This window comes from Cupriavidus sp. 21MJTG02-4, from assembly GCF_057798975.1.
In genome coordinates, this window is record NZ_JBYOJP010000006.1 from 1 (window position 1) to 115,343 (window position 115,343).

Sequence of the window (115,343 nt, forward strand, 5' to 3'; positions counted from 1 at the left end):
GCACCGTCCGAGATCGGCGAGCACATAGGCAGCGTAATCGGGTAGGTGATCGGCGGTGCCGCGAGAATTTCCTCGATCGTCATGGCATTGCGGTACTGCGAGCGCTCGTTATGCACCGAGTGGCCATGGTTCTTCGACGAAACAGCCGCGAGCTGGCGCTGCGTGATGCCGAAGCGCTCCATCAGCCCGCCACGGCCAAGCGCTGCGTACACGTCCATGAACGGACTGTAGGGATTGGGCGACTGCGATCCCGGCGGCGGCACGATGGCCTTGCCCATCTCGGCCAGATAGTTCTTGTTGTCCTCGAACGTTTCGACGTCCCAGGCCGATTCGAAGGCCGAGAACATCTTGGCCTTGTCCTTCGAGAACATCTTCTCCGCGCCCACGGCAATGGCCACGTCGGCTGCACCCCCACGCAGTTGCGTCACGGCGAGGTTGAACGCATGGCTCGACGACGCGCAGGCGCCCTCGATGTTGAAAATGGGAATGCTGTCAAAGCCCAGCGGCAGCAGCGCGACCTGGCCGCGGATCATGTGCTGGCCGTCAAAGTGGCCCTGCGTGCAATTGCCATAGAACGCAGCCTGCACCCACTTGCGGTCGCAGCCGGCGTCCTTGAGCGCATCTTCCACGGCCGAGCCGGTCAGTTGCTTGATGGTCTTGTCGGCATGGCGGCCAAACGGCGTCATGCCGACGCCAACGATGTAGATGTTTTCCATTTATTCCTGCTCCGGTACGGTGATCGATCAGTAGCCCTTGAATTCCGGCGTGCGCTTCTCCGCAAAGGCGCGCAGGCCTTCGCTGATGTCGTACGAACGCTGGTGGTTGCGCAGCTCCAGCAGTTCATGGCGCAGCGCGTCGGCCTGGGGCTTGTCCGCTGCCTCATCGGCCACTTTCTTCATCTTGCGCAGCACCAGCGGGCTCTTGGTGGCCAGCTTGTCGCCGATGGCCTGCGCGCGTGCCGCCAGTTCCTCGTCGGCGACCACTTCGGCCACCAGGCCGTACTGCTTCATGTCGGCCGCCGGCAGCGATTCACCCGTGTACAGCAGGTACTTGGCGATATTCAGCGGGATCTTGCGCGGCAGCACCGCAGCGCCGCCACCGCCCGGGAACACGCCGAAGTTGGAGTGGGCATCGCCAAAGCGGGCGCTCTGCGCGGCAATCACGAAGTCGCACGCGAGCACGGTTTCCAGGCCGCCGGCCACCGCCAGGCCATTGACGGCGGCGATGGTGGGCTTGGGGAAGGCGCGCAGCGTGTCGAAGAAGGCGACGAGCGTATCGAGCAGGTCCGGCTCGCCGGGCCCCGGGGTGCCGGAGGCCTTCAGGTCCGCGCCGGCGCAGAAGGCCGGGCCCGTCGCGGTCACCGCTACGACGCGCACCGCATCGTCCTGCTGCCACGCACGCAGCTGCGCGGCCATGGCCAGCGCCATGTCCTTGCTGATGGCGTTGCGGGCCTCCGGGCGCATCAGGGTGATCCAGCCGACCCGGCCCCTTACTTCAAACGAAACGGCTTCGCTCATGTCTTCTCCTTGATCCAATATCCAAACGCCGACAGCGTTTCTGACTGGATGCCAAGGTACGACAAGGGAATACCCGCCTGCCCCTCCCCTTGCGGACGTGGGCCGCACACGCCTGGCAGGGCGCTCGGCTTGTGCCGGCGCTTGTGCCGGATATCGCACTGCGGTGCCGTGCGGACGCGGCCGCCAGCCCTTTCCAAACCCGCGCATGAAACGCCATAATGCCGTCACCCGGCCCAGCCCCAGCATCGAAACCGGCGCCCATGGCGAATCCATCCAAGCACGCATCCGCGATGAATCCCGACACTCTCCTGGTGGCGACCAAGTTCTCCCCGCCGCGCATCAGTCCCCGCCACATCCCGCGTGAACACCTGCTGGCGCGCCTGCGCGACACCAAGTACTGCGCGGCCACGCTCGTCACCGGGGGCGCGGGCTTCGGCAAGACCATCCTGCTGGCGCAATGGCGCCAGGAGCTGATGAAGGCCGGCATCGATGTCGCATGGCTGTCGCTGAGCCATGACGACCGGCAGTTCCCGAGCTTCTGCACTTACCTGCTGGCCGCGTTCCAGCGCCTGGGCATGCGCGCCGACGACGTCGTGCCCGACGCCACCGGCAGCGAGCAGTCGATGGAAGCGCTGGTGGCCATGGCAACCAGCGCCGTCGAGGAGATCGACCGCGAGCTCTACCTGCTCATCGACGACTATCAGCACGTAGAGGCCCCGGCCGCGCACCGGCTCCTGCAGAAGCTGCTCGACCACTGCCCGGCCAACCTGCATATCGTCATCGCCTCGCGCACCATGCCGCCGCTGAGCCTGGGCCGGCTGCGCATGCAGGGCCAGGTGTCGGAGATCGACTTCGCCGAACTGCCGTTCGACCTGGAGGAAACTCGCGCCTTCTTCGACCAGAACCTCAGCACGCTGAAGCTGAGCGCCGACGAAATCCGCTTGATCCATGACCTGACCAGCGGCTGGCCCGCGAGCCTGCAGCCGGTCGCGACGATGCTGCGCATCCGGCCCGCCAAGCGCGCCAACCTGCGCTCGCTGCTGTGGAAATCGGCGGACCTGCAGTCCTACCTGGCCGAGGACGTAGTGGCCTACCTGCCGCCGGAGCTGACGGCGTTCATGGAAAAGCTGTCGGTGTTCCGGCGCTTCAATGCCGGACTCGCGCAAGCCGTCACGGAGAATCCCGGCGCCGCCGACCTGATCAAGCGCGCGGAGGATGAAAACCTGCTGATCGATCGCGTGGAGACCGACGACCCCGCGCCGTGGTACCGCTTCCATCCGCTGTTCGGCGAGTTCCTCGCGCAGCGCCTGGCCCAGCAGGGCAAGGACACCGTGGAAGCCGTCTATCGCCGCGCCAGCCGCTGGTTCGCCGCAAACGACCTGCTGGTGGAATCCGTGCGGTACGCCAGCCTTGGCGGAGACCTCGACTTCGCGGCCGACGCCATGGAGCAGGCGGCCACGGCCTCCACCTGGAGCATGTCCTATATCGGTCCGCTGCTGCACATGCTGGATCGACTGCCGCAGGAAACGCTGTTCTCGCATCCGCGCCTGTTCTTCCTCGGCTGCCTGGCCCATGCCTTCACGGGACGCGCCGACAAGGCCGAGCGCTGGCTCGAACAGATCCGCCGCACCGAGGTTGCGAAGATCCCGGCGCTGTCGTCGAAGTTCCCCATCATCGATTCGTCCGTCGCCGTGCAGCGCGACGACATGCAGCGCTCCATCGAGATGCTGGAACCCCTGTGCAGTGCGCCCATGGAGAATGCGTCGCTGCGCTACGTATGCCTGGCCGGGCTGGTGGTGGCCTATCTGGCGGTCGGCCGCCTGGATGATGCGCGCGCACTGTTCGACGCGAACCCGGTTCCGCCGGAAGACCGCGACAACGACATGGCGATGGTCTTCGAGAGCCAGCGCGCGCAGACCTTCCTGGTCGAAGGCGACATGCGCGAAGCGGAGCGCCTGGGCGCCGCCACGCTCGCCCGCGCGGAGGCGACGTTCGGCCGTGCCTCGCTGCCCGCGAACCTGTGCGCCGCGACCGTGGCCTTTGCCCGCTACGAACTGGACCGCACCGACGACGCGCGCGACGTGCTGGCGAACCGCGCGGGCCTCTCGCAATCGTCGTGGCCCGACGTGATGATGCAATCCTCGCTGTGCCGCGCGCGCCTCGATTTCCTGCAGGACGCGCCGGAAACCGCGCTGTCCTTCCTCGACGCTCAGGCCGCGCACTTCCACCTGCTCGGGCTCGACCGAGCGCTCGCCAGCGTGCTCGCCGAGCAGGCCAATATCCTGCTGACCATCGGCGAACACCGCCGCGCGGCCGAGCTGGGCACGCGGCTGGAAGGGCTGCGCAAGATCCATGCGCAGGCGACCGGCGCCCTCGCCCAGATACCCGCCATCGCCTCATTCGTGCGCGCCCAGCTCGCGCTGGCGGATTCCAACCCGCAGGTAGCGCTCGATGCGCTGGCGGAGGTGCGCAAGTTTGGCGAGAAGTACGGCCGTGCCCGCAACCTGGTCCGGGTCGGATTGCTGGCTGCGGTGGCCCATGACGGACTGCAGCAGGACGCCGAAGCCACGCGTTGCCTGACGCAAGCCGTGACGCTCGCCGAGAAGCTCGGTCTCGTGCGCACCCTGCTCGACATGAAGGACCAGATCGCGGGGCTGCTGGCCCGCCTGCAGAAGGACAACGGCCTGCCCGCGCCCGTATCGCGCTACCTCGCCGATATCCTGGCGCGCATGACGCCAGGCACCGCGAGGGCGGATGCGGCGCCCATCAGCGCTGCCGTGAGTGCCGGCACCCGGATCGCGCCGGACGCCGAGCGCGGCCCCCTGACGCCGCGCGAACTGGAGATCCTCGCGCTGATCGCGGAAGCCATGTCGAACAAGCGCATTGCGCTGACGCTCAACATCACGTTCGGCACGGTGAAGTGGAACGTGAAGAACATCCTGGCCAAGCTGGGTGTGTCGAGCCGATATGATGCGATTGCGCTGGCGCGCCAGCGCGGTTTGCTGAAGTAGGCGTAGTAAGGACGCGACCCGTGCTCTCCCTCACTGCACGTGCTCATGAGCCCGGGGACTATGCGGGCGCCAAGTGGCTCTTTCGTGCGGATCTCACGAAAAGTCATTTGGTTGGAGCTTCCAAGCGCGTATGCTGAAGTTGCCACCTTGGCAAACAACGCACCAGGAGCAAGCCATGGCCAAGAGTCAACTACGCAGCACTCGCGAAGCGAAAAAGCCGAAGCAGCCCAAGAAGCCGTCAGTGCCGGCAACCCCGTTCAGCACGGTTCATTCGAGGGTTGGGAACGAAGGTGTCGCCAAGAAGAAGACGTAAATCGCTTGGGCGCGGACATGCGCGCCACAGTGATCACACGCAACTTGCAACGTTCACCTCAGGGAATTGACGTCTATACATTGAGAGCGCAGACCGCTTCGGGAGGCGCATCATGATTCATCACAATACGGATCCAACTTTTCGCGGACTTCCGCTGTCCGCCGAGCAAGACTCGGAAATTCGTCACTACATGAACAGGAAGGCCAGGCTGGGCAGGCCATGGAATACCCCAGAGCTGCGCGGGATGCTTGAGGACATGCTGCTGCCGCCGAGTACCGAGGACGACAGCGAGAGCGACATCCCCCGCGACGCGTTAGCTATCGCAGAGCGTGCGGTGGCGTTCGTCGACCAGGACATGGAGCCAATCGAGGCGTATGAAGAATTACATGCCGCGATGGAAGCCGAGAGCATGAAAGGAGATACGCACTAGCTGGAGCACTTTGCGCTGCTAGCGAGCGAAGCGATCCGGCCTGTCAAGAGCGTAGAACGCAGGACGACAACATGGCACTTAGTTTTCCCAACCCCAGCCGCAGCTATGACGGGGCCAGGCATGGCGTGTGGTTCTGGGGCTATGACAACGCACGCGAGATTACCTTCATTGTGGACGACCGCGTACTGATGAAAGTCGACTCGGCTTTCGGTTCCGACGAAGCCGGGGTATTGGCCTCCTTCGACCGGCATCGCAACGAGATCCTGAAGATGGCCATGGACCTCTATGCCGAGGGGCCGCAGGTTCTTTACCTGCTGCACTAGTGTCCTGAGTTGGAAGTTCGTTGCAGAAATAAGTCTGTCGAGAAGGCGTGCGAGCCTGGGAGTGAAGCGCAGCAAGGCTGGTGCCTTGCGAGCATTCGCGACGACGGATCGTGCGCGGCGGACTTATGCAACGAACTTGCAATTCAGGACACCAGGAGGTGTGCCAGTACTCCCGGGAGATATTCATGCTGCTGCGCCGCCACGTATGCCTGCTCGCTTTCATCGCCAGTCTGACGCCTCTGTTCCATGGCCATGCGCAGACTCAGCGGCCATCTCCGGCGGACGCCGCGATCAATGATGCAATCTCCGACGCAGTGCGTGAGGGGTCGTACCGCTTCCAGCCCACCCCCACGCAACCGCCTTCCCTTGATGAGCAGTGCAATCAGCTGGCCGAACAGATCGGAGAGACTCCGCGCCGCAGCTACCGACCCTCGGGCGCGCCAGTCGAGAATAGCCAGGGCAACGAAATCTCCACCGTCGAGCGCGACAGGACGCGCAGGCAATTGCAGCGGGTGTATCAGGAAAAGTGTACGCAATAGGCTCACCGCTCCACCCGCGTGACACCAGGCAATCGGATCGACCGCGCCCCGGCTGGTGCGCAGCCGGAATGGGTTGATCGGTGGCCGAAGGAAAATTGCGCCGCGCAATTGTCCGCCGCCGCGAGTGCCCGCCAGACCGGAGCCTGACGGCGCTGCGGCTGGCGCGCGGGACTTCAGGTCGGTGCCTCGGCAAGCCAGCGGTATTCGCCGTTGTCGAAGTCCTTGCGCGCGCGCGAGGATGGCCGCTTCGCCGCCCATATACTCGACGTACTTCTTCGCGGCAGGGACCGGCGGCAGCGGATCTAGCGACGACGGGTTGCTGTCGTAGAAGCCAAGGTAGCGCTGGTACACCGCGCGGGTGTTGTGCTTGACCGTGCCCCAGTAGCCGCGGTTCGGCCAGAAGCTGGCGAGTTCCGGCGGCAGCTTGACAGCCTCCGCGATCTCGGTGCCGACATAGCCTTCGTTCATCAGGCGCACGGACTGGTCATGAATGTACTTGTACGCGTCGCGCTGCTTCTCGAAGTAGCCGATGATGCGGTCGTGTCACCACATCGGCCAGTGGTGCGACTGGAACTTGACCTCGATATCGTTGCCGAATCTCGCGATGGTCTCGTTGATGCCGTCGACCCACCTGGTCGCGTCGCGCACCTGCGCGCCACGCAGCGTCAACAGGTTGTGCAGGGTATTGGTGGTGTTCTCGGCCATCCCCATCGCCTTGAACTGGGGGAACCAGGTGTTCATCTCGGCCGGCGCCTCGGTGCCCCCGGCATCGCCGCTGAGGCGACTGAAGTCATCACATAAGCACCCATCCGCCCTTCCTGCGCGCTTCGTCACACAAATTTCACTTTCAAGGTTTCCATGTTTCGACTATATTCGAAACATGGAAACCAATCGCGCCCTTGAAGCGCTTGCCGCGCTCGCCCATTCGATACGCCTGTCCGTGTTCCGGCTGCTGGTGCAGGCCGGCCCTGCGGGACTTCCTGCCGGCCGGATTGCCGAGTTGATGGATATGCCGGCGTCATCCCTCTCCTTTCACCTGAAGGAATTGCACCGTGCCGGCTTGCTATCCAGCCGGCAAGACGGCCGCTCGATCATTTACATGGCTCATTTCGAGACCATGAACGCATTGCTGGGTTACCTCACGGAAAACTGCTGCGGCGGCAATCCGTGCTCGCCTGTGTCCAACTGTTCCGTTGCCTCGGAGTCCAAATCATGAAGCGCTTCCACGTGCACGTCAGCGTCGCCGACCTGTCTGCGAGCATTCGTTACTACTCGGCCCTCTTCGCAGCCGAGCCAACGGTGGTGAAAGAAGACTATGCGAAGTGGATGCTGGAGGATCCGCGCGTGAACTTCGCCATCTCCGCCCGCGGTGCGGAGACCGGAGTCGACCACCTCGGGTTCCAGACAGACGATGCGGTTGAACTGGCCGAACTGAAGCAGCGAGCCGAAGCGGCGGACATGGCCTTGCTCGACGAAGGCGAGACCACCTGCTGCTATGCGAAAAGCGAGAAGTACTGGGTCACGGACCCGCAAGGCATTGCATGGGAGCACTTCCATACCTTGGGCAACGTGCCGGTGTACGGCGAATCCCGAAAGATCGACGCTGATGGCCAGGAATCGGCCTGTTGCGCTCCCCGCGCTCCGACAGGCAAGCCGGTCGGCATAGCGGTCAACGCCAAGACGTCCTGCTGCTAAGACGCACCCCACTCACTCGTAGCGCCCCATGACCACCAACGTACTGATTCTGTGTACCCACAACTCGGCCCGCAGTGTGCTGAGCGAAGGAATGTTGAACCATCTTGCCAAGCAGTCTGGTCGCGATGTGCGCGCCTATAGCGCCGGAAGCTCGCCCAGCGGGCGCATCAATCCGTTCGCCATCGAGGCGCTTGGCAATGCTGGCGTCGACGTCGGCGAATTCCGCAGCAAGTGCTGGGATGAATTTGTCGGCGAAAGCGCCCCGCAGATGCGGGTGGTCATCACGGTGTGCGACAGTGCGGCCGAAGAGGAGTGTCCGTATTGGCCGGGCAGCCCGGTGAAGGTGCATTGGGGCTACCCCGATCCGTCCAACACGGAAGGCAGCGACGAAAAGAAGCGACAGGCATTCGAACTGACCCGACAGGCCATCGGCTACCGCATGCTGCAGCTGCTCCTGCTTCCGATCGAAGACATGAGCGACACCGAGCTTCAAGAGGCGCTGCAGCGTCTGGCACGGAGTTGATCCATGGACAGCCAGAACGTTGCGACGTCGAGCGTGACCACCTCCAGGCCGGCCATCGGATTCTTCGAGCGGTATCTGACCGTGTGGGTTGCACTGTGCATTGTCGCCGGTATCGCACTGGGGCAGATGCTGCCTGAGGTCTTCCAGGCAATCGGGCGCATGGAGTATGCCCAGGTCAATCTTCCTGTCGGCATGCTCATCTGGGTCATGATCATCCCGATGCTGATCAAGATCGATTTCAGCGCCTTGGGACAGGTGAAATCGCATTGGCGCGGCATCGGCGTGACCTTGTTCATCAACTGGGCGGTCAAACCGTTCTCGATGGCACTGCTCGGATGGATTTTTGTGCGAAACCTCTTTGCGCCGCTGCTTCCCGCCGACCAGCTCGACAGCTATGTGGCTGGACTCATCCTGCTGGCCGCGGCGCCATGCACCGCCATGGTGTTCGTCTGGAGTCAGCTGTGCAAGGGTGACCCGTACTTCACGCTGTCTCAGGTGGCCTTGAACGATGCCATCATGGTCGTCGCCTTTGCACCCGTTGTAGCGTTGCTGCTGGGCTTGTCATCCATCACCGTGCCGTGGGATACCTTGCTCACCTCGGTGGCGCTGTACATCGTCGTGCCCGTCATCATTTCGCAACTGCTGCGCAAGATGCTTCTTGGCCGCGGCGTCGCTCACTTCCAGCGCGTCGTACATCGTCTGGGGCCGTATTCGATTACGGCGCTGCTCCTGACCCTGATCCTGCTGTTTGCATTCCAGGGCAAGGCAATCATCGGCCAGCCGATGGTGATCGCGCTGCTGGCCGTTCCGATCCTGATTCAGGTCTTCTTCAACTCCGGTCTGGCCTACCTTCTGAACCGCAAACTCGGCGTTGCCCATTGCATAGCGGGCCCGTCGAGCCTGATCGGCGCCAGCAACTTTTTCGAGCTCGCCGTCGCCACCGCAATCAGCCTGTTTGGCTTCCAGTCCGGTGCCGCGCTCGCCACGGTGGTAGGCGTACTGATCGAGGTCCCGGTCATGCTGCTGGTCGTCGGCATCGTCAACCGGTCGCAGTCCTGGTATGAGGCCAAGGCCAGCTAAAGAACGGCCCTCTGCTCGCGCATTGCCCTACGAATTCCCTGTGGGCCCTGCTCGAGTTCTTCGCCATAATTGGAGGTGGGCTTCACGGAGGATGAGATGAGCCACGCCCTGGTGGCGGCTGCGGCCGGCTCCCGCGAGCACGACAAGATCGCCGGCTTGCTGCTCATCACGCCGTGGGGCTGGCTCGAGCACGTCGCTGCATACCACTACCGGTGGTTGCCGGTGAAGTGGCTGATGCATGACCAATACGACAGCGTGTCTCACCTTGCGTCGTTCGACCGGCCGGCTCTTAATGTGGTGGCGGAAAACGACAGCATCGTCCCTGCGCAATTCGGTAAGACGCTCTACAACGCGCTGGCCGGTACGAAACAACTGAGGATCGTGAGGGCGGCTGAACACAACGACTGGATTCGCCACGTCGACGATACCTGGTGGCAGGAGGCAATTGGCTTCCTGCTCGCGCCATCCCCCTTTGGCGAGAATCGGTTGCCTGCTGATTGTCGCAGGAGTCGCCTGGCCATGGCTGTCCAGACTGCCCTTTGGTCGTCTGCCCGGAGATATCCATATCGTCCGCGACGGCTTCAGCTTCTACTTCCCAATCACCACTTGCATCGTAGTCTCGCTGTTGCTGTCGTTCCTGATCTGGATGCTGCGCCGCTAGCGGCGAAGCCTTGTGTCGCCCTTGAGACGCCCCGGTGTGCCGGTGGCCATTATGTCGTTCGGCTCGGCTGCCGCGGCCCGCAGCAGCTGTGCACATCCCCGGCCCACGCAGCCCGTACTTCGGCTGCCAGCTTCGCGGCGCGGCCCTCATAGCGTGGCGAGAAATGAAAGGGGGTCACCGCGTGGGCACCTGTGCAGCGGGCGATCCGGCCGGCCTGGGCGGCAGTCAGATGGTTCTTGCGCAATCCGTGAGCGCTGTCCTCGTCCAGGAACACGCTCTCGATGAACAGCTCGTCGGCGCCCTGCATGAGCTGCGACAAGGCTTGCACGTTCTCGTCCGAGTAGCGCAGGTCGGTCACGTAGCCGATACGCCGGCCAGGTTCGACGTCAAGGACCAGCCGGCTCAGCTCGCCAACCTGTCGCGTCGTGGCGTGATTGCCCGCGCGGTCGCGCCATTGCACAAGAATCGGCGCATCGTCGGGCGCGCCAGTGAGGACGGCGTGCTTCAGTTCGCGCAGCCAGGCTCCTGTCGTCAGGCCTGAGGCGACCAACCGCTCCTTGTTGATACCGGGCCGTGCCTTTTCTTCCACCAGGTAGGCCAGGCAAGGCGTTCCATGGTCAACGAAGCACGCGCGCACCCGGAAGGTTGACTCCTCGTGGACGATGTCGCCGGTACTTCCCGCCAGCACCTCACCCTGCCTCGCGAAGCCGTGCCGGCTGGAAAAGCAGGCGCTGCGCCGCTGCCAGTCCAGGCCGAGTTCGGCCACTTCAATTGTCAGGTCGACCGCGTAGCGATGAACCACATTCCATGTATAGCCGTGCAGCTTGTGCTCGACCTGCGCGAGGAATCCCGGGCCGCCGTACAGCGCGATACGGTCCTTGCGCCCGAGCAGCACACGCAGCAGGTGGTCGAAGCCGGAAAAATGATCCATGTGCGCGTGCGTGACGAACACATGTGACAGCCGCATCAGCTCGCGCGGCATCAGCCCGGTGATGTCGCCCAGATCGAACAGCATCGCGCGCCGTTCGTCCAGGAAGTCTACGAACAGTCCGGGATCACCAAAGTCATCGTTGACGAGGCGGGCTTCCAGCAAGTGACGCATGATGTCCACGGTGCCACGAACACCGTTATCCCCCAGTTCCCAGGCAATGCCCGGCCACTCTCGCTGCCATCCTAGGCGCCAATTCCAGCCCCGCCAAGGAACGTGTCGAGCGCGTGCATTGCACGAGCGGCGACGGATCCAAGATTATCTCGGCCAGGGACTTTGGTAGCGTTACGATTTGTTGCCCTGGATCCGGCGCCCTGCGCAAACGTGCCGCATCATTCGCACGCCGGACGGGCGCCGTAAAGCCGGACAGCAGGAAGCCGCCTTGCAGAGGCTCGATGAGGAATCCGCGTACCGGACTTCAAAAAATCTTGCGCATGCTCGCACCGGACTGAACAATAGCGAAAGCATTGATGAAGTTCGTTCATCATTGCCAAAATGCGGCGACCGTGTGCCGCCGCTGCTTTCCGATGGCTTTCGAGCAGACAATAACTCCATGCCCCGCCAAAACTTTAACGACCTGCTGGCATTGATCACCGTCGCGAAGGAGCACAGCTTCACGCGCGCGGCGGCCAAACTTGGCGTTACACAATCTGCGCTGAGTCATACCATTCGCGGTCTCGAAGCCAGGCTCGGCGTGCGACTGCTGACCCGGACCACGCGAAGCGTGTCCACGACCGATGCGGGCGAGTGGCTGATTCGCTCCTTGGGCCCGAAATTCGAAGGGATTGAAGCCGACCTATCCGCGGTGGCGGAACTCGGCGAACGGCCCGCCGGCACGATCCGCATCACCGCGGTGGATCATCCGATCGACGCCATCATCTGGCCTCGCCTGGCGAAGGTGCTGCCACAATACCCCGACTTGAACGTCGAACTGACCGTCGACTATGGGCTCACCAATATCGTCGGCGAACGCTATGACATTGGCGTGCGCTTCGGCGACCAGATCGAGAAGGACATGATCGCGGTTCGCATCAGCCCCGATGTGAAAATGGCCGTCGTTGGCGCGCCCGCCTACTTCAAGGGCCGCGACAAGCCTGCCACGCCGCGCGACCTGCTGGACCAACGCTGCATCAACTTGCGGCTTGCGACGAGCGGCGGCCTCTATGCCTGGGAACTGGCAAAGGGCGCGAAGAAGCTGCAGGCACGCGTCGAGGGCCAACTCGTTTGCAACAGCGTCAACCAGATGCTGAACGCAGCGCTGGATGGATTTGGACTGACATTCCTGCCCTATCCGCTGGTCCAGCCACATGTGGAGGCCGGTCGCCTCGTCCGTGTCATGGACGACTGGTGCCCGACCTTTCCCGGCTATCACGCGTTCTACCCAAGCCGTCGTCAATCTTCGCGCGCCTTGAAGATTGTCATCGACGCAATCCGGTACCGTCCGGAAAGCGCACGCCGCTAGGCCCGCGCAAGCTGGTCGCGGATCGGCAGCGAGCGGATCCGCTTGCCCGTGGCCGCAAAAATTGCATTGCACAGCGCCGGCGCCACCGGCGGCACCGGCGGCTCGCCGACGCCGCCTGGCGGCACGTCGAAATCACCGCCGACCAGCCACGTGTGGATGGCACGCGGCGCCATATGCGAGCGCAGGAGTTCGAAGTCGTGGAAATTGCTCTGCTGCACGCGGCCATGCTGGAACGAAATCTCGCCAAGCATGGCAAGGCTTACGCCCATCACGCAGCCGCCTTCCACTTGCGACCGGATGCGCTCCGGGCTGACCTGCGGACCACAGTCGATCGCCATATCGACACGCGGGATCGAGATCCGGCCTTTGGCATCGACGGCAACTTCGACGACGGTCGCCACATACGTGACGAAGCTGTATGCCATGGCGATACCCAGGCCATGGCCTTTCGGCAGCTTGCGGCCCCAGCCAGCCCGACGGGCGGCTTCCTCGACCACCCGCCGCATGCGCCCGGTGTCGAGTGGATACAGGTCCGGCGATTCACTGTAGTTCCAGCTGTCAGATAGCGTTGCAGGATCGATCTTCCGCGGCGGCCCGATCAGTTCCAGCAGGTAGTCTTTCGGGTCCCGGCCGGCCTGGTGCGCGAGTTCGGCGACGAAGCTCTGCACGGCAAAGGCGTGTGGAATGTTCGACACCGAGCGGAACCAGCCGATACGTGTGTGCGCCGGCACATCGGCCGACTCCAGCCGGATCGACGGGATCTGGAACGGGATGTTGATGGCCGTCATCGCCGCCTCAAACGCCGCCTTGCCTTGCGCGCCGACCTTGAACGTGGACGCGATGGTGGGAGCGGCGGACCGGTGCAGCCAGGCCGCCGGCCTGCCACTGGCATCGAGTACCGACTCCATGCGCTCGACGGATACCGTGTGGTAGTAGTCGTGCCGAATGTCATCGTCACGGGTCCATTGCAGCTTGACCGGCGTACCACCCATCGCCCTGGAAACAAGCGCCGCTTCGGAGATGAAGTCCGCCATCGACTTGCGGCCGAACCCACCGCCCAGCAACGTCAGGTGCAACGTCACGTCCCTCGCCTCGAGCCCGACATGCCTGGCCACGCTTTCCAGGGCCCCCTGCGGCGCTTGCGACGGCGCCCAGATCTCGCATTTCCCATCGACGAAGCGTGCCGTGGCCACCGGTGTTTCCATCGACGCGTGGGCAAGATGGGGGATGTAGTACTCGGCCGAAACCTTGCGCCGGCCGTTGGCAGACGATAGCGCTGCCACGGCATCGCCATCGTTGCGCATCGCCTTGCCGGGCTGGCGCGCCACCGTCTCCAGGGTACGGCGGAACGCGCCCGATTCGTAGTCCGCGTTCATGCCATCGTCCCATTCGAGCTTGAGGGCGGCGCGCCCCTGCATTGCCGCCCAGGTATTCGTCGCCACCACGGCAACGCCACCGACAGGGTTGAACAGTGGCGGACCGTCGTAGCCCTTCAGTTCGACGACGCGCAATACGCCTGGCACTTTCATGGCGTCGGTGCTGTCGACTTTGCGCAGCTTGCCGCCGTACACGGGCGGCCGCGCCATGACAGCGTAGACCATCCCGGGGAGCCGTATGTCGATGCCGTAGGTGGCCTTGCCCTGAGCAATATCGCGGCTGTCGGTCGGCAGGATCTTGCCCTTGCCGATATAGCGGAACGCGTCGGGCTGTTTGAGCCGGAGCTGGCTGTGCTGCGGCAGCGGCTGCCGCATGGCGGCTTCCGCCAATTCACCATAGCCGAGCCGGCGGCCCGTTGGCAGATGAATGACTTCGTGGTTGCGCGCCTGCACCTCGGCCGCCGGCACTTTCCATTGCGCGGCGGCGGCGGCTTCGAGCATCTGGCGCGCCGACGCGCCCACGCGGCGCATCGGGGCCAGGAAATGCCGCATGCTGCGAGAACCGTCCACGTTCTGGCTGCCATAGCGAGCCTCGTTCGCATCGGCCTGCACGATCTTCACGCGGCTCCAGTCGGCTTCCATCTCGTCTGCCACCACCATCGGCAGGCTGGTCCGCACGCCGGTGCCCATCTCGGCGCGATGCGCAACAATCGTCACAGTGCCGTCGCGCGCGAGCGACACGAAGACCAACGGGTTGTCCACCACGCCGCCCGGCATCGAGGCGGCGCCGTACGTCTTCTCCCCTTCAGCGGCATCGGCCTTTGCAATCAGGCCTCCGAACTGGACGGACAACGCAAACGCCGCGCCGGACTGCAAAAAACGGCGGCGCCCCGGTTGCGCCAACGGCTGAATATCGGTGCGCGTCATGCCCTGGCCCCCGTCTTGTTGCCCTGGAGCCGTGACGATGCGAGGCGCACAGCGGCATTGATGCGGGTATAGGTGCCGCATCGACAAAGGTTGCCGCTCATCGCGGCGACGATCTGCGCGTCGGTCGGCTTCGGATTGCTGTTCAGCAGCGCGGTGGCCGTCATGATCTGGCCCGCCTGGCAGTAGCCGCACTGCGCCACGCCGAGCTCTGCCCACGCGTCCTGCACGGCTTTGCCCACGCGATCCGCCTCCATCGCTTCAATCGTGCCCACCGCCTTGCCGCCCACCGCGGAGATCGGCGTCACACAGGAGCGCACCGCCTGGCCGTCGACGTGGACGGTACAGGCGCCGCACAGCGCCATGCCACATCCGAATTTCGTGCCCGTGAAGCCCAATGCATCACGGAGCGTCCACAGCAATGGGGTATCGGGGGGCAGGTCGACATGATGAATCTGACCATTGATCTTGAGCGATGTCATCGGCAATTACGTGGCTGGAGTTTGCGGGATGGTCGCGGGAAAGCGCGCCCCGATCAATGTGCCGTTCCTGCATGCGCTTATGAGTCATCTTCATGAATGCGCACCTCCGGCACGTCGATGGAGCCGGAGTCTGCCATAGGGTGTTAATGAATGCATTTCATAAAGTCTTTGAGTATTCATGATCTAGTCAGGTGCGCCATTCCTTAGCAAGATGTCGCACTATGGAAAAATCAGTTCTTCATCAAACCAACGCCACCCCCCGCAATACCGGCCTGGACGCAGTTGCTGCTCGCTCTATCGGTCGCCGCGGTTCCCGCGCATCCGCAGAGCAGACCTTTTCTCGTCCGGCGTACTGGGGTGGGGTCTTCGCAATGACGCTCTGCGTCTTTGCATTGATAGCCTCTGAGTTCATGCCGGTCAGCCTGCTGACCCCAATGGCCGCCGACCTGCACGTCACGGAAGGGATGGCAGGCCAGGGCATCGCGATCTCTGGGGTTTTTGCCGTCGTCACGAGCCTTTTCATTTCTTCCCTTGCCGGCAGCATGAATCGGAAGACCCTGCTGCTCGGCCTCACAGGCGTGATGGCATTGTCCGGCGCCATCATCGCGATGGCACCGACGTACCTCGCATACATGACCGGACGCGCGTTGATCGGTGTAGTCGTGGGCGGGTTCTGGTCGATGTCCGCTGCCACAGCCATGCGGCTGGTGCCACCTCCCCAGGTGGCACGTGCGCTGGCCGTGTTCAATGGCGGTAATGCACTGGCCACCGTCGTTGCCGCGCCGCTGGGCAGCTATCTCGGGGCGGTCGTTGGCTGGCGCGGGGCCTTCTACTGTCTCGTACCCGTTGCGTTGCTCACGCTCGCCTGGCAATGGGTCAGCCTGCCTGCCATGCCGGTGGAATCTCGTCACGCCAGCCAAGGCAACCCGTTCGCACACCTGCGGAGGCCGGTTGTGGCATTGGGCATGCTCGCTGCGGGCGTGTTTTTCATGGGCCAGTTCACGCTGTTTACCTACATCAGGCCATTCCTCGAAACGGTGACGCGGGTCGATGCTGCGACGCTCTCGCTGATCCTGCTTGCAATGGGCGTGGCGGGCTTCGTCGGCACCTCTCTGATCGGCACCGTGCTAAGACGCGGGTTCTACGCCACGCTGATTGCCATCCCTTTATTGATGGCGGTCATTGTGCTGGCGCTAATCGCTTTTGGCCATCAAGCGAGTGCCGTCATCGCGCTGCTGGCGCTCTGGGGGCTGGTCGCGACAGCTGCACCCGTCGGATGGTGGGGCTGGATCACCCGGACGTTCCCCCACCACGCCGAGGTCGGTGGAGGGCTCATGGTTGCCGTCGTCCAGCTCTCGATTGCGATCGGCTCCACAGTCGGCGGCTTGCTGTTTGACACGCTCGGTTATCAAAGCACGCTTGAAGTGAGCGCGGCAATGTTACTCATTGCCGCCGGACTGACCCATCTGACTTCCCGCTCTGAAGCGCGCTCACCTCACCAGTAAATTTCCGCAAGCTTCATGCGGCATCTCACTTTAAGGACGAAGCAACATCCATGGAACTCAAACGTGCAGGTTCTCAGCCTTCCCTCAAAGGCCCTGCGGAGTGGTTCACGGGCACCGTCCGCATCGACCCGCTGAACAACCCGCCAGCACCGGCCCGCGCGTCATGCGCCGCGGTCACCTTCGAGCCGGGTGCGCGCACGGCATGGCACACCCATCCGCTGGGGCAGACGCTGATCGTCACTGCCGGCTGCGGCTGGACGCAGTGCGAAGGTGAGCGCATCGTCGAAATCCGTGCCGGCGATGTCATCTGGTGTCCGCCCGGCCATCGGCATTGGCACGGCGCGTCTCCGACCACAGCCATGACTCACATCGCAATCCAGGAGGCGCTGGATGGCAAGAACGTCGAGTGGATGGAGCACGTCACTGACGAGCAGTACCTCGCTGGCCCATTGCGCGGGTGAGTCATTCGCTCCGGGAAAGAACCCAAATGCATCGTCTTCTGAAAATCTCCCTGTCCGCCTTGGCTCTGCATGCAGGGATAACTAGAGCGGCCGAGCCTCAGATCAACACGCCTGCAGAGGCCCAGCAGATCACGCGCGCGGGCGATCAGTCCTCGGCCGCGGGCGCAGCGGAATACTTCACTGGCCACGTGCGTATCGATCCGGTCTGGCCCGCTGGCAAGCACATCAACGCTTCCGGCGGGCTGGTCACCTTCGAACCCGGCGCACGCTCTGCCTGGCATACGCATCCTGCAGGTCAGCGGTTGGTGGTGACGTCCGGCGTGGGACTGACGCAGGAATGGGGCAAACCCGTGCAGGTCATTCGTCCTGGTGATGTGGTCTGGTGCCCTCCCGGCGTCAAGCACTGGCATGGCGCCGCGCCCGGCACCGCCATGACACACCTGGCTGTCACCGGCACGGTGGACGGAAAGAATGTCACATGGATGGAGCAAGTCACCGATGCGCAATATAACGCTCGCTGAGCCCCGCAAAGCCCAGCTTTGCTCCGTTGCGCTGGCCATGGCACTGAGTCTGGCCGTGACGTGGAGCTACGCATTCAACGTGCAGGAGACCCAACCAATGACCCACGCTCCAACGACCGCGCCCAACATCTCCGAAACCCTCACTGTGCGTCAGCAAGCCTTCGTGCCCATTGCCGCCTTTGCCGCTATGGGCGACATCGCCAAACTAAGCACCGCGCTAAACCGGGGGCTGGATGCCGGCCTGACGGTGAGTGACGCCAGGGAAGTTCTGGTGCAGCTCTATGCCTATGCAGGCTTTCCGCGCAGCCTCAACGCGCTGGGCGAGTTGATGAAAGTGCTGGACGTACGCGAGCAACGTGGCATCCACGATGCGCCCGGCATTACCCCCAGCCGAGTCATCCCGAAGGGCGATGCGCTACTGGCCGCCGGTACGGCCAACCAGACCAAGCTGTCAGGCGGGCCGGTCGAAGGGCCGCTGTTTGAATTCGCCCCTATCGCCAACGAATACCTCCGTACCCATCTGTTCGGCGACATCTTCGAGCGCGACAACCTCGACTGGCAAAGCCGTGAGTTGGCTACCCTGGGCATGCTGTCCGCATTGCCTGGCGCCGAGCCGCAACTGCAGGCGCACATGCGCATCAGCATGAATGTCGGATTCACGGCAAGCCAATTGCGACAGCTCACCCAGGTGCTGGCCGAGCGCGTGGACGAAGGTGCCGCAGGCCGAGCACGCGAAGCGCTTCAGCGGCACCTGGCCACACTTTCTACAGAGAAGAAATGACCATGCAAGCCACCATGCTCTATGGGGCACGCGACGTCCGCTTCGAGGAACGTCCCGACCCTGCAATCCTGAAGCCCACCGATGCCATCGTGCGCATCGCCGCCACGTGTGTGGCTCCGACCTGTGGCCTTATCGCGGCGCCCAGCCTATTGCCGAGCCTGCATGGCGCCCCTGCGCCAGTGCGGCAGTATCTGCCGCATCTGATCGACTCACGCTGGACGGCAGCATCCGCCCCGGCCAAGTGTTCGACCTGACCCTGCCGCTAGCGCAAGTGGCCGAAGGCTACCGGGCCATGGACGAGCGCCAGGCGATCAAGACGCTGCTGTTGCCCTGACGTATGAGTTCCAAGACATCCCGCGCCACGCTCGCCGCCGCGCTGCTGGGCTTCTTTGTCATCACGCTGGATGCGGTGGTGGTCAACGTTGCGCTACCCACGCTGGGGCGCGATCTGGGCGCAGGCGTCGACGGCCTGCAATGGGTGGTGGACGGCTACACGCTCATGTTCGGCGCGCTACTACTGTCGGCCGGTGCGCTGGCCGACCGCATCGGGGCGCGGCGGACCTTCGGCATCGGGCTGACGGTGTTCGTCGCGGCCTCGGCGGCTTGCGGATGGGCGCCCACGCTGGCGGTGCTGGTGGCGGCGCGCCTGGCACAGGGCTTGGGCGCGGCGGCGATGATGCCCGCTTCCATGGCACTGATTCGCCAGGCCTATCCAGACCCCATCGAGCGCGCGCATGCCGTGACGCTATGGGCACTGGGGGGCGCCATGGCGGCTACGTCCGGCCCGGTGATTGGTGGCTGGCTGGCGTCGTGGAACTGGCGGTGGATCTTTTTCATCAATATGCCGGCTGGCTTGCTCACCCTGGCGTTCCTGGCCCGCACACCGCCATCCCCTAGCCGACCGGTGCCATTCGATGCCGTGGGGCAGGTGACGGCGGTATTTGCAATGGGCGCGCTGGTCTATGGTGCCATCGAGGCAGGGGCGCGGGGACTTAGTGCCACGTCGGTGTGGTCCGCCTTCGTATTGGCATTGGCGGCGCTGGTGCTCTTTGTTTGGTCCCAAGTCCGTAGCGACCACCCCATGGTGCCGGTGGCCGTGTTCGCAACCGGCAACGCACGCATTGCGGTTGCCGTGGGCTTCACCTTCATGGTGGGCTACTACGGCCTACCGTTCGTGATGAGCCTTTACCTGCAGCGGCATCGCGGCCTGTCGGCACTAACGACCGGGGCTGCCTTCTTGCCAATGATGCTGACGGGTCTGGTCATCACGCCCTTCAGCGCGCGGCTGGTGAGGCAGTTCGGGGCTCGAACGATGATCGTCACCGGCCTGGTGGCTATGGCATTGGGCCTAGGCGCCGTGGCGACGCTGCCTGCGTCGGCGCCGGTAACCTGGATCGCCGCACTGATGATGCTGGTCGGCCTGGCCGGGCCACTTGTCGCGCCGCCCGTGACGGGGGTGCTACTGTCCAGTGTGCCGGCGGAACTGGCGGGCACGGCGAGCGGCGTCTTCAACACGAGCCGGCAGCTGGGTGGAGCGCTGGCGGTAGCAGTGTTCGGCACGCTACTAGTGAAAATGCCCAGCTTCATGGCGGGGATGCGAACCAGTCTGGTACTGGCCGCGGCACTTTCGCTATTGACAGCCATAGTCAGCCGGAGGCTCGAACTCACGCCGAGTACGCCAAAAGGGTCCGACCACATTTCATTGCCGCCATGCCCCTCGCATGCTGGCCCCGCAGATTGAGGGGTTTAACGTTGATCCCGGCATGTCCTCTGGCTAAAAGCCCGCCTGCTCGAAATCACGCATCCGCTCAGGCGTGATCAGCGGATAGTCGCTCCCGAACAGGACCGGTCCTTCCGTCCCGTCAGCTCAGTCTGGCGCGGAAAAGGCACAGTTATTCCTAGTCAAGCTGGCACTAGTCAACGCCATTGCACTTGGAGATCCGCAGCAATCCGTGGGACATGTAGAAGTCGCTCTGAAAGACCTGTGAAAGTAGCATCACCGAGAAGCCGGCATCTGCATGGCAACAATGCTTCGCAACTCGACGCCCTTCTCTTCGTCATACTCAGGTGGATGGCGACGCAAGAGTTTTGAGACTATCTGCGTCTTGCCGATGCTGGAATCTCCGTGCAGAAGCAGACACGGCATACGCTCTCGCTCAGGCGCGCGCCAAGGGCGTGGAATGTCTTGCTGAGCATTACCTGGGGCGCAGCACTTGCTATCCATTGCGCTGTGGACGCGGCCATACATGGCTGGCGCTTGGTAGCAACATTATGCAGGGCGGATGGTGCTTGCAATGCGCAAATGAGGCCAAGCGCCTTAGGATCGAGGACATGCAGACCATTGCGCATGCGCGGGGGATATGCGTGGCCGACGCGTATCTCAACAGCAAGACCAAGCTCGAATGGGAGATCATTTGAATTTCAGGTCATTCGACCTCAACCCCGGGGGGCGAGATGCACGTCAAGGGCCTGTAGGGCGAAGGTGACCGCCTGCCCCTTAGTCAGAGGCCACGCACAAATACTTGATCACAACGTAGTCATCAATCCCATAGTGCGAACCCTCGCGGCCCAGTCCCGACTGCTTCACGCCGCCGAACGGCGCAACCTCGTTCGAGATCAACCCGGTATTGATCCCCACCATGCCGTACTCAAGCGCCTCGGCGACACGCCACACGCGCCCGATGTCACGACTGTAAAAGTACGCTGCCAGGCCAAACTCAGTGTCGTTCGCGTACTGGATCACCTCTTCGTCGGACGAGAACTTGAAAAGCGGTGAGAGCGGGCCAAAGGTCTCTTCCCTGGCGACCTTCATGGCCTGCGTCACGCCCGCCAGCACGGTTGGCTCGAAGAAGCCATGGCCCGCGGCATGGCGCCTGCCGCCCGTCAGCAGCCGGGCCCCCTTGGCCAGCGCATCCTCGATATGCGCTTCGACCTTCATCACCGCCGCCTCGTTGATCAGCGGCCCCAGCGCCACCCCCGGCTCAGTGCCGTGGCCCACCTTCAGCTTCTCGACCGCGGCGCAAAGCTTCTGCGCAAACGCGTCGTACACCCGCTCATGCACATAGAACCGATTCGTGCATACGCAGGTCTGGCCGCTGTTGCGGTACTTCGAGGCAATCGCGCCTGCGACGGCTGCATCGAGGTCGGCGTCGTCGAACACGATAAACGGGGCATTGCCGCCAAGTTCGAGCGACACCTTCTTCACGGTCGGTGCGCATTGCGCCATCAGGAGCCGGCCGACCGGCGTCGAGCCTGTAAACGACAGCTTGCGCACGGTCGGGTTGCTGGTCAGCTCGCCGCCGATCGCCTTCGGATCGCCCGTCACCACACTGAACACGCCGGCCGGCACGCCCGCGCGTTCGGCCAGGACCGCCATCGCCAGCGCGGAGAACGGGGTCGCCTCGGCCGGCTTCAGCACGATAGGACAGCCCGCCGCGAGCGCCGGCCCGACCTTGCGCGTGATCATCGCCGCCGGAAAGTTCCACGGCGTAATCGCGGCGCACACCCCGATCGGCTCCTTCGTGACGACAATGCGCTTGTCGGCCGCAGGCGTCGGCATGGTGTCGCCGTACACGCGCTTGCCCTCTTCCGCAAACCATTCGAGAAACGATGCCGCGTAAGTGATCTCGCCTTTGGCCTCGGCAAGCGGCTTGCCTTGCTCCGTGGTCAGGATCAGTGCCAGGTCGTCCGCGTGCGTGAGCATCAGGTCGTGCCACTTGCGAAGGATCGCCGCACGCTCCTTCGCAGTGCGCTGGCGCCACGCCGGCCACGCCGCGTTGGCCGCTTCGATCGCGCGCCTGGTTTCGGCCGCGCCCAGCGCGGGAACCGTGCCGATCAAGGCGCCGGTCGCCGGGTTGCGGACCTCAAACGTCTCGCCGCCGGCAGCGGCTTGCCATTCGCCATGGATATAGGCCTGCTGGCGGAACAGCGCGGGCTCTCTCAGTGCAAGGGTTTCTTGAACAGTGCTCATGATGCGGATTCGATGAAGGGTAGGCGCATTCCACGCCGCACTGCCTGGCAGTGCGGCGCCGGACCATCTGTCAGGACTCAGGCAGGCACGCCCGCCGTTTCCTTCAGCACCTCATCCAGAATGCCGAGGGCTTCGTCGAACACGGCGTCGGGAATGGTAAGCGGGAAGAGGAAGCGAATGACGTTCGTATACACGCCGCACACCAGCAGCAACAGGCCGCGCTCCAGCGCGCGCGCCTGTACGCGCTTCGTCATTTCGGCATCCGCTTCGTTCGTGCCCGCCTTGAAGAACTCCACGGCGACCATCGCGCCGGGTCCGCGTACGTCGGCGATCTGGGGTACGTCATCCCGCAGCGCGACCAGCTTTGCCTTGAGCTTGTCGCCGAGTTGGTTCGCGCGTTCGCAAAGCGCCTCTTCCTCGATGATGTCCAGCACCGCGTGCGCCGCCGCCACCGCGAGCGGGTTGCCGGCATACGTGCCTCCCAGGCCGCCAGGTGCCGCCGCGTCCATCACGTCGGCACGGCCGACCACGCCAGACAGCGGCATGCCGCCTGCCAGGCTCTTCGCCATCGTGGTCAGGTCGGGCACCACCTGATGGTGCTGCATCGCAAAGAGTTTGCCGGTGCGCGCAAAGCCCGTCTGCACCTCGTCGGCGATGAGAAGAATGCCGTGCTCATCGCACAGCTTGCGCAGCCCGCGCACGAAATCCGCGGGCGCCGCGTAGAAGCCGCCCTCGCCCTGCACAGGCTCGAAGATCATGGCGGCGACGCGCTTTGGATCGATGTCAGCCTTGAAGAGCGCCTCGACCGCGCGCAGCGAATCGGCCGTCGTTACGCCATGCAGCGGGTTCGGGTACGGTGCGTGGAACACTTCGCCCGGAAACGGGCCGAAGCCAAGCTTGTACGGCGCCACCTTGCCGGTCAGGGCCATGCCCATCATCGTACGGCCGTGAAAGCCGCCGGAGAAGGCGATCACGCCCGGTCGGCCGGTGAAGGCGCGAGCGATCTTGATGGCGTTCTCGACGGCTTCCGCGCCAGTGGTAAAGAATGCGGTCTTCTTCGCGAAGTCGCCCGGGGCACGCGCATTGATCTTTTCAGCCAGCTCCACGTAAGACGCATAGGGCACGATCTGGTAGGCGGTATGCGTGAACTTGTCCAGTTGGTCCGCCACCGCCTTCACCATCCTGGGATGGCGATGACCCGTGTTCACCACCGCGATACCCGCGGCGAAATCGATGAAACGGCGGCCCTCGACATCCCACAGTTCAGCGTTTTCCGCACGCTCGGCGTAGAAATCGCACATGACGCCAACGCCACGCGGGGTAGCGGCGTTCTTGCGTGCTTGCAGATCAGCGTTCTTTACGGTCATCGTTCTTCGCTCGGTTCAGTCGGAGGTTTGTCGGATCCATCGGCCGGGTGCCTGCCCGGCCCCGCTGGCAGAAACTATAATCAGACTTGGCCCTAAGAATCAGAGCCATTTCTGTATTTTTATAGGAGCCAATTTTGCGCACAACCGTGTTGTCAGACTGGCTGGCTCAGCGCCTCGTTCGCGGCGGCGACGCTCAGCCGGTCTACCGGCAGCTGCACCGGCTGCTCCAGCAGGCCATCCTGAGCCGCGAGCTGCCGGCCGGTACGCGCATGCCGTCGTCGCGATTGCTTGCCGCCGAGCTCGGTATCGCGCGCAACACCGTGACGCAGGTGTACGAGCAGCTCGCGCTGGAAGGCTATGTCACCTCGGCAACCGGCCGCGGAACCTTCGTCACCGACAGCGCGCCGGATGAGATCGTCGGCGCGCGCGACGCGGGCCGCGGCGTGCATGGAACGCCCACTGCGCCACAAGCCGCCGCGCCGCGGCTGTCCGCCCGCGGCACGCGCCTGGTCGAGGGGGCGGGCGTATCGAAGCGGCAAAGCGGTGCCTTCATGCCGGGCGTGCCCGACGTATCGCGCTTTCCGACGCGTGTGTGGACGCGCCTGCACAACAAATACTGGCGGCGGCCGCGCCCCGACCTGCTGACGTACGCGCCGGGCGGCGGCCTGTCGTCGCTGCGCGTTGCACTCGCGGACTACCTGGGCACGTCGCGCTCGGTCCGCTGCGCGCCCGAGCAGATCATCATCACCACCGGAATTCACCAATCCGTCGATCTCGCGGTGCGCCTGCTGACCGATCCTGGCGACGTCATCTGGACCGAAGATCCCTGTTACTGGGGCGTGCGAAGCGTGCTGCAGGTATCCGGGCTGACGACCAGGCCGATTCCCGTCGATGCCGAAGGCATGGCGCCGACCGCCGGGGATCGCGCCAGGCCGCCCAGGCTGATGCTGGTCACGCCGTCGCACCAATATCCTCTGGGGATGGTAATGAGCCTGGCACGGCGCCGGATGCTGCTTGAATACGCGCGCCAGCACAGCGCATGGATCATCGAGGACGACTACGACAGCGAGTTCCGCTATGGCAGCCGGCCCCTTGCCTCCCTGCAAGGAATGGATACGGCAGGGCATGTGATTTATGTCGGTAGTTTTGGCAAGACACTGTTTCCGGGCTTGCGCGTCGGCTACCTCGTCGTGCCCGAGCCACTGGCAGAGAGCTTCGCGACCGCAAGCGCGGAGCTATACCGCGAAGGCCAGTTGCTGCAGCAGGCGGTGCTCGCCGAGTTCATCGCGGAGGGACACTTCGTCTCCCACATCCGGAAGATGCGGGCCCTGTACGACCAGCGACGCCAGGCGCTGCTGGATGCGATCGCGCATCGGTACGGCGACACCCTGCCCGCCATCGGTGGCGACGCGGGACTGCACCTGGTAATGCCGCTGCCACAGGGAACGAACGATCGCGCAGTCACGCAAGCCGCGCTTGAGCGCGATATCGTGGTGCGCGCGCTGTCTGGCTACTACGCGGATCCGGAGCTCGCCACTTCGGGACTGTTGCTTGGCTACGCCTGCGTGCCCGAAAACGAAATCGGCCCGGCCTTCGATACGCTCGCGGGCGTGATCGACGATGCGGTATCCACGCGCGTCTCTACGAATAGCGGCCCGCGACGTCGAGTGGCAGTTGGACTACGTTGAAAGCGCATCGGAGCGGTTCGCATCAGCAATCTGCAATGCAAGGAGCCAATATGATTGATGCACGTAGGGGCAGACCTATTACTACTGACCGTCCAGAAGCTGCAGAACGGTATCGACTCGCAGTGGATCGCATCCTCGGTTCCGAGGCGGGCGCCGCGGACACCCTCGATCAGGCTTTGGCGCTGGACAGCAATCTCGCCCTGGCGCTCGCTGCGCGCCACATGCTTGCTAAAGACTCCGGCGCGGCAGACGCCAATCTCTTCAAAGAGCGTGCGCTACTGGCGGCGCAAGCTGCGCTGCCCTGGGAGCGTGCGCATATCTCCGCGCTCTTTGCCCTGCTTGAAGACCCTTACACCAATCTTGCGGCCACCGAGGCCTACATCGCTGCCAATCCCAGTGACCTGCTGGTCATCTCGCAACTTTGCGGTTATCTGATCTTCTATGGCGGTGTGCGCAAGCTCGAGCGCGTTCTCAATATCATGGAATCGGTCGATCCGCGTTTGCGGGATGATTGGGCCTGGCTTGCACGCCTGGGGTTCGCGGCCAGCGAGGCCGGTGATCGGACTCGTGGTCGTGCACTGGTCGAGCGAGCACTGCGGCAGCGCCCACAGGCTCTCTATGTTATCCATAGCTACGCGCATGTACTGCACGACCAGGGTGAGCCAGGTGAGTCGTTGAAATTGCTGAACAACTGGCTGGATGAACATCGCCCATCGGCGGAGGGCGGCGCTATGTATGGTCACGTGCAGTGGCACCTGGCCCTGGCGGAGTGGCAGTTGGGGTTAGCCGAGCAGGCATGGCAGCGCTATGAGCGTTACTCTGCACCGGAGACAACTCGCTGTGGCCCGGTGTTGACTCTGGCCGATTGTGGCGGCTTTTTGTTGCGCGAATACCTGCGCACAGGAACTACACGTCCGGTTTCAGCCGCGGTTTCCGCCCTGTCCGAGCGCTTCAACGCTATGCTCTCGCACCCGTTTATCGCGCTGCATCTTGCCGGAATCCAGGCATCGGCGGGCGATATTGCTGCGCTTGAGCAAAGCAAGGCGGCTATCACGGACAAGGAACCCAGCGACCAGACACGGCTCTCGCTCAGGCTGTTTGATGCTGTCAGCCAGTTTGCCAGGGGACAGTACGCTGAGGCAGCCGATACCTTGAAGCTGATATCCGCAGATCAACGCGTTAGCGTCGGTGGAAGTCGTGTTGAGCGCATACTCATCGATCTGCTTGAAACAAGAGCCATTGAGCTTGCTGCCTAGTTCACGGTTTCTCTGTTTGCAACTTCACCCCTGGTGGCAGAGTGAGTTTCACAAGGCTGACGTTTCCCAAACACTTGCGCGACCAATGGCACTGTGGTGATTAGCCCTACAGCGAGCAGCGTCCAGCCGATGGCACGGCGTTGTTCCGGATTCACACGGTCGCTGAGCAACAGTGCGAGGCCCGCAGCGCCTGCCGCCCGTGTTCCTGCAATCAACCCGATTTCTGGAATGGTCAGTGATACCTGTCTCATCTGTGCCTCCCGGCGACCTGGAGAATCGAAGCATTTTGCGGCGCGTGCGGCTGACAGTCTGTATGCAAGCCGACACTGCTGATGGTCAAATCAACGAAGACATGCTGGCGGATGCGCACCTTGGCGCTCGCCTTCAGAACAAGGTTAGGATTTATGAGCAGCAATCGCCAACGTCGTGACGGAATTCAAATCCGCCGATCGGGCAAGCGTGCAGCTATCCGGGCGGAGGAAGAGCGACAGCAAGCCAAGAAGCGTGCGGCAGAACTCAGGGGAAAGGTCCTGGTGAATCCCACCAATCTTCGCCCAACAAACAGCTACAGCATCCCCGATTTCGTCACCCGCGGCTACTACGTGGACATGCCATTTCACTGCAAGGCGTGTGGTAAAGCCCAAGTCTGGACCGCTACCCAGCAGAAGTGGTGGTACGAATCAGCCAAAGGGGACGTATGGACCGTCGCCGTGCTTTGTCGGCCTTGCCGGATTCGCGAGCGCGAACGGAAAGCTGCATCTCGAAAGACTCCCCAAGAGGGAATGGCCAGAAAGGCAGGGAATGAAACCTGACAATCCAGTCAACCGGAACGCCGGGAGCCCGCGGACGCGATGCGAGGAAGGGCCGTTCGCCGGCGGTACCTCTCGTGCACTATAAATATCAGACGTAGGCCAGGGCGTTCCGTCCAGGCTCGGAATGCCACCTATCGCCCTGTCCGGCTTGCTGCTGTCGGCATGGCAGGATTCAGCCTACTGCGGGAGAGCGACATGCCCGAGGCAAACAGAGTCATCCTCGTCACGGGGGCTACCGGCGGCATCGGGAGCGCCGTCTGCGCAAGACTGGCGCAAGCAGGTGATTCGCTGATTCTCGCCGCGCGCGACATTGCCAGGCTGCTGCATGATGGCGGGTTCACAAGAGCCTATTGAGCGCTGCACCAAGCAACATCCCTTCCTGGACACGGGCTCGAATACACCAATCGGGATATACAAAAATGGATCTGAACCTCACGGGGAAATCGGTACTCATCACCGGCGGTACACGCGGCATAGGATTTGCCTGCGCCGCCGCGTTTGTCAACGAAGGCGCGGAGGTCACCGTTTCCGGCAGTACACAGGCGTCCGCGGAGAAGGCGCAGCTTGCATTGCGGGAGAAAAGCGGCATCGAGGTGCGTACGCTAGTCGCGGACCTGTCCCGCTCAGAAGGGCGGCAAGCGCTGGCTGACCATTTCGGAAGCGTTGACATTCTCGTGAACAACGCCGGAGCAATTCCTGGTGGAGGGCTGACCGCATTGAGCGACGAGCAATGGCGCGATGCATGGGATCTCAAGGTGCATGGGTACATCGACACGACGCGGAAGGCCCTTCCGGAAATGATGGCCCGCGGCCGGGGCGTCATCGTGAACGTGATCGGAATCGCCGCCCGGATGCCGCGCTACGACTATCTTTGCGGATCGGTTGGCAATGCGGCACTTTCCACGTTCACGCGAACGGTCGGCGCCTACGCCACCACCCGCGGCGTGCGCGTCGTCGGAGTGAATCCAGGCCCGACGGTGACCGATCGTCTGATCTCGCTCTACAAAGCACGCGCGCTTCAGAGGTTCGGGGATGAGTCGCGTTGGGAGGAGATGCTCCAGCACCTGCCCTTCGGACGCGCGGCCAGACCGGAGGAGATCGCCGACCTGGTCGTTTACCTGGCGTCTGACCGAGCCTCCTATTTGAGCGGTGTCGTAGTTGACGTCGATGGCGGGGCGCAATACCGGGACGCCTGAGGGACCCCTGGGGCTGCGGTGATGATGGCGGCGCCTGCCAAGCACGACAACCCGCCGAAGAACCCGAAAAATGGCCAAACACATCGTCTGGCCCTTCAAGAACAGGTCAATCCAAACCGTTCAGATCGCCCCGATACCCCCGCCGCAGATCAGCACCTGCCCCGTGACGTAGTTCGACTCCGGGATGCAGAACAGGTACACCGAACCCGCGGCCTCCTCGGGCCGGCCGGGACGGCCCAGCGGGATCGCCTTCTTCGACTGCTCGGCGATCTGCTCGCTGATCCCGACCTTGATCTCCCGGCCCTCGATGCTCACCGTGGCGCTGTCCTTGCCCGCGAACGGCACGGTCAGGCGGGTCTCGATATGGCCGAACGCCACCGCATTGACGTTGACGTTCAGGCGGCCCCACTCCTTCGACAGTGCCTTGGTCAGCCCGATGATGCCGGCCTTCGCCGCCGAGTAATTGAGCTGACCCGGATTGCCGCCAGCGGATACCGACGAGATGTTGACGATCTTGCGGTACACCTCCCTGCCCTCGGCGATCTCCGCCTTGGCGGCGGTGCTGATGACCGGGTAGGCGGCGCGCAAGATGCGGAACGGCGCCGTCATGTGGCAGTCCACGATCGCCTGCCACTGCTCGTCTGACATCTTCTGGATGACGTTGTCCCAGGTGTAGCCCGCGTTGTTGACGATGATGTCGATGCCGCCGAAGTGGTCCACGGCCGTCTTCACGAAGCGGTCCGCGAAAGCGGTATCCGTCACGCTGCCTACGCAGGCCGCCGCCTCGGCGCCCATGGCACGGATCTCGGCCAGCACTTCGTGCGCCGGATCCGCATCGAGATCGTTGACGACAACGCGGGCGCCTTCCGACGCCAGTTTCAATGCCAGGCTGCGGCCGATGCCCCGGCCCGAGCCGGTGACCAGGGCGACTTTTCCGTCAAGCTTTCCCATGATTCCCCTTGTTCCTTTCGTGCACGTTGCCGAGCCGCTCAGCGACCGCCGAGGCTGCGCGCGATGATGACTTTCTGGATGTGGCTGGTGCCTTCGTAGATCTTCGTCACGCGGGCGTCGCGGTAGTAGCGTTCGACCGGGAAGTCGGTCAGGTAACCATAGCCGCCGTGGATCTGGATCGCGTCCGAGCACACCTTCTCGGCGATCTCGCTCGCATACAGCTTGGCGATCGACGCTTCCTTCGCGCACGGCACGCCAGCGGCCTGCAGGCGCGCGGCATGCAGCATGTACTGGAACGCCACGTCCACCCGGGCGGCCATGTCTGCCAGGTCGAAGGCCACGCCTTGCAGGTTGATGATCGGACCGCCATAGGCCTCGCGTTCCTTCGCGTACTGCACGGCGGCTTCGAGCGCGGCGCGGGCCACGCCGCAGGCCACGGCCGCAATGCCGATGCGGCCTTCCGACAGCATGCTCATCACCTGCTTGTAGCCTCGGCCTTCCTCGCCGAGCAGGTTCTCCGCCGGCACGCAGTGGTCGTCGAGCTGGATCGCTGCTACATGCGCCGATCGCTGGCCCAGCTTCTCCTCGACGCGCGCGACGGTGTAGCCCGGCGCCTTCGGGTCGACGATAAACAGGCTCGGTCCCTTCTTGCCTTCCGGCGTCTCGGTGATCGCCGCGATGCAGATGCCGACGCCCGCCTCGTCGCCGTTCGAGATGAACTGCTTGCTGCCGTTCAGCACATAGTGGTCGCCTTCGCGGCGTGCCGAGGTGCGGAATGCGCCGGTATCCGAACCGGCCTGGGGCTCGGTCAGCAGGCCGGCCACGATGGTTTCGCCCGATGCGATCCCGGGCAGGTACTTGTGCTTCTGCGCGTCGGTGCCCGCATGGGCGACCACGCCAGCTAGGCCGTTGTGGACGTGCAGGATGGTGGCAAAACCCGCGTCGGCAGCGGCGAACTCGGTAATGGCGAGGCAGTACTCGACGAAGGTCGCGGCCGAGCCGCCGTATTCCTCGGGCACGTGCATGCCGAGGAAGCCCAGCTCGCCCACCGCCTTCAGTTCGCTGCGCGGCCAGGCGCCGGTGCGGTCGCGCTCGGCAGCCGTCCCGGCCACCACTTCCTGGGCGACCTTGCGGGCCGCGTCGCGGATCATGACTTCCTGCTCGTTCAGGAGCACGGACGATGTATCGCTCATTTCTCTACCTCTTCTCGGATTCGTTCAGGCAATCAGGCAAACACGCGCACGATGGACTCGGCCACGCAGGCGGGCTTGTCGGACCCCTCCATCTCGACGGTCATTTCATAGGTCAGCTGCGCGCCGTTGTTGTCGAGCGGCTCGAAGCTCGCCAGCCGGAAGTGCGCGCGCAGCCGGGTGTCGACCGGCACGGGCTTGAGGAAGCGCACCTTGTTCAGGCCGTAGTTGACGCCCATCCTGACGTTCTGGATCGCGAACGCCTTCTGCGAAAAGATCGGCAACAGGCTCAGCGTCAGGAAGCCATGCGCGATGGGCGCGCCGAACGGGCCCTTGGCCGCGCGCTCGGGATCGACGTGGATCCATTGATGGTCGCCGGTCGCGTCGGCGAAGGTGTTGATGCGCTGCTGGTCGATCAGGATCCAGTCGCTGGTGCCGACAACCTCTCCCACCAGGGATTGCAGTTGGGCGATGGTTTCGTAGGTCTTCATGTTGTCTCGCTCGTCAGAATGGATTGGAGGGGCGCAGGCGCGGGATGCCGGCCCATATCAGGCCGTGGTGGCGTGCAGCCCCGCTTGCAGCGCTGCCGCACAGGCCGCCTCGTGGCTGTCGCTGCTGCCGAGCAACAGGTCGGCCACCACGGCGCGCTTGTAGTAGTGGCCGACCGCGTATTCCTCGGTCATGCCGATGCCGCCATGCAGCTGGATGCCCTGGCCGCATACGAACTTCGCCGCGCGGCCGATCAGCATCTTGGCCGCCGACAACACCTGCAGCCGCGTCGCGGCATCGTCGTTCGCCATGGATGCCAGGGCCGCGTGCAGCATCGACCGGGCCACCTCCATCTCCGCGGCCATCTCGGCCATGCGGTGCTGCAGCGCCTGGAACGACCCGATGGCCACGCCGAACTGCTGGCGCGTCTTCAGGTACTCGGCGGTCATCTCGATGGTTTTTTCCATCGCCCCGATCAGTTCGGCACACAGCGCGACCGTGCCGCTCGCCAGTCCGGCCTGGAGCGCGGCGAGGCCCTGTCCGGGCTCGCCCAGCACCGCATCGCCCGCGACGTTGACACCATCGAAGGTCAGTTCCTCGACCCAGCTGCCGTCATGCAGCGGCAGGGCGCGGCGGCTCAGGCCCGGGGTCTCGGCATCGACCAGCAGCAGCGTGATGCCCGGCGCATCCGGCACTTGCGCGGACACGATGAACGCATGCGCGCCGACCGCGCCGAGCACCAGCGACTTGCGGCCGCTCAGCACAAAGCGGTGGCTATCGCGTTCGGCCCGCAGGGACACCGGCTCGGCCAGGCCGCGCGACGCCGGCTCGCTATATGCGAGTGCGATGCGCAACGAGCCGACGGCCAGCAGCGGCAGCAGCCGCGCCTTCTGCGCCTCCGTCGCGCCGGCCACCAGCGTTTGCGCCGCCAGGACCGCGCACCCCAGGTAAGGCTCCACCACGAGCCCGCGCCCGAACTCCTGCGTGATGATGGCGGTATCGGCCAGCGTGCCTCCAAGGCCGCCATGGGCTTCCGGCAGTGCCGCCATCAGCCAGCCGTTCTCGGCGAACAGGCTCCAGTTGCCTTCGCTGCCGTTCCTGCCGGCCTTCAGCAAGGCGCCGCGCGCTTCGAAGGTATAGGCCTTGTCGATGAAGCGGCGCACGCTGTCCTGCAGCAGTTGTTGTTCCGAAGTCAGATCGAAGTCCATGCTATGTCCCTTGCGGCGGACGCAGCGTCATCATGCTGTCGTGCCGGTCCCAGATTTCGCAGCGCCGGCTTTCTCCGGTACCCCCGGATGCCTCGGCATGCTGGCTTGAGTACCCATCTTAGGGACGCAACCGCGCTTTCTTCCCCTCCCCTTTTTGCAGGGGCCACGCATCCCGCGGCTACGCGGCGGCCAGCGCATGGCGCCGGCGGCGCAGCCGCAGGCGCCCCGCCGCGTCCATCTCGCCCTGGTCCCGCGTCCGGAAGAAGCCGTCCGGCGTCAGGCTGTCGGCGGTCTTGTCCGGCGCCTTGTAGTAGCCGATCATCTGTCCCGGGCTCTTGACCAGCACCTCGCCATTGCCGGCAATGCGGCATTCGACGCCGGGGTTGCACCGGCCCACATAGCCCGCGCGCGCCTGTCCCGGTAGGCTGAGATGGGAATAGCCGAAGTTCTCGGGCAGGCCGTAGCCGGCCACCACCTGCAGGCCGGCCGCGCCGTACCACGCCGACACCTCGCGCGGTACTGGCCCGCCGGCCGCGAAGGCAACTCGGGCCTGGTCCAGGCCGATGCGGCGGCGCTGCAGCCACCGCAGGCCCCGCGACAACCCCGGCACGGCAAGCAGCCGGCGATGCAGCGCCGGCGACACGTAGGGACAGAACGGCAGGCCGCACAGCGCCCAGGCGCGCAGGAACCGCATGGAACAGCGTTGGCCTGGCGCGGCGCAGGTCCTTCAGGATGGTGTCGGGCCGTTCGTAGAAGAACACGCGGTAGCCGAAGCAGAGCGAGGCGCATTCGACCACCAGCCGGCCGGCGCACTCCGCCAGCGGCAGGTAGGCCAGCAGGCGGTCGGCCGCCGTGCGGCGGTGCTGCGGCGGCAGCGCGTCATTGAGCGCGCGCGGCACCTCGCACAGTGTGCGGAAGCGGTGCATCACCCCCCTCAGGCGTCCGGTGCTGCCCGGCACGTAGAGAATCGTCGCCAGCGCGGCCGGCTCGGGCAACGTGACGGTGCGCAGCCGTGGCGTGGCCGCGATGACCGACTGCCATGCCTCGCCACGTCCTGGGCCGGCCTGCGGCAGGCGGATCACCGGCATATCCTCCGGTACCGCCGCTTCGTGTTCGCGCCATCGGGCGGCGTCATCGAACGGCTGGCCGATGAAGGCCAGGCGCGCATCGCTGTGGGCCAGCATATAGGCGACGCCGCGCCGGTCGGCATCCGGACACACGGTCACGCTGACATGACCGGCCATCCAGATCGCCAGGTCGGCAATGATCCAGTGCGCGCTGTTCTGCCCGAGGATGGCAATCTTCGACCCAGGCGGCAAGCCCTGTGCCAGCAGGTACGAGGCCATGCGCCTGACCTCGTCCGCCACCTCGCACCAGCGGTAGTCCGCCACGGTGCCGTCAGGCTGCGGCTGCGTGAGATATACCGCGAACGGTGACTCGCGCTCCCAGTGCAGCAGGCAGTGCACGGGGGTTGGCAGGCGATGCGGATCTGGCATGGCGGTGGTCACGGTCGGTGAATGGCGGGACGGCGGGAACCTACATGCCGCCCAGGCAGAGGTACTTCATCTCCAGGTACTCGTCCATGCCGTAGCGCGAGCCTTCGCGTCCGAGGCCCGATTGCTTGACGCCGCCGAACGGCGCCACTTCATTGGAGATCACGCCCGTGTTGATGCCGACCATGCCGTACTCCAGGGCTTCCGCCACCCGCCATACGCGGCCGATGTCGCGGCTGTAGAAGTACGAGGCGAGCCCCGAGTCCGTGTTGTTGGCCATCGCCACGACCTCGGCTTCATCGTGGAAGCGGAACACCGCGGCCACTGGCCCGAATGTCTCCTCGGTGGCGATCAGCATGTCGGATGTGGCCCCGGCCAGCACCGTCGGCCGGACAAACCGTGCCGATCCGAGCCCGGCCGCCAGCTCGCCGCCCGTCATGAGGCTCGCGCCCTTCGCGAGCGCATCGTCGATGTGCTCGCGCACCTTGGCCACTGCGGCATCGTCGATCAGCGGGCCCTGCGCCACGCCTGGCTCGAAGCCATCGCCGAGCTGCAGTTCCGCGGCCTTGCGCGCGAGCTTGTCGACGAAGACGTCGTAGACCCTGTCGTGAACGTAGAAGCGATTCGTGCAGACACAGGTCTGGCCGGCGTTGCGAAACTTCGAAGCGATGGCCCCGTCCACGGCCGCGTCGATATCGGCGTCGTCGAACACGATGAACGGTGCATGGCCCCCGAGTTCGAGCGCGAGCTTCTTGACCGTCGGGGCGCACTGCTGCATCAGGATGCTACCGACAGGCGTCGACCCCGTGAACGAGAGGTGCCGCACCACCGGCGACTCGCACAGCACCTTGCCGATGGCGGAAGATGCCGTTCCGGTCGTCACGACGTTGAGGACACCCGGTGGAATGCCGGCACGGTGCGCGAGTTCCGCAAGGGCCAGCGCGCACAGCGGCGTCTGTCCGGCCGGCTTGATGACAATGGTGCACCCCGCCGCCAGCGCCGGCGCCGCCTTGCGGGTGATCATGGCGATCGGGAAGTTCCATGGCGTGATCGCGGCACAGACGCCGATCGGTTGCTTTAGCACCAGGAGCCGCTTGTCTGGCGCAGGCGTGGCCAGCACGTCGCCGTCCACGCGCTTGGCCTCCTCGGCGAACCATTCGACAAACGATGCCCCATACCCCACTTCGCCGAGCGCTTCAGCCAGCGGCTTGCCTTGCTCGGCGGTCATGATCGCCGCCAGGTCCTGGGCGTGCGCCGTCATCAGATCAAACCAGCGGCGCAGGTATGCCGCGCGCTCCTTGCCCGTGCGTGAGCGCCACGCGGGAAGTGCGGCGTCTGCAGCGGCAATAGCCTCGCCAGCCTCGTCCACGCCGAGATTGGCAACCCTGGCAATGGTCTGGTCGGTCGCGGGATTGTGGACGGCAAAGGTGCCGCCATCATTTGCAGGCACCCAGCTGCCGTTGATATAAGCCCGGTCTCGAATGAGCAGGCCGTCCTTGATGCGCGTGTGAAGAGAGGACATGGTTTTGGGATAAGGTGCGGCAGGCCGCATGAAGTTCGCTGGCCCGAGACTAGCCGCGCCGCCGGGGGCGGCGCACCTACCGCATAGGGGGGGACCGGCGCGCCTGCGTCGAGGCCGGCACCGCAACTTGGGGCGCCCCTCCCCTCCCTCTCTTCTCGGGAGGGGCATCGCGAAAAACCGCACTCCTACACTGCTCCGTTAGGACATCAAAAAACAGCCACGGAGACAGCGATGAGAATGGACTTCGCCCGCGTCATGGGGCAGGTTGCCGCACAGTTTGCCGACCAGGAAGCGCTCGTCAACATCGAGCGGAACCGGCGCTACACCTTCCGCGAACTGCACAGTCTGACCAACCGCATCGCCAACATGATGCGCACGCGCCTGGGCCTGCATCGCGGCGATGTCGCGCTCTGCATCCTGGAGAACGACAACCTTTCGCTGCTCCACGCCTGGACGGCCTTCAAGGGCGATGTGGCGGTGGCGCACACCAATATCCGCGACGCCTTCGACGAGCACCGCTGGCAGGTCGAGTTCATCCGGCCCAAGGTTGTGTTCATCGAAACCCCTCTGCTGGACCGCTACGCGGACATGCTGCGCGAGCGCGGCGTGACCGTGGTGTGCATGGACGCGCCCACAGCGCCGCGCGAGGGCGTGCATCATTTCTGGTACCTGCTCGACGGCATCCCCGATACGGACCCGGGGATCCAGTCCGACACGCAGTCGGACATCCTGATCTACCGCTTCACCGGCGGCACGACCGGCCGCAGCAAGTGCGCGCAGTACACCATCGACAACTGGCTTGCCGCACGCGACACCATGTATGCCGATCCCGAGCAGAGCGTGGCGCTGAACCGCGAGACGCGCTACCTGCATATCGCGCCGGTCAGCCACGGCTCGGGGCTGTCGTTCCTGCCGACGCTGTTTCGCGGCGGCTGCACGCTGACGCAGAACGCGGCCGACCTGAAGGCCTGGTGCCGCAACGTCGAGGCGGAAAAGGTCACCACCACGCTGATGGTGCCAACCCTGGTGAACCTGCTGCTGGACCTGCCCGAAGCCACCGGGTACGACCTTTCCAGCCTGCGCACGCTCTACTATGGCGCCGCGCCGATGAGCCCGGCCAAGCTGGGACAGGCCCAGCAGCGCTTCGGCAACATCTTCTTCCAGCTCTATGGCGCGACCGAATGCGCGCAGGCGGTCTGCACGCTGACCCAGTCCGACCACCTGACGGCGATCGAGACGGGCCGGCTCGCCTCCGCGGGCCGGCCGACCATCGGCATCGAGATGCGCATCGTCGACGAAGCGGGCAACGACGTCCCGCGCGGCAGCACGGGAGAGATCTGGCTGCGCGGACGCGGCACCATCAGCGGCTACTACGGCAACCCGGAAGGCACGGCGTCGGAGTTCTCCGACGGCTTCTGGAAATCCGGCGACCTCGGCTATGTCGACGAGGCCGGCTACGTGTTCATCGTCGACCGCAAGAAGGACATGATCATCAGCGGCGGCTTCAACGTGTATGCAGTCGAAGTGGAAGCTTCCCTCAATGCTCATCCGGCCGTCTTTATGTCGGCGGTGGTAGGCGTTCCGCATGACAAGTGGGGCGAGGCGGTGCATGCGGAGGTAGTGCTGCGGCCTGGCGCCACGGTCGGGACGGAGATGCTGATCGAACATGTCAAGGACAAGCTGGGCCGCTTCAAGGCACCAAAGACGATCGCCATGGTCGAGGCACTGCCGGTCAGTGCGGTCGGCAAGGTGCTGCGCCGGCGCGTGCGCGAGAAATACTGGACTGACCAGCCCAGGCAGGTCTCCTGACCAGACTGGCATCCGGCGGCACGGACTTCGGGGGGAGGCGAGGTGCGCCGGGCAGCCAGCAATCAAAGGCTTCGCGCTTGATCTCCGCGTTGTTTGGTTCTCCGGCTTCGTGCCGGAGTTTTTTTCTACATTCCGCCAGCATGTCATCCCACGCCCGCAACACCCGTCAGGACTACTTCCACCACCAGCCCATCACCACCCGCTGGATGGACAACGACGCCTACGGCCACGTCAACAACGTGGTGTACTACAGCTACTTCGACACAGTGGTGAATACCTATCTCATCAGCCAGGGTGTACTGGACCCGAACGGCGGGCGCACCATCGGGCTGGTGATCGAGACCCAGTGCAACTATTTCGCGCCGCTGAGCTTCCCGGACACCGTCGTGGCGGGGTTGCGCGTCGCGCGCCTGGGCAGTTCCAGCGTGCGCTACGAGGTGGGGCTGTTCCGGGGCGATGACGAGATCGCCGCCGCTCAGGGGCACTTCGTCCATGTCTATGTCGACCGGGCCTCGCGGCGGCCGGTTGCCCTGCCGCCGGCATTGCGCGAGGCATTGTTGCCGCTCGCCGGCCCGGTGGGCTGCGGCACCGCTTGAGGCACCGGTTCGCCACGATTGCCATGGCAGCCGCCTCACGCTCCGGCCCCGCCTCCGTCAGCCGGCTCCAGCCGCGCATCAGCGCGCTGCTCGCGCAGGTGCGCGAAACCAGCCGCCATGCCATCCGGCTGGCCCGCGCCAGTGCCCGGCGCGGCGAAGGCGACTTCGCCGATTGCCTCGCACGGCAATATGACCATTGGATTGCGTTCAGCCAGGGAAAGCAACGCCTGATCCGGATTGCCAGCGCGGCGGAAGTCGGCGCGCTGAGCCTGCGGCATCTGCAGTACGGGGAGCACGATGTCGGCATGACCGACGATGCGGCCGTGCGCGCGCTCTACTGGACCACCGCGCGCCGCTGGCAGAGCGCGAGACACGATGCCATGAACGCCAACGCGATGGAAGCGGGACCGGCGGGACACTCTCAGCCGGACCTGGACGCGATGTGCGGCGCATGCCGGGAACTGCATGGCGATGCGCGCCGGCACCGGCCCCATGCGGCCCTGCATGCGACGCCTCCAGCCAGCCCGGCCCCTCTGCGCGCCGGTGGCCGCTGGTTCCGGTGCACCGAATGCCCCACGCGATGGGTGCGCCGCCATCCGGCCCATGAGCCGTTCGCGGTCTGGACGGCCACGGCGGCTGCCGCTTAGCAGGGCCCGGCGGATCAGTTCGCGCTCAGTACGCGGCCTGATAGATCGCCAGTGCGTCGGCTTCCGTGACGCTGCGCGGATTGTTGACCAGCAGGCGCGTCTGCAGCATCGCATCCTTCGCCAGCCGGGGAAGGTCTTCCTCCTTGATGCCCACATCGCGCAGGCGGCGCGGAATGCCCGTTGCCTCGATCATGCCCTCCAGGGCGCGGATCAGGCTGTCAGCGAGTTCGCGCGGACTACCTTCCGCCCAGGGCAGGATGACGCGCGCGAGTTCCGCGTAACGGTCCGCGGCTTGCGCCACATTGAAGCGCAGCACATGCGGCAACACCAGCGCATTGGACAGGCCGTGCGGCACATGGAAAATGCCGCCGACGGGATAAGCCAGCGCATGCACCGCCGCGACCGGCGCGTTGGCGAACGCCTGACCCGCGAACATGGCGCCGAGCAGCATGCCTTCGCGCGCTTCGCGGTCCAAGCCGTCGTCGCAGGCGCGCAGCAGGTGGCGCGACAACAGGCTCAGCGCCTGCTGGGCGAGCATGTCCGAGACCGGATTCTTCAGGTGCGCGCTGGTGTAGGCCTCGATCGCATGAACCATGGCGTCGATGCCGGTCGCCGCGGTGGCGGCACGCGGCAGGCCGATGGTCAGCTCGGCGTCCAGGATAGCCACGTCGGCAAGCAGCTGCGGCGCGACGATGCCGGTCTTGGTCGTCTCGCCCGTGGTAACGATGGAGACCGCCGTCACCTCCGAGCCCGTGCCGGCCGTGGTCGGCATCTGCACCAGCGGAAGACGGCCGCCCGTAACCTGCTTCACGCCGTAGATCTCCGGAAGCGTCTGTGTCCCCGGTACCAGCACGGCGAGCAGTTTGGCAACGTCCATCGAGGAGCCGCCCCCAAGGCCGAGCACCACCTCTACACGCGCGGACCTTGCACGGTGCACCGCATCGATGACGATCCGCTCCGGCGGGTCGGCAATCACATCGTCGATCAGCGTGACCTGCCAGCCATTGGCTTCAAGGTCGGCGAGCGCAGGGCCAATCAGTCCGCTGCGATGCAGGAAGCCATCGGTCACAAGGCACAGGCGCGACAACGCCGGATACTGCTCGCGCAACAGCGCGCCGAGGCGGCGCGCCACGCCATATTCGACCACCAGGGTCGGAACGGTCTGAAAACGAAACACGTTCAAGATGCATGCCTCCGGCGGCCGGGTCAGGCCAGACTGCGAGAAATGATGAGCTTCTGGATATGGCTCGTGCCCTCGTAGATGCGGGTCACGCGCACGTCGCGCAGGTAGCGTTCCACCGGGAAATCCGTGAGGTAACCGTAGCCGCCATGGATCTGCAGGGCATCCGAGCAGACCTCCTCGGTAATATCGCTCGCATACATCTTGGCCATCGCCGCTTCGCGCGCGCAATCGACTCCGGCATCGGCCAGGCGCGCGGCGTGCAGGCAGTACTGGAAGGCGGTCTCGACGCGCGCCGACATATCGGCCAGGTCGAATGCAACGCCCTGCAGCTGATTGATCGGTGCGCCATAGGCTTCGCGCTCGGCGGCATAAGTGGTGGCGGCTTCCAGCGCGCCACGCGCCGCGCCTGCGGCAATGAAGGCGATACCGATGCGGCCGTCGGACAGCGAACTCATCACGGTGCGATAGCCCTGTCCTTCCGCGCCCAGCAGGTCACCCACGGGAGCCCGGTAGTTTTCCAGCGCGATCTGCGCGGTATGCGCGGTGTGCTGGCCCAGCTTCTCCTCGATACGGGTGACCACGTAGCCGGGCTGCTTCGGGTCGACCAGGATGGTGCTCGCGCCCTTCTTTCCAGCCGCCTTGTCCGTCAGCACGAACGCGATGCCGACACCGGCCTCGCTGCCGTTCGAGATGAATTGCTTGGCGCCGTTCAGCACGTAGTGGTCGCCGTCGCGCACACCGGTGGCGCGCAGCGCCGCGGTGTCGGAGCCGGCATGCGGCTCGCTCAGCAGGAAGGCCCCGATGGATTCGCCGCTCGCCATGGCGGGCAGGTAGCGCTGCTTCTGCGCTTCGGTGCCATGCGCCGCGATGGTCGCCGCGACAAAGTTGTGGACATGCACGATCGTGGCCAGGCCGGCGTCGACCGACGCGAACTGGTGCTGTGCCAGGCAGAATTCCAGCAGACCCGAGCCGCTGCCGCCATAGGCTTCCGGAACCAGCATGCCCATGAAGCCGAGCTCGCCCAGCACCTTGAGCTCGTCACTCGGCCAGGCCGAGGCGCGGTCGCGCGCCGCCGCCGTGGGGGCAATCACCTCGGCCGCCAGGCGGCGGGCCGAATCGTTGATCAGGTTCTGCTGTTCGGTGAAGAGTGCGGTGTTGATGTCTGCCATGGCGGTGTTTGCTTGATGTCGTATCGTCGGTTGCGGCATGCGCCAGGACTGGCGCGCATGCCGCGGAGATCTCCGGCGTGAGCCGATTGCCCAGCCCAGCATAGAGCGCGGGAGCCGGCCACGCCCCCCCCGTGAAAGGAGGGAGGCGGACGCCAGCCGCCGTCGCATCGGGTCCTGCATCGCGCAGGGCCAATGCACAACGGGCCAGCTCGAGCAGCAAGCCATGCCGGTCATCGATCGACGCGTCCCGCGCCGGCCGGTCAAGACACCGCAGCAGGGTGTCGCGCCATTGCCGCAGCGCGTGCGTTGGGTGCAGTTCGTCGCCGTCGGCGTCATGTGCCGCAGCCCCCTGGTTCGCAATGGCGGATTCTTGCTTCATGCTGCCCACCTGATTTGCGTCGGCGGCGCCGGGCTCACGCAATCGTGCCGGTCCGGCCAGCGCGGTACCACGCCACGCCGGCGTCATCGACGCGCACGTCCAGTTCGCCAAGCGCATCCAGGTAGTTCAGATGCGCGATGGTTTCGCCCGTGGCGAGCGCGTACTGCAGGGCGTCGTCGCCTGTCACCGGAATCGCGAACAGCACCGCGAACAGGTCGATGACGCGCCGCGGCTCGCGCAGCGCCTCGCGCAGCCGCGCCACGCCACGCCACAGCGCCTGCTCCAGCCGGTCGATGCGCGCATGGAGCCCTTCGAACGGTTCATTGTGTGCCGGCAGCACCAGCACGTCGGCCGGCACCATGCGCCGGATACGCGCGAGCGATGCCTCCCAGCCGGCGAGCGGATTGGCATCGGGCTCCATCGGGTGCACCGACACATTGGGTGAAATGCGCGGCAGCACCTGATCGCCGGCAATCATCACGTGCAGGTCGCGCGAATAGAGGCACGCATGCTCGGGCGTATGGCCCTGCCCGATGACAACCTGCCAGTCGTGGGCGCCGATGCGCACGACTGCGCCATCTTCGATGCGGCGAAAGCTGCGCGGCAGGCGCGAGACCATCCTGCCGGCACGGCCAAAGCGGCTCCGGTAGCCCGCGAGCGCGGCTTCGTCCCAGCCCGCACGCTGATAGAACGCAATGCCTTCGGGCGGGACGTCCTGGCCGACCTCGGCGACCATGGCAAGGCTGTGCAGGTATTCGAGTCCTGTCATCCAGAGGCGGCACCCGAAGCGCTCGGTGAGCCAGCCAGCCATGCCGACGTGGTCGGGATGCTGGTGCGTGACGAACACGCGCGTGACGGGCTTCCCGCCGAGCGGCCCGGCGAGCAGGGCTTCCCAGGTTTGCACCGTTTCCGGCGCAAGCACGCCGGTATCGACGATCGCCCAGCCTTCGCCGTCTTCGATGGCCCAGACGTTGATGTGCCTGAGCACATTGGGCAAGGGCAGGCGCATCCACAGGACGCCGGGCGCGATCTCGAAAGCCTGGCCGGGCGCCGGTGCGTCACCGCACGGATAATGCAGCCTTGCGGCGGGCTGGCCGAAGTGTTCGGAATCAGGGCGATACATGGATGGGCTCCCGCAGTCGAACCATCGCCAGCCGACTCGCGGGGCAAACGGATTCAGGTGAACGTTGCCGGTGGCCTTGGCGCTGTCCGCTGCCACCGTCCTTCTGTGCGCAGGTTGAAAGATAGCCCGGCCACCGCACACCGCGCCCCCCTCCTTCGGGAAGGGTCAGCCGCGAGCGGGTCCTTTGCGCCGCCTCGATGTTGTGTTCCGATAACACACTGGTGAAATCCCTCATGCGCGCGCAGTCCGGCAGGCCATGCGCCGCATATGACGGTGCGTAGCCGTTCCGAGGTGGCCGCGCGCCGATCCAGGCTGGTACCCCGCCCCTCCCCCCTCCCTTTTTGATAGGCGAGACGCCACAGCGCCCGTCTCTACTGTCAAAGCGCGCTGGCGGCCTGGCTGACGGGCAGCGCTGCCGGCGTGTTCGCACGGCCGGCCCAAGACAGGCACAAGCCTGCGTTGACAGCTACAGACCAAAGGAAAAAAAGGAGACTTCCGAGCATGAAGAAATCGCTTATCGCCCTTGCAGCACTCGGCACCGCAGGCGGGGCGGCGCATGCCCAGACCAGCGTCACGCTCTACGGCGTGATCGACACGGGCATCGAGTACGTCAACCGGGTCGCGTCCGCGCCGAGCGCCCTGTCGCCGACGAACTCCCTGAATGGCGTCGCCCCCGCCGGCCCGCGTGTCGGGATGAATGGCAACGGCGGCCTGTCGGCCTCGCGCTGGGGCTTGCGCGGCGCGGAAGACCTCGGCGGTGGCCTGAAGGCCATTTTCACGCTGGAGAGCCAGTTCACTCCCGACACCGGCGCGTTCGCCGGCAATACCGGCATCTTCAACCGCCAGGCGTACGTCGGCCTGAGCAGCGAGTACGGCAAGCTCACGTTCGGCAAACAGTATTCGAGCCTTGCGGAAGGCATGCTGAACTTCTCCCCGACCCGCGCCGCGCCGGCCTACGAGCCGGGCGTGTGGTGGCTGGGCGTAAATTACCGGCCCGCCAACACCATCAAGTACACGGGCGCCTTCGGGGCGCTGTCGGTCGCGGCCCACTACTCCTTCGGCGCCGGCACCGCGTTGTCGTCGCTCAGCGGCGGCGGCATTCTCTACGGCGGCGGCCTCGGCGAAACGCCGGGCGAATGGAAGGACAACACGGCCTGGGGCGCTTCGGCATCCTATCTGGGCGAAAACTTCGGCTTCGGCGTCGGCTACGACGAGTGGCACCCCGCCGTGACCGTCGGCAACCCCGGCAAGGTGCGCAAGCTTGGCGCTGCCGGCAGCTATACCACCGGTCCGTGGAAGTTCGTCGCCGGCTATCGCTGGGGCGACCAGACCTACGCCAACGGCAACACCGGCCTGCGCGACGATTACTGGTTCGGCGGCGTGAGCTATCGCTTCACCCCGGCATTCGACGTCCAGCTCGCCTACTTCTACACGAACATCAAGCAGCTGGCCCTGACCAACACCGGCGCGTCGACCAACCCGGCGAATCCGCAGCAAGTGAGCCTGGTGCTGGACTACACCCTCAGCAAGCGGACCGACGTCTACCTGACCACGGCGTGGGCGCACAACGGCAGCCTCGCCAACGACGGCCCGTTCACCGGCTACCTGTTCAACTACGCCTCGGCGCCGGGCCAGAAGAACATGATCGGCGTGATGGCCGGTATCCGTCACGCCTTCTGAGTTCCACGGCAGCACAGTCGCCGCAGGCACACCGCACTTCTGCCTCCGGCGGCTGTGCTCCGATAGCAAACAAGACCAGGGGTCACGCGACTCCAGCTCCATGCCGGCCTGAGTTTGAAGCTGGGCGCTGCCGGACGTGAGGCGGGCCCGTTCCCACTTTCGGTCGGGCCTGCTCACACGGATGACAGCCATAGACCGGGATCCCGCAATGGTTGTCGTGCCAATGACGGCTATGCACTGCCTCCGTCCTGCGCGTCAGCGTCATCCATCAGGCCTCGGCGGACCTCACACAACGCCTCGATGTAGAAATCGCGATTCCTTCGCATGCGTTCGACGGGCGCCGCCAGTGCCAAGGCGACTGGTTGCCCACCGAACCGTCCGGCCACGGCCATACCATTCGCGCCCTCACTGCCTTCTTCATTGGACTCGTGCCAGCCACGCTGGCGACCAACAGTGATTTGGGCGATCAGCTTGTTCAGATCGACAACGCTATGCGGGGTGATCTTTCGGAGGTCACTTCCGGCGAGCAATGCGCGCGCCTCGTCATCCGGCAGGAGCGAGAGCAGTCCTTTGCCGAGCGCGGAGACATGCAGCGCGACGCGGGTTCCGATGTCGGTCTCAAACCGTAGCGGCTGCCGGCTTGGCTGCATGGCGATGACCTTGACCACCGGCGGCTCCAGCACGCCCACGAAGGCCGATTCGTTCGTCATCCTGCCCAGGCGTCCGACGGCTTCCTGCGCCGCCGTGATCAACGGATCGTTCTGCCCGATCTGGTGCGTGAGCGCCATGAGCCGCCCCGTCGGGTAGAAGCGGCGCGTACGCGTAGTGCGCACCAGGTAGCCGAGACTGTGCAGCGTATGCAGCAGGTCGGATGTGCTGGTCTCCGGCAGCGACAGCAGACGCGCCATTTCGGAGTTGGACAGCTCTCGCTGCTCGCGGGCGAAGGCTTCAAACACCGACATGGCGCGGCTGGCGGCGGGAATCATGGTAGGCATCGGTATCCCCTGGACAATCGGCGACGGCTAGCGCAAGCGTGACTTGCCTTTCCAGTCATGGCGGCAGCCGTGCTGGCGCCGGCCTGCCGGCGGCCCCTGCACCACCGCGTGTCAACGCGCGCCGAGGGCGCGGGAAATGATGACCTTCTGGATGTGGCTGGTGCCCTCGTAGATCTTGGTCACGCGCGCGTCACGGTAGTAGCGCTCGACCGGGAAGTCCGTCAGGTAGCCATAGCCGCCGTGGATCTGAATGGCGTCCGAGCACACCTTCTCGGCAATCTCGCTGGCGAACAGCTTGGCGATCGACGCCTCCTTGGCGCACGGCACGCCGGCCGCCTGCAAGCGTGCCGCATGCAGCATGTACTGCGTGGCCACATCGACCTGTGCAGCCATGTCGGCCAGGTCGAACGCCACGCCCTGCAGCTTGATGATGGGGCCGCCGTAGGCTTCGCGTTCGTTCGCGTACTGCACAGCCGCCTCGAGCGCGGCGCGCGCCACCCCGCAGGCCACCGCGGCAATGCCGATGCGTCCTTCCGACAGCATGCCCATTACCTGCTTGTAGCCACGGCCTTCCTCGCCCAGCAGGTTCTCCGCCGGCACGCGGTGGTCGTCGAGCTGGATCGCTGCCACATGCGCCGATCGCTGGCCCAGCTTCTCCTCGACGCGCGCGACGGTGTAGCCCGGCGCCTTCGGGTCGACGATGAACAGGCTCGGACCCTTCTTGCCTTCCGGGGTCTCGGTGCTCGCCGCAATGCAGATGCCGGCGCCCGCTTCGCTGCCGTTCGAGATGAATTGCTTGCTGCCGTTCAGCACGTAGTGATCGCCATCGCGACGCGCCGTGGTGCGGAAGGCGTTGGTATCGGAACCCGCCTGCGGCTCGGTCAGCAGACCAGCGACGATGGTCTCGCCCGACGCCATGCCGGGCAGGTACTTGCGCTTCTGCGCCTCGTTGCCGGCCTGGGCCACCGCGCCGGCAAGGCCATTGTGCACATGCAGGATGGTGGCAAAGCCTGCGTCGGCCGCGGCGAACTCGGTAATCGCCAGGCAGTATTCGACAAAGGTCGCGTTCGAGCCGCCAAATTCCTCTGGAACATGCATCCCCAGGAATCCGAGTTCGCCGACGGCCTTCAGCTCGTCGCGCGGCCAGGCGCCGCTGCGATCGCGTGCGGCCGCCGTCGTGGCCACCACTTCCCGGGCCACTTTCCGAGCGGCGTCACGGATCATAGTCTCCTGCTCGCTCAGGAGCACTGCGGCGGTATCACTCATGTCAACTTCTCGGTAGGTATTGTCTTGGGAAAATGCGATCGCGGCCTCTGGCCGGCGGGCAATGTCACTGCCCTGGTCCGTGTTTCGCGTGCGGCAATGCTCTGCAAAGCTTAAGTGGGAGGGCTCTTTTTTTCTCCTCCCTTTCTTGCAGGGGCCCGCCGTACGCAGTGCCGACGAGCGTACGGCGCGTCACCCCATACACGAATCTCCAGTCTCGTTCACCCCCTCTTCCGGACGTCTTCGCGATGTTGCGCCGCAACGGTGCATTGGGGGGCGTGTCCGGAGTACTATCCGACTGGGCGTCTGCGCCCCCTTTGGCGCGAAGCGGGATCCGCACGGCCAGCGCCACATCCAGATCATCCCCGCCACTCCCCCGAATCGACATGCAAACTTCCGGGATGAACACCGACAATCTCCTGGTGGCAACGAAGTTCTCGCCGCCACGTATCAGCGTCCGCCATATCCCGCGCGCACACCTGCTGGCGCGCCTTCATGATGCCCAGCACTGCACCGCCACGCTCATCACCGGCAGCGCGGGCTACGGGAAGACCATCCTGCTCGCGCAATGGCGGCAGGAGTTGATGAAGGCCGGGGGCGATGTGGCATGGCTTTCGCTGAGCCACGACGACAACCAGTTCTCGAATTTTCACGCTTACCTGATGGCGGCGTTCCATCGCCTTGGCATCCCGCTCGACAGCAGCGCTCTGCACGATGACGGCAGCCCCGTCGCGATAGAAGCCAGCATCGCGATGATCACCTCGGCGGCGGAGGCGACCGGAAAGGAGCTCTACCTCCTGATCGACAACTATCATCACGCGGATTCACCGGCGACCTACCGGTTGATGCAGAAGCTGCTGGACCACTGCCCGGCCAACCTTCATCTCGTCATCTCGTCCCGTACGACGCCACAACTGAATCTCGGCCGCTTGCGAATGCAGGGAGATATCGTCGAGATCGATTTCACGACGCTGCCATTTACGCTGGACGAGACCCGCCGTTTCTTCGAACAGAATCTCAACTCGCCAAAGCTGAATGCCGATGAAATCCATCTCATCCACGAGCTGACGTGCGGCTGGCCGGCAAGCCTGCAGCCCATCGCCACCCTGCTGCGCATCCACCCTGCCAAGCGCTCGAAACTGCGTAGCCTGTTGTGGAAGTCCGCCGACCTTCACACCTATCTGGTCGAAGACGTGGTTGCCTATCTGCCGGCAGACCTGATCGAGTTCATGGAGAAGATCTCGGTGCTTCGCCGCTTCAATGTCGAGCTCGCGCAATACGTTGCGGAGCGCCCGGACGCGGAGCAGATGATCAAGCGCGCCGAGGACGAGAACCTGTTGATCTTCCGCATCGACGTGGACGACAACTCGCCGTGGTATCGCTTTCACCCCTTGTTCGGCGAGTTCCTCTCGCAACGCCTGTTGCGGCGCGGAAGCGCCGCAGTCGAAGGCGTTCACCGGCGCGCGTGCCGCTGGTTTGCCGAGCACGGCCTGATGGTGGAGTCGCTGCGCCACGCCAGCCTTGGCGACGACCTCGAGTACGCCGTCAATGCCATTGAAAGGGCGACGCCGGCAACCTGGAGCATGGCGTATATCACCCCGATGCTGCATTTGCTGGAGAAGGTGCCGCAGGACACGCTGTTTTCCCACCCGAAGCTGTTCCTGCTCGGTTGCCTGACGTATTCCTTCTCCGGCAGGCCAGACAAGGCGGAACGGTGGCTGAAAGATATCCGGCGGACGGAAGCAGCGGCGAACCCCGCCATTTCTTCCAAACTGACAGCCATGGATGCCGCTGTCGCGATGCGCCGTGATGACCTGAACCGCGTCATCGACCTGCTCGAACCGCTGTACCTCGTGCCGCTGGGCAATCAGTCGCTGCAGTACCTCAATCTTGCCGGGCTCGCCGTGGCGTATATGTCTGTCGGCCGGTTTGACGATGCGCGCAAGATCTACGACGACAATCCCATCAGCCCCGAGGACCAGGACAACGATATCGCCCTGGGCTTCGAATGCCTGCGCGCACAGATCTACCTGACCGAAGGCAATGCCAGGGAAGCGGAGAGAATCGGCTCCGATGTGCTCGCGCGATCCGAAGCCCTTTACGGCCGCGTGTCGATTCCCGCCAGCACATGCGCGTCAACGCTCTCCGACGCCTATTACGAACTGAACCGCCTCGACGATGCGCTCGACGTCCTGGCCAACCGTACTGCCCTCATTCAGTCCTCGATGCCGGACGTCATGATTCGCGCCTCGCTTTCCCGTGCGCGTGTCGAGGTACTCCGTGAGTCGCCAAAGGCAGCCCTCAGCTTTGTCGAGGGGCAGACGGCGCATTTCCACCTGCATGGCCTGGACCGCCCCGAGGCGCATATGCTTGCGGAGGAACTGGCGATCCTCGTAGGCATGGGCGACCACCTGCGAGCCAGCGAACGCGCGGCGAAACTGAATGCCCTTGCCGCGCAATACCGGGATGCCACCGGTGCCCAGGCCGAAATTCCCGTTATCGCGGCCCTGGCACGCGCACGCCTGGCGCTGATGGACAACAGGCCTGGCGAGGCGCTTGAGGCCCTGTCCGAAGTGCGCAGCTTTGCGCAGAAGTATGGCCGGGGCAGGACGCTGGTGCAGGCAGACCTGCTCTGCGCCGCCGCGCATGACAGCCTGGGCCAGGCTGCGGAAGCCAGGCAATGTCTCTTGCGCGCGCTGCACGCCGGCGCCAGTTTCGGCCTGGTCCGCACCATTCTCGATGAACAGGAGCGGGTCGGCGACCTGCTCGAACGCTTGCGCGACGATCCCGACTTGTCGCCATCGGTGGCGCAGTATCTCGCCGACCTTTTCCCGGACACGGACGGCGTCGATGAGACGCCTGAGCCAGCGGCCGCGGCCGCCGCGGGCGACTCGCGCCGGACTGCCCTGACGCCGCGAGAACTTGAGATCATTGACCTGATGGCCCAGGCGATGTCGAACAAGCGCATTGCGCTGACGCTGAACATCACCTTCGGGACGGTGAAGTGGTACGTCAAGAATATCCTCTCCAAGCTCGGCGTCTCTAGCCGATACGATGCCATCGCCGTGGCACGCCAGCGCGGGTTCCTGAAATAGGGCAGGCTACGCTGGCGTCCCGCGCGACGCCAGCGCCGGCCACAAACACGGAAGGACGGCGCAGCGCGCCGTCTTTTTTTCTTTCCGCTCAACCACTTGCCTACCTGCCGCCGCACGGCGGATCCGTAGAGTCGGTTCGGGGGGCCGTCCCTATACTCATCCGGCGACCCAACTGTCAATTCACGGAGATTCAGTATGTCGATTGCCGAAGCCTCGCTCTCGGATAGAACCCATCTGCTGTTGAACGACCCGGCCGCCCTGGCGGGCTACTCGGCCCATGCCTGGGACCACCTGCCTCGCCAGGACATCGACGCCATGCAACGGCTAGGGCTGCAGCAGCGCTTCGCGGCCTTGCGCGACGAGATACCGATGCTGCGCAAGCTCGCCGACGCAGAAGGCGTGGTTCGCGTCGACGAACTCGATGATGTCGCACCCCTGCTGTTCCGGCATACCGTCTACAAGTCGTACCCGCCGGCGCTGCTGGAGCACGGCAACTTCACGCAGATCAATCGCTGGCTGGGCAAGCTCGTCACCCGCGATATCGCCGAAGCCATGGCCGCGGTCGATGTGCGCGGCTGCCAGAGGCTAGACGCGTGGTTCGAAGCGATGGACAAGGCGATCCCGCAACTCACCCTCTCTCACACGTCGGGGACTTCGGGCACGATCTCGTTCCTGCCTCACGGGACCCGCGAATGGGCGAAGGTGCAGAGCGTGCGACGCCTGCACGTATGGAACATGTCGGGTCCGGACACGCCGGCTCCCGAGCTCTACGTGGCCTATCCGTACTACCGCTCGGGATTCATCAGCCATCTGCGCATCAACGAGCATGTGATCGGCCAACTGCTGAAGGACGAAACCTATTTCCGCGCCGCATATCCGCAGCAGCTGTCGAGCGACCTGCTGCACCTGTCCGCCCGCATCCGCGCGGCCCACGCCAAAGGCACGCTGGACCGGCTCGACATCCACCCCGAGATGCGGCAAAAGAAGGCCGACTTCGACCGCCTTCAAGCCGATATGCCCCGCCACCTCGCTGCCTTCTTCGAGCGGATCGTCGATGAGATCCAGGGCAAGCGCGTCTACCTGCTGACGACCTGGACCAACCTGCATAGCATGGCGAAGGCGGGCCTTTCCCGCGGTCTGGAAAGCGTCTTCTCACCCGATTCGTTCATCGTCACATCGGGCGGCGCCAAGGGACTCTCGCAGCCGGAAGGCTGGCGGGAAGAGGTGCTGCGCTTCACCGGTGTGAAGCGCCTGGTGGAAGGCTATTCCATGTCGGAAGTGGCCGGCAGCCACTTCACCTGCGAGCATGGCCATTTCCATTTCGCGCACACCATCATCCCGTTCCTGCTCGACCCCGACACCGGCAAGCCGCTGCCGCGCCGGGGCCGCCAGACCGGCCGTGCCGCCTTCTTCGACCTTGGCGCCGAGTTCCGCTGGGGCGGCTTCGTCACGGGCGATGAGATCACGGTCGAGTGGGACAAGCCCTGCCCTTGCGGACGGCCCAGCCGCTATATCGTTGGCGCCGTCCAGCGGTACAGCGACAAGACAGGGGACGACGACAAGATCACCTGTGCCGCTACGGAAGCCTCGATCCACGAGGCCATGGACTTCCTGAACGGCATGGAATCCTGAGGCATCGGCCCGGACACCGCGGCGCCCGGCCCAGGCTCATTGAGCCTGCTCCGGGGTCGTCAGCAGTGCATGCACCATGCGGGCCAGCAACAGCGGCGTGTCGGGCTCGCTCAGCAGCGCCGGCTGCATCAGCATCATCGCGCGCGGCAAGGCAAGCAGCGTCTGGAAAGCCAGGAAGCGCGCCTTCTCGCGGCCGGACACGACGATCTCGCCGGAGAAGCGATCGATCAGTGCGTCCGTCACGATCGACGTCCAGTTGTTCCCGGACTTGACGACGTCGAGGCGCATCAGCTCCTCGTAGTGCGCGGAGCGCGTGAAGAAGTCGCGGTCCATCTGCGCCCAGTTATCGAGAAACCGGATGCCGTGGCGCAGAATCAGCAGCACGCCGTCGAACAAGCGGGCCTCGCCCGGCAGCGCGCGCAGTTCCTCCAGCAGCCGGCGGCGTGCTTCGATACGGTAGTCGACGAAGATCGCTGCCATCAGCGATTCCATCGTCGGGAAGTATTCATAGATCGAACTGATCGCGACGCCGGCACGATACGACACGTGCTCCAGCGTCAACGCGGCCCCACCCTCCTTTTCGAGGACGTCCCAGCCCGCCTTCACCAATGCCTCGACGAGCTTGACCGACCGCTCCTGCCGCGGCAGCTTGCGCGGCAGGGCTGGAACTTCGACCTGCAGGATGCCGTGGCCGCCTGACCGCTTTCGGGATGGAGTCTCCATTGGTCTTGCCTCTCTGTGCGTCTGAAGACGCCCTTGCCCATTGCAAGTGCGATGTTGCCTGCAGGAGAGACGGCCCCGCTACCCCCTTTGCGGGAGGTCAGCGTGCTGCAGGGAGGCGCTCGGGCAAACACAGAGCATGCCCTCGCGACAGCGGCGACTTTCAAGGGAAATCAATGGCTTATACGCCCCGCCCGGCCCTCGAATCCGGATACGAAATCATGCGACGGCTCCCTACACTGGTACAGCCGTACGGGCCTTGCCGCGCATCTTCACCGGCGCGCCCCTGTTCTCCGATCCATAGCCAAGTCTTACGCGATGACCCTACAGGAACACTCCATCAACACGCAGGCCGAACTGCTGCTGAATGACCCCGCAGCACTGGCCGGCCACAACTACCGGAGGTGGCAGCACCTGCCACGCACCGAACTCGACGCCGTCAAGCTGGAGGCGCTGAAGCGTCGCTTTGCCAAGCTGCGCGACCGCATCCCTGTCCTGAGGAAACTCGCTGACAGCGAAGGCGTGCACGCCATCGAAACCTTTGAAGACGTGGTGCCACTGCTGTTCCAGCACACCATGTTCAAGTCTTATCCGCCGGCGTTGCTGGAGAAGGCGAACTTCACGCAGATCAACAGGTGGCTCGGAAAGCTGGTGACGCCGGAGGTTGCCGAAGCCATCGCGGCCGTCGATGTCAGCGGCTGCACGGGCCTGGACGACTGGTTCGACGCCATGGACAAGGCCCTGCCGGACCTGCGCATCAGCCATACATCCGGCACATCGGGCACCCTGTCGCTGCTGCCGACCAGCCGGCGCGAATGGGACAAGGCCTGTGATGTGCGCCGGCTCCATGTCTGGAAGACCGAAGGCCCGGACACCCCGCAGCCCGATCTCCACATCGTCTATCCGTACTACCGAAGCGGCTACCTGTCGCACCTGCGTGGCAACGATTTCATGATCCACGCTTTGCTTCCCGACGAGTCGCACTTCCACTGCGCCTATCCGATGACGCTCTCGTCCGACGTGCTGCACCTTGGCGCGAAACTGCGCGCGGCGCATGCCCGGGGCACGCTCGACCGCCTGGAGCTTGCACCGGATCTGCTCGCAAAGAAGAAGACCTTCGACGCCATGCAGGCGGAATTGCCAGCGTATCTCGCCGGCTTCTTCGAGGATATCGCCACGCGCCTGCGCGGCAAGCGCGTCTACATTGGCGCCACCTGGAACCTGTTGCACGACATGGCGAAGGCCGGCCTGCAGCGCGGCGTCGAAGGCGTATTCCATCCCGACTCGTACATCACCACGACCGGCGGTGCGAAAGGCCTGGTACAGCCAGACGGCTGGCGCGAGGATGTCCTCCGGTTCACCGGCGCGCAGCAGGTCCATGAAACCTACGCCATGTCGGAGGTGCTCAGTGGCTCAAGCCCCCGTTGCGAGCACGGCCACTACCACTTCTCGCCGACCACCGTGCCGTTCGTGCTCGACCCGGAAACCGGCCGGTCGCTGCCGCGCCGCGGCAGGGTGACCGGCCGCGCGGCCTTCTACGACCTTGGCGCCGATATCCACTGGGGCGGCTTCATCACGGGCGACGAGATCACGGTCGAATGGGACCGGCCCTGCCCGTGCGGGCGCCCCAGCGCCTACATCGCCGGCCCGATCCAGCGCTACAGCGAACAACACGGCGGCGACGACAAGATCACCTGCGCCGCGACAGAATCCTCGCACCGCGAGGCCATGGACTACCTCAACCACATCGAGAACCAATGAACACGACGAAACCCATCGCGCCGATGGTCATCCGCGGCGAAGTCATTACCGACAACCTGATCGAAGTGGGCGGCCGCGGCGGCGATCTCGCCTTCCTGACGCCCGACGCGCACAAGTACATCGACCGGCTACCGCTGGGCAACCCGGCCAGGATGGGCGACCTGTACAAGCTGAGCTTCGATGACATCCTCGACTACGCCGAGGCGCTCGGCCAGGCGCTGGACTTCAGCAAGAACGAGTACCTGCAGCAGGCGTGCGAACTGTCGTACCTGACAGCGCCCACGACGCCCACCATCGTCAAGGGTTCGTACATGAACCTGCACAGCATGCTGTCGCGCGACTTCATCACCGAGATGGTGGAGACCACGGTCGGCATCAACTATCTGGAAGGCTGGGTGAAGCAGCGCCTGCTCGACGGCACCGAGCTCGAAGTACGCTGCTTCGGCGCACGCGCGCTGCATATCGTGGCGGGCAACGCCTCGGGGCTGTCGCTGTGGACCATCATCCGCAATATGGTGCTGCGCAGTGATGCCATCATCAAGGCGCCGTCCAACGACCCGTTCACCGCGCTCGCCATCGCCCGCACCATGGTCGACATGGCGCCCGACCATCCGCTCACGAAGCACATCAGCGTGGCCTACTGGAAGGGCGGAGACCAGGCCTTCGAACAGCGCCTGTACCAGCCGCAGAACATTGAGAAGATCATCGCCTGGGGCGGCTTCGCGGCGATGAAGCACGTCACGCAGTACATCCAGCCGGGGCTGGAACTGATCTCGCTCGACCCGAAGCGCAGCGCCAGCATCGTCGGCAAGGCGACCTTCGACAGCGAAACAGCGATGCGGGAAGCCGCGGTGCGGCTGGCCAGCGATATTGGCGCCATCAACCAGAAGGGCTGCATCTGCGCCCGCACCATCTACGTCCAGTCTGGCACCGACCCCCACGGGCTGGAAAAGCTGAACACCTTCGGACGCTACGTCTACGATGCCATGCTGGCGCTGCCGAACACCCTCTCCACCTCGCCCAAGCGCTATGACCCGAAGCTGAAAGCCGAAGTCGACGCGCTGCGCATGGACGACGAATGGTACAAGGTCATTGGCGGCCAGGACGGGGAAGGCGCGATCATCTGCTCGCAGATTCCGGACGCCGTGTCGTTCGCCGCGAGCCTGGACGACCGCACCGCCAACCTGGTGCCCGTGGATTCGCTCGACGAGATGATGGATGCCGTGGACGCGTATACGCAGACTGTCGGCGTTCTACCCCGAGAGCGTCAAGGACGAACTGAAGGACATCCTGCCGCTGTATGGCGCCCAGCGCATCGTGTCGCTGGGCTATGCGGCCGCCATGAAGTTCGCCGCACCGCAGGACTCGATCGAACCCATGCGCCGTATGGGCAAGTGGATTTCCAACCAGATCGGCGCGCCCGAGACCACGGCGGCGCCCTGGCTGCGTCCGTCCATCGAAGCCTGATTCTTCCGGGCAGGGGCGCGCGGCCCGCCATCGGCGGCGCGCCCTCACCCCGCTGGAGATCGCGTGACCGAGCAGCCACCAGAGGGCTCCGCCCTGCCATAAGAGGAGGCGACGCGCCCCGGCGACTGCTGTATATCTTTCTTGAGGCTAGAACCTTCCATCCCCAAGAGAGAGACAGACCAATGACAAACCGTGTGAGACCCGCCAGCAGTGGACTGCCGATGCGACGGTCCCTTCTCGCATCGGCGCTGGCATTCCTGGCCGGTGCGCACGCCCTTGCCGCGGGAACGGCCGCCCCGCCGGAGCAGCCCAAACCTGCCACGGCGGCCACTGCGGCCAGGAACACCCGTGTGCTGCAGCAGTTGCCGTTTGCTGACCGCGAAGACTATACATCGGCCACACGCGGGCTGATTGCGCCGTACCGGACGGATACGATGAGCCCCGACGGGCAGGTAGTCTGGAGCCCGCAGGCCTATGATTTCCTGCGCGCCGACAAGAGCCCGGACACGGTCAACCCCAGTCTCTGGCGCCAGGCGCAACTCAATGCCCATGCCGGGCTGTTCCAGGTTACCGACCGGATCTATCAGGTACGCGGCCTCGACCTGGCGAACATGACCATCGTCGAAGGCGACACCGGGCTCATCCTCATCGACACGCTTGCCACGACCGAAACCGCCCGGGCCGCGCTAGCGCTCTACTACCAGCACCGTCCGCGCAAGCCGGTGATCGCCGTCGTCTATACGCATAGTCATATCGACCATTTCGGCGGCGTGCGCGGCGTGGTGGACGAAGCCGACGTCAAGGCCGGCAAGGTCGCCATCTACGCGCCGTCCGGCTTCCTGGAGGAAGCCGTCAGCGAGAACGTATTCGCCGGCACGGCGATGCTCCGGCGCAGCTACTACCAGGGCGCGACGATGGTGCCGCGCGGCGACCGCGGCCAGGTGGACGCCGGCATCGGCAAGGGCGCCCCGAAGCACGGCACGTTCGGCCTGATCGCGCCGACAGTGGTGCTGAAGGAGCCCGTCGAGACGCATCGCATCGATGGCGTGGACTTCGAATTCCAGCTCACCCCTGGCACCGAGGCACCGGCCGAGATGAACATCTGGCTGCCGCGATTCAAGGCGTTGTGCATGGCCGAGAACGCCACCCCGACCATGCACAACCTCCTCACGCCGCGCGGCGCCCCGGTGCGCGACGCCAAGGCCTGGGGCAAGTACCTCGACGACGGCCTTGTGCGCTACGGCGACAAGGCGGAAGTCCTGTTCGCGCAGCACAACTGGCCCACCTGGGGCGGAGAGCGTATCCGCAACCTGCTGGCCGATCAGCGCGACATGTACACCTGGCTCAACGATCGCACGCTGCATCTGCTGAACCTGGGCCTGACCCCGGCCGAGATTGCCGACGACATGCGCAAGCTGCCCGGCAATCTGGAGAAGAAGTGGTACACACGCGGCTACTACGGGTCGCTCAGCTTCAACGCCCGCGCCGTATACCAGCGCTATCTCGGCTTCTACGACGCCAATCCGGCCAACCTCGACCCGCTGACACCGGTGGATGCGGGCAAGCACTATGTCGAGGCCTTGGGTGGCGCGGCCAGCGTGCTGAAGCTGATGCGTGCCGCCATGGACAAGGGCGATTACCGCTGGGCGGTGCAGTTGGGGAATCATCTCGTGTTCGCCGATCCGGCGAACAGTGAAGCGCGCAACCTGCAGGCCGATGCGCTGGAGCAGCTTGGCTACCAGAGTGAAAGCGCGCTCTGGCGCAATATGTACATCACCGGCGCTCACGAGCTGCGCGCCGGCGTGCACACGGAGTCCGGCAACCGGGCCTCCGACCTGGTGCGCGCGCTGGAGCCATCCATGTTCTTCGACCTGCTGGCCGTGCGTCTCGATTCCGACAAGGCGCAGGGCCACGACATGCTGCTGAACTGGGTGTTCACCGACCGGAAGGTGCCATTCGCGCTCACATTGCGGAATGGTGTGCTGACCTACCGCGAGGGCCGTCTCCACGACAAGGCCGATGCCACGATCAGCATGAGCAAGGACACGCTCGACCGGATCAACCTGCGCCAGACCGACCTGGCGGCAGCGGTTCAGAAAGGCGACGTACGGATCGAAGGCGATGGCCGCAAGCTCGGCGAGCTGATGGGCATGTTGGTGACATTCCGCCCCGATTTCAACATCGTCACGCCGTAGCCACGCGGGCGAGGAAAAGCCTCACGGCGCCGCTTGCGGCGCCGTTTCTGTTTCGAGCAAGCGAAAAATGAAAAATCCCGGTCAATGGCCGGGATTTCGTCAATGCCGCAGAAGCCAACGCAGGATCAGCCACGCGCGCCGCCCGCCCGCAGCAGGGCCGGCTCGGCCTCGCCGCGAGCGCCCGCGCCGCCGACCCGCTGGAGCAGGAAGTGCGACAGCGCCGGAATCAGCACCAGTGCTCCGATCATGTTCCACAGGAACATGAACGTCAGCAGGATGCCCATGTCCGCCTGGAACTTGATTGGCGACCATGCCCACGTCACTACGCCGGCGGCCAGCGTCACGCCTACCAGCGCGACCACCTTGCCGGTGAAGCGCAGTGCATGGCGGTAGGCATCGGCCAGCGACGCCCCCGCGCGCTGCTGCTGAAGCTGGATCGACAACAGATACAGCGCATAGTCCACCCCGATGCCCACCCCCAGCGCGATCACCGGCAGCGTCGCCACCTTCACGCCCATGCCGAGCGCCACCATCAGCGCCTCGCACAGGATCGACGTGATGGCCAGCGGCACCACGGCCACGATCACCGCGCGCCAGTTGCGGAAGGTGATAAAGCACAGCACGATCACCGCCGCATATACGTAGAGCAGCATCGTCACGTTAGCCTGCTTCACCACGATGTTGGTGGCCGATTCGATGCCGGCGCTGCCTGCCGCCAGCAGGAACTGCCGCTCCGGCGTGCTGTGCGCCCGGGCAAACTCGTCCGCCACCTTGACAACGCGATCCAGCGTCTGCGCCTTGTGGTCGGCGAGATACGCCACCACCGGCATCACCGAACACTCGTTGTTGAACAGGTCGGGACTGCTCGTGCCCGCCGTCCGCGCGGCGTAGTTGAGGACGTCCTGGTTGGGCGAGATGGTCAGCCACTTGCTGCTGCCCTCGTAGGTGCCGGCAGTGATCTTGCGCACCGCGTCCGGCAGCGAGACAGTCGTCTGCACGCCGGGCACCTGCTGCAACAGCCAGCCAAGACGGTCCGCCTCCATCAGCGTCGCGTATTCCAGGCAGCCTTCGGCCTTCGTCTTCACGATGACCGCGAACTGGTCGGAGGACAGCGAATACCGGCTGGTAATATAGGCGTTATCGCGGTTGTAGCGCGAATCGGGGCGCAGCTCCGCCGCGCCGGCATCGAGGTCGCCGATCTTCAGATGCGTGCTGACCGCGAACCCCGCCGCGGCAAGCGCGATCGAGAGCAAGGTTACGGCGACGGCGCGGCGGCGTCCCGTGAACCGCTCCAGCCACAGCCAGAGCCCCCCTTCCTGCCGCTGCTCGGCGCGCAGCGCGCGTGCCGCCGCCTTCTGGCTCACGCCCGTATAGGACAGCAGCACCGGCAGCAGCATCAGGTTCGTGAACACCAGCAGCGCCACGCCGAGACTGGCCGTGACGGCAAGGTCCTTGATGACCGGGATGTCGATCAGCATCAGCACCGCGAAGCCGACCGCATCGGCCGCGAGCGCCGTCAGGCCAGCTAGGAACAGCCGGCGGAACGTGTAGCGGGCCGCCACCAGCTTGTGCGTGCCACGGCCGACGTCCTGCATGATGCCGTTCATCTTCTGCGCGCCGTGCGACACGCCGATCGCGAATACGAGGAACGGCACCAGGATCGAATACGGATCGAGCTCGTAGCCAAGCGCGGCCACCAGCCCGAGCTGCCACAGCACTGCCACCAGCGAGCACGCCAGCACCAGCAGCGTGCTGCGCACACAGCGGGTCCAGCCGAAGAGGATCAGCGCGGCGATGATGGCGGCGCCTGCGAAGTAGACCACCATCTGTTGCAAGCCGTCGAGCAGATCTCCCACTACCTTGGCGAAGCCGACGATATGGATGTCGAGATCGACGCCATCGGCCCGCGCATAGCGCTCACGCAGGCTTTCGAGCCGCCGCGACAGGTCGCGGTAGTCCAGCGCCAGGCCGCTGTGCGCGTCCTTGTCCACCAGTGGCACGAAGATCATGCTGGACTTGTAGTCGTTCCCCACGATGCTGCCGAGGATCTGGGCGCGGGCGATGTTCAGGCGCAACTGCTCCGTATGCTGCGGGGATCCGTTGTAGTTGTCCGGCATCACGGGTCCGCCCATGAAGCCCTCTTCCGTCACCTCGCTCCACCGCACCGCCGGCATCCACAACGACTTGACGTTGGGGCGATCCACGCCCGGGGTCAGGAACAGCTCGTCGTTGATCTGCTTCAGCGCCTGCAGGTAGGCCGGTGCGAAAATGTCGCCGTGCCTGTTCTCGACCACGACGCGCAGCGCGTTGCCCAGGCCCTTCAGCTCGCCCTTGTTGGCGAGGTAATTCTTGATATACGGCTGGCTCTGCGGAATGGTCTTCTCGAACGCCGCGTTCAGCGGCAGGCGGCTGGCCTGAAAGCCGAGTACCACAGTCACCAGCACGCAGGCCATCACGAGCCAGAGCCGGTGGTTGAAGATCAGCCGCTCGAAGCGGCTGCCGGAGTTGCGGTCGAAATCCTTCAACTCGCGAATTGCCGGCATTTCGTCAATGTGATTCGTTGCCATGGGGTCTCTTGCCTTTACCGGGTTACTTCAGGACTTCCACCCGGACGCCGCCCAGCCCTGCGAGGGCCACTGCGCCATTGCGGGCATTGGCCAGGGCGAAGGTCGGCGCGGGGGTGGCAACCGGTACGCGACGGAAGCTGGCGCCTTCGTCGGTACTCACCAGCACCTGGCCGGCCTGGCTGGCCAGCACGATCGCGCCGTCGCGACGCACCACGCCGCTGGACAGCCCAGCCGTGACACCGGTCTCCACCTTGGTCCAGCTCGCGCCCCCGTCCGTGCTGCGCAGGGCATTCCCGCGCAGGCCAAACACCACGACCGTGCGGTCGGTGCCGGTGACGCCGAACAGCGTGCCCTGGTACGGCAGGTCGACCTTGATGAAGCGCTGCCGGACACGGTCGTACCGCAAGAGGAGCCCCTGCTCCCCGGCGATGAATACGGAGCCACCCGCCGGGCGGATGCCGTACATGTGCAAGCCCTTGGGGTTATCGACGCGGTCCATCCAGGGCGTCCACGTCTTGCCGCCGTCCTCGGTGCGCACGATCAGGTTGAACGCACCGACCGCGAAGCCCTTGCGGGTGTCCTCGAACCAGACGTCGAGGAAGGGCTTGTCGGCTCCCTGCGCGGCGAAGGTCTCGGCGTCCTGCTGCAGGCGCTGAGCGGCCTCGTCGCCCGCCTTGGCCGGGTTGACGTAGGCCTTGACCAGCAAGTCGGCGGCCTGCTTGCCGTCGAGCTGCTTCGCCCAGGTGGCGCCGCCATCGGACGTATGCAGGATCACACCTTCGTGGCCGACGGCCCAGCCCTCGCTGGCCGAGGCGAAGTGCAGTGCGGTCAGGTCTGAACTGACCGGCACCTCGGCCTGAATCCACGTCGTGCCGTCGTCGGAATACAGGACATGGCCGCGCTGGCCGGCGACGACCAGCCGGTCGCCGGCATTGGCCATCGCATTGAGCGTGCCGCGCAGGGCCAGGGCGCTCTTCGCGGCCGGCGCGACCAGCGGCGACTGGAACACCGGGCCGGCGGCCGCCGGGCCGGTCATGATCAGGACGCCGAGCACCACCGGCGTCAGCAAGGCTTTGTATTGCACGTCTCGCTCCATCTTCTTGTCGTGGCCGACGCCTCCGGGACGCCGGTCCATTGCCTGGCCATCGAGCCGGCGGGGCCGGCTGAACCGGCCCTGCTTCCTCGTCTGCCAGCGTCAGCGCACGCCCGCGCCGGTGAGCGCGTCGGACGCCCAGGCGCTTTCCGGCGACATGGTGTCCGAGACGATCATTCCCGACTTTCCGGGCCAGAGATTGATGTAGTACGTCCCGCCGATCAGGTCGTAGTGGCCGACGGCGAGGGTGTTGATCGCCGGTGCGTCGTAGACTTCCGTGAAGTAGGCAAAGCCCGGGCGCCACAACTGGCCGCGCGCGTCGTACTGGTCGACGGCCAGCGCTGCCCAGCTGTCCTCGTCCACGTAGTAAGTGCGCTTCGCGTAGATATGGCGCTTGCCCTCCTTCACCGTGGCTTCCACCACCCAGACGCGATGCAGTTCCCAGCGGACGTAGTCGGGGTTGATGAACTTCGGCCCGAAGACATCCTCCGGCTTGTCGGCGTAGACGAAGCGGTAGGCGTTGTACGGCACATAGATTTCCTTCTTGCCGACCAGCTTCCAGTCGAAGCGGTCGAGCTTGCCGCTGAACAGGTTGACGTCGTCGTACGTCGACATGCCCGACGTACTGGAGTTCGGCGTGTCGTAGGCAAGGTCCGGCGCCAGGCGGACGCGGCGCTGGCCCGGCAGGTACTGGTACGTCTTGCGCGGCGTCATGCCCGGCGGCTCGGTGGTCTGGATGGCCTCGCCCGCACGGCGTGCCGGCCCCGTGTAGTTGCCGCGTGCGCGCGAGATATTGGTCGGGTCTCCCTCGCCGTTGGCCTGCTCATAGAACGGCAGCTCGGCGGTCCACTTGCCTTGCGACGAAAGCACGACCTTGCCCGACGAATCCACGTTGTAAGCCGAGAACTTCGGCGCCACGACCTGCATCCCCTGGTAACGAGTGATGTGGTTGAGCATAACCTCGGTCCCGTTCCGCGGAATCGGGAACGGCACGCCGGCGCGCGCGCCCGGCATGGAGTAGTCATCGCCGAGTTTCGCCCGCGTGGCGTTCTTGACCGAGTTTTCCTGCACGAATTTCGGCACGGCCGCCGTGCGGTGCGTCTTGTAGACGTCGATGCGGTAGTCCGGGTAGGCCTTCATCAGCGCCTTGGTGCCCTCGGTCAGCTTGTCGCCATACTTCCCCATGTTCTTCGCATCGATGGCGAACACCGGCTTCTCGCTGGCGAACGGGTCGGGGCGCAGCGCGCTGCCCTTCACATAGCCGGCCGGCGAGGTGGTCATGCCCCCGGTGTATTCAGGGATGGTGCCGTCCTTGTTGCCGGCCTTCTCCGCGCCAAGCATCGTCAGCGTGGAGCCCAGCTTCGCCGCCTCTTCGGCCGACACCGCGGCCTGCGCAGCGCCCACGTGCGACGCCAGGATCCCGGCGCCGATCAATGCGGTAATCAGTCTCGTCATGCTATGTACCTCGACTTAGAAAGTGGTCTTGAAGGTCAGATAGACGGCGCCCCGGTCACGCAGGAGCGCACCGCTGCCGTTGGCCACCAGCACCCCGCCAGTGGCCGGGTTGGTGGTGTAGTTGGCAAAGGCATCGACGTACTTCAGGTCGAAGCGGTACCTGTTGTACAGGTCCAGACCGAAGCCCACCGAATAGCTGCCAGCGTGCTTGTTGCCGCCGGAGCTGACGGCCGAGTTGCCAGTGAGGCCGATGGAGTAGTTGACCGGCATCGACAGGTCCGCGCCGGGGAAGATCTGGAACCACGTCGGCGTGAACCCCACGGAGATACCCACGAAGTCCTTCGTGGCGCGGTCGATGGCCGTGTAGCCGCTGCGCCCCTTGAAGACATGGTTTGGATCGCTGGTCACCGACACCAGCCGGTTCCATGCCAGTTCCGCGTTCCATGAAGCGCTGTTCCAGAGGAACGTGGGGTTGAGCGTGCCAACGGCATTGAGCGTCATGTGCAGCGTGTCGCCGCGCGCGCCCAGCACGTCGCCGGCCGCGGGCAGGCGCGACAGCGACGTGATCTGCACCGCGTCGCTCGACAGCGGCATGTTCTTGCGGTAGTTCAGGTCCATGCCCACGCTGACGCCCGCGACGTTCTTCGTCAGGCTGAAGCCGTACATGTCGATGTTGTCCGCGTACGTCAGGAAGTACTGGCGCGGCGCGGCAGCCATCAGGACAGTCTGCGGCAGGATGTCGGAGAACTTGCGCACATAGACGCCCATCGTGCCTTCGAGCCACTCGGGACTCCAGCGCGTGGCGAGGCCCCAGTCGCCGTGGTTCCTGGGCATGATGTCAGTGCCATGCAATGCGAGCACACCCGGCGCGAGGATGAACGACTCGCCGCCGTGCTGCAGCAGGTCCGATGCGCCGTAGTACGTGCCGGCTTCCGGCAGGCGGGCCGGCTCATAGCGGAAGAAGTACTGGCCGGCGACGGAAAGCTCGGGCGTGGCCTGGAGCTGGGCCGATATCTGCGTGCGCGGCCGCGCCAGTTCCTTCACTTCGATGCCGGGCGTAGCCTGCGCCTTCGCCAGGTCCAGGGGCGCCTGGCCGTAGTTGATGCCGTGGATCGCGTTCGTGAGGGTCTCGCCCCAGAACAGGTTGTGGCGGCCGAGGCGGACCGTGAGCGGCATGCTGCCGACATCGACAGTCCCGAAGACGAAAGCGTCCAGGAACTCGGCGGATGGACCGTTGTAGTAGCGGTCCGCATAGGACGAGAGCCCCAGGGCCTGCCGGCCATTGACGAGATGGTTCGACGTCGCCACGCTGGTGTTGTCGAGGCCGCCCGAATAGGCCTGGTCGTACCACGAGGCGGCCGACACGCGTCCGCCGAACTTCTTGTACACCACGTCGAACTCGGTCAGCAGGTCGACGCGATTCGTGATGATGCTATGTGGCTTGAAGTTGCGATCGCCGTCGTCCGAGTTGGGCGTGGCGAGGATGGCCGGGCTCTGGCCTTCGACCCGATAGCCCATGTTGTAGCGCACGGTATTGTCGAAGCGCACCTGCAGGTCGTCATTGCCGGTTTCGATTTCGAATGCGTTCGCGCTGCCATGCATCCCGGCGAACAGGATCACGACTGCCGCCACTACCCGTGTGCGCGGCGTGAGCAGCGCATGCGTCCGCCGAACCCGTTTCTGGATTCCCATTCTGATTGTCTCCTTGGTCTCTTTTTTCTTTCTGGTGGACCGCAATTGCGCGCAATGTCAGCGATGGCTGCGCGGCGCTGAAATGCCAAACCGATCCGATGACGAGAGTACGGGACCTGCCCTTTCCGCGCTCCTCCCAAAGTGGCCAGTGGGAGGGGGAGCGCGCAAGCGCTGCTCGCGCGCGAGGAAATGGGGCACAGTGCCGGCGCACGCGGAGCAAGCGAAGCGAGCTGCCGCATAATCCGGCAGGGCAAAAGAAAGGAATAGTGGGATACGTCAGACGAAGCGCTAACGCCTGGTCACCGCACACTTGCCGGCGAAGACGGAAGACACGTACACGCGCCCAAGGCGCGGCGGGACGCCTCGCGGTACAGCGAGGCGCGGGGAAATTGCGAGAAGAATGCAGAGGGTCGCACGCTGCAGCCAGCGGCGGCCCCGCCAGCCCTGCGCGATCAGGGCTGGCGAAAGCGCGTCACACGCTCATTCGAAGATGACCGTCTGCGCCAGCCCCACCCACTGCGGCATCCTGCTTGCGTAGCGTTCCTCGACAACGCTGCGGCGGATCTTCATGCTTGGCGTCAACAGGCCGTTCTCGGTAGTCCATGCGTCATTGACGACGACCATGAACGCCAGCTTTTCATGCGGCTCAAGTGTGGCGTTCGCCGTGTCGAGCACCGCTTGCAACTCGTCGCGCAGCGCACCGCGCTTTGCCGTATCTTCCAGTTCGCTGCGTGCGTCAGCGCCGAGCATCAGCATGGCGAAGGGCTGTGGGTAGCCGTGGCCGGTGACACAGATCGCCTCCACCTTCGGATGCCCAAGCTTGCCCTCGATGGGCGCGGGCGCCACGTACTTGCCCTTGCTCGTCTTGAAGATCTCCTTGACGCGCCCCGTGATCTTCAGCCTCCCGATCTCGTCCAGTTCGCCGCGGTCGCCGGTCTTGAAAAAGCCATCTTCCGTAAAGCTCTCGGCGGTCAGGGCGGGCTGCTTGTAGTAGCCCATCATCATGGTGGTCGCCTTGACCAGCACCTCGCCTTCGTCGCCAATGCGGCATTCCACGCCCGGCATGGCCTGGCCCGAATAGCCGAGGCGCACCAGCCCCGGCCGGCTGTAGTGCGAGTACGAGAGGTTCTCGGTCATGCCGTACACGTCCAGCAGTTCCAGCCCCAGCGTGCGGTACCAGTTGGTGATCTCCAACGGCAGCGGCGCCCCGCCCGTGAAGGCAATGCGCGCGGCATCGAGGCCGAGCATGCCGAGCAGCTTCTTCTTCAGGGCGTCCGCTTGCGGCGACTGTTCGTGGATCAGTGCCTGCTCCCCGGCCGGCACCTTCGCACACACGGACTGGTAGAACTTGGTCCACAGCCGCGGCATCGAGGCAAACACCGTAGGCCGCGCGCGCAGCAGGTCCTGTCCGAAGGTCGCCAGGCTGTCGCTGAAGAAGACGCGCAAGCCGTGGCACAGTGCATTCGATTCGATGAAGCAGCGCTCGGCCGTATGCGCCATCGGCAGGTACGAGAGGACACGGTCCAGCGGGCTGAAGCCGCAAAACTCGCCGGAGCGCGACGCATACTCGAACATGGCGCCGAAGCTGTGCATCACGCCCTTGGGGCGGCCAGTGCTGCCCGACGTGTAGATGATGGTCGCCATGTCGGCAGCAGCCGGCAGACGGATGTCGGCAAGCGGCGCCGTCGCGTCCGTGATCTCATCCCAGCCCCGCCCTGCCCGCTCCGGCGCCATGGGCAGGGCGATGGCGGGCACGCCCTGCGGCACGACATCGCGAATGTCGTTCCAGGAATCGGACTTGCCGTCGAGCTTGCCGACGAAGAGCACGCGGACCTCGCTGTGGTCGAACACGTACTTGGCCGTGTCGGCATTGGCGGTGTAGTAGAGCGGCACCGAGACATGGCCCGCCATCCAGGTGGCAACGTCCGCAAGGACCCAATGCGCGCTGTTCTTGCCGACGATGCCGATGGCACTGCCCGCCGGCAGTTGCAGCGAACGCAGGTAAGCGGCCATGCGGCGCGCCTGGTCGCCGGCCTCGCGCCATGTGATATCGACTACCTCGCCATGCGGCCTCGGCTCCGTGAGAAAAACCGCGTCTGGCTGCGTACGCTCCCAGTGCAGGAAGCGGTGGACGAGGGTATTCGCGTTGTTGTCTGTCATGTTGTCTCCACTTGTCTCCTTTGGCCGCCCCTTCTCGTGGCCGAAGACATCTTTGTACGCTGCCTGCCTCGCCCGGGGCGAGGCAGGCAGCGCTCAGGCACCCGTCCTGCACCAGATCAGTTGCACCAGTCCTGCAATACCGTGTCGGTATGCTGGCCGCGCCGGGGGATGCCCCCCGGCTTACCTGCGGGCGTGCCGGAGAAGCGCGGCGCGGGGTTGGCCTGCAGGATACCGTCCACCTCATCGTAGACGCCGCGAGCCACCATATGCGGATGCGCCGCGGCCTCGTCCGGATCGAGCACCGGCGCAAAGCAGGCGTCCGTGCCTTCGAGCAGCGTACACCACTCGTCGCGGGTCCGCGTGGCGAACACGGCCACGAAGCGCTCATGCAGTTCCGGCCACCGCCGCGGGTCGTAGGCCGCCGCGTGCACGGGATCGTCCGCCAGGCCCAGCTTCTGCAGCAACAGCTTGTTGAAGCGGGGCTCGACCGCACCGACCGAGACGAACTTGCCGTCGGCGCAGCGGTAGGTGCGATACCAGTGCGGCCCGTCCAGCAGGCTGCGGCCGCGCTCGTTGACGAACTGGCCCGTGGCCTTGAGGCTCAGCATCAGGTTCAGCATGTGGGCGCTGCCGTCCACGATCGCCGCATCCACGACCTGCCCCTTGCCAGTGCCGCGCGCGCTCATGATGCCGGCCAGCAGCCCGACCGCCAGGTACATCGTGCCCCCGCCCATGTCACCGACCAGGCTCGGCGGCGACATCGGCGGCTCGCCGGGCTGGCCCGACCACCACAGCGCGCCCGACAAGGCGATGTAGTTAAGGTCGTGCCCCGCGGCCTGCGCCAGCGGCCCGTGCTGGCCCCAGCCGGTCATCCGGCCGTACACCAGCCGCGGATTGCGCGCCAGGCACACATCCGGCCCCAGGCCGATACGCTCCATCACGCCGGGGCGCATGCCTTCGATCAGCGCGTCACAATGCTCGACCAGCCAGAGCACAGTGTCGACGCCCTCCTGCGTCTTCAGGTCGACGGCGACCGAGCGCTTGCCGCGGTTCTGGATCGCGTGCCTGCCCAGGTCGAGGTCTTCCGCCCCCATCTGCTTCTTGTCGACGACGACGACATCGGCGCCGAGATCCGCGAGCAGCATCCCGCAGATCGGGGCCGGACCCATTCCGGCAATCTCCAGTATGCGCAGCCCCTGCAGCGGGCCGCTTCCGTTCAAGGCCATGTTGCTGACTCCCGGTGAACCACTCAGCCGCGCGCGGCCTGCATGGTCGTGACGTAGGCATGCACCTGCTGGTTGGCGTCCTCGCGGAAGCTCGCCGTGCTCCAGTCCGTGATCTGCGCGAAGTGCGCCTCGACCGCTTCGGGCGACACGTCCGACGCCGGAATCGCCACCGGCGCCGTATCGATCATGCGCATCGCCGAGAACACGCCGCCGCTGGCGCCCAGCACCACGCGGCTCGGCGCGTTCTCGCTCACCAGATACAGCGCGCCCGGCGTCACCGTCTCCGGGCCGACCGACTTCAGCAGGTCCTCGGGGAAGATGTCCTCCGTCATGCGCGTGGCAGCCATCGGAGCCAGCGTGTTCACGCGGATATCGTTCTTCTTGCCTTCGATCCCCAGCATGTTCATCAGGCCCACCAGGCCCACCTTGGCCGCACCGTAGTTGGCCTGCCCGAAGTTGCCGAACAGCCCCGCGGCCGACGTCGTCATCAGAACCCGGCCGTAGTTCTGTTCGCGCATGATCTCCCACACCGCCTTGGTGCAGTAGGCCGAGCCCATCAGGTGTACATCCACCACCGCGCGGAAATCCGCCATCTCCATCTTCGAGAAGCTCTTGTCGCGCAGGATGCCGGCATTGTTGATCAGGATGTCGATGCGGCCGAACTCGGCCCTGGCCTGCTCGACCATCGCCGTCACCTGCTCGAAGTCCGCCACGTTGGCGCCATTGGCAATCGCGTGCCCGCCGGCCTTGCGGATCTCTTCCACCACGGCCAGTGCCGCCTCCGTCGAACTGCCCTTGCCGTCGCGGCTGCCGCCGAAGTCGTTGATCACCACCTTGGCACCGCGCCTGGCCAGTTCCAGCGCATGCACGCGCCCCAGGCCGTTCCCGGCTCCCGTCACAATGGCCACGCGGCCGTCGAAGCGAATCGTCATGTTTCTCTCCAGCAATAAATAGGGTTCAGGCAAACAGGCGGAGGATGGTTTCGGCCACGCACACGGGCTTGTCCGAACCTTCCATCTCGACCGACATCTCGAAGGTCACCTGGGCACCGTTGTTGTCCAGCGGCTCCCACTCCGCGACCGTGAAGTGGCCGCGCAGGCGGCTGTTCACCGGTACCGGCTTCAGGAAGCGCACCTTGTTCAAGCCGTAGTTCACGCCCATCCGGACGTTGGTGACTTCAAAGGCGTTGGTCATGTAGACCGGCAGCAGGCTCAGCGTCAGGAAGCCATGCGCGATCGGCACGCCGAACGGCCCCTTCGCGGCGCGTTCGGGGTCCACGTGGATCCACTGGTGGTCGCCCGTGGCGTCGGCAAACGTGTTGATGCGGGCCTGGTCCATGCAGACCCAATCGCTGGTGCCGATGCGCTCCCCCACCAGTCCTTTCAGGTCCGCGATCTCGTAGCGGTTCATGTTCATTTCCTCCTTACTGGCCCGGTTCGGCCTGCAACGCAGCTGCGCAGGCCGCATCGTGCCGGTCGCTGCTGCCCAGCAGCAGATCGGCCACGATGGCGCGTTTGAAGTAGTGGCCCACGGCGTATTCCTCGGTCATGCCGATGCCGCCGTGGAGCTGCACGCCCTGTCCGCACACGTACTTCGCGGCACGGCAGACCAGCGACTTCGCCGCCGACAACGTAAGCTGCCGGGCCGCTTCACCGTCGTTCTCCACCGACGCGAGCGCGGCATGCAGCATCGAGCGCGCCAGTTCCATCTCCGCGGACATGTCGGCCATGCGGTGCTGCAGCGACTGGAAGGTGCCGATGGGCACGCCGAACTGCTGGCGCGTCTTCAGGTATTCAGCCGTCAGCGCGATGACCTTTTCCATCGCTCCGACCAATTCGGCGCAGAGCGCGACCGTGCCATGGGCCAAACCAGCGCGCAACACGGACAAACCGCCATCGAGCCGGTTGCCGGCCGGAACCCGCACGCCGTCGAACGTCAGTTCTTCGATCCAGGTGGCGTCATGCAATGGCATCGTCTGGCGCAACAGCCCGGCGCTGCCGGCATCGACCAGCAGAAGCGCGATGTCCGCTTCTCCCTGCACCTGTGCCGACACGATGAACAGGTCGGCACCGACTGCGCCCAGCACAAGCGACTTGCTGCCGTGAATGATGTAGCCGTCCGCATTCTTGTCGGCGCGGGTCGACACCACTTCCGGGAGCCCGCGTGCATCCGGCTCGCTATAGGCCAGCGCGATGCGCAGCGAACCGTCGGCAAGTCGGGGAAGCAGGCTCTCCTTCTGCGCTTGCGTGCCGCCTGCGACCAGCGTTTGCGCCGCCAGCACCGCGCAGCCCATATAGGGCTCGAGCACCAGTCCGCGGCCCAGCTCCTGCGCAATGAGAGCCGTGTCGATCAGCGAGCCGCCCAGGCCGCCATGCGCCTCCGGCAGCGCGGCCATCAGCCAGCCATTCTCGGCGAACACTTTCCAGTTGCCGGAGACCGGGTCCCGGCCAGCCCGGGCCTCGCGGATGTACCCATTGCGGACTTCGAAGTCATACGCCTTGTCGACGTAGCGGCGCACGCTGTCCTGCAACAGTTGCTGTTCCGAATTCAGGGTGAAATCCATGTCTGTATGCGGCCTAGAGTTGGAACAGGAGCTTGGCGATGATGCCGCGCTGCACTTCGCTCGTGCCGCCATAGATGGTCGAGGCGCGGCGGAAGAACATGTCGTTGGCGATGCCGCGCGCCGTGTCCTGCAGCGGATACGGCTGCGCAGGCGCCGGATCGTGCGGATGGGCATAGGCCACCGCGCCGTAGTCGCCGAGCGCTTCGACCTGTGCTTCGGTAATGCGCTGCTGCAGTTCGGTGCCGCGAATCTTCAGCATCGAGCCGATCGTCAGCGAATCGGGATGATGTTCCATCTCCAGCTTCGCCACCCGCTGCACCATCATGCCGATGGCCTGCAGTTCGGCGTCGAGCCGCGCCAGCTTCAGGGCGAACTCAGGCCGGTCGATCAGGCGCTGCGCACCCACGCGCTGCGTCGCCGCGAACCCGCGTAGCTCCGCCATGTAGCGCTTCAGCGCCGGCAGTTCGGCCGCAGTGGCATGTTCGTTGTTGAGCAGGAACTTGGTGATGCGCCAGCCCGCGCCTTCCTCTCCGACCAGGTTGCCCACCGGCACGCGGACGCCGTCGAAGAACGTCTCGTTGAGGTGGTGCGCGTCATCGATGCTGCGGATCGGCCGCACGGCGATGCCCGGCGTCTTCATGTCGACCAGCAGGAAGCTGATGCCGGCCTGCTTCTTCGCCTCGGAGTTGGTACGGACGAGAAGGAAGATCCAGTCGGACTCATGCGCGTAGCTGGTCCATATCTTCTGGCCGTCGACGACGTAATGGTCACCATCGCGAACGGCGCGCGTCTTCAGCGAGGCGAGGTCCGAGCCGGAGCCGGGTTCCGAGAACCCCTGGCACCACAGCCGTTCGCCGTTCAGGATCGCCGGCATGTGCGCGGCCTTTTGCTCCGGGGTGGCGAATGCGTTCAGGACCGGGCCCAGCAGTTTGTGCACGAAGCCATCCTGCGTTGGCGTGCCGGCTGCCGCGCACTCCTCGTCGAATATCAGTTGCTGCGGCACCGACCAGCCGTTGCCGCCATGCTCGGCTGCCCAGTATGGCGCGCCCCAGCCGTGATCGTGCAGCAGCTTCTGAAAGCGCAGCACCTGCTGGCGCGGCGAACGCGTGCTGCGCGGGAGCCCCTTCAGGTCGGCCGGTACGTGTTCCTGGATGAACTGTCGCACCTGCTGCCGGAACGTGGCGAGGATGGAATCAGGTTGAAAATCCATGTAGCGCCTCCATCAGCCTTTGCGGTACATCGTGACCACTGCCGCACCGCCGATACCGACGTTGTGCTGCAGGGCAATGCGGGCGCCTTCCACCTGCCGTTGTTCGGCCCGGCCGCGCAGTTGCTGCACCAGCTCGGTGGCCTGCGCGAGCCCGGTCGCGCCGATCGGGTGTCCCTTCGACAGCAAGCCACCCGATGGGTTGACCACGTACTTGCCGCCATACGTGTTGTCGCCATCATCGACAAATCTATGCGCCCCGCCTTCGCGGCACAGACCCAGGGCCTCGTAGCTCAGCAGCTCGTTCTGCGCGAAGCAGTCGTGCAGTTCGATCACGTCGACGTCTTCGGCGCCGATGCCGGCCTGCTCATACACCTTGCTGGCTGCCGTGCGCGACATGCCGAAGCCGGCAAGATGGCGCAGGTCACCCGACTCGAAGGTTTCCGGTCCGTCGGTGGCCAGCGCCTGGCCGGCAATCCACACGCTTGCGTCGAGGCCATGCTTCTTTGCATAGGGTTCGCTGCAAAGCACCACCGCCGCCGCGCCGCAGGTCGGCGGGCAGGCCATCAGGCGCGTCATCACACCCGGCCACATCATCTGGTCGGCCATGACTTCCTCGGCGGTGACTTGCTTGCGGAACACCGCCATCGGGTTGTTCATGGCATGGCGGCTGGCCTTGGCGCGGATCTTGGCGAAGGTTTCCAGCGGCGTGCCGAACCGGCGCATATGTTCCAGTCCGGCCGCGCCGAACAGCCGCAGGGCCATCGGCACGCCTTCGGGCACCACGCCCGCACACCGCTCCAGGAATGGCTCGAGCGGCGCGGGCCGGTCGTTGTAGATGCCGCCGAGCGCGCCGGCATTCATCTGCTCGAAGCCGAAGGCCAGCACGATGTCCACCCGGCCGCTCTCGATGGCCTGCCTGGCCAGGAAGAGCGCCGAGGAGCCGCTGGCACAGTTGTTGTGGACATTGATGACCGGGATGCCGGTCACGCCGATGCCGTACAGCACGCGCTGCCCGCAGGTCGAATCGCCAAAAACGTAGCTGGCGTACGCTTGCTGGATGGATTCATAGCCCACCGCCGCGTCGGCCAGCGCCAGGCGGATGGCCTGTGCCCCCATGACCGTGTAGGGCTCGCTCTGGCCCGGCTTCCTGAAGGGAATCATGCCGACACCGGCAACAACGACCCTTTCCGTCATCTCTCTCTCCTTGGATCGCTCTCTGCGCCCGCTCGATGCCCTGTGCCGGATGGCCCAGGTCCAGCGCCCGCAGGTGAACTGGTGCATGAACGATATCGGGCGGCGGGCACCGGATCACCTCCCCAAATGGGAGAGCAGGCAGGGGATCGGCGGCGCCATCCCGATGGCTGTGGATCGCCCGCGCAGATGGGGCGCAGCCTGTCGGCGAAAACGTCGGCGGCCGTGCGTACGGCGCCATGCATCGCGACGGGAAAGCACTGCCCCGGGGCCGCGGCCCGGACTAGAGTAGTGGTAGTTGTGACCGTCCCGGACACGGGACAAAGGAGGTGCCATGAACATGGCCAATGCATGGATGCTCGCCGCCGTGCCGGCGTGCCTCGTCGCCTGTGCGACGAACCCGGAACATCCGCGTGAAGTGGTTGACGTGCCACTCGCGGCAGCGCCCGCGAATCTCGGTGAAACCGGCGTCGCCTCGCTGGCGCGGCGGGGGGACGAGACCAGCGTCGTGATCACGATCAGCGGCGTGTCACCGCCGGTGACCCGTCCACTGCGCTTGTATACGTACATCTACCCCGGCTCTTGCGGCAACCTGCCGGCAACACCGGCGGTCAGCATGAACCAGACACGACGCGTCGAGGCCACGAACGGCAACGGGCCGTTGAGGCTGCACCGGGATGCACAGATTCCGCTCGGAAACCTGCGCGCGGGCGACTATGCCCTTGTGGTTCGCAGCGCCCCGTGGGACGGCAGCGTGGACCTCTTCTGCGGCAACCTGAAGGCCGCGCGTGCGTCCTAGCGCTGACAACGGATATCGTGCCGTGCAGCGCGCCGGGCAAGCAGACCTCGCGCCCGGCGCCTGCCTGGCAAGCGTCAGATGCGATACATCGTGACGACTGCGGCACCGCCGATGCCGACGTTGTGCTGCAACGCGATGCGAGCACCTTCGACCTGCCGCTTGTCGGCACGGCCGCGCAGTTGCTGGACTAGTTCCGTGCACTGCGCAAGGCCAGTCGCGCCGATCGGATGGCCCTTCGACAGCAGGCCGCCCGACGGGTTGACCACGTACTTGCCGCCGTACGTGTTGTCGCCGTCATCCACGAACTTCTGCGCACCGCCTTCCGGGCACAGGTTCAGCGCCTCGTAGCTCAGCAGTTCGTTCTGCGCGAAGCAGTCGTGCAGTTCGACCACGTCAACGTCCTCGGCACCGATGCCGCTCTGCTCGTACACCTTGTTGGCCGCCGCGCGCGACATGCTGAAGCCCGCGATATCGCGCAGGTCATTCGACGCGAACGTTTCCGGGCCGTCCGTCGTCAGCGCCTGGCCGGCGATCCACACGCGGCCGTCGAGGCCGTGCTTCTTCGCATAGGCTTCGCTGCACAGCACCGCCGCCGCCGCGCCGCAAGTCGGCGGGCAGGCCATCAGGCGGGTCAGCACGCCAGGCCACATCATCTTGTCGGCCATGACGTCCTCGGTGGTCAGCACATTGCGAAACACCGACATCGGGTTGTTGACCGCGTGACGGCTGGCCTTGGCGCGGATCTTGGCGAACGTTTCCAACGGCGTGCCGAAGCGGCGCATGTGTTCCAGCCCGCCACCGCCGAAGGTCAGCAGCGCCTGCGGCACGTCAACGTCACCGAGCAGTTCCTTGAGTTTGTCGGAGAAGCGCTCGACGGGGTTCGGCTTGTCGGCGAAGTTGGAGCCTAGCGCGCCCGGGTTCATCTGCTCGAATCCAACCGCCAGCACAATGTCGACCTCGCCGCTCGCAATAGCCTGGCGCGCCAGGTACAGCGCCGTGGAACCACTGGAGCAGTTGTTGTTGACGTTGATGATGGGGATGCCTGTCATGCCCACGTCGTACAGCACGCGCTGGCCGCAGATCGAATCGCCATAGAGATAGCTGGCGAATGCCTGCTGGATCGACTCATAGCCCACGCCGGCGTCCGCCAGCGCGAGACGGGCCGCCTGGGCGCCCATCACGGGGTAGGGATCGCTCTGGCCCGGCTTCTTGAACGGGATCATGCCGACGCCGGCAACCACGACCTTCTGTGTCATGTCTGTTTCCTTGGAGAGTTGGGTGTTGGAGTTCACTGGGCCGCCGCTTCAGAACAGGCGTTCGGCACCGGGGTAGAGCGGATCGTCCTTCGCAAAGAAGCGGCGCATGGCCTCCGCGGCAAAGCCGCCGTTCGTGCACATGCCCTGCAGCGTCGCTTCCATCTGGAGCATGGCGTCCCGGTCGGTTTCGAACGAGCGGTTCAGGATCCGTTTGGCGGCACCCAGCACCTGGGTCGGGGCATGGTCGAAACGCTGCGCCATCTCGATGGCGGCATCGCGCAGCCGCTCGGGCGGCACCACGGCCTGCACCAGGCCCATTGCCAGCGCTTCGTCGGCCAGGATGTCGCGCGCGGTGAAGATGATTTCCTTGGCACGTGCCAGTCCGACCAATCGCGGCAGGGTGTACATCAGCCCGAGGTCCGGGCCGAAGCCGATGCGGGCGAAGTTGGCCACCATCCGCACGTTCGGGCTGGCAATGACGAAATCTGCCGCCAGCGCCAGCGAGAAGCCCGCGCCCACGGCGAAACCGTCGACCGCCGAAATCACCGGCTTTTCCAGGTCCATCAGCGCGCTGTGCCAGCGCTGGTGGTTCACCAGCACGTCGCGGCCGAGAAAGCCCTTCTCGCCCTCTTCCTCCTCCGCGCCGCCCGCGAGGTCCGCGCCCGAGCAGAAATGGCCGCCGGCGCCGGTCAGCACGACCGATCGGATGGCCCTGTCTGTCTGCACGGTCCGGATAGCGGCGATCAGCAGGTCGCGCGATGCGCCATCCAGCGCATTCCGGCGATGGGGGCGGTTCAGCGTGATGACAGCCGTATGGCCGACTCGCTCGAAAATGACCGCGTCATACATGTGGAATCTCCTCCCTTACAGTTTTCCGTTCTGCACAGCCCCGGACGGGCGGGATGCCCACGCGATGCCGCCCGGGGGCCGCCAGCCGTCAGGCCAGCCCGAAGATGCCGACGTGCTCGGTCGATTCCTCGACGCGCCACAGCCCGCCGCCATTGCCCTGCAGGGCAATGCGCGCGCCTTCCACCTGGCGCTTGCCGCAGTTGCCGCGCAGCTGCTCCACCAGTTCGAAGATCTGGCCGATGCCGGTGGCGCCGATCGGGTGGCCCTTCGACTCCAGGCCGCCCGACGGGTTGATCGGCAGCCTGCCGCCCAGCGTGGTATCGCCGCGCTCGGCCATGGCGCCGCTGTCGCCTGGCTCGCACAGGCCCAGCGACTCCACTGCCAGCAGTTCGCCGATGGCGGTGGCATCGTGGATTTCGGCCACGCTCACGTCCCTGGGCGACACGCCGGCCTGCTCGAAGGCCGCCTTGCCGGCCAGGTGCGTGCAGCCGTTCTCGTAGTCGTCGGCCGCGCGGGCCGAAGCCGAGCGCACCACGCTTGCCAGCACCTTCACGGCTCGCTTGCGGTCGAAGCCGTACTTCTTCAGGCCCGCTTCCGTGCACAGGATCGCGGCGGCCGCACCGTCCGAGATCGGCGAGCACATAGGCAGCGTAATCGGGTAGGTGATCGGCGGTGCCGCGAGAATTTCCTCGATCGTCATGGCATTGCGGTACTGCGAGCGCTCGTTATGCACCGAGTGGCCATGGTTCTTCGACGAAACAGCCGCGAGCTGGCGCTGCGTGATGCCGAAGCGCTCCATCAGCCCGCCACGGCCAAGCGCTGCGTACACGTCCATGAACGGACTGTAGGGATTGGGCGACTGCGATCCCGGCGGCGGCACGATGGCCTTGCCCATCTCGGCCAGGTAGTTCTTGTTGTCCTCGAACGTCTCGACGTCCCAGGCGGACTCGAACGCCGAGAACATCTTGGCCTTGTCCTTCGAAAACATCTTCTCCGCGCCCACGGCGATGGCCACGTCGGCCGCGCCGCCGCGCAGTTGCGTCACGGCCAGGTTGAACGCATGGCTCGACGATGCGCACGCGCCCTCGATGTTGAAGATGGGAATGCTGTCAAAACCCAGAGGCAGCAGCGCGACCTGGCCACGGATCATGTGCTGGCCGTCGAAGTGGCCCTGCGTACAGTTGCCATAGAACGCGGCCTGCACCCACTTGCGATCGCAGGCCGCATCCTTCAGGGCGTCTTCCACCGCCCAGGCGGTCAGTTGCTTGATGGTCTTGTCGGCGTGGCGGCCGAACGGCGTCATGCCGACGCCGACGATGTAGATGTTTTCCATATTCGGTTCGTTTCCAGTGAGGCAGGCGATCAATAGCCCTTGAACTGCGGCGTGCGCTTTTCGGCGAAGGCGCGCAGGCCCTCGGCGATGTCATAGGAGCGCTGGTGGTCGCGCAGCGACAACAGCTCGTGGCGCAGCGCGTCGGCCGCCGGCTTGTCGGCGCATTCGTCGGCCACCTTCTTCATCTTGCGCAGCACCAGCGGGCTCTTGGCCGATAGCTTGTCGCCGATGGCCTGCACGCGTGCCACCAGCTCTTCGTCGGCGACCACTTCGGCCACCAGGCCGTACTGCTTCATATCCGCCGCCGGCAGCGATTCACCGGTGTACAGCAGGTACTTGGCGATGTTCTGGGGGATCTTGCGCGGGAGGATGGCGGCACCGCCACCGCCCGGGAACACACCGAAGTTCGAATGGGCGTCGCCAAAGCGCGCGCTTTGGGCGGCAATGACGAAGTCGCAGGCAAGCACGGTTTCCAGCCCGCCCGCGATGGCGAGGCCGTTGACGGCGGCGATGGTGGGCTTGGGGAAGGCGCGCAGCGTATCGAAGAAGGTGACGAGCGTGTCCAGCAGGTCCGGCTCGCCCGGGCCTGGTTTGCCGCTTGCCTTCAGGTCGGCGCCGGCGCAGAAGGCGGGGCCCGTGGCAGTCACCGCCACTACGCGCACCTGGTCGTCCTGCTGCCAGGCGCGCAGCTGCGCGGCCATGGCCAGCGCCATGTCCATGCTGATGGCGTTGCGGGCCTCGGGCCGCATCAGGGTGATCCAGCCGACCTGGCCCTTCACTTCAAATGACACGGGGTCACTCATGTCTTCTCCTCGATCGATTCGTTACGGCGTTCTTGCCTGCTCGTCACGATAGGCGCCGCCGGCCCTCGCTTCACCTCTCCTTCGGACAGGCGCGCCCTGCCGGGGCCACCTCCCCCGGCGGCTCACCCTGTCGCAGAGGGAGGCGACGCCACGAAGGGCAGATGGCTATCGTCTGAACAAGCCTTCCCGGCCCAACACCCATCACATCGGAGACAACATGGACTTCAGCACCTACCAGCACATCGCATTCGCGCGGCGCGGCCGCGTCCTCGAAATCACCCTGAACCGTCCGGAGCAGCTGAATGCCGTCAATGGCGGCCTGCACGCCGAGCTGGCCCGGGTGTTCATCGATGCGAACAACGACCCGGAGTCCGAGGTCATCGTGTTGACCGGCGCCGGCCGCGCCTTCTCGGCAGGCGGCGACCTGGAGGCCGTGAAGGCCGGCTTCGACGACCCCGCCGTCTTCCGCGTCACGGCGCGCGAAGGCAAGCAGATCGTCTTTGCCCAGCTCGACTGCGAGAAGCCGATCATCGCCAAGGTCAACGGGCCGGCGGTCGGCCTCGGTTGCAGCATCGCCCTGTTCTGCGACGTGATCTTCGCCGCCGACACCGCGAAGTTCGCCGATCCGCACGTGAATGTCGGCCTCGTGGCCGGCGACGGCGGGGCCATCATCTGGCCGCAGCTCATCGGCTACGCCCGCGCCAAGGAATACCTGCTCACCGGCGACCCGATCAGCGCCACGGAGGCCGCCCGCATCGGCCTGATCAATCACGCCGTGCCCGCCGCCGAACTGGACGCGCGCGTCGAGCAGTTCGCCGACCGCCTTGCCAACGGCGCGACCAATGCGATCCGCTGGACCAAGGTGGCCACCAATATCGGCCTCAAGCAGCTCGCGCACTCGATCATGGACACCTGCATGGGCTACGAGTGGCTGGCGAGCAAGACCGAGGACCACCGCGAGGCGATCACCGCCATCCTCGACAAGCGCAAGCCGTCCTTCACGGGCCGGTAAGCGGTACGGCCAGATGATGAAAGCCATGAAAGAGATGAACTTCAGCGACAAGCGTGTGCTGGTCACGGGCGGCGCCAGCGGCATCGGCGCGGCCGTGGCGGCGTTCTTCGCGGAGCGGGGTGCCGTGGTCTGTGCATCCGACCTGAACCCGGCAGAGGACCGGGCCGGATGCCGGATGCTAAGGGGCGATGTTTCTGCCGAAGCCGACGTGGAGCGCATCGCGGCGGAAGCGGCCGCCCATATGGGCGGCATCGATATCCTGGTCAACAACGCCGGCATCCTGGAACCCGCCCGCCGCACCGACCGGCAGGACGCCGCGACCTGGCAGCGGACCATTGACGTCAACCTCACCGGTACGTGGCTGATGAGCAAGGCGGTCGGGCGGCAGATGCTCGGACAGGGCGGCGGGTCGATCATCAATATCGCGTCGATCTACGGGCTCGGCGGCGGACTGGGCATTACCGCCTACACCGCCTCCAAGGCCGGCGTGGTGATGCTGACGCGCTCGCTGGCCTGCGAATGGGCGCAGAAAGGCATTCGCGTCAATGCGGTCGCACCGGCCATCATCCGCACGCCCCCGCTCGATGCCATGACCGGCAACGGACAGCTCGACGTCACGACGCTGGAACGCCGCACGCCGATGGGCCGGCTGGGCTATCCGGTGGAAGTCGCACAGGCGGTGGCCTTCCTCGCATCGGACTGGGCCTCGTACATTACTGGCGTGACCTTGCCGGTGGATGGCGGGTGGACCGCGTTCGGCGCGGATGGCAACGCCTCGCGGGGCTGACCGTGAATGCCCTCCGGCAGCGGCCGGAGGGCATCGTTGCTACGCTGTCAGGCCGCCATCGACCATGTAGTGCGCGCCCGTGACGAACGACGCCTTGCCGGAGCACAGCCACAGCACCAGTTCCGCTGCTTCCTCGGGCTCGCCGGCGCGGCGCAGGATTGACGCCGCGAGCAGCGCCTCCGCGCTTCCGGGCACCGATGCCGCCGCCAGTTCGTCGGACATCGCGGTCTTCACTACGCCCGGACAGATCGCATTGATCCGGATGCCATGCCGGCCATACTCGCGTGCTGCAGACCGGGTCAGGCCGATCACGCCATGCTTCGATGCGGCATACGCCGCGCTGTAGGGCGCAGCGCGAACCCCGGCGACCGACGCGGTGTTGACGATGGCCCCGCCGTGCGCCGTCATCGCCCGCAGCTCGTGCACCATGCAATGGAAGACCCCGGTCAGGTTGACGCCGAGGACGCGGTGCCAATGATCCAGCCCCTGGTCCTCTGTCTTCGATACATGGCCGGGAATACCGGCGTTGTTGAAGGCAATGTCAAGCCGGCCGAAGCGGCTGACGGCCGCCTGCACCATACCGGCACAGTCCTCCTCGCGGCTGACGTCCACGCGCCGGAACAGCGCCTGTCCGCCCTCGCCCGCAATCTCGGCGGCCACCGCCTGTCCGGCCTCCTCCGCACGATCAGCGACGACAACGCTCGCTCCCGCCCGCGCGAACAGCAAAGCGGCCGCGCGGCCAATGCCCGCCGCGGCGCCGGTGACGATGGCAATCTTTCCCTTCAACTCTGACATGCTCGCATTTCCCGGCATTGGATTGGATTCCCGCATGATCGTCACGCCGATTCCGACTGCAATGCGCCCACCGCGGCGGGCCTCGTCATCGCCCGCTTGACCAGCACGGCCATGCCGGCACCCAGGATGATGACCGCCATGGTATTGAAGACGGCGTGGAAGCCGAAGTTTTCGCGCAACATCACACCGCCAAGGATGGGCCCCAGGATGCCGCCGAAGCGGCCCATGCCCTGCATCCACGAGACGCCGAGCGAACGGGCGGTGGCCGGGTAGAACGCGGCGGCAAGGAAGATCATCGACGCCATGCCGCCGCTCAGCCCGATGCCGGTCAGCACGATGCTCGCGCAGACCCAACCGAGGTCCTGCGAGCTCTGTCCGATGGTCCACACGCCGAAGCCGCCGATCGCGAAGGCCACACCGATGACGGCGTTCTTCTCGAAGCGGTCCATCAGCCAGCCGAAGAACAGCGTGCCGACGATGCCGCCGATGGTCAGCAGGGTCGACATCAGCGTCGACTGGCGCCACGTGGCACCGATGGTCTGGAACAGCGTCGGCATCCAGCCGAGCAGCAGATAGTAGGCAATGCAGGCGAAGAAATAGCCCAGCCACAGCATGCCGGTGCCGAGGCGCAGCCCCTTCGACAGCACGACGGCAACGCCGTTGCGGCTTGCCGGGGTTTCGTCCGCCAGCGCGAACCGCGCGTCATCGGGCACGGCCTTCGGCGAGATGCGTTTGAGCACCGCGGCGATGGCCGGAGCCGGATAGCCGTGCTGCACCATGAAGTGCAGCGGCTGCGGCGTGGCAAACAGCATGAAGAGACCGAGCACGACAGGCAGGATGCCGCCGAGCACGAACACGCTTTGCCAGCCGTAGGCCGGCACCATGACCGCCGCCGCCCAGCCGCATGCCGACGCGCCGATCATGCCGCCGCAGCACAGCGCGTTGACCAGCAGCGCACCCATGCGCCGGGGCGCGTATTCGTACATCAGCGTCGCGGTTGCGGGCATTGCCGCGCCCAGGCCGAGGCCGGTGAGGAAGCGCCATACGCCCAGAGACATGACCGAGTCCGCCATGACCGTGGCGAAACTGCACAGGCCGAACATCCACATCGCGCCGATCATGACGGCCTTGGGCGTGAAGCGCTCGAACAGCGGCCCGGCCGCCAGCGCGCCGATCGACAGCCCGAAGATCGACGCGCTCATCACCGGACCGAACGCCGACTTCGCCACGCCCAGGTCCTGCGCGAGGACGGGGACGACGAAGCTGACGGCCACGTTATCGTAGATGTCGATGGCCACCAGCAGGAAGCAGGCGATCAGAATGCGCCACTGGTATGGCGAAAAGCGTTGCTGGTCGATGAACTGCTGAACGTCGACCGTGCGGTGGTCAATCGTCATGGCGTCTCCTGAGTGTAGTTATGGACCCCGGCCGCTGGCGCAGGGGGCCCGGAAGGCCGGCAATTCTGTCCGATGCCATGCCCGCCGGTAACGTCGACGATAGGGGAACGCCGGCCACTCTTCGCCTCTACCTTTGGGGGGAACGGCGTGCCGTGCCCCCACTCAGAAGATGTGCCGCACGCCTGTTGCCACGCCAACCATGTTCTTGCCGCCCGGAGGCTGCGCGTAGTTGAACAGGTACAAGGTGAAGGCACCGTCGTTGCCGAGGCTGCCGTTGTGCGCCCATGCCGTCGTGAGATAGATGTCCGTGCGCTTGCTGAGCGCGTAGTCGGCCACGAAGCTGACCTGCTGCGGGTTGGCCGGGTTGATGGCAACGCCGGTTGCACCGCCGAGGTTCATCTTCTTGATGTTCGAGTAGTAGTAGCCCAGTTGAAAGTCGAGCGCGGCCGTGGCCTTGTAGCTCACCCCGGCGAACCAGAAGTCGTCGCGCAGGGCCACGTTCCCGTTGGCGTAGGTCTGGTCTCCCCAGCGATAGCCGCCCGTCAGCTTGAACGGGCCCTCGGTATAGCTGACCCCGACATAGGCCTTGCGGATCTTCGCGGTCTGTCCGACCACCACGGACGGATTCCACTGGTCGTAGGCTATGCTTGCGCCAAAGGTCTGGCCAAGGTACATCAGAGATGCGCCGTAGGCGGTGTCGTCGCGCGGACTGCCAGGAATCTCACCGTTGCCGCCATTGGTCAGCCCGACACCGCCGACGCTCAGCGAAGACACCGGCGCGCCTGCGCCAAACGAATAGTGGGCACTGGCGTAGACGTCGCCGAACCGCCCCGTGTACTTGAGCGAGTTGTTCGGCTTGTAGTCGACGCCGACCAGCCAGACTGCCGGCTCGTAAGCTGGCGAAAAGCGATTCGGCGAGAAATTCACCACCACGTCGGTCAAGGATGAGAACACCTTGCCGAATGCCACCTTGCCCCAGGAATCATTGCCAAGTGCGATATATGCCTGCCGGTTGAAGCCGGCACTGTTCCCCGTGAAGATGCCCGTATCGGAGTTGAATCCGCTTTCGAGAACAAAGGATGCCTTCAGCCCGCCGCCAAGATCCTCAACGCCGCGCAAGCCCCAGCGCGAGGCTGACAGGCCGCTCTGGTTCATCATGCCGACGCGGGGACCAACGGGATTGACGCCGACACTCGGACCGGTGGCGCCCGGCGGCAGCGCGGTCGGCGCCGTCGCCACACGGTTGATGTACTCGATCCCCGCATCGATCACGCCGTAAAGCGTCACGCTGGTCTGCGCCAGTGCCACCCCAGGCACCGCGCTCAGCGCCGCCAACGCTACAAGCGATTTCCTCATGTTGCTGTCCCCTCTGATCCACGACCTTCTGAGGACTCATCATGGACAAGGAGATGTCCGCCGTCTCCTCCCTCTTGGGACAGGTGTCCCTCAGCGGACTGGCCCTGCGGTGCGCCGAGTGGCGGCCGAGGCGTCTCGGTTTCGATCTGTCGCCGGCAATAAGCGACTCATCCTGATCCCGCCTATTTTGCGAACCATGAGGCCTCGCATCAACTGTTGCAGGGAAACCGCGCGCCCCATGGCAGGGAAAGTCGCCCTGTCCAAATAGGGAGGAGACAAGGGGCATCTCCCGGACGTAGGCTTCCGGAGCCATACTGCGGCGGCGCGGCGCATTGTCCCCGCCGGCCTTGCGCAAGGATGGCATTCCTGTATGCGTGAGAGGAGACGCCATGAACCTGAGCGCTCGTACCCTTTGCAGCGCGGTGCTTTCGGCGGTCGCATGGTTCGCTTTGCCGTCGGTGGCGCAAACCGCGCCGGCCACGGTAACGGCCGACAACTTCGTGCGCGCCGAGTCGGACATGTACTTCGCCACGATCGTGAAGCAGGGTGGCTTCGGCAAGCTGCGCCACCAACGCGACGTGATGCCCATTGACCGGCAATCCGTCGTGCGCGCCAACCGCGACACCGCCTACTCGACCGGCGTCTTTGACCTCGACGCGGGTCCCGTGACGATCACGCTGCCCGACACAGGCAAGCGCTTCCGCTCGGTCATCGCAATCAACGAAGACCACTATGTGACGAGCGTTGCGTATGGGAACGGGCCCTACACGTTCACGCGCGACCAGGCCGGTACGCGTTACCTGATGATTGGCGTGCGCACGCTGGTCGACACACGCGATCCCGCCGATGTCCAGACACTCCACGCACTCCAGGACGGCATCACGCTGCGACAGGGCGCGCGGGGACGGTTCGAGGTGCCGGACTGGGACACGGGCAGCCAGAAGCGCGTGCGCGACGCGCTCGCTTCGCTGGGTGAAACCTTGCCGAACCTGAATGATGCCTTCGGCATGCCGGGCAAAGTCTCGCCGGTCCACCACCTGATCGGCACGGCCATCGCGTGGGGAGGAAATCCCCGGCAGGACGCTATCTATCTCAACGTGAAGCCGGCTCGCAACGACGGCGTGACCGTGTATCGCCTGCGCGTCGCCGACGTGCCGGTGGACGGCTTCTGGTCGATCAGCGTCTACAACGCCAAGGGCTACTTCGAGCCGAATGCACAGGGGGCGTACACGCTGAACAATGTAGTGGCAAGGAAGGATGCCGACGGCGCCGTGTCGGTGCAGTTCGGGGGCTGCGATGGCAAGCAGGCCAACTGTCTGCCCGTCACGCCCGGCTGGAACTACATGGTGCGCCTGTACCGGCCGCGCGCGCAGGTACTCGATGGCCGCTGGAAGTTTCCAGAGGCCCAGCCCGTCCAATAAACCCATTGCCGGAGAACATCGTGCAATCCTCACCCTCCTGGGGCCTGCTGTCCCTTGCGGCCGCCCTGTCGCTCCAGCCCGCCATCGCCCAGACCGTGCCCGCTGCCACATCGCCACTCGCCGCTGCCATGGCACCGGCCGAAGACCTGCGCAGCCAGGCCGTGGAGGCCGCCATCTGGGGCATGCCCATCGTCAGCGTCGACGCCATGCGCGAGGCATATTTTCGCGACGCAGGTGCCCGCTACAACGACATTGTCTACTGGTCGCGCCCGGCAGACTGGCGCAATCAGACCGCCACACCGAATTCGACGTCGCTCTACGTCTATTTCAACTTCAACCTGAAAGACGGCCCGGTCGCAGTGGACATTCCCCCTGCCGGCGACGTCGGCATATTCGGCAGCATGCTCGACGCATGGCAGGCTCCGCGCGCCGATATCGGCAAGGACGGCGAAGACCTCGGCAAGGGCGGCCGCTACTTGCTGCTGCCGCCCGGGTTCGATGGCCCCGTGCCCGCCGGCGTCATTCCGGTGCGGGTTTCCACGAACAACGGCTATGCCCTGTTCCGGATAACTCCGAAGACCTCGTCGCAAGGCGATCTCGACATGGCCAGCGCTGTCATCCGGAGGCTGCGCGTGGCCAGCCTGTCGGCGGCGCCGGGCACCGTGCCGCAGCGTTTCATCAACATGGACGGCAAGCTGTTTGACGGCATCGTGCGCTTCGGCGACACGTTCTTCCAACGCCTGGCCCGCATGGTGAGCGAGGAGCCGCCATCGACGCGCGATGCCGACGCCTACGCCCGTCTGCGTGCCTTTGGCATCGAACCGGGCAAGCCCTTCGCTCCCGATCCCGCCACGCGCGCCCTGTTGCGCGCTGCTGCGGAAGAGGCAAGGACCGGATTTCGCCAGACTCTGGTGAACGGCTCTCGCCCCTGGTGGCCGGGCTCGCAATGGGGAACCAGTTCGGCGGGCACGGCGGGCGCAAAGACCGCCTTCACCTTTTGTGACGCCCAACGCCTTGATACCAAGATGCGCGGCACAACGTTCTTCCTCGCCTACGGGATGCCGCAGAAATTGGGCAAGGCAACCTTCTACCTGACAGCCTGGCGCGACGCGCAGGGACAATTGTTCGACGGCTCGGGCCGCTATCATCTGCGCGTGCCACCGCAGGTGCCGGCACGGGAGTTCTGGGCGATCAACGTGTATGACAGCGAAACTGCCGCGTTTCTTCGCCGCGCCCCCCGCATCGGCCTCGATTCCCTCGACAAGAGGCTGCAGCGCAATGCAGATGGGTCCGTCGACATCTACTTCGGACCGCACCCACCCGAGGGCAAAGTTGAAAACTGGATTTATACCGAGCCCGGCAAGCAGTGGTTCGCATCCTTCCGGTTCTATGGACCTGAGGCAGCCCTTTTCGAAAAGACTTGGACGCTCGCGGACATCTCAACAGAGTGAAGTTTGCGGCGAACTCAGCGATGTTGTCGCGGGAACTGACGTGTATTTCAGCCGCCTGTAACGCTCCCCGCTGGCTTGAACCTCGAGGTACATGCAGCCACCGCCGGCGAGCCGATATTGCAACTCGCGAGGCGCGCTCTTCCTGATTTCCGCATCCGTAAGCATTGCGCCATAAGTGGGCACAGGCTATTTTTGTCTGCGACGACGATCCGGTACGCTCGATTCGGTCCGCGCCAGCTCCTGCGCAAGATACGGCGCCGTTCGACTGCTCGGCACCTGTGCCACCTGATGCGGGGTACCGGTAGCCACCAGACGGCCACCGGCGTTACCCGCGCCTGGCCCCACGTCCATCACCCAATCTGACTGCGCCACCGCACGCATGTCGTGCTCGATCATCACCACGGTATTGCCCGCATCGACGAGGCGCTGCAACTGTACCAGCAGCCGATCGGCGTCCGACGCATGCAGCCCGGTGGTTGGCTCGTCGAGCACGTACAGGTTGCGTCCGCGCTGACTGCGCTGCAATTCTGTCGCGAGCTTGATGCGTTGAGCTTCGCCTCCGGAGAGTTCGGTGGCCGGCTGTCCCAGGCGCAGATATCCAAGCCCGATTTCCCGCAGCAATCGAAGCGGGCGAGCTATTACCTCTTCATTGGCGAAGAAATCAAGCGCTTCATCTACCGTCATCTGCAACACCTCGGCGATGTTGCGCCCGTTCCAGAGTACCTTCAGCGTGGCCTCGTTATAGCGCCCACCATGGCACGTCGGGCAAGGCGCATACACGCTAGGCATGAACAAAAGTTCGACGCTGACAAATCCCTCTCCCTCGCACGTATCGCAGCGCCCTTTTGGCACATTGAATGAAAAACGGCCTGCATCGAACCGACGGCGGCGGGCATCTGGCGTGGCGGCAAATAGCTTGCGCACTTGATCGAATAGGCCGGTGTATGTCGCCAGATTGGAGCGCGGGGTGCGGCCAATCGGCTTCTGGTCCACCTGCACAAGGCGCTGAATGGCATCCACATCACCAGCCAGGTGGCCGCAGGTAACGTCGACTACCGCCGGCCCCTCGCTCGTACCTCCGTCGGCCGGTTCGTCCTCTGGTTCGTGGCCCAGATGCAGCAGCATCAGCTCGGGAAGAGCTTGCGCAACCAGACTGGACTTGCCGGAGCCGGAGATGCCAGTGACGGCGGTGAGCACGCCCAATGGAATGCGTACATCTACGCCGCGCAGGTTGTGCCGATGAATTCCCTGCAGCTCTAGCCAGCCGGACGCTTTGCGTCCGCGGCTGGTTTGCGCGGGGATCTCATCGAACAGGTAGCGTGCGGTGCGTGATTGCGCAACCTCGCGCAGGCCGGCGGGGGCGCCGCTGTAAAGCACGCGCCCCCCGCGCTCACCGGCATCAGGTCCGACGTCCACTAACCATTGTGCGCGCCGCATCAACTCCAGGTCGTGTTCAACCACGAACACCGAATTGCCCGCATCGCGAAGCTTGTCGAGCGCGTCGTACAGCGCCTGGCTGTCGGAGGGATGTAGCCCTGCCGAAGGTTCGTCGAGCACGTAGACTACGCCGAATAACATGGAACTCAGTTGTGTGGCGAGCCGCAGACGTTGCAGTTCGCCGGCCGAGAGGGTAGGCGTGGCACGGTCCAGTGTCAGGTAGCCCAAGCCCAAGCCTCGAAGTTGACGCAACCGCGCCACCACTCCGCCAGCCAAGCGTTGAGCGGCCAAGCGCTTTTCCTCTGATAACGCGGAAGTGCGGCGCACGTCCGGTGTGACCGTGTGCGTGGCGCGACCCGATGCAGCGCGCTCGGCTCGGTCACGCCGGGTCGCTTCCTTGTCGGTCGCCGCTCCGGCCGCATGGGCGCGGAAATCCCCTCGAGAAATGGGTTCGAGCAACGTCTCCAACCGGTCCAGCGACATTTGCATGAACTCGCCAATGTCCACCCCCGCGAACGTCACCGAAAGCGCTTCGGGCTTGAGCCGTTTGCCATGGCAGGCGGGACACAGCCTGCCTTCCATGAAGCGGGATACGCGCTTTCTCATCAGTGCGCTCTGTGTGCTGGCAAAGGTATGCAGCACATAGCGCCGCGCGCCGGTGAAGGTGCCCATGTAACTTGGTTCCAGCTTGCGCTTGAGAGCGGAGCGAGTTTCGGCAGGGGTGAAGCCAGCGTATACCGGTACTGTGGGTGTTTCCTCGGTGAACAGAATCCAATCGCGGTCTTTCTTTGGCAGGTCTTTCCACGGTCTGTCTATGTCGTAACCCATGGAAACCAGAATGTCACGCAGGTTCTGCCCATGCCAGGCTGGCGGCCAGGCAGCAATTGCCCGCTCGCGGATGCTCAACGACGGGTCCGGCACCATGGTGGCTTCGGTTACTTCATACACATGGCCCAGTCCATGACATGTCGGACATGCCCCTTGAGGTGTGTTCGGCGAGAAGTCCTCGGCATACAGCATCGGCTGGTTTGCCGGATAAGCGCCAGCGCGTGAGTACATCATCCGCACCAGGCTGGATAAGGTCGTCACACTGCCCACGGAAGAGCGCGCGTTGGCCGCGCCACGTTGCTGTTGCAGCGCTACTGCCGGCGGCAGGCCGTCAATGGCATCGACGTCCGGTACACCCGCTTGGTCGATCAGCCGCCGCGCATACGGTGCCACCGACTCGAAGTAGCGCCGCTGTGCCTCGGCATAGATGGTGCCGAAGGCCAGGGAGGACTTGCCGGAACCGGAAACTCCTGAGAACACCACCATTGCATTGCGCGGGATCGAAACATCCACCTCCTTGAGGTTGTGTTCGCGCGCCCCGCGCACTTCCACGAAGCCACTCGCCGCAGCGATACAAGAGGATTCACCGAAAGAAGTATCTGGCATTTTTTTAACCTGCAGTTCGTGAGGTGGCGCAGCGGCTCAAATTCCAGTTGAAGATCGATCAAGAGTCGGCGTCACTCTGTGCTGCGTCATCGAGCGAACGCAGCCAGGTGAGCCCCTTCGGCGAAGCCTTTTAGCAAGTCAGTCCAGCGCGTCCGAATCCAGCGTGACATCCTGGAGATGGGGGAGCGCGCGTTCGCAGAGCTGCTGCAGTTCATCGCCGGAGTGCGGTTCAAGCGTGTAGACCTGCGCTCTGGAGAGAAGCGCGGTATTGGCGGCCAGACCCGGATGCTCGGTGGTCCCTCCGACGAGAGTCAGAAGTCCGGACTCCACATGAGGTAGCAAGCCGCGCCATGCGATGGTCTCAGTAGTGAATCACCGAGCGGATCGACTTGCCCTCGTGCATCAGGTCGAAGGCCCTGTTGATGTCTTCGAGACCCATGGTGTGGGTGACGAAGGGGGCAAGATCTATCTCGCCTTTCATTGCGTCCTCCACCATGCCGGGAAGCTGGGAACGTCCTTTGACTCCCCCGAAGGCGGAGCCTTTCCAGACACGGCCGGTAACCAGCTGGAACGGTCGGGTGGAGATTTCTTTCCCCGCACCGGCGACGCCGATGACAATCGATTGCCCCCAACCACGGTGAGCGGCTTCCAAGGCGGCACGCATGACGTTGACGTTGCCGATGCACTCGAAGGTGTGGTCGACACCCCATCCGGTCATTTCGATGAGGACCTGCTGAATCGGCTTCTCATAGTCATTGGGGTTCAGGCAATCGGTTGCACCGAACGAACGGGCCAGTTCGAACTTGGCCGGATTGGTATCGATTGCGATGATGCGACCAGCCTTGGCCTGACGTGCCCCCTGAATAGCGGCGAGCCCGATACCGCCGAGGCCGAAGATGGCCACCGAGTCACCCGGCTGCACCTTGGCCGTGTTGTGGACGGCACCAATGCCAGTTGTGACGCCGCAACCCAGCAAGCAGACGTGCTCGTGGTTGGCTTGCGGATTGATCTTCGCAAGCGAAACCTCAGCGACCACCGTGTATTCGCTGAAGGTCGAGCAGCCCATGTAATGGAAAAGCGGCTGTCCGTTGTAGGAGAAGCGAGTCGTACCATCGGGCATCAGCCCCTTGCCCTGGGTAGCGCGTACAGCCACGCACAGGTTGGTTTTGCCGGACTTGCAGAACAGGCACTCGCCGCATTCAGCGGTATAGAGCGGGATCACGTGGTCCCCCGGCTTGACGCTGGTGACGCCCTCACCGACCTCAACCACTACGCCAGCGCCTTCATGGCCGAGCACTGCCGGGAACACACCTTCTGGATCATCGCCGGACAGAGTGAAGGCGTCGGTATGACAAACGCCCGTATGCGTGATCTTTACGAGAACCTCGCCTTTACGTGGCGGCTCAACGTCGATCTCGACGATTTCCAGCGGCTTTCCGGGCCCGAAGGCAACAGCTGCACGTGATTTCATGATTTCGTTTCCTTTCCTAAATTAAATCCCCTCACCGGACACCACCTTGGCGCGGGCTAATGGAGATAGGACCGAACGATAGAGATCGTTTCGTCAATCGACTTCTTCTGCGAATCACTCCTAACCTCACTGTTGGGAAACTCCTCCCTCAGATAGCTTTCAAGGACCGCCGCCATCAAACCGTTGACCGCACCGCGGACGGCAGCGAGTTGCTGAAGAACGGCCGCGCATTCAGCACCCTCTTCAAGTGCCTGCTCAAGAGCCGAGACTTGCCCTCTGATGCGTCTAACGCGCATCAGTGCTTGTTTCTTCTCCTTGGTATATTTGCATGAAATTTACGCTCACTTGGAGCGCACTCCATGCTAGTGCAAATCCAGTTCCTAGACATCACGCCGCATGCGTTGGCCGGGTGGCATAGATGCGCCCTGTCTCTTTCTCCACGCCTGACCTGGCAGGGCCTCCCTCGGTCAGCGCTACCTGGGCGGCGCTGGCTGAACTGCCGCCCGAATTGAGGCTCTCATATCCCCAAATCTTCTGGATCGATGGCATCTCAGGTGTCATTGGATCAGCGCGATGCGCAGCAGCTCGGTGGTTCCCGATGGCGCAGCTGCGACATCGGCAGGTCGTAGTCGGTGAGATGCTGCAGCGGATATCGCAGGATGGAAGCATGGCCGTTGGACGAAGCGGTCGCGGTCGGGCCAGGCCGGGGTGGCCTGATTTGGCCTGTTCCACTGCATCCGCGGCCAGGAAGCGCAGCGCCTTGGCACAGCGCGCCGCGGAGTCGATGCGTTCGGGGGCGTTCATCTGGAGTGTCCTTGCATCACTTCGGTTCACAGCGCGGCGCGCTTGCGGCGCTCCATCATGCGCAGCACAAAGGGCGTGAAGATCAGCTGCATGGCCAGCTCCATCTTGCCGCCCGGTACCACGATGGTGTTGGCGCGCGACATGAACGAGTCGTGGATCATGCTCAGCAGGTACTGGAAATCGATACCCTTGGGATTGGCAAAGCGGATCACCACCATGCTTTCATCGGGCGCGGGAATCTCGCGCGAGATGAACGGGTTGGACGTGTCCACGCACGGCACCCGCTGGAAGTTCACATGCGTGCGCGAGAACTGCGGGCAGATGTAGTTCACGTAGTCCGGCATGCGGCGCAGGATGGTGTCGGTCACCGCTTCCGTCGAATAGCCGCGCTGCTTCTTGTCGCGGCACAGCTTCTGGATCCACTCCAGGTTGATGACCGGCACCACGCCGATCAACAGGTTGGGATAGCAGGCCACATCGACCTCGCCGGTGACCACGCCGCCGTGCAGGCCTTCATAGAACAGCAGGTCGGTGTCTTGGGGCAGTGGCTCCCACTCGGTGAAGGTACCTGGCTCCTGCCCGAACGGCGCGGCCTCTTCCGCGCTGTGCAGGTAGTGGCGGTGCATGCCGGTGCCGGACTCGGCGTACGAGCGGAATAGGTTCTCCAGCTCGCCGAACAGGTTGTTCTCGGGTCCGAAGTGGCTGAAGTTCATGTTGCCGGTGCGCTCGGCCTCGGCCATCTTGACCTTCATCTCGGCGCGGTCATAGCGGTGGAAACTGTCGCCTTCGATCACCACGGATTTCACGCCTTCGCGGCGGAAGATGTTCTCGAAGGTACGGGTGACGGAGGTCGTGCCGGCACCCGAGGAACCGGTAATGGCGATGATGGGATAACGTTCTGACATGGCCGTGCACCTCAGGCGGACGCGCGAAACAAGCTGCGCTCGTTGAACAGGGGATTGGGAAGATCGGGGTCCGACTGGTCGGTGTGATAGCCCTCGATGCGCTCGACCTCCTTGCGCGAGCCAAATACCACGCCGATGCGCTGGTGAAGCGCTCGCGGCGCCACCGTCATCAATGGCTGGCGGCCGGTGCTGGCGCGCCCGCCGGCCTGCTCCATCAGGAAGGCGATCGGGTTGGCCTCGTAGAGCAAGCGCAGACGCCCCGGCTTTGCAGGATCCCTGGTATCGCGCGGGTACATGAAGACGCCGCCACGCATCAGGATGCGGTGCGCCTCGGCCACCATCGAGGCAATCCAGCGCATGTTGAAATCCTTACCGCGCGGGCCGCTCTGTCCTGCCATGCATTCGGAGATATAGCGCCGCACCGGCGCTTCCCAGAAGCGGCTGTTGGAAGCGTTGATGGCGAATTCGCGGGTATCGGCCGGTACCTGAAGGTTACGGTGCGTGAGGAAGAACTCGCCCAGGTTGGGATCGAGCGTAAAGCCATTGACGCCATTGCCGACGGTCAGCACCAGCATGGTGGTCGGGCCGTAGAGGGCGTAGCCGGCCGCCACCTGGGCAGTGCCAGGCTGCAGGAAATCCTGCTCGCTGACGGCTTCGGCGCCCTGCGGTGCGCGCAGCACCGAGAAGATGCTGCCCACCGAAACGTTTACATCGATGTTCGAGGAACCGTCGAGCGGGTCGAACACCAGCAGGTACTTGCCACGCGGGTAGCACGCGGGGATCTGGTACGGCGCCTCCATTTCCTCGGAGGCCATGCCGGCCAGGTGGCCGCCCCACTCGTTGACGCGCAGGAAGGCCTCGTTGCTCAGCACATCCAGCTTCTGCTGGATCTCGCCCTGCACGTTGAAGGCGGCGTCTGTGCCGTCGGCGCCGCTGGCGCGGCCATGCAGGCCGCTCAGCGCGCCGAAGGCCACAGCGCGCGCGATCTCCTTGCAGGCCATGGCGACGTTGAAGATCAGGCCGTTAAAGCCACCGCTGGCATCCGGGTAGCGGCGGCGCTCCTCGATCAGGAACTGCGTCAGGGTCACCCTCTGGATTTCTGGCATGACAGGTCTCCTCTTCCTTTGCTGTGTGTTCTTGTGTGACGCCAGTGCGCGCGCCACGTGTTGGTGGCAGCCTCGCGCAGACGGCGCAGGACGCCCGCTAGCTGGCGTCGGCATCCGGCGCGCCGAACAGGGGTTGTTGGCCTTGACCTCGCCGCCGACCTCGCCCGGTACGACGGCGTGTCGCGCGACACTATGAACTAGCGTACGGATGACAGCCTGGCCGCGAGGGATACAGTTGTCATGGAACGGTGCAAGCTCAGTTTCGCAAGCCAGAATCGCCAGGCGCCTTGCGCCACCGGTACAGATGACGCAAGGCGCAGGATCACAGCCATGGATTGATCCCGCAGCATCGACGATCCGGAACTCGCTCCGGGTCGAGCGTTTGCGCTTGCGCGAAATATGACAAGAAGGCGTCTCCTACCTGGAAGTGGGAGCCTCTTATTTCACCAGGTGTTTGCGCCTGGCGCGGCGGGCTGGAGCGCGTCATTCAGCAAGACATATGCCTATGGCGGATTCCCTTTGCCATCAACAGATTGCGGTGCGCCGCCCGCGCGGCGAGTCGGGGTCGTGGACAAAATGTCCACGCGGCAGCCTGGCCCTCGGGTCAATCTGTCCCTCCCGGACCATTACATTGTGTGCTTGCTCGGCTGACTCCCAAGGCAACCCGCGAGTGAAGGCAACCCCGCGAGTGCGCTGAGGCTTGGCACCTCCAACCTTCCGGCTACTCCACGGCACGGAGTAGCCTCGACGGAAAGCGCCCAGCCACAACCCTATCCCACCAACGCATTGGCGCAAGAGCCGGGGCGAACACCTCGTTTCGAGCGAGCCGCTCGCCGGCGCCTTGGTCGAAATCCGCCACGATGCAGGCCGGGCTGTCGGGGCCACGCGTGATCTCGCTTCCCCCGCCGGCATGGGAGGCAAACTCCGCGGAGCGCTCGCTACCGAATTGCGCGGGAATGCCTGGTGGTTGAGAAATTGAGCGTGAAAGAGGTTGCCTACCTGCTCGGGTACAACGATGTAGCCAATTTTCGAAGGGCCTTCATGCGCTGGGAGGGTGTTCCGCCCTCAAAACACTGATATGGCCGCATCTTTGGTTTTTTGAGAGCCATCCGGCTAGAGTCGACCAGGCGCCGCGTCACCTGCACAACGGGTCCCCGCCGGGCCGACCGATCGCCATCTGTGCGTCCGGATAGTGTCATCCTTTGGCTTCGCGACTACGCTGCTCCTCAACGGTGAGAATAGCTTCAGGGGTTGCTTCAAGACGGGCTTCCGGTATCGGTTCACCACTCGCATCTGAAAGCCCGTAGGTACCTTCATCGATCTTCTGAAGCGCGCGCTCGATATCGTTGATACGTCTGTCGTTCACATTACGCAGTGCTTGGCTTACTTCCTCTTCCGCCATCGACTGCGCCTCGTCCTCAAACTCCTCAGCTTCGTCACCGTGCAGCTCTTGATCCACTCGCTCTGTCGCTATCGTGTGTTCCTCCCCGCCCAGCAGCTCCTTGCGTAGAGCCTCGAGGCGGCTACGTTGTTGCGCAATAAACTCCTCGCTCAATGTGGTTTCTCGACTAGTCATTGTTTTCTCCTCGTGGATGACTTTCGGCTCGAGCGGCGCATACCTCGCGCGCTTCGACGGCGCTTGTGAGGAATTTGAGTTGTCGGAAGTTATTCCGAAATGCTATTCGCTATCGAGGCTTTGGCTGAACGCGCGGCACGTTTTTCATCGTACAAATGCAGACCGCCCCCTTCACGCAGCGTGATGACCTCGACGTCAGTTGATCATCGTCGCTCCAGGTACGCCTGAACCTCCCGAGTATTGAGAGCACAGAGATCTTCACTAATTTGCTCGAATATTGGACGACGAGTGTCGTCGCTCAGATTCGCTCTCACCATACCGAGAAATTTTGGTTCGATTGCGAGTCGCAATCGATGGTAACGCCGATGCAACCGCCCTTGCTCGAGATAGTCGGACACACGCTTTGCAAATTTTTCGCGGTCCTTCTCCGTTAAGGCGGTGCCACTGTATTCGGTGTTGACGAGATCTTCGATCTCTTGCAGGTCCAGCGTGAGTTCAGGCATTTCGAAGACCCGCGCGCGACCTCCGTCAGCTACAACAAGCCAAGTAACCTCAGTCATCATGCGCCCCTCAGCGAGGATCGTTGAGCACCTCTCGCGAAGAGAGGTATCCGTCGGCGCTCATGATGACAAGCGTCGGCTTGAACCTGATTTTGCCCAACATAGGCTCCGGCACCGACGCTGTCAAGCGCCTCCCGGCCATTGCGTCGGCACGCCCATTCGGGAGGAGTATCTCATCGTGGATGGCGGGCGACTCGCAGGCACTGGTGCCATGTCCTACAGGGACCTGATGCCTCCGTAGCCCTCGCACCGCGTGCACTATGTCGGGCACCTCTTGTCGGTCACCGAGGCATCCTGCGTGGACGCAGGGCGTGGCAGATCGCGCAGGACAGCAATGGCTGCCTCAACGGTCATGAATATCTCGGGGTGGCCAAACTGGACACCGAGCGCGCGATACCGATTCAGCTCCGGCAATATGCCTTCGGGCACTGCAACCGTGGCGATGCCAATTCCGCGCCGCTGCAGTTCCTCGCAAAGCTGTTGCAGCGCCTTCCCCGCAGTGTAGTCAACGTTGAAGATTTCCGAAGCATCGATGACAATCCAGTTCACTTGCGGACTGCCCTGTTCGACAAGCTTCCGGACCTCGTCCATGAAGCGTCCCGCATTCGCGTAGAAAAGGTCTGCTTCAAAGCGATACACCACGACGCCCGGCGCCGCAAAAAGATTGGGCCCCACCTTGTGCGCCTGCCATTGCCCGTGCGGGAGCGGCGTCAGCACGCGGGTGCGCAGACGGTAGCTATAGCGGGTATGGTCGATCAGTGACAACAGCACGGCTGCGAGAATCCCATGCATGACGTCGACAAACACCACGACGCCAGCCGTGATCAGGGCGATGACGAATTCGTCCTTCTGCATGCGGTACAGTTCAGCCAGGCCTTTCACATCGATCAGCTTCACGCCGATCATAAAGACGATCGCCGACAGCACCGCGGTGGGCAACAGTCCCAGCGGGCCGGTCAGGAACAGCAGTACCATCAAGACGAGGAATGCCGTCGCCAGGTGGGCAAGCTGGCTTCTTCCCCCTGCGTCATCAAGCATTTCTGTCTTCGTCGGGCTGCCGTTGACGACAAAGGTACCTGTCAGCCCCGCCATCGCATTCGCACCCGCCAGACCGACAATGTCCAGGTTATCGTCGCCGTGCTCGTCGTAGCGGTTGGCATAAGCCCGCGCAGTTGCCGCGCTCTGTGCAATGATCACAATGAAGCAGGAGGCCGCGGTCAGTAGCACCTGGTTCACCTGGGCAAGATGCAAGAGCGGTAGCGAGAACGACGGCACCCCACCCGGCACCTTGCCAATTACCTCGATCCCGTACCGCTGGAAATCGAAAGCCGCGCTGCAGGCAATGGCCCCGACTACGGCGATCAGCGCGCCAGGCGCGCGCGGAACCAGGCGCTTGCACCCCAGGATCACGGCCAATACCCCGAACGAAAGCATGGTGGTCACGACACTGATCTCGCCAAGACGCTGGAACGTCGACGTGATTTGCGCGAGCGCGCCATGGCCTTGCCTGGGCAGGCCGAACAGCCCCCCGAATTCGCCGAGCGCGACTTGTATGCCGACGCCGGTAAGGAAGCCGATCAGCGCACTGCGAGAGAGGAAATCTGCGAGGAAGCCCAGTCGGAGGATGCGTGCCAGCACGAGCATGGCGGCGACGGCAAGCGCGACGGCACTCGTCAGGCCAACATACTCGGGACTGCCCTGACTGGCCACTGCCACCAGGGAGCTGGCCAGAATGGCCGCGGTAGCCGAATCGGCGGCAACCACCAGGTGGCGTGACGCGCCCAGCACGGCGAACGCCACCAGCGGCAACAGGATCGTGTAGAGCCCCGTGATCGCCGGCGTCCCGGCGATCTTGGTATAGCCCATCACTTCCGGGATGCCGAGCGCCGCCAGCGTGATACCGGCGGCGATATCCCGCGGCACTTGTGCACGATGGATGGGTAGCAGCCCTGTCAGGAACGGCATGCGCCGCACCACAGCTTCCGTGGGAAGACTCGACATGCCGTGCACCTAGAATCAAGCTGTTGATAGCCCGGACAGCGCCGCCCGGAATCCGCGAAACCCGACGACTGGCGGGCATGCCGCCTGGCGTCCTGCAGCCCCGCGGATACGCTCATGGTTACATGATAGCCGTACGAGGGCGCTGAAACTATTTCGCGGCCAGTCGCCCTATACTCACTGAGACCAGCGTCTGGTCTCCAGGTCCAACGGCACGCATCGTTCCACCCGGCATCGATGTGAGCAATAGACCTCCGGGAGTTTTGCATGCCGAAGATCCGCGAAGCCCTGATTCATCAACTCCACCCGACTCAGCTCACCGTGGGCATGATCGAGGTTCAAGACAAGAAGAAGCATCTGGCCTCTATCACGGCGAAGGAGCAACGGGCATTCATGCAGGCACACCCCATCCCTGCCGTCGAGGGGCCGGGCGGCAAGCTGTACATCACGGATCACCACCATCTTGGACGCGCCGCGCTGGAAGCTGGTGTCGATATCGGATACTTCATGGTAGAGGCCGATCTCTCGGCCCTGCAGCCAGACAAATTCTGGTTGGAAATGGATAAGAATCTGTGGGTACACCCGCTGGACCAGCAAGGCGTGCGGCACCGCTTTGACTCTATTCCCCATCATCTTGAAAAGCTCCTAGACGACCCGTACCGGTCGCTGGCAGGCTACGTCAGGGATGCGGGCGGCTATGAAAAGACGCCCACGGCATTCGCCGAATTTGTCTGGGCTGACTTTTTCCGCCGCGCAATCGCCGTTGAAGATATCAGCGCGGACTTCCATGCAGCAGTCAAGCGCGCAACCATATTGGCAACCGGCAACCTCGCCCATGGCCTGCCCGGGTTTCATGGAAAGACATAGACCTGCCGCACCGCGGACGCGGTTCGAGCGGTATGCCGGCATCGTTATGGACGCGTATCCCGATCTGGCGTCCCGGACAATGTTGGTACCCTGGCAATCCTGGAGCGGCCCCAAGAATGAAGCGTGATATGCCAGACAAAAGCCTTTGCGCCGGTATCGAGGACATGCCGCCCCAGCACACGTTCGCAGTCAGGCGGTGGCGTCGCGGCCAGACGACCACCGAGAACGATCGTCTGGCCGAGGAGATCCCCGTCGCACTCGAGTACAACGGGATCTCGCACGCCGTGATGCTGGCCACGCCCACCGACCTTGCAGACTTCGCGATTGGCTTCAGCCTCACTGAAGGGATCATTGAGCGTGCCAGCGACATCTATGACATCGATACGGAAGCCGGCGAGAACGGTGTCACGGTCCGAATCTCGATTGCAAGTGAAGCGTTCCTTGACCTAAAGGCCAGGCGTCGTGCCCTGGCCGGCCGCACCGGTTGCGGTCTGTGCGGCACCGAATCGCTGGATCAGCTCATACGCGCACCGCTACCGGTACGCAGCTCGGCCTCATTCGATCCCGCGGTCTTCGACACTGCATTTGCCACTTTGCGTGCGCACCAGAGCTTGCTGCACGATACGGGCGCCACGCATGCCGCGGCCTGGATGCGAGCCGATGAACAGATCGCCATCGTGCGTGAGGACGTCGGCCGCCACAACGCGCTGGACAAGCTTGCCGGCGCGCTCGCGCGCGGCAATGAGGACCACACCCGTGGCGCGGTGATTGTTACCAGCCGGGCAAGCTATGAGATGGTCCTGAAGACCGCGTCGATCGGCGCGGGAATCCTGGCAGCCGTTTCCGGCCCGACCGCCCTGGCAGTGCGACTGGCGGATGCAGCCGACGTTACCCTGGCCGGCTTTGTGCGAAGTGGCAGCCTGGTCGTGTACACGCATCCACAACGCCTTCGTACTTCCTAGTGCCCGGCCGGTCCTGGCGCCATATCACTTATGTCAGCTCGTACTGGCTATCCGGAACCCTCTCTGCCGGAATCTCGATACCGCAAAGCTCCAGCAAGGAGCGCTCGATATTGCAGGAGATGGCGTCCAGCGCGAGCGCATTGGGTGCAGTGCCGAACGGCTCCGAGACTTCATCCGCGATCGCCTCCAGGGCGATCAGCGTATAGGCCACGAACACACTGACAATCGGCGTGAACAATTCTGTCGAATCGACCAATCCGAATGGAAGCATGATGCAATACGCATACACGGTACGATGCAGCAAGACGCCGTACGCGAAGGGGATCGGCGTCGAAGCGATTCTCTCGCACCCGCCCACGGTGCTCTCCAGTTCATTGAGTTGCGTATCGAACATCCAGACATCCGCATTGGAAAGCACGCCAGCAAACTTGAGCCGGCCGATCTCGGACCTGATGTCGTTGAGAAGCGCGACCGCCCGATAGTGCTTCAGCCGCAATCGCCCTTCCCCTTCCCGGCCAAGGAGCCTGGAGAAGTCGCCGGCCGGGTCGGTCTTGCGCAGCTGATGCTTCAATGCATACACAAAGGCAACCAGCCTGCGAACCAGTTGAATGCGGTCCACGCCTGCGCTCTCGGGAATGTAGCTCAGCATCTGCGATGTGAGCGATCGCGTGGCGATCAGGACATGACCCCAGATCAGCCGCGCCTCCTTGAAACGCTCATAGCTCGCGTTGTTCCGGAAGGCCAGGAAGATAGTCAGGGCTACGCCGAACAACGTGAACGGGGCGGTGTTGAGCGGGATCTTCTCGCCCAGTATGCGTCCCTGCGTCAGGACCGCGAAGCCACTGACAATTGCCAGGAAGATGAGTTGTGGAATTATCGTCTGCAGTACCGAACCGTTCCACACGAACAACATGCTGAACCAGTTCCTCTTTGGCCGCACTATCATGATTGTTCTCTAGCGTGGCAGCAGCCAAGCCTGGATCCGCCGCAAGCCCCGGAGACCAGGGGCCGGAATCATCGAGAGGGGCTGCGCTCGCTCCATTCCGCGTGCGCGCGCCCGTCCGTCAAGACGCACGCGGCCCCTCTTCCTTCAAGTCTCCGCACTCGCCAAAGCCAAACTCGCCTCGCCCTTCAGGAGCTTGGAGTCCCCGATGGTGCCTCACTGCCGGCGGCAGCGCGCCGGCTCCTGGTCTTTGCCGGGGCGCTCTTGGACGCGCCCTTCGGTGCATTGGCTTCACTCGCCGGTTGAGCCGCAGCGACCTTGCTGATTGTCACCTCCTCTTTGTCCTTGTCGTACCCAAGCTCCACGCTGTCGCCCGATTTCAGCGCATCTCCCAGTATCTCCTTGGCGAGCCGGGTCTCCACTTCCTGCCGGATCTGCCGTTTCAGCTCGCGCGCGCCGAATTCTGGCTGGTAGCCGACGTCGACAAGGTGATCGACCAGGGCATCGCTCAGCGTCACCGTGATGTCCTGGGCGGCCGCAGTCCGCAACACGCGATCGAGCTGGATCTTCACTACCGAGCGGATGTTGTCGCGCGAGAGCGCATGGAACACGATGATGTCGTCGATGCGATTGAGGAACTCGGGCCGGAAGTGACCCTTCAGCACCTTCATCAACGCCTCTCGCAACGCCTTGTCGGGCATGCGCTCGCCCTCTGGCTTCTCGAGGTTGTCCATGATGATCGACGCACCCAGGTTGCTGGTGGCGATGATGATGGTGTTGCTGAAGTCCACCACGCGCCCCTTCCCGTCGGTCAGCCTGCCGTCATCGAACACCTGCAGCAGCACGTTGTTCACGTCGGGGTGCGCCTTTTCGATTTCATCGAGCAGGATCACGCTGTAGGGGCGCCGCCGCACGCGTTCGGTCAGTTGCCCACCTTCGTCGTAACCCACGTAGCCCGGTGGCGCCCCAATCAGCCGTGCCACCGCGTGACGCTCCATATATTCGGACATGTCGATGCGTATGATCGACTGTTCATCGCCAAACACGGTTTCCGCCAGCGCCTTGGCGAGTTCGGTCTTGCCGACCCCGGTTGGCCCGAGGAACAGGAAGGTTGCGATGGGGCGGTGTTCCTGACCGAGCCCGGCGCGCGACAAACGCACGGCGTCGCTGACGGCAACCACCGCATCGTCCTGGCCCACCACACGCTCGCGCAGCGTCTGCTCCATCTTAAGAAGCTTCTGGCGCTCCTCCTGGGTGAGATCAGTGACGGGGATGCCGGTCAGGCGCGACACGACCTCGGCGATTGCCGCGACCGTGACCTCCAGCGTTTCCGATCCCGTCTTGCGCTGCCAGGCTTCGGTTTTCTCATCGAGCTGCTTCTGCTTGTCGCTGATGCGTTCCTCGAAGCCCTTGGCCTCATCGAAGCGCTTGCGCGACGACGCATAGTCCTGCTCGCGCTTGAGCTGGGCGATTTCGGCCTCCAGTTCCTGCATGTCTGGGGGCCGGGACGTGGAGCCGATGCGCACCCGTGCCGCGGCCTGGTCGATCAGGTCGATGGCCTTGTCCGGGAGATAGCGCGAAGTGATGTAGCGATCCGACAGTTCAGCTGCTGCAACGAAGGCATCGTCCGCAAAGGTGACCTGGTGGTGCGCTTCGAGCTTGTCGCGCAGCCCGCGCAGGATGACGATGGTTTGCTCGACCGTCGGCTCCGGCACCAGCACCGGCTGGAAGCGCCGCTCCAGTGCCGCATCTTTCTCGATGTACTTCTGGTACTCGTTCAGCGTGGTCGCGCCGATCAGGCTCAGTTCTCCGCGTGCCAACGCGGGCTTGAGCACATTGGCGATGTCGAGGCCGCCCTCGCCGCCGCCCTGCCCTGCACCGACGATGGTGTGGAGCTCATCGATAAACAGGATCAACTCTTCGTTCTTGGCCGTCACCTCGTCGATCAGCTGCTTGGCGCGTTCTTCAAACTCACCGCGATACTTGGCCCCGGCCACCATCGAGTTGATGTTGACCTCCACCAACCGCTTGCCGCGCAGCACTTCCGGCACGTCACCGTTGACGATGCGTTGCGCCAGCCCCTCGACGATCGCTGTCTTGCCAACGCCCGGCTCGCCGATCAGCACCGGGTTGTTCTTCTTGCGCCGCGCCAACACTTCGATGGTGTTCTCGATCTCGAGCGCGCGCCCCAGCACCGGATCGAGCTTGCCCTGCCGCGCCATGGCCGTCAGATCGCGTCCGAACTTGTCGAGTGTCGGGGTACCCGTCGGCGTATCGACCCGGCCATCCTCCGCGCCCTTGCCCACCACCTTCACCACCTTCTGACGCAGCGCCTCGGGCGTAACGCCGTACTTCTTGAGCAGCGTCCCGGCAATGCTGTCCGGCACCGCGGCCAGGCCGATCAGCAAGTGCTCGGGGCCCACATAGGAATGCCCAAGCTCGCGTGATGCCTGGAAGGCGTACTGGAACACCTTCTTCAGACGCGGCGAGACGCTCATCTTTTCAATCGACGCGTCGGCGCCTGCCGTTCCCGTCTGCGCGTGCTGGTCGATATATCCCTTGATATCCTGCGGCGAGAGCTTCAGCTCCTTGAGCAAGGCCGTTCCGACATCGGTATCGGCAAGCACATAGAGCAAGTGCTCGGTGTCGAGCTCATTGCGCCGCAATTCGTGGGCCTTCTCCGCGGCGCGCTGCAGCAGCTCCATGGTCTGTTCGCTGAATGCATCGGTGACATCGACGGACTCACGTGGCACTTCGGCCGCCATCCCGAGATCGTCATGGCCCATGTCATCGAAAAAGCGGGACAACCCGCCACCGCCCAGCAGTGAATCGAACGGGTTGAGCATGCTCTGGTGACGCATCAGCTGACGATAGTCGTAGTCGCAGATCGACATCGACTTGCGCTCGCCATCCTGCACGACGGTCACACGGGCAACGGCAGGGCGTGCATTGCAGATTTCACATAGTGTCGGCATGGTGGACTTGTCTCCTGGTCAGGAATCACGGCCCCACGTTGTTCGCGCTCCCGCAACGGCTCCAGCATCGCGTAGCGATTCATGAGACCTGTCGTATCAAGCTAGAAGTCCTGATACCCGCTAGTCCTAGCACGCTGATGAAATCTAGCTCGAGAATAGTAGCGTTGCGGCCGGCGAGGTCGCCATCGCCTAACCACAATAGTACGTAAAGGTCCACGCAGGTAGCCGGAATCCCGGATCCGTGTCGCCCGCCAGAACGAAGCGGGTCAATCGGGTCCCGATGGCCCCTTGAGGGAACCGATATCCAGCGAACCGTCGCGCCACCGCGTATCGGTCGTGGACGCATCCCGATGTCCGGATCCGGCATTGGCTGTGTCCGGCCGGCGCTCCGCGAGCGCTTCCAGCAGTGTCGCCGACGGAACGAAAAACAGCCCACCGGTGACGGCCTGGCTGAAATCGAGCAAGCGGTCATAGTTGCCGGGCGGTCGCCCGACAAACATGTTCTCGAGCATCTGCTCGATCGGCGCCGGCGAGCGGGCGTAACCGATAAAGAAGGTGCCGAACTCGCCCATGCCCGGCCGGCCGAACGGCATGTTGTCGCGCAGGATCTTCACTTCCGCGCCATCTTCAACGATTGTCGTGAGCGAACTATGCGACCACGATGGCTTGACCGCTGCATCGAGCTCGATGTCGGACACCTTGGCACGGCCGATGATTCGTTCCTGTGCCTCGACGGTAAGGTCATTCCAGGCTGCCATGTTATGCAGGTACTTCTGCGTGAGCACGTAGCTGCCGCCAGCGAATGCCGGATCTTCATCATCGATAATGGTGAAGCGAACCGCTTCATTGCCGACAGGGTTCTCCGTGCCGTCGACGAATCCCACCATGCTGCGCATGTCGAAATAGCGGAAGCCATGCACTTCGTCAACGACCGACACCGCATTGCCGAGCCGCCCCATCAATTGCGCGGCAAGTTCGAAACACAGATCCATCTGATCCGCGCGGACATGCAGCAGCAGATCGCCCGGGGTGGCAATGGCTCGGCGCGTACCAGTGCCAATTTCACGGAACGGATGCAGCAATGCCGGGCGCGGCTGGCCGAACAGGCGATCCCATGTATCTGATCCAAAACCGCAGACGCAGGAAAGGTTGCCGGTCTGCACACGCTTGCCCACGGCACGAACCAGCGCTGCGACGTCCGCACACCATGCACGCACGGTAGCGGCGTGCTCCTCGCCAGGCAAAATAGTCGCGACAATAAAGATCGCGCTGCGAGTAATCGGGCTGTAAACGGCTTGGGGCTCGGTAAGGTTACCTGGCATCAGATCAGCTGTTATTTGTTTTTGATCACCAACAATGGCACGAAGCGATCCATTCCATAGGAATGCGATCATGGCATGTCCGGCCCACCATAATAGTATTGGACCTTCTGCCATGAAGGGATCAATCGCGAATACCCTTTTCGTGCCTCGGATATCGCCCGCCGACTGGTCGGCGGGCCCGCTGCAGTCGCTTGAAAATCCTTCAACTCCCTGCCGCGATCAGGTCACCTCCGCACGCAGTACGCGCACCGGAATGGACTTGTACGACGGTGTACCACTCTCCTGGTCGATGTAATCCAGCGGAACCAGCACGTTGGCTTCCGGATAATAGGCGGCCACCGAACCCCGCACGATGTTCTCGTAGGCGATGGCGGTCAGCCCTTTCAGTTGAAGCTTCCGTCCCGTCACGATCGTATCGATGTCGACCAGATCCCCATGCTCGAGCCCGCGCGCCGACATGTCCGATTCATTCATGAACAGCACGTCGCGGCGTCCGAACACGCCGCGATAGCGATCGTCCAGCGCATAGATGGTGGTGTTGTACTGGTCATGGCTGCGGATGGTCATGAGGCGCAGCACGTCTTCGCCGCCGAGGACATCCGCGTCTTCCTTCACCCCGCCATACACCGAGAACACTGCCTTGCCCGATGGCGTCGGCCACTTCCGTTCAGTCGGCGGAAGCGGCAAGCGGAAGCCCCCCGGCACCCGGATACGGTCATTGAAGTCCTCGAATCCCGGCACCGTCTTCTCGATCAGGTCGCGAATCCTGTCATAGTCCGCAATCAGGTCAGACCATGCCACCTTTGTGTGCGGCAAGGTTGCCTGGGCCATCCCCGCGATGATTGCCGGCTCGGAACGCAGGTGTTCTGACGCCGGCGGGAGCTTCCCGGCCGAGGCATGGACCATCGACATCGAATCCTCGACCGTCACCGATTGGGGGCCAGTGGCCTGCACGTCCAGTTCGGTGCGACCCAGGCACGGAAAGATGTAGGTTTCCTTCCCGACCAGCAGGTGCGTGCGGTTCAGCTTCGTGCCGATGTGAACACTCAGGTCGAGCTTTCCCATCGCAGGGAACGACTGCCCGGAATCCGGCAGCGCCACCGCGAAGTTTCCACCCAGGCAGATCAACGCCTTGCACTTTCCATCGATCATGGCCTGCGCCGTCTTGACGGCGTCACGCCCATGCTCCCGGGGCGGATTGAAGCCGAATACGTTTTCGATCAGCTTCAGGAAATCTTCCGACGGCTTTTCCGTGATCCCCACCGTCCGGTTACCCTGCACATTGGAGTGGCCGCGCAACGGGCAAATGCCGGCACCTGGCTTGCCAAAGTTTCCACGCAAGAACAGCAGGTCGGCAATCAGCCGGACGTTCGCTGTCCCCTTGCTATGCTGGGTAACACCCATGCCGTAAGTGACGATCGTCGCATTCGATTCCGCGTAGAGCTTTGCGACCGCCTCGAGATCCGGGCGGGTCAGTCCGCTCGCCTTTTCAATATCCTCCCACGACGTCGCGTTCAGATCGGCAGCAAAGGCATCGAAGCCCTCGGTGTACATGGCGATGAAATCGCGATCCAGGATATTGCCCTGATCCGCCTCCATGGCCAGGAGCGCCTTCATGATGCCCTTGAGCGCGGCCGCATCTCCACCGGCATCGACCTGGTAATAGGTCGATGCAATCCTGGTCGATCCGTACGTGGCCATCTCCAGCCAGTTCTGTGGATCGGCAAACCGTTCGAGCGCCCGCTCCCGGAGCGGGTTGAACACGATTATCGGAACATTGCGGCGTGAGGCTTCATGCAAGGTTCCCATCATGCGCGGATGGTTGGTCCCGGGATTATGGCCAATCGCAATGATCAGCTCGCATTGATCGAAGTCGTCCAATGACACCGTGCCCTTGCCGATACCGATCGACTGTGGCAGCCCGACGCTGGTCGGCTCGTGGCACATATTCGAACAATCCGGGAAATTATTCGTGCCATATTCCCGCGCAAACAGCTGGAACAGGTAAGCCGCCTCATTGGAAGCCCTGCCGGAGGTATAGAAATCGACCTGGTCAGGCGGCAAAGCGCGAAGGATTTCCCCGATCCGCTGGAACGCATCCTCCCACTCGACTGCGCGGAAGGTGTCGGTGGCGCGGTCATAGACCATCGGATGGGTCATGCGCCCCATGTTCTCGAGTTCGAAGTCTGACATCTGCAGCAGCGACGTCACCGTCTTGGTCGCAAAGAACTCCGGCGGAACCCGCTTGGTGGTCGCCTCCCAAGTGACAGCCTTGGCACCGTTCTCGCAGAACTGGAAGGTGGAGCGGTGCTCCTTGTCAGGCCACGCGCACCCTGGACAATCGAAGCCGTCCGGCTGATTGGTCCGCATCAGCGTGATCGGCGCCTTCACGGTCTCCATCTGCAACCGGATGGCTTGCGTCGTCGCCCGAAGCGCACCCCAACCGCCAGCCGGTCCGTCATACGGCCTGACACCTGGCACTTCGCGTCGAATAGCCATGTCCGCTCCCCAACACATCCGGCGGGTCCGGATGTGGTTACGTTTACTGATCACCCGCTGCTCATACGGGTTACACGTAACCATAGACTTCAGCTTTCGCGCAGCAAGCGGCAGTTACAAATCCCCGTCGGTGACGACCGGTGTCGTAATCCTGGACACCTGTTGGCGGCGATCTGCTCTTCATCGAAGCCAGCAGTTCGCCGGGCAGTGGCCGGCTCTTGCTCACCGGCCAGTTGGGCGAAGTGATGAAGGAGAGCGCCCAGGCCGCGGATATGCGAAGCCGGTGGCGATCAGACTGGCAACGCGAAGACCTTGTCGTACAACAGGAAACACGAGCGACCGGTCGGTAAGAACTTAATTCGCTTGTAAGAACTTAATTAGCACCGCCCATCAGCTACCGTCAGCCAGCGCCTATACTTCATCCCACCCTTCACCCCCCACCAAACCATGGAATACACCCCGGGCATCAGCCAGCTGGCCAGCCTTTTGGCCGACCCCGGCCGCGCGGCCATGCTGTGGGCGCTGATGGACGGCAGCGCGCGGCCCGCCGGCGAACTGGCGCTGATCGCGGGCCTGTCCGCGTCATCGGCAAGCGGGCACCTGGCCCGCCTTAGCGAAGGCGGACTTCTCGCCGTGGAGACGCGCGGGCGCAACCGCTACTACCGGCTGGCCGCGCCCGAGATCGGTGTCGCTATCGAGGCACTGGCTTCGGCCTCGCTGGCGAGCCGCCCGCCGCGGCTGCGCGATGTGCCGGTGTCGCGCACCGCGCCGCCCGCGCTCAGGCAGGCGCGCACCTGCTACGATCACCTCGCCGGCGAACTCGCGGTCGGGCTGTTCGAGCGCATGACGCGCGCAGGCTGGCTGGTGGTCGACGGCAATGCCGTGGACCTGAGCGGCGATGGCGCGCAGGCGATGTCGCGGCTGGGCATCGACGTGGGCGCCGCGCGCCGCAAACGGCGCCAGTTCGCCTGCACCTGCCCCGACTGGAGCGAGCGCAAGCCGCATCTTGGCGGCGCGCTGGGCGCGGCACTGCTTGGCACCCTGCTGCAGCGCGGCTGGGTCGAGGCCACGCCGACATCGCGCGCGCTGCGGGTCACGCCGCGCGGCCAGCGCGAGATCGTCGGCATCGCGGGCTGAATAGCAAGAACCAAACAAGGAAACAGAACATGGTCACACCACTGGACGACGATACACAGGACGCCATCCACCGCTTCTTCGCGCTGATCAACCTTGGCGACATCGCCCAGACCGAGGCGCAGGTGGCGCTGTTCTCCGACGCGCTGCTGGACGCCGAGGACGACGACACCGAGGGCCAGGAACTGCTGTGGGTGATCCGCGAGGTGATCGACTGGCAGTCGGGCTTCTACGTCGACTGGAAGGACTGCGAGTCCTTTATCGGCTGCATGAACCAGCTGTGCGAGCGCATGGACCTGGAGGTCGACTGGGGTACCGACGATCCCGAGGACGAGAGCTTCCTGGAAAACACCAGCGTGGCCGAACTGATGGAACTGGCCCACCAGCAACTGCGCGTGGCCGGTTATACGCTGTGGAACTGGGACACGGACGGCGACGCCTACGGCGGCTGGATCACGCGTAGCGAGGACGACGAAGACATGACGGATATCGCCGAAACGCTCGGTCTCGCCATCCGTCCCGGCGACCAGCCTTACTGAAGGGCTGGATCGGGTCAACGCTTTGATAGCGATGGTTTTTATCCTCTGATTTGTTTCCTCGGGTCACGAAGATAATCGCGCGGGAAAATGCGGGCACGGAAAGCAACGGCTTTGAATAACCGGGCCTTTTGATGCGCGAATCATTTGTCCATCGTTTAAGAGCGACCTAGACTGAACGGCGGGTCGCTCCTTCGGGGGTAGGGAGTCGAAGGCAGGTACAGCCCATGGAAGCGACTACTGTGAAGTCCGCTCATGCACTGCCCATTACCAGCGCCCCCGGGGCGCAAATCAGATGAAAATGAAAAAGGAGAAGAATATGATCCGGTTCAACGTCCTTGCCAGTGCCCTGGTCATCGCCGCGGGCCTGGCCAGCGCGAGCGTCGGTGCACAACAGCCCACGCCACCGCAGGCACCGGCGGCCGCTCCGGCGTCGCCACCGACCGCGGACGTCAACGAAGTCCCCCAACCGCCTGCGGGAATGACGCCGGGCGACCGGAAGAAGTGGTTCTCCGAGCGTTTCAAGCAAGCCGACACCAACCACGACGGCAAGCTGACCCGCGACGAAGCCCAGGCCGGCATGCCTGAGGTCTACAAGCGCTTTGACAAGATCGACACCCGCAAGCGCGGTTACGTGACGGAGCGGCAGGTCGGCGCGGCCTGGTCGAAGATGATCAAGGACGATATGCAGAAGAAGAACCCGATCGTCAACTAGCCATCGGTGATCCGTACTGTCGGGAATCGCGCCGCATGGCGATTTCCGACATGCAAGGATGAAGCTTTCATGCTCGCATCGTGCGCAGTTTCCGCGCTGCGCCATTGTCCACACTGTGGGACAATCGGGCCCAAACGCCCCCGCCACCTCAGCCAGAGGATGACCGCAATCTTCAGGGGCGCCGCTGACGCCGGAGCCCCCGCATGAAGACAATCGAATGGAAGGACTGGGAGATTTTCTGCCGCGTGGTGGAAGGCGGCGGCTTCACGCAGGGTGCCGAACTGGCCGAGGTGCCCAAGTCATCGGCCAGTGCCGCGGTGGCGCGGCTGGAGAGCCAGCTTGGCGTACGCCTGTTCGAGCGCACCACGCGGCGCGTGCGCGTGACCGAACGCGGCCAGCGGCTCTATGACCGCGTGGCGCCGCTGTTCGCCGAGCTGCATGAGATCAGCGCGGAAGCGGCGTCCGTCAGCAGCGAAGTCAGTGGCGTGCTGCGCATCTCCACGCCGTACGAAGTCGGGTCGCAACACCTGTCCGAGGGGCTGAGCCGCCTGATGCGGCTGCATCCGCGCCTGCGCATCCATGTGGATGTGAGCTGGGACCAGCCCGACCTGATCCGCCACGGCTACGACCTGGCCTTCGTCATGACCAACACGCGGCTGCAAGACACCTCGTTCGCCAGCAAGCGCGTCGTGCTGATCGAGCGCGGCTTCTATGCCGCCCCTTCCCTGATCCGCGACCGCGGCCTGCCGCGCACGCCGCAGGACCTGGCCGGCTGGCCCACGCTCGGCAACGCCGACGACCATACCTGGGAATTCCTGCGCGACGATATCGAAACCGCGCGCCTGGATGTCGAGCCGCGAATCTGCACGCATAACGCCGAACTGCGCCTGAAGGCCGCCATCGATGGCCTGGGCGTCGCGCGGCTGTCGCCGCGCTTCGTGCAGGAGCAGATCCGGCAGGGGCAGCTGGTGCGCGTGCTGCCCGCCTATACGTCGTCACCGCTGAAAGTCTACGTGCTGATGCCCGCGCGCAAGCTGATGCCGGCCAGCGTGCGCGTGTTCCTGGATGTGCTGGAACAGACGCTGGGCGTGCCCGAGACGCGGCGGCCGGCAGCCAGGAAACGGGAGACGGTACAGGCCTGACACCGGCCTGCCCCCAATCTTGCTCAATCCCCGAACACCACCACCGAGCGCGCCAGTTCGCCCCGGCGCAGTTCATCGAACGCGCCGTTGATCTCTGCCAGCGGCAGGCGCCGCGAAATCAGCTCGTCGAGCTTCAGGCGCCCCGCCATGTAGAAATCGACCATGCGCGGCATGTCCACCGGAAAGCGGTTGGACCCCATCAGCGAGCCCTGGATCTTCTTCTCGGAGAGGAAGTCGCTGCCCTTGAGCTCGATCTTCACGCCTGGCGCGATCATGCCGATCACCGTGGCGGTGCCGCCGCGGCGCAGCATCGCGAAGGCCTGCTCGGCGGTCTGCTTGAGGCCGATGGCCTCGAACGCATGATGCACGCCGCCGCCGGTCAGCGCGCGTACGGCGTCCACCGTATCGTCGCCGGCCTCCACGACGTCGGTGGCTCCGAACTGCCGCGCCAGCGCCAGCTTGCCCGGCACGCGGTCGATGGCGATGATGCGCCCCGCCCCGGCAATGGCCGCGCCGTTGATGGTGGCCAGCCCGATGCCCCCGCAGCCGATCACCGCCACGGTTTCGCCCGGCTGCACGCGCGCGGTATGCACCACCGCGCCAAAGCCGGTGGTGACGGCGCAGCCGATCAGCGCGGCGCGGTCCAGCGGCATGTCGCGGCGGATCGCCACCAGCGTGTGCTCATGCACGAGCATCTGCTCGGCAAAGGCGGAAAGATTGAGGAACTGGTTCATCAAGCCGCCGTGGGGGGCCGTCAGGCGCGGGGCCTCGTTCTCGCCGCGGCGCGTATCGGGCTCGGTGCACAGCGACAGGTGGCCGGTCAGGCAGTGTTCGCAATGGCCGCAATAGGCCGACAGGCAGCTGATCACGTGGTCGCCGGGGCGAACCGTCCGCACCAGCTCGCCGACCTGCTCCACGACGCCGGCGGCCTCGTGGCCGAGCACGGCGGGCATGGGATAGGGGTAGGAACCGTCGACGAAGTGCAGGTCGGAATGGCACACGCCAACGGCTGCGGTGCGCACCAGCACCTCATGCGGGCCGGGCTTGCCAATGGCAACGTCTTCGATCACCAGGGGGGACTTCGGTTGATGCAGGACAGCGGCTTTCATGGATCTCCTTGCGTGCGGGCCGCGCGCGAAGCTGCCGGAAAGCAGTACGGACGGCCGTCAGTGGGTTCCGGGGCGCAGCGGCCGACATTACCGCCGATCGGAGATTCATGTAAGACGCTGTGCAGCACCCGCCTCCCGCTCAGAGCTCTTCCTTGATCGGGAGCACGCGCAGGACGCCAATCCCGAAATGTTGGAGCGGACCCATGCCCGGTTCGCTGTCGTAGGTCTTCAACTGGCCCTGCTCGCGCGTGACCCAGACCAGGTGGCGTGAACTGCCGTCCGGGTTCTGGCGCAGTTCTAGCCGATAGGCGATATCGAGCAGGCCATCGTTCATGCCCTTCAGGATGCGTTCGGCCAGCGCCGCGCTGTCAAGCACCACGCCCATTTCGGTATTGAGCTTGGCCGAGCGGGGATCCATGTTGAGCGAGCCGATGAACATCAGGTGCCGGTCGACGATGTAGTTCTTGGCATGCAGGCTGGCGCGGCTCGAAGCCAGCCATGTGCGCGAACGCGAGCCGGAGCCGGCGCCCTTGCCGCGCTGCGCGAGTTCGGCATTGGCGCTCGGCTTGAGTTCGTACAGTTCGATGCCGGCCGCCACCAGCGCCTCGCGATGCGGTGCGTAGCCCGCATGCACGGCGCTCACATCGTTGGCCGCGAAGGAGTTGGTCAGGATGCGCACGTGGATGCCCCGCTTCGCCATGGCACTGAGCCACGCCTCGCCGTCATCGTCCGGCACGAAATACGGCGACACCAGCACCACCTCGTTCTTCGCGGCGCTGATCAGGCGTTCGAGGCGAATCGTGGCATAGCCCTCGCCCTCGGTCTGCGCGCTGATCTTGTCCGCTTTGTCGGATATGACGGTGGCCTTGCCGGTATAGGCCGGCATGTGGCCGCTTTCGATACCCTTCGCCAGGCCCGAGTCGAGCAGCTCCTGCACATAGGCACTGGCCTTGGCCTGGTCGCCCCGCGCCTCGAGCCGCTTGCGCAGGGCGCGCATTTCCTCCGGCGCGTCTTTGCCTTCCGGGACCAGCGCCGCCACGGGATACGACGACCGGTCATTCCAGTACTGGTCGAACACCGCCGACACTTGCGGCACCGCCGGCCCCGCGACGAGCACATCGAGGTCGCTGAAATCCATGTCGGCGCGCGCGGAGAAATAGGCGTCCCCGATGTTGCGGCCGCCCACCACCGACATCTGGTTGTCCACCGTCATCGACTTGTTGTGCATGCGGCGGTCCAGCCGGCTGAAGCTCCACAACATCTCCAGCCAGCGCGCGCTGCGATTGGCGAACGGGTTGAACAGCCTGACCTCAATATTGGGATGCGAGTCGACCGCGGCCAGAACCTTGTCCAGGCCGGCGGTATGCAGGTCGTCCAGCAGCAGGCGCACGTGAACGCCACGGTCGGCGGCGTCGATGATGTCGCCGAGCATGGCGGCACCGGTGCCGGTGGGCTCGAAGATATAGGTCTGCACGTCCAGGCTGCGCTGCGCCGCGCGCGCCATGGCCAGACGCGCGGCAAGCGCGTCGGGGCCCGTCGACAGCGGGTAGAACAGGGAATCGCCAGGATGCTGCGCCAGGCGCGGCGCCAGCGCCTTGCCCAGCGGCGTGTCCGCGGTCGCGGTCGCGGCCGGGGCGGTCGAAGGCGTGCGCTCCGCCGAGGCCGGCAAGCTGGCACAGCCGGCCAGCACACCCGCGCACGCGACGGCCGTGGCAAAGGTGGCCAGGCGCCGCCAGCAGGCTTGCCAGGCGCCTGCCGGTCCCGTCAAGGGTGGCGACAGGCTCGACGCATCGCAGTTCAGGCGCATTCGGTTATCTCCGCGGCACGGCACAGGCGCCGGCTCGCCGCAATGGCGTTCGGGTCCGATATCTCTCAAGATACACCGCCGCACGCAGGCAGAGGTAGCCATCAGGCCACATTGCGGCGCAGCATCCCCCGGCGTCGCACGCCCTTCGTTCACTGCGGGCCGCCCCAAACACACTTGGTGGTTTCATCAACGTTTTGCCCTCCCGCTTGACGCGAGCCCCTGCAACTGGGCATCATTCGCATCTTCGCAAATGCGAATCACTCGCATTTGTATCTACATTTACAATCCGAATGCTCCGTCAGTCCAGCCGTGCCGCCAAACGCCCGACGTCCTTGCCCCGTCGCCACCAGCTTGCCGCCCTGGCCCAGCTTGCCGTCCTGACCGGCTTCCCGGTCGCCACTGCGCTGGCACAGGAGGCAGCGCCGGCCAATGCCCAGTCGCTGCCGACCGTGACGGTCAGCGCCGCCGCGGTCGACGATGCCGGCTTGCAGCTTGAGCGGAAAACGAGCACGGGCGCGCTGGGCTCGCGCCCTCAGCTCGATACCCCGTACTCCACCGCCATCGTCACCGGCGAGGACCTGGCCGACCGCCAGGTCAGCAAGCTCGGTGATGTCTTCGCGATGGACGCGTCTGTCACCGACAACAGCAACGGCTACAACAGCTGGTCAAGCTACGTGTCGGTGCGCGGCCTGCAGATCGACTGGCAGAACGGCTACAAGATCAACGGGCTGCCGTTCATCGCCTATGGCATCACGCTGCCGTACGAGCACATGGAACAGGTGGAACTGCTCAAGGGCTTGCCGGGCTTCATGTACGGCTTTGCCACGCCGGGCGGCATCGTCAACTACGTCACCAAGAAACCGACCGAGACCTTCACCGCCGCGTTCGAGCTCGGCTATCGCGCCGCCAATGTCTGGAGCGAGCACGTGGACGTCGGCGGCCGCGCGGGCCCGGACAATAGGTTCGGCTACCGGCTCAACTACACGCACGAAGAAGGCGCGCCCTACAACGCGCGCGACATCCACCGCGACACCGTCTCGCTGAACCTGGATGCGCGTCTGACCAAAGGCCTGACCTGGACCTTCGACTCGATCTACCAGGACCGCCGCTCGACCGGCCAGATGCCTTCGTTCAGCTTGTGGTCCTACGGCGACACCGCGCTGCCCGCCAACGTGTCCGGGCGCATCGGCAATTTCGCCGGCACCGACCAGCACCTGAACACCAACCTTCAGCTCTACACGACGGGGCTGCGCTACCAGATCAATCCGGACTGGGCGGTCAGCACCAACTACAGCTTCAACAAGGTCAACCGCAACCGCAACGAGAGCACCTACAACCTGCTGAACCAGGCCGGCGACTACACCGACCAGCGCTACGACACCGCGCAGAATCAGCAGGTGGGCCAGTGGCAGGCGATGCTCGAAGGCAAGTTCCGCACCGGCCAGTTCGGCCACCAGGTCGTCGCGGGACTGTCGTGGCAGAAGCAGATCGACCGCTATGACAACAACGGCTTCGGCGGCCAGATCGGCACGGGCAATATCTACGCGCCCAACACCAACACCTACTTCAGTTCCACCGCATTCAACAAGGTGCGCAACAGCGACATCACGCAGAAGTCGGTCTTTGCCAGCGACACCGTGCAGCTCACCGAGCGCTGGTCGGTGCTGGCAGGCCTGCGCGTAACCAACTTCGAGCAGAACGGGTATGTACCGGTGGCGTCCAGCTACACGAAGAACGGCGTGATCACGCCGACGCTGGCGCTGATGTTCAAGCCGGTGGCGGCCGCCACGGTCTACGCCAGCTACGTCGAAGCCCTGGAGCCTGGCTCGATCGTGCCGGATGGCTTTACCAACGCGCGCCAGCTGCTCAGCCCGATCCGCAGCAAGCAGTATGAGCTTGGCGTCAAGGCCGACCAGGATAGGTGGAGCGCCACCGCCGCGCTGTTCCGCATCGAACGCGGCGCGGAGTACGACAGCGTCAGCGGCGGCGTGCCGACGCGCCAGCAGGACGGCACCTCGATCTACCAGGGCCTGGAACTGGCCGGCGTGTACCGCCTGGGCTCGCAGTGGGAATTCGGCGGCAGCGCGATGTTCCTCGACACCTACTATGACAAGGGCAACCCGAACGTCGACAACCGCGTGGCCGGAGCGCCCAATATGGTGCTGGCCGGCCGCGTG

The 115,343-nt window shown here is 64.6% G+C and carries 96 protein-coding genes and 5 pseudogenes (1 of these 101 running past the window's edge); 45 read left to right on the forward strand and 56 right to left on the reverse strand.

The genetic code is table 11. From position 1 onward, the window contains the following. Positions 1-716 (reverse strand): thiolase family protein (locus AC3FKH_RS13725; RefSeq protein ID WP_488676297.1); only part of this gene is annotated, 716 nt, incomplete at its 3' end. 27 nt (positions 717-743) lie between these two features. Next, positions 744-1,517 (reverse strand): enoyl-CoA hydratase/isomerase family protein, encoded by a 774-nt coding sequence (locus tag AC3FKH_RS13730; protein ID WP_488676299.1) that lies wholly within the window; start codon positions 1,515-1,517, stop codon positions 744-746. 260 nt (positions 1,518-1,777) lie between these two features. Between AC3FKH_RS13730 and AC3FKH_RS13735 the strand changes: the two genes are divergently transcribed. The 4 genes from AC3FKH_RS13735 to AC3FKH_RS13750 all read left to right on the forward strand — a co-directional run bounded on the left by AC3FKH_RS13735 (position 1,778) and on the right by AC3FKH_RS13750 (position 5,594). Continuing rightward, on the forward strand, positions 1,778-4,528 hold the full coding sequence (locus tag AC3FKH_RS13735) for a winged helix-turn-helix domain-containing protein (protein WP_488676301.1): 2,751 nt from the start codon (positions 1,778-1,780) through the stop codon (positions 4,526-4,528). Between the two features lie 175 nt (positions 4,529-4,703). Further along, positions 4,704-4,841 (forward strand): hypothetical protein, encoded by a 138-nt coding sequence (locus AC3FKH_RS13740; protein WP_211949658.1) that lies wholly within the window; start codon positions 4,704-4,706, stop codon positions 4,839-4,841. 112 nt (positions 4,842-4,953) lie between these two features. Further along, a complete protein-coding gene (locus tag AC3FKH_RS13745; RefSeq protein WP_488676303.1) occupies positions 4,954-5,271 on the forward strand; it encodes a hypothetical protein in 318 nt (105 codons plus the stop codon). Positions 5,272-5,342: 71 nt separating this feature from the next. Beyond that, entirely contained in the window at positions 5,343-5,594 is a 252-nt protein-coding gene (locus AC3FKH_RS13750) for a DUF1488 family protein (protein ID WP_488676305.1), read from the forward strand. Between the two features lie 143 nt (positions 5,595-5,737). Here the strand turns inward: AC3FKH_RS13750 and AC3FKH_RS13755 are convergent, their stop codons facing one another. Both AC3FKH_RS13755 and AC3FKH_RS13760 read right to left on the reverse strand, forming a co-directional pair. Further along, positions 5,738-6,601, reverse strand: a complete 864-nt coding sequence (locus AC3FKH_RS13755) for an alkyl sulfatase dimerization domain-containing protein (protein WP_488676306.1) — start codon at positions 6,599-6,601, stop codon at positions 5,738-5,740. 75 nt (positions 6,602-6,676) lie between these two features. Continuing rightward, on the reverse strand, positions 6,677-6,874 hold the full coding sequence (locus AC3FKH_RS13760) for a hypothetical protein (RefSeq protein WP_488676308.1): 198 nt from the start codon (positions 6,872-6,874) through the stop codon (positions 6,677-6,679). Positions 6,875-7,013: 139 nt separating this feature from the next. Between AC3FKH_RS13760 and AC3FKH_RS13765 the strand changes: the two genes are divergently transcribed. The 6 genes and pseudogenes from AC3FKH_RS13765 (at position 7,014) to AC3FKH_RS13790 (ending at position 10,092) form a co-directional block, all read left to right on the forward strand. Beyond that, a complete protein-coding gene (locus AC3FKH_RS13765) occupies positions 7,014-7,349 on the forward strand; it encodes an ArsR/SmtB family transcription factor (RefSeq protein ID WP_488676310.1) in 336 nt (111 codons plus the stop codon). Continuing rightward, the gene (locus AC3FKH_RS13770; protein WP_488676312.1) at positions 7,346-7,828 is read left to right on the forward strand and encodes an ArsI/CadI family heavy metal resistance metalloenzyme; all 483 of its coding nucleotides are present in this window, start codon (positions 7,346-7,348) and stop codon (positions 7,826-7,828) included. The genes AC3FKH_RS13765 and AC3FKH_RS13770 overlap by 4 nt, the downstream gene beginning before the upstream one ends. Before the next feature lie 28 nt (positions 7,829-7,856). After that, positions 7,857-8,351, forward strand: coding sequence for an arsenate reductase ArsC (locus tag AC3FKH_RS13775; RefSeq protein WP_488676314.1), 495 nt, complete (start codon positions 7,857-7,859; stop codon positions 8,349-8,351). A gap of 3 nt (positions 8,352-8,354) precedes the next feature. After that, complete coding sequence (gene arsB, locus AC3FKH_RS13780; protein ID WP_488676315.1) at positions 8,355-9,431, forward strand: ACR3 family arsenite efflux transporter; 1,077 nt, start codon at positions 8,355-8,357, stop codon at positions 9,429-9,431. A 111-nt stretch (positions 9,432-9,542) separates the two neighbouring features. Further along, positions 9,543-9,896: pseudogene (locus tag AC3FKH_RS13785) on the forward strand (alpha/beta hydrolase family protein); the annotation flags it as partial. A gap of 25 nt (positions 9,897-9,921) precedes the next feature. Next, positions 9,922-10,092 (forward strand): DUF2905 domain-containing protein, encoded by a 171-nt coding sequence (locus AC3FKH_RS13790; protein WP_488676776.1) that lies wholly within the window; start codon positions 9,922-9,924, stop codon positions 10,090-10,092. Positions 10,093-10,141: 49 nt separating this feature from the next. Here AC3FKH_RS13790 and AC3FKH_RS13795 read toward each other — a convergent pair whose 3' ends face one another. Then, a complete protein-coding gene (locus tag AC3FKH_RS13795) occupies positions 10,142-11,194 on the reverse strand; it encodes a ribonuclease Z (protein WP_488676317.1) in 1,053 nt (350 codons plus the stop codon). A 439-nt stretch (positions 11,195-11,633) separates the two neighbouring features. Here AC3FKH_RS13795 and AC3FKH_RS13800 point away from each other — a divergent pair, with 439 nt between their 5' ends. Further along, positions 11,634-12,542 (forward strand): LysR family transcriptional regulator, encoded by a 909-nt coding sequence (locus AC3FKH_RS13800; protein ID WP_488676777.1) that lies wholly within the window; start codon positions 11,634-11,636, stop codon positions 12,540-12,542. On the opposite strand, the gene AC3FKH_RS13805 is transcribed toward AC3FKH_RS13800, so the two are convergent. Beyond that, complete coding sequence (locus tag AC3FKH_RS13805; RefSeq protein WP_488676319.1) at positions 12,539-14,845, reverse strand: xanthine dehydrogenase family protein molybdopterin-binding subunit; 2,307 nt, start codon at positions 14,843-14,845, stop codon at positions 12,539-12,541. The two genes, AC3FKH_RS13800 and AC3FKH_RS13805, sit on opposite strands and share 4 nt — an antisense overlap. Next, on the reverse strand, positions 14,842-15,324 hold the full coding sequence (locus tag AC3FKH_RS13810) for a (2Fe-2S)-binding protein (protein WP_488676321.1): 483 nt from the start codon (positions 15,322-15,324) through the stop codon (positions 14,842-14,844). Before AC3FKH_RS13810 ends, AC3FKH_RS13805 begins: the two co-directional genes overlap by 4 nt. A 371-nt stretch (positions 15,325-15,695) precedes the next feature. Between AC3FKH_RS13810 and AC3FKH_RS13815 the strand changes: the two genes are divergently transcribed. The 6 genes from AC3FKH_RS13815 to AC3FKH_RS13840 all read left to right on the forward strand — a co-directional run bounded on the left by AC3FKH_RS13815 (position 15,696) and on the right by AC3FKH_RS13840 (position 20,333). Beyond that, on the forward strand, positions 15,696-16,829 hold the full coding sequence (locus AC3FKH_RS13815; RefSeq protein ID WP_488676778.1) for an MFS transporter: 1,134 nt from the start codon (positions 15,696-15,698) through the stop codon (positions 16,827-16,829). A gap of 50 nt (positions 16,830-16,879) precedes the next feature. Further along, the gene (locus tag AC3FKH_RS13820) at positions 16,880-17,290 is read left to right on the forward strand and encodes a (R)-mandelonitrile lyase (protein WP_488676322.1); all 411 of its coding nucleotides are present in this window, start codon (positions 16,880-16,882) and stop codon (positions 17,288-17,290) included. Positions 17,291-17,316: 26 nt separating this feature from the next. After that, positions 17,317-17,811, forward strand: coding sequence for a (R)-mandelonitrile lyase (locus AC3FKH_RS13825; protein WP_488676323.1), 495 nt, complete (start codon positions 17,317-17,319; stop codon positions 17,809-17,811). 97 nt (positions 17,812-17,908) lie between these two features. Beyond that, complete coding sequence (locus tag AC3FKH_RS13830; protein WP_488676779.1) at positions 17,909-18,592, forward strand: carboxymuconolactone decarboxylase family protein; 684 nt, start codon at positions 17,909-17,911, stop codon at positions 18,590-18,592. Positions 18,593-18,594: 2 nt separating this feature from the next. Further along, positions 18,595-18,846 carry a hypothetical protein gene (locus AC3FKH_RS13835; RefSeq protein ID WP_488676325.1) on the forward strand — a complete coding sequence of 84 codons (252 nt, stop codon included), beginning with the start codon at positions 18,595-18,597 and terminating at the stop codon, positions 18,844-18,846. Between the two features lie 83 nt (positions 18,847-18,929). Beyond that, positions 18,930-20,333, forward strand: coding sequence for an MFS transporter (locus AC3FKH_RS13840; RefSeq protein ID WP_488676327.1), 1,404 nt, complete (start codon positions 18,930-18,932; stop codon positions 20,331-20,333). A gap of 255 nt (positions 20,334-20,588) precedes the next feature. On the opposite strand, the gene AC3FKH_RS13845 is transcribed toward AC3FKH_RS13840, so the two are convergent. Next, a complete protein-coding gene (locus AC3FKH_RS13845) occupies positions 20,589-20,840 on the reverse strand; it encodes a TniB family NTP-binding protein (RefSeq protein ID WP_488676329.1) in 252 nt (83 codons plus the stop codon). Positions 20,841-20,881: 41 nt separating this feature from the next. Here AC3FKH_RS13845 and AC3FKH_RS13850 point away from each other — a divergent pair, with 41 nt between their 5' ends. Continuing rightward, complete coding sequence (locus tag AC3FKH_RS13850) at positions 20,882-21,010, forward strand: hypothetical protein (RefSeq protein ID WP_488676331.1); 129 nt, start codon at positions 20,882-20,884, stop codon at positions 21,008-21,010. 79 nt (positions 21,011-21,089) lie between these two features. Here the strand turns inward: AC3FKH_RS13850 and gabD are convergent, their stop codons facing one another. Beyond that, positions 21,090-22,562 (reverse strand): NADP-dependent succinate-semialdehyde dehydrogenase, encoded by a 1,473-nt coding sequence (gene gabD, locus AC3FKH_RS13855; RefSeq protein WP_488676333.1) that lies wholly within the window; start codon positions 22,560-22,562, stop codon positions 21,090-21,092. Positions 22,563-22,639: 77 nt separating this feature from the next. Continuing rightward, positions 22,640-23,929, reverse strand: coding sequence for a 4-aminobutyrate--2-oxoglutarate transaminase (locus AC3FKH_RS13860; protein WP_488676335.1), 1,290 nt, complete (start codon positions 23,927-23,929; stop codon positions 22,640-22,642). A gap of 134 nt (positions 23,930-24,063) precedes the next feature. On the opposite strand from AC3FKH_RS13860, the gene pdxR reads away from it, so the two are divergent. From pdxR to AC3FKH_RS13885, 5 genes are all read left to right on the forward strand, one after another. Beyond that, positions 24,064-25,617, forward strand: coding sequence for a MocR-like pyridoxine biosynthesis transcription factor PdxR (gene pdxR, locus AC3FKH_RS13865; RefSeq protein WP_488676337.1), 1,554 nt, complete (start codon positions 24,064-24,066; stop codon positions 25,615-25,617). A 122-nt stretch (positions 25,618-25,739) separates the two neighbouring features. Then, on the forward strand, positions 25,740-26,873 hold the full coding sequence (locus tag AC3FKH_RS13870) for a tetratricopeptide repeat protein (protein ID WP_488676338.1): 1,134 nt from the start codon (positions 25,740-25,742) through the stop codon (positions 26,871-26,873). 404 nt (positions 26,874-27,277) lie between these two features. Next, positions 27,278-27,685 carry a zinc-ribbon domain containing protein gene (locus AC3FKH_RS13875; protein WP_488676339.1) on the forward strand — a complete coding sequence of 136 codons (408 nt, stop codon included), beginning with the start codon at positions 27,278-27,280 and terminating at the stop codon, positions 27,683-27,685. Between the two features lie 195 nt (positions 27,686-27,880). Beyond that, positions 27,881-28,039: an SDR family NAD(P)-dependent oxidoreductase gene (locus AC3FKH_RS13880; protein ID WP_488676341.1), complete on the forward strand. Its 159-nt coding sequence runs from the start codon at positions 27,881-27,883 to the stop codon at positions 28,037-28,039. 65 nt (positions 28,040-28,104) lie between these two features. After that, entirely contained in the window at positions 28,105-28,881 is a 777-nt protein-coding gene (locus AC3FKH_RS13885; RefSeq protein ID WP_488676343.1) for a short-chain dehydrogenase/reductase, read from the forward strand. A gap of 120 nt (positions 28,882-29,001) precedes the next feature. Here the strand turns inward: AC3FKH_RS13885 and AC3FKH_RS13890 are convergent, their stop codons facing one another. From AC3FKH_RS13890 to AC3FKH_RS13920, 7 genes and pseudogenes are all read right to left on the reverse strand, one after another. Beyond that, positions 29,002-29,832, reverse strand: coding sequence for an SDR family NAD(P)-dependent oxidoreductase (locus tag AC3FKH_RS13890; protein WP_488676345.1), 831 nt, complete (start codon positions 29,830-29,832; stop codon positions 29,002-29,004). A gap of 38 nt (positions 29,833-29,870) precedes the next feature. Beyond that, entirely contained in the window at positions 29,871-31,007 is a 1,137-nt protein-coding gene (locus tag AC3FKH_RS13895) for an acyl-CoA dehydrogenase family protein (RefSeq protein WP_488676780.1), read from the reverse strand. A gap of 50 nt (positions 31,008-31,057) precedes the next feature. Continuing rightward, complete coding sequence (locus tag AC3FKH_RS13900) at positions 31,058-31,513, reverse strand: MaoC family dehydratase (protein WP_488676347.1); 456 nt, start codon at positions 31,511-31,513, stop codon at positions 31,058-31,060. A 57-nt stretch (positions 31,514-31,570) separates the two neighbouring features. Further along, positions 31,571-32,719 carry an acyl-CoA dehydrogenase family protein gene (locus AC3FKH_RS13905; RefSeq protein WP_488676348.1) on the reverse strand — a complete coding sequence of 383 codons (1,149 nt, stop codon included), beginning with the start codon at positions 32,717-32,719 and terminating at the stop codon, positions 31,571-31,573. Positions 32,720-32,897: 178 nt separating this feature from the next. After that, a complete protein-coding gene (locus AC3FKH_RS13910; RefSeq protein ID WP_488676349.1) occupies positions 32,898-33,413 on the reverse strand; it encodes an AMP-binding protein in 516 nt (171 codons plus the stop codon). Between the two features lie 31 nt (positions 33,414-33,444). After that, a pseudogene (locus tag AC3FKH_RS13915) lies at positions 33,445-34,215 on the reverse strand (AMP-binding protein); the annotation flags it as partial. A gap of 40 nt (positions 34,216-34,255) precedes the next feature. Then, complete coding sequence (locus AC3FKH_RS13920; protein ID WP_488676351.1) at positions 34,256-35,764, reverse strand: NAD-dependent succinate-semialdehyde dehydrogenase; 1,509 nt, start codon at positions 35,762-35,764, stop codon at positions 34,256-34,258. A gap of 201 nt (positions 35,765-35,965) precedes the next feature. Between AC3FKH_RS13920 and AC3FKH_RS13925 the strand changes: the two genes are divergently transcribed. From AC3FKH_RS13925 to AC3FKH_RS13935, 3 genes are all read left to right on the forward strand, one after another. After that, positions 35,966-37,543 carry a class I adenylate-forming enzyme family protein gene (locus tag AC3FKH_RS13925; RefSeq protein WP_488676352.1) on the forward strand — a complete coding sequence of 526 codons (1,578 nt, stop codon included), beginning with the start codon at positions 35,966-35,968 and terminating at the stop codon, positions 37,541-37,543. A gap of 140 nt (positions 37,544-37,683) precedes the next feature. Continuing rightward, a complete protein-coding gene (locus tag AC3FKH_RS13930) occupies positions 37,684-38,139 on the forward strand; it encodes an acyl-CoA thioesterase (RefSeq protein WP_488676353.1) in 456 nt (151 codons plus the stop codon). A 23-nt stretch (positions 38,140-38,162) separates the two neighbouring features. Then, positions 38,163-38,786, forward strand: a complete 624-nt coding sequence (locus AC3FKH_RS13935) for a hypothetical protein (protein WP_488676355.1) — start codon at positions 38,163-38,165, stop codon at positions 38,784-38,786. A gap of 25 nt (positions 38,787-38,811) precedes the next feature. Here AC3FKH_RS13935 and AC3FKH_RS13940 read toward each other — a convergent pair whose 3' ends face one another. From AC3FKH_RS13940 to AC3FKH_RS13950, 3 genes are all read right to left on the reverse strand, one after another. Continuing rightward, a complete protein-coding gene (locus AC3FKH_RS13940; RefSeq protein WP_488676357.1) occupies positions 38,812-39,969 on the reverse strand; it encodes an iron-containing alcohol dehydrogenase in 1,158 nt (385 codons plus the stop codon). A 23-nt stretch (positions 39,970-39,992) separates the two neighbouring features. Further along, a complete protein-coding gene (locus tag AC3FKH_RS13945) occupies positions 39,993-41,138 on the reverse strand; it encodes an acyl-CoA dehydrogenase family protein (RefSeq protein WP_488676359.1) in 1,146 nt (381 codons plus the stop codon). Positions 41,139-41,551: 413 nt separating this feature from the next. Then, positions 41,552-42,640: an MBL fold metallo-hydrolase gene (locus AC3FKH_RS13950; RefSeq protein ID WP_488676361.1), complete on the reverse strand. Its 1,089-nt coding sequence runs from the start codon at positions 42,638-42,640 to the stop codon at positions 41,552-41,554. 501 nt (positions 42,641-43,141) lie between these two features. On the opposite strand from AC3FKH_RS13950, the gene AC3FKH_RS13955 reads away from it, so the two are divergent. Continuing rightward, positions 43,142-44,320 (forward strand): porin, encoded by a 1,179-nt coding sequence (locus AC3FKH_RS13955; protein ID WP_488676363.1) that lies wholly within the window; start codon positions 43,142-43,144, stop codon positions 44,318-44,320. A 230-nt stretch (positions 44,321-44,550) separates the two neighbouring features. On the opposite strand, the gene AC3FKH_RS13960 is transcribed toward AC3FKH_RS13955, so the two are convergent. Together AC3FKH_RS13960 and AC3FKH_RS13965 are read right to left on the reverse strand one after the other, a co-directional pair. Continuing rightward, entirely contained in the window at positions 44,551-45,315 is a 765-nt protein-coding gene (locus AC3FKH_RS13960; RefSeq protein ID WP_488676365.1) for an IclR family transcriptional regulator, read from the reverse strand. Between the two features lie 111 nt (positions 45,316-45,426). After that, positions 45,427-46,563, reverse strand: a complete 1,137-nt coding sequence (locus AC3FKH_RS13965; RefSeq protein ID WP_488676781.1) for an acyl-CoA dehydrogenase family protein — start codon at positions 46,561-46,563, stop codon at positions 45,427-45,429. Positions 46,564-46,826: 263 nt separating this feature from the next. On the opposite strand from AC3FKH_RS13965, the gene AC3FKH_RS13970 reads away from it, so the two are divergent. Next, on the forward strand, positions 46,827-49,673 hold the full coding sequence (locus AC3FKH_RS13970) for a winged helix-turn-helix domain-containing protein (RefSeq protein ID WP_488676367.1): 2,847 nt from the start codon (positions 46,827-46,829) through the stop codon (positions 49,671-49,673). 195 nt (positions 49,674-49,868) lie between these two features. Beyond that, complete coding sequence (locus tag AC3FKH_RS13975; RefSeq protein ID WP_488676369.1) at positions 49,869-51,305, forward strand: hypothetical protein; 1,437 nt, start codon at positions 49,869-49,871, stop codon at positions 51,303-51,305. Positions 51,306-51,341: 36 nt separating this feature from the next. Here AC3FKH_RS13975 and AC3FKH_RS13980 read toward each other — a convergent pair whose 3' ends face one another. Then, positions 51,342-52,028, reverse strand: coding sequence for a TetR/AcrR family transcriptional regulator (locus AC3FKH_RS13980; protein WP_488676371.1), 687 nt, complete (start codon positions 52,026-52,028; stop codon positions 51,342-51,344). A gap of 315 nt (positions 52,029-52,343) precedes the next feature. On the opposite strand from AC3FKH_RS13980, the gene AC3FKH_RS13985 reads away from it, so the two are divergent. Continuing rightward, positions 52,344-53,786 carry a hypothetical protein gene (locus AC3FKH_RS13985; RefSeq protein ID WP_488676372.1) on the forward strand — a complete coding sequence of 481 codons (1,443 nt, stop codon included), beginning with the start codon at positions 52,344-52,346 and terminating at the stop codon, positions 53,784-53,786. Next, a complete protein-coding gene (locus AC3FKH_RS13990) occupies positions 53,783-57,448 on the forward strand; it encodes an alkyl sulfatase dimerization domain-containing protein (RefSeq protein WP_488676373.1) in 3,666 nt (1,221 codons plus the stop codon). The genes AC3FKH_RS13985 and AC3FKH_RS13990 overlap by 4 nt, the downstream gene beginning before the upstream one ends. Positions 57,449-57,573: 125 nt before the next feature. On the opposite strand, the gene AC3FKH_RS13995 is transcribed toward AC3FKH_RS13990, so the two are convergent. The 11 genes from AC3FKH_RS13995 to AC3FKH_RS14045 all read right to left on the reverse strand — a co-directional run bounded on the left by AC3FKH_RS13995 (position 57,574) and on the right by AC3FKH_RS14045 (position 72,608). After that, entirely contained in the window at positions 57,574-60,015 is a 2,442-nt protein-coding gene (locus AC3FKH_RS13995) for an efflux RND transporter permease subunit (RefSeq protein WP_488676375.1), read from the reverse strand. 22 nt (positions 60,016-60,037) lie between these two features. Beyond that, positions 60,038-61,099 (reverse strand): WD40/YVTN/BNR-like repeat-containing protein, encoded by a 1,062-nt coding sequence (locus AC3FKH_RS14000; protein ID WP_488676377.1) that lies wholly within the window; start codon positions 61,097-61,099, stop codon positions 60,038-60,040. A 111-nt stretch (positions 61,100-61,210) separates the two neighbouring features. After that, complete coding sequence (locus tag AC3FKH_RS14005; protein WP_488676379.1) at positions 61,211-62,563, reverse strand: DUF1329 domain-containing protein; 1,353 nt, start codon at positions 62,561-62,563, stop codon at positions 61,211-61,213. A gap of 15 nt (positions 62,564-62,578) precedes the next feature. Then, complete coding sequence (locus AC3FKH_RS14010) at positions 62,579-64,255, reverse strand: DUF1302 domain-containing protein (protein WP_488676381.1); 1,677 nt, start codon at positions 64,253-64,255, stop codon at positions 62,579-62,581. A 480-nt stretch (positions 64,256-64,735) separates the two neighbouring features. Continuing rightward, positions 64,736-66,415 carry an AMP-binding protein gene (locus AC3FKH_RS14015; protein ID WP_488676383.1) on the reverse strand — a complete coding sequence of 560 codons (1,680 nt, stop codon included), beginning with the start codon at positions 66,413-66,415 and terminating at the stop codon, positions 64,736-64,738. Between the two features lie 116 nt (positions 66,416-66,531). After that, on the reverse strand, positions 66,532-67,641 hold the full coding sequence (locus AC3FKH_RS14020; RefSeq protein ID WP_488676385.1) for a CaiB/BaiF CoA transferase family protein: 1,110 nt from the start codon (positions 67,639-67,641) through the stop codon (positions 66,532-66,534). 23 nt (positions 67,642-67,664) lie between these two features. Further along, positions 67,665-68,573, reverse strand: coding sequence for an SDR family NAD(P)-dependent oxidoreductase (locus AC3FKH_RS14025; RefSeq protein WP_488676387.1), 909 nt, complete (start codon positions 68,571-68,573; stop codon positions 67,665-67,667). 25 nt (positions 68,574-68,598) lie between these two features. Beyond that, positions 68,599-69,051 (reverse strand): MaoC family dehydratase, encoded by a 453-nt coding sequence (locus AC3FKH_RS14030; RefSeq protein ID WP_488676389.1) that lies wholly within the window; start codon positions 69,049-69,051, stop codon positions 68,599-68,601. 13 nt (positions 69,052-69,064) lie between these two features. Beyond that, positions 69,065-70,204: an acyl-CoA dehydrogenase family protein gene (locus AC3FKH_RS14035; protein WP_488676391.1), complete on the reverse strand. Its 1,140-nt coding sequence runs from the start codon at positions 70,202-70,204 to the stop codon at positions 69,065-69,067. Between the two features lie 13 nt (positions 70,205-70,217). After that, entirely contained in the window at positions 70,218-71,414 is a 1,197-nt protein-coding gene (locus AC3FKH_RS14040) for an acyl-CoA dehydrogenase family protein (RefSeq protein ID WP_488676393.1), read from the reverse strand. Between the two features lie 12 nt (positions 71,415-71,426). Then, the gene (locus tag AC3FKH_RS14045; protein WP_488676395.1) at positions 71,427-72,608 is read right to left on the reverse strand and encodes a lipid-transfer protein; all 1,182 of its coding nucleotides are present in this window, start codon (positions 72,606-72,608) and stop codon (positions 71,427-71,429) included. Positions 72,609-72,939: 331 nt separating this feature from the next. Between AC3FKH_RS14045 and AC3FKH_RS14050 the strand changes: the two genes are divergently transcribed. After that, positions 72,940-73,404, forward strand: coding sequence for a hypothetical protein (locus AC3FKH_RS14050; RefSeq protein WP_488676397.1), 465 nt, complete (start codon positions 72,940-72,942; stop codon positions 73,402-73,404). Positions 73,405-73,478: 74 nt separating this feature from the next. On the opposite strand, the gene AC3FKH_RS14055 is transcribed toward AC3FKH_RS14050, so the two are convergent. From AC3FKH_RS14055 to AC3FKH_RS14070, 4 genes are all read right to left on the reverse strand, one after another. Continuing rightward, positions 73,479-74,660 (reverse strand): lipid-transfer protein, encoded by a 1,182-nt coding sequence (locus AC3FKH_RS14055; RefSeq protein ID WP_488676399.1) that lies wholly within the window; start codon positions 74,658-74,660, stop codon positions 73,479-73,481. 48 nt (positions 74,661-74,708) lie between these two features. After that, positions 74,709-75,509: an enoyl-CoA hydratase/isomerase family protein gene (locus tag AC3FKH_RS14060; protein WP_488676401.1), complete on the reverse strand. Its 801-nt coding sequence runs from the start codon at positions 75,507-75,509 to the stop codon at positions 74,709-74,711. A gap of 88 nt (positions 75,510-75,597) precedes the next feature. Continuing rightward, positions 75,598-76,842, reverse strand: coding sequence for a thiolase family protein (locus tag AC3FKH_RS14065; RefSeq protein WP_488676403.1), 1,245 nt, complete (start codon positions 76,840-76,842; stop codon positions 75,598-75,600). Between the two features lie 29 nt (positions 76,843-76,871). Then, complete coding sequence (locus AC3FKH_RS14070; RefSeq protein ID WP_488676405.1) at positions 76,872-77,645, reverse strand: enoyl-CoA hydratase/isomerase family protein; 774 nt, start codon at positions 77,643-77,645, stop codon at positions 76,872-76,874. Between the two features lie 217 nt (positions 77,646-77,862). Between AC3FKH_RS14070 and AC3FKH_RS14075 the strand changes: the two genes are divergently transcribed. Then, entirely contained in the window at positions 77,863-78,657 is a 795-nt protein-coding gene (locus tag AC3FKH_RS14075; RefSeq protein ID WP_488676407.1) for an enoyl-CoA hydratase/isomerase family protein, read from the forward strand. Between the two features lie 25 nt (positions 78,658-78,682). Next, positions 78,683-79,444 carry an SDR family NAD(P)-dependent oxidoreductase gene (locus AC3FKH_RS14080; RefSeq protein WP_488676409.1) on the forward strand — a complete coding sequence of 254 codons (762 nt, stop codon included), beginning with the start codon at positions 78,683-78,685 and terminating at the stop codon, positions 79,442-79,444. Between the two features lie 39 nt (positions 79,445-79,483). Here AC3FKH_RS14080 and AC3FKH_RS14085 read toward each other — a convergent pair whose 3' ends face one another. The 3 genes from AC3FKH_RS14085 to AC3FKH_RS14095 form a co-directional block, all read right to left on the reverse strand. After that, positions 79,484-80,239 (reverse strand): SDR family NAD(P)-dependent oxidoreductase, encoded by a 756-nt coding sequence (locus tag AC3FKH_RS14085; RefSeq protein WP_488676410.1) that lies wholly within the window; start codon positions 80,237-80,239, stop codon positions 79,484-79,486. A 41-nt stretch (positions 80,240-80,280) separates the two neighbouring features. Next, the gene (locus AC3FKH_RS14090; RefSeq protein WP_488676412.1) at positions 80,281-81,636 is read right to left on the reverse strand and encodes an MFS transporter; all 1,356 of its coding nucleotides are present in this window, start codon (positions 81,634-81,636) and stop codon (positions 80,281-80,283) included. 162 nt (positions 81,637-81,798) lie between these two features. Beyond that, positions 81,799-82,992 (reverse strand): porin, encoded by a 1,194-nt coding sequence (locus AC3FKH_RS14095; RefSeq protein WP_488676414.1) that lies wholly within the window; start codon positions 82,990-82,992, stop codon positions 81,799-81,801. Positions 82,993-83,381: 389 nt separating this feature from the next. Here AC3FKH_RS14095 and AC3FKH_RS14100 point away from each other — a divergent pair, with 389 nt between their 5' ends. Both AC3FKH_RS14100 and AC3FKH_RS14105 read left to right on the forward strand, forming a co-directional pair. Further along, positions 83,382-84,413, forward strand: coding sequence for a DUF1254 domain-containing protein (locus AC3FKH_RS14100; RefSeq protein WP_488676416.1), 1,032 nt, complete (start codon positions 83,382-83,384; stop codon positions 84,411-84,413). 20 nt (positions 84,414-84,433) lie between these two features. Continuing rightward, a complete protein-coding gene (locus AC3FKH_RS14105) occupies positions 84,434-85,864 on the forward strand; it encodes a DUF1214 domain-containing protein (RefSeq protein WP_488676418.1) in 1,431 nt (476 codons plus the stop codon). 186 nt (positions 85,865-86,050) lie between these two features. Here the strand turns inward: AC3FKH_RS14105 and AC3FKH_RS14110 are convergent, their stop codons facing one another. The 6 genes and pseudogenes from AC3FKH_RS14110 to AC3FKH_RS14135 form a co-directional block, all read right to left on the reverse strand. Continuing rightward, a complete protein-coding gene (locus AC3FKH_RS14110; RefSeq protein ID WP_488676420.1) occupies positions 86,051-88,735 on the reverse strand; it encodes an excinuclease ABC subunit UvrA in 2,685 nt (894 codons plus the stop codon). Between the two features lie 361 nt (positions 88,736-89,096). Continuing rightward, the gene (locus AC3FKH_RS14115) at positions 89,097-90,206 is read right to left on the reverse strand and encodes an S-(hydroxymethyl)glutathione dehydrogenase/class III alcohol dehydrogenase (protein WP_488676421.1); all 1,110 of its coding nucleotides are present in this window, start codon (positions 90,204-90,206) and stop codon (positions 89,097-89,099) included. Positions 90,207-90,262: 56 nt separating this feature from the next. Further along, positions 90,263-90,541 (reverse strand): formaldehyde-responsive transcriptional repressor FrmR, encoded by a 279-nt coding sequence (gene frmR, locus AC3FKH_RS14120; RefSeq protein ID WP_488676782.1) that lies wholly within the window; start codon positions 90,539-90,541, stop codon positions 90,263-90,265. A gap of 263 nt (positions 90,542-90,804) precedes the next feature. Further along, a pseudogene (locus AC3FKH_RS14125) lies at positions 90,805-91,010 on the reverse strand (transketolase); the annotation flags it as partial. A gap of 26 nt (positions 91,011-91,036) precedes the next feature. Beyond that, complete coding sequence (locus tag AC3FKH_RS14130; protein ID WP_488676423.1) at positions 91,037-91,915, reverse strand: phosphoribulokinase; 879 nt, start codon at positions 91,913-91,915, stop codon at positions 91,037-91,039. 11 nt (positions 91,916-91,926) lie between these two features. Beyond that, complete coding sequence (locus tag AC3FKH_RS14135) at positions 91,927-93,021, reverse strand: class 1 fructose-bisphosphatase (protein WP_488676425.1); 1,095 nt, start codon at positions 93,019-93,021, stop codon at positions 91,927-91,929. Positions 93,022-93,960: 939 nt separating this feature from the next. On the opposite strand from AC3FKH_RS14135, the pseudogene AC3FKH_RS14140 reads away from it, so the two are divergent. After that, positions 93,961-94,098 (forward strand): annotated as a pseudogene (locus AC3FKH_RS14140) (helix-turn-helix domain-containing protein); the annotation flags it as partial. Between the two features lie 118 nt (positions 94,099-94,216). On the opposite strand, the gene AC3FKH_RS14145 reads toward AC3FKH_RS14140, so the two are convergent. The 3 genes from AC3FKH_RS14145 to AC3FKH_RS14155 all read right to left on the reverse strand — a co-directional run bounded on the left by AC3FKH_RS14145 (position 94,217) and on the right by AC3FKH_RS14155 (position 97,158). Further along, positions 94,217-94,597, reverse strand: coding sequence for a TraR/DksA family transcriptional regulator (locus tag AC3FKH_RS14145; RefSeq protein ID WP_488676427.1), 381 nt, complete (start codon positions 94,595-94,597; stop codon positions 94,217-94,219). 203 nt (positions 94,598-94,800) lie between these two features. After that, on the reverse strand, positions 94,801-95,160 hold the full coding sequence (locus AC3FKH_RS14150; protein WP_488676428.1) for a host attachment protein: 360 nt from the start codon (positions 95,158-95,160) through the stop codon (positions 94,801-94,803). A 255-nt stretch (positions 95,161-95,415) separates the two neighbouring features. Continuing rightward, on the reverse strand, positions 95,416-97,158 hold the full coding sequence (locus AC3FKH_RS14155) for a SulP family inorganic anion transporter (protein WP_488676430.1): 1,743 nt from the start codon (positions 97,156-97,158) through the stop codon (positions 95,416-95,418). A 264-nt stretch (positions 97,159-97,422) separates the two neighbouring features. Between AC3FKH_RS14155 and AC3FKH_RS14160 the strand changes: the two genes are divergently transcribed. Then, positions 97,423-98,022: a ParB-like protein gene (locus AC3FKH_RS14160; RefSeq protein WP_488676432.1), complete on the forward strand. Its 600-nt coding sequence runs from the start codon at positions 97,423-97,425 to the stop codon at positions 98,020-98,022. 116 nt (positions 98,023-98,138) lie between these two features. Then, positions 98,139-98,984, forward strand: a complete 846-nt coding sequence (gene fdhD, locus AC3FKH_RS14165; protein ID WP_488676433.1) for a formate dehydrogenase accessory sulfurtransferase FdhD — start codon at positions 98,139-98,141, stop codon at positions 98,982-98,984. 28 nt (positions 98,985-99,012) lie between these two features. Here the strand turns inward: fdhD and AC3FKH_RS14170 are convergent, their stop codons facing one another. The 4 genes from AC3FKH_RS14170 to AC3FKH_RS14185 all read right to left on the reverse strand — a co-directional run bounded on the left by AC3FKH_RS14170 (position 99,013) and on the right by AC3FKH_RS14185 (position 106,723). After that, positions 99,013-99,930: a bestrophin family protein gene (locus AC3FKH_RS14170; protein WP_488676435.1), complete on the reverse strand. Its 918-nt coding sequence runs from the start codon at positions 99,928-99,930 to the stop codon at positions 99,013-99,015. A gap of 185 nt (positions 99,931-100,115) precedes the next feature. Continuing rightward, on the reverse strand, positions 100,116-102,902 hold the full coding sequence (locus AC3FKH_RS14175; RefSeq protein ID WP_488676437.1) for an ATP-dependent Clp protease ATP-binding subunit: 2,787 nt from the start codon (positions 102,900-102,902) through the stop codon (positions 100,116-100,118). Between the two features lie 266 nt (positions 102,903-103,168). Further along, complete coding sequence (locus AC3FKH_RS14180) at positions 103,169-104,224, reverse strand: Dyp-type peroxidase (protein ID WP_488676783.1); 1,056 nt, start codon at positions 104,222-104,224, stop codon at positions 103,169-103,171. Between the two features lie 219 nt (positions 104,225-104,443). Continuing rightward, positions 104,444-106,723, reverse strand: a complete 2,280-nt coding sequence (locus AC3FKH_RS14185; protein ID WP_488676439.1) for an FdhF/YdeP family oxidoreductase — start codon at positions 106,721-106,723, stop codon at positions 104,444-104,446. 149 nt (positions 106,724-106,872) lie between these two features. Between AC3FKH_RS14185 and AC3FKH_RS14190 the strand changes: the two are divergent. The 5 genes and pseudogenes from AC3FKH_RS14190 to AC3FKH_RS14210 all read left to right on the forward strand — a co-directional run. Further along, positions 106,873-107,019: pseudogene (locus AC3FKH_RS14190) on the forward strand (S16 family serine protease); the annotation flags it as partial. A gap of 151 nt (positions 107,020-107,170) precedes the next feature. Beyond that, the gene (locus AC3FKH_RS14195) at positions 107,171-107,860 is read left to right on the forward strand and encodes an ArsR/SmtB family transcription factor (RefSeq protein ID WP_488676441.1); all 690 of its coding nucleotides are present in this window, start codon (positions 107,171-107,173) and stop codon (positions 107,858-107,860) included. 29 nt (positions 107,861-107,889) lie between these two features. Next, a complete protein-coding gene (locus AC3FKH_RS14200) occupies positions 107,890-108,396 on the forward strand; it encodes a DUF6630 family protein (protein WP_488676443.1) in 507 nt (168 codons plus the stop codon). A gap of 316 nt (positions 108,397-108,712) precedes the next feature. Next, positions 108,713-109,108: an EF-hand domain-containing protein gene (locus AC3FKH_RS14205; RefSeq protein WP_488676445.1), complete on the forward strand. Its 396-nt coding sequence runs from the start codon at positions 108,713-108,715 to the stop codon at positions 109,106-109,108. Between the two features lie 203 nt (positions 109,109-109,311). Continuing rightward, on the forward strand, positions 109,312-110,250 hold the full coding sequence (locus AC3FKH_RS14210) for a LysR family transcriptional regulator (protein WP_488676447.1): 939 nt from the start codon (positions 109,312-109,314) through the stop codon (positions 110,248-110,250). Positions 110,251-110,273: 23 nt separating this feature from the next. Here the strand turns inward: AC3FKH_RS14210 and AC3FKH_RS14215 are convergent, their stop codons facing one another. Next, positions 110,274-111,359, reverse strand: coding sequence for a Zn-dependent alcohol dehydrogenase (locus AC3FKH_RS14215; RefSeq protein WP_488676449.1), 1,086 nt, complete (start codon positions 111,357-111,359; stop codon positions 110,274-110,276). Between the two features lie 139 nt (positions 111,360-111,498). Then, entirely contained in the window at positions 111,499-113,166 is a 1,668-nt protein-coding gene (locus AC3FKH_RS14220; RefSeq protein ID WP_488676450.1) for a phospholipase D family protein, read from the reverse strand. Between the two features lie 290 nt (positions 113,167-113,456). On the opposite strand from AC3FKH_RS14220, the gene AC3FKH_RS14225 reads away from it, so the two are divergent. Then, on the forward strand, positions 113,457-115,343 hold the 5' portion of the coding sequence (locus tag AC3FKH_RS14225) for a TonB-dependent siderophore receptor (protein WP_488676453.1). Its footprint extends 279 nt past the window's final position; only the first 1,887 of its 2,166 coding nucleotides appear in the window; the start codon lies at positions 113,457-113,459; its stop codon lies off the right edge, out of view.

What these genes read in the sequence shown, in the direction of transcription:
- AC3FKH_RS14015 (WP_488676383.1), bottom strand. Translation starts at nt 66,415, where the DNA reads ATGACAGACAACAACGCGAATACCCTCGTCCACCGCTTCCTGCACTGG.
- AC3FKH_RS14045 (WP_488676395.1), bottom strand. Translation starts at nt 72,608, where the DNA reads ATGACGGAAAGGGTCGTTGTTGCCGGTGTCGGCATGATTCCCTTCAGG.
- AC3FKH_RS13955 (WP_488676363.1), top strand. Translation starts at nt 43,142, where the DNA reads ATGAAGAAATCGCTTATCGCCCTTGCAGCACTCGGCACCGCAGGCGGG.
- AC3FKH_RS13935 (WP_488676355.1), top strand. Translation starts at nt 38,163, where the DNA reads ATGGCAGCCGCCTCACGCTCCGGCCCCGCCTCCGTCAGCCGGCTCCAG.
- AC3FKH_RS13820 (WP_488676322.1), top strand. Translation starts at nt 16,880, where the DNA reads ATGGAACTCAAACGTGCAGGTTCTCAGCCTTCCCTCAAAGGCCCTGCG.
- AC3FKH_RS13970 (WP_488676367.1), top strand. Translation starts at nt 46,827, where the DNA reads ATGTTGCGCCGCAACGGTGCATTGGGGGGCGTGTCCGGAGTACTATCC.
- AC3FKH_RS14090 (WP_488676412.1), bottom strand. Translation starts at nt 81,636, where the DNA reads ATGACGATTGACCACCGCACGGTCGACGTTCAGCAGTTCATCGACCAG.
- AC3FKH_RS14200 (WP_488676443.1), top strand. Translation starts at nt 107,890, where the DNA reads ATGGTCACACCACTGGACGACGATACACAGGACGCCATCCACCGCTTC.
- AC3FKH_RS14210 (WP_488676447.1), top strand. Translation starts at nt 109,312, where the DNA reads ATGAAGACAATCGAATGGAAGGACTGGGAGATTTTCTGCCGCGTGGTG.
- arsB (WP_488676315.1), top strand. Translation starts at nt 8,355, where the DNA reads ATGGACAGCCAGAACGTTGCGACGTCGAGCGTGACCACCTCCAGGCCG.
- AC3FKH_RS14055 (WP_488676399.1), bottom strand. Translation starts at nt 74,660, where the DNA reads ATGACACAGAAGGTCGTGGTTGCCGGCGTCGGCATGATCCCGTTCAAG.
- AC3FKH_RS14060 (WP_488676401.1), bottom strand. Translation starts at nt 75,509, where the DNA reads ATGTATGACGCGGTCATTTTCGAGCGAGTCGGCCATACGGCTGTCATC.
- AC3FKH_RS14075 (WP_488676407.1), top strand. Translation starts at nt 77,863, where the DNA reads ATGGACTTCAGCACCTACCAGCACATCGCATTCGCGCGGCGCGGCCGC.
- AC3FKH_RS14005 (WP_488676379.1), bottom strand. Translation starts at nt 62,563, where the DNA reads ATGACGAGACTGATTACCGCATTGATCGGCGCCGGGATCCTGGCGTCG.
- AC3FKH_RS13810 (WP_488676321.1), bottom strand. Translation starts at nt 15,324, where the DNA reads ATGACATCGCTCAAGATCAATGGTCAGATTCATCATGTCGACCTGCCC.
- AC3FKH_RS13880 (WP_488676341.1), top strand. Translation starts at nt 27,881, where the DNA reads ATGCCCGAGGCAAACAGAGTCATCCTCGTCACGGGGGCTACCGGCGGC.
- AC3FKH_RS13905 (WP_488676348.1), bottom strand. Translation starts at nt 32,719, where the DNA reads ATGGACTTCGATCTGACTTCGGAACAACAACTGCTGCAGGACAGCGTG.
- fdhD (WP_488676433.1), top strand. Translation starts at nt 98,139, where the DNA reads ATGAAGCGTGATATGCCAGACAAAAGCCTTTGCGCCGGTATCGAGGAC.
- AC3FKH_RS13805 (WP_488676319.1), bottom strand. Translation starts at nt 14,845, where the DNA reads ATGACGCGCACCGATATTCAGCCGTTGGCGCAACCGGGGCGCCGCCGT.
- AC3FKH_RS13840 (WP_488676327.1), top strand. Translation starts at nt 18,930, where the DNA reads ATGAGTTCCAAGACATCCCGCGCCACGCTCGCCGCCGCGCTGCTGGGC.
- AC3FKH_RS14205 (WP_488676445.1), top strand. Translation starts at nt 108,713, where the DNA reads ATGATCCGGTTCAACGTCCTTGCCAGTGCCCTGGTCATCGCCGCGGGC.
- AC3FKH_RS14135 (WP_488676425.1), bottom strand. Translation starts at nt 93,021, where the DNA reads ATGCCAGAAATCCAGAGGGTGACCCTGACGCAGTTCCTGATCGAGGAG.
- AC3FKH_RS13960 (WP_488676365.1), bottom strand. Translation starts at nt 45,315, where the DNA reads ATGCCTACCATGATTCCCGCCGCCAGCCGCGCCATGTCGGTGTTTGAA.
- AC3FKH_RS14070 (WP_488676405.1), bottom strand. Translation starts at nt 77,645, where the DNA reads ATGAGTGACCCCGTGTCATTTGAAGTGAAGGGCCAGGTCGGCTGGATC.
- AC3FKH_RS13990 (WP_488676373.1), top strand. Translation starts at nt 53,783, where the DNA reads ATGAACACGACGAAACCCATCGCGCCGATGGTCATCCGCGGCGAAGTC.
- AC3FKH_RS13775 (WP_488676314.1), top strand. Translation starts at nt 7,857, where the DNA reads ATGACCACCAACGTACTGATTCTGTGTACCCACAACTCGGCCCGCAGT.
- AC3FKH_RS13740 (WP_211949658.1), top strand. Translation starts at nt 4,704, where the DNA reads ATGGCCAAGAGTCAACTACGCAGCACTCGCGAAGCGAAAAAGCCGAAG.
- AC3FKH_RS14150 (WP_488676428.1), bottom strand. Translation starts at nt 95,160, where the DNA reads ATGATGACTGAGGTTACTTGGCTTGTTGTAGCTGACGGAGGTCGCGCG.
- AC3FKH_RS14185 (WP_488676439.1), bottom strand. Translation starts at nt 106,723, where the DNA reads ATGGCTATTCGACGCGAAGTGCCAGGTGTCAGGCCGTATGACGGACCG.
- AC3FKH_RS13995 (WP_488676375.1), bottom strand. Translation starts at nt 60,015, where the DNA reads ATGGCAACGAATCACATTGACGAAATGCCGGCAATTCGCGAGTTGAAG.
- AC3FKH_RS13975 (WP_488676369.1), top strand. Translation starts at nt 49,869, where the DNA reads ATGTCGATTGCCGAAGCCTCGCTCTCGGATAGAACCCATCTGCTGTTG.
- AC3FKH_RS13830 (WP_488676779.1), top strand. Translation starts at nt 17,909, where the DNA reads ATGACCCACGCTCCAACGACCGCGCCCAACATCTCCGAAACCCTCACT.
- AC3FKH_RS13950 (WP_488676361.1), bottom strand. Translation starts at nt 42,640, where the DNA reads ATGTATCGCCCTGATTCCGAACACTTCGGCCAGCCCGCCGCAAGGCTG.
- AC3FKH_RS13745 (WP_488676303.1), top strand. Translation starts at nt 4,954, where the DNA reads ATGATTCATCACAATACGGATCCAACTTTTCGCGGACTTCCGCTGTCC.
- AC3FKH_RS14215 (WP_488676449.1), bottom strand. Translation starts at nt 111,359, where the DNA reads ATGAAAGCCGCTGTCCTGCATCAACCGAAGTCCCCCCTGGTGATCGAA.
- AC3FKH_RS14180 (WP_488676783.1), bottom strand. Translation starts at nt 104,224, where the DNA reads ATGCCAGGTAACCTTACCGAGCCCCAAGCCGTTTACAGCCCGATTACT.
- AC3FKH_RS14010 (WP_488676381.1), bottom strand. Translation starts at nt 64,255, where the DNA reads ATGGGAATCCAGAAACGGGTTCGGCGGACGCATGCGCTGCTCACGCCG.
- AC3FKH_RS14040 (WP_488676393.1), bottom strand. Translation starts at nt 71,414, where the DNA reads ATGGATTTTCAACCTGATTCCATCCTCGCCACGTTCCGGCAGCAGGTG.
- AC3FKH_RS13750 (WP_488676305.1), top strand. Translation starts at nt 5,343, where the DNA reads ATGGCACTTAGTTTTCCCAACCCCAGCCGCAGCTATGACGGGGCCAGG.
- AC3FKH_RS14130 (WP_488676423.1), bottom strand. Translation starts at nt 91,915, where the DNA reads ATGTCAGAACGTTATCCCATCATCGCCATTACCGGTTCCTCGGGTGCC.
- AC3FKH_RS13730 (WP_488676299.1), bottom strand. Translation starts at nt 1,517, where the DNA reads ATGAGCGAAGCCGTTTCGTTTGAAGTAAGGGGCCGGGTCGGCTGGATC.
- AC3FKH_RS14030 (WP_488676389.1), bottom strand. Translation starts at nt 69,051, where the DNA reads ATGAACCGCTACGAGATCGCGGACCTGAAAGGACTGGTGGGGGAGCGC.
- AC3FKH_RS14175 (WP_488676437.1), bottom strand. Translation starts at nt 102,902, where the DNA reads ATGCCGACACTATGTGAAATCTGCAATGCACGCCCTGCCGTTGCCCGT.
- AC3FKH_RS13945 (WP_488676359.1), bottom strand. Translation starts at nt 41,138, where the DNA reads ATGGCAGACATCAACACCGCACTCTTCACCGAACAGCAGAACCTGATC.
- AC3FKH_RS13890 (WP_488676345.1), bottom strand. Translation starts at nt 29,832, where the DNA reads ATGGGAAAGCTTGACGGAAAAGTCGCCCTGGTCACCGGCTCGGGCCGG.
- AC3FKH_RS13885 (WP_488676343.1), top strand. Translation starts at nt 28,105, where the DNA reads ATGGATCTGAACCTCACGGGGAAATCGGTACTCATCACCGGCGGTACA.
- AC3FKH_RS14110 (WP_488676420.1), bottom strand. Translation starts at nt 88,735, where the DNA reads ATGCCAGATACTTCTTTCGGTGAATCCTCTTGTATCGCTGCGGCGAGT.
- AC3FKH_RS14080 (WP_488676409.1), top strand. Translation starts at nt 78,683, where the DNA reads ATGAAAGAGATGAACTTCAGCGACAAGCGTGTGCTGGTCACGGGCGGC.
- AC3FKH_RS13815 (WP_488676778.1), top strand. Translation starts at nt 15,696, where the DNA reads ATGACGCTCTGCGTCTTTGCATTGATAGCCTCTGAGTTCATGCCGGTC.
- gabD (WP_488676333.1), bottom strand. Translation starts at nt 22,562, where the DNA reads ATGAGCACTGTTCAAGAAACCCTTGCACTGAGAGAGCCCGCGCTGTTC.
- AC3FKH_RS14160 (WP_488676432.1), top strand. Translation starts at nt 97,423, where the DNA reads ATGCCGAAGATCCGCGAAGCCCTGATTCATCAACTCCACCCGACTCAG.
- AC3FKH_RS13765 (WP_488676310.1), top strand. Translation starts at nt 7,014, where the DNA reads ATGGAAACCAATCGCGCCCTTGAAGCGCTTGCCGCGCTCGCCCATTCG.
- AC3FKH_RS13800 (WP_488676777.1), top strand. Translation starts at nt 11,634, where the DNA reads ATGCCCCGCCAAAACTTTAACGACCTGCTGGCATTGATCACCGTCGCG.
- AC3FKH_RS14050 (WP_488676397.1), top strand. Translation starts at nt 72,940, where the DNA reads ATGAACATGGCCAATGCATGGATGCTCGCCGCCGTGCCGGCGTGCCTC.
- AC3FKH_RS13835 (WP_488676325.1), top strand. Translation starts at nt 18,595, where the DNA reads ATGCAAGCCACCATGCTCTATGGGGCACGCGACGTCCGCTTCGAGGAA.
- AC3FKH_RS13920 (WP_488676351.1), bottom strand. Translation starts at nt 35,764, where the DNA reads ATGCGGCCTGCCGCACCTTATCCCAAAACCATGTCCTCTCTTCACACG.
- AC3FKH_RS13910 (WP_488676349.1), bottom strand. Translation starts at nt 33,413, where the DNA reads ATGCGGTTCCTGCGCGCCTGGGCGCTGTGCGGCCTGCCGTTCTGTCCC.
- AC3FKH_RS13985 (WP_488676372.1), top strand. Translation starts at nt 52,344, where the DNA reads ATGACCCTACAGGAACACTCCATCAACACGCAGGCCGAACTGCTGCTG.
- AC3FKH_RS14025 (WP_488676387.1), bottom strand. Translation starts at nt 68,573, where the DNA reads ATGACGATTCGCTTCGACGGCCGCGTGGCCATTGTGACGGGAGCCGGG.
- AC3FKH_RS14095 (WP_488676414.1), bottom strand. Translation starts at nt 82,992, where the DNA reads ATGAGGAAATCGCTTGTAGCGTTGGCGGCGCTGAGCGCGGTGCCTGGG.
- AC3FKH_RS13925 (WP_488676352.1), top strand. Translation starts at nt 35,966, where the DNA reads ATGAGAATGGACTTCGCCCGCGTCATGGGGCAGGTTGCCGCACAGTTT.
- AC3FKH_RS13825 (WP_488676323.1), top strand. Translation starts at nt 17,317, where the DNA reads ATGCATCGTCTTCTGAAAATCTCCCTGTCCGCCTTGGCTCTGCATGCA.
- AC3FKH_RS14065 (WP_488676403.1), bottom strand. Translation starts at nt 76,842, where the DNA reads ATGGAAAACATCTACATCGTCGGCGTCGGCATGACGCCGTTCGGCCGC.
- AC3FKH_RS13735 (WP_488676301.1), top strand. Translation starts at nt 1,778, where the DNA reads ATGGCGAATCCATCCAAGCACGCATCCGCGATGAATCCCGACACTCTC.
- AC3FKH_RS14100 (WP_488676416.1), top strand. Translation starts at nt 83,382, where the DNA reads ATGAACCTGAGCGCTCGTACCCTTTGCAGCGCGGTGCTTTCGGCGGTC.
- AC3FKH_RS14195 (WP_488676441.1), top strand. Translation starts at nt 107,171, where the DNA reads ATGGAATACACCCCGGGCATCAGCCAGCTGGCCAGCCTTTTGGCCGAC.
- AC3FKH_RS13980 (WP_488676371.1), bottom strand. Translation starts at nt 52,028, where the DNA reads ATGGAGACTCCATCCCGAAAGCGGTCAGGCGGCCACGGCATCCTGCAG.
- AC3FKH_RS14020 (WP_488676385.1), bottom strand. Translation starts at nt 67,641, where the DNA reads ATGGCCTTGAACGGAAGCGGCCCGCTGCAGGGGCTGCGCATACTGGAG.
- AC3FKH_RS13770 (WP_488676312.1), top strand. Translation starts at nt 7,346, where the DNA reads ATGAAGCGCTTCCACGTGCACGTCAGCGTCGCCGACCTGTCTGCGAGC.
- AC3FKH_RS14115 (WP_488676421.1), bottom strand. Translation starts at nt 90,206, where the DNA reads ATGAAATCACGTGCAGCTGTTGCCTTCGGGCCCGGAAAGCCGCTGGAA.
- AC3FKH_RS14145 (WP_488676427.1), bottom strand. Translation starts at nt 94,597, where the DNA reads ATGACTAGTCGAGAAACCACATTGAGCGAGGAGTTTATTGCGCAACAA.
- AC3FKH_RS13755 (WP_488676306.1), bottom strand. Translation starts at nt 6,601, where the DNA reads ATGAACGAAGGCTATGTCGGCACCGAGATCGCGGAGGCTGTCAAGCTG.
- AC3FKH_RS13930 (WP_488676353.1), top strand. Translation starts at nt 37,684, where the DNA reads ATGTCATCCCACGCCCGCAACACCCGTCAGGACTACTTCCACCACCAG.
- AC3FKH_RS13795 (WP_488676317.1), bottom strand. Translation starts at nt 11,194, where the DNA reads ATGCGTCACTTGCTGGAAGCCCGCCTCGTCAACGATGACTTTGGTGAT.
- AC3FKH_RS14155 (WP_488676430.1), bottom strand. Translation starts at nt 97,158, where the DNA reads ATGTCGAGTCTTCCCACGGAAGCTGTGGTGCGGCGCATGCCGTTCCTG.
- AC3FKH_RS13860 (WP_488676335.1), bottom strand. Translation starts at nt 23,929, where the DNA reads ATGACCGTAAAGAACGCTGATCTGCAAGCACGCAAGAACGCCGCTACC.
- AC3FKH_RS14170 (WP_488676435.1), bottom strand. Translation starts at nt 99,930, where the DNA reads ATGATAGTGCGGCCAAAGAGGAACTGGTTCAGCATGTTGTTCGTGTGG.
- AC3FKH_RS14035 (WP_488676391.1), bottom strand. Translation starts at nt 70,204, where the DNA reads ATGGATTTCACCCTGAATTCGGAACAGCAACTGTTGCAGGACAGCGTG.
- AC3FKH_RS14220 (WP_488676450.1), bottom strand. Translation starts at nt 113,166, where the DNA reads ATGCGCCTGAACTGCGATGCGTCGAGCCTGTCGCCACCCTTGACGGGA.
- AC3FKH_RS13760 (WP_488676308.1), bottom strand. Translation starts at nt 6,874, where the DNA reads ATGAACACCTGGTTCCCCCAGTTCAAGGCGATGGGGATGGCCGAGAAC.
- AC3FKH_RS13845 (WP_488676329.1), bottom strand. Translation starts at nt 20,840, where the DNA reads ATGTATGGCCGCGTCCACAGCGCAATGGATAGCAAGTGCTGCGCCCCA.
- AC3FKH_RS14085 (WP_488676410.1), bottom strand. Translation starts at nt 80,239, where the DNA reads ATGTCAGAGTTGAAGGGAAAGATTGCCATCGTCACCGGCGCCGCGGCG.
- AC3FKH_RS13875 (WP_488676339.1), top strand. Translation starts at nt 27,278, where the DNA reads ATGAGCAGCAATCGCCAACGTCGTGACGGAATTCAAATCCGCCGATCG.
- AC3FKH_RS13900 (WP_488676347.1), bottom strand. Translation starts at nt 31,513, where the DNA reads ATGAAGACCTACGAAACCATCGCCCAACTGCAATCCCTGGTGGGAGAG.